This window comes from Endozoicomonas sp. 8E (assembly GCF_032883915.1).
In the GTDB taxonomy this organism is placed as follows: domain Bacteria; phylum Pseudomonadota; class Gammaproteobacteria; order Pseudomonadales; family Endozoicomonadaceae; genus Endozoicomonas_A.
Window position 1 is genome coordinate 5,005,929 of record NZ_CP120717.1, and the last position, 115,343, is coordinate 5,121,271.

The following is a 115,343-nucleotide window of genomic DNA, read 5'->3' on the forward strand; positions in this document are numbered from 1 at the left end:
TCCCGGTGCCAGTGAAGAGATTCTGTGCAAACCCTGCTGGCAGCAGGAAATTGATCTGACACTGATGCGACACTGGGAGGTCACGGGCAAATACCACCTCTCTGAAAGACTGCTGCTTAACATGAGTGGCAAGGACCCCGACGACAGTGAGGAGATCCTTTGCAAACCTTGTGGGAATCATGATTTTGATCTGGCTCTGGCGATGCTCTGGGAGATGATGGATAAACCTGAATGGACTGAAATCCTGCTACTGAACATGAGCAGCAAGCACTTCAATGACACTGAAGACAACCTGTGCAAACCCTCTGGCAATCATAACGTTGATCTGACTCTGGCACGCTTTTGGCAAAGGATAGGCAAACACGAACAGGCTGAAAGACTGCTTCAGCGAGGCTGTAAGTTATATCATTCGAATGAATTTGAAAACGCGCTACTAAGCCACTCTGCCGGGCAAGAAGGATTTCTGGAAAAGATTAGCCACAGTCCGGAAACTGTCAATACCTTACTGGCTACCTCGATCCATTATTTCAACCTGGCTTGCGAGCAGATAATCGATATAGGTCCAGAGTCAGGACAAGATAACCTTCATAAGGCTCTGGAATTTGTGGAATCGGCACTAAAGAAATACCCTCCGGCGGCGGGAGCTTTTTCGCAAAAAGCGCACTGTCTCAGAATGCTGGGAAAAGATGAGCAAGAATGGAGGGAATGGTTTGACAGAGCGGAAGCCTTCGACACCAGCCGGGCATACAGGGCTAAAACTCATTTTTGGCGAAGCAGGGAAGCCGCTGCCCTTCAGAAGTCATCAAATCTCAAAGAATAAAAAAAACATCCTTGAACCTTTATGGCTGATAACTGTCCAACAGCATAGATTTTCAGGGAATCTACATCATCATGAGTTACGGGCCAACACCTACAACCAACGCTCCAGCGAGTTCAAGCACTACGACATCGCAATTGTCTCAATATTGTGCATCAGGTTCAGATACTGGTGCATCAAAAGGGCGTAAATTTACCCTAAATCCGAAAGCTGAAACGTTTATTCCACGTTCGCAACTTCCTCATGGTGGTCATCAACATTCGAACAGACCCTCAAATATTCAAGACCGGCCACTAACTGCATGCCAGAGCCCTACTCCCCGGACGTTTCACCCGGAGGCGAAGACCTACTCTCCTGAAGCGCTTAAAAAAGCGATCAATAGCGCTTTCGCAATGCTCAACAATCAAAATTTCATAGCGGCAGAAGAAGCATTCCGGGTCATCTTACACAACAAGCATGGCATACCGAATCCGTTCGACAAGCAGAACGTAACCGTAGGGCTTGCAAGATCGCTAAAAGAGCAAACCTGCGAAAAACAGTTGGAAGCCTGCTCTATTCTGGAAGAACTCAGGTTAGATGGAACACTCAACAGGTTCGGGGCTTCGACCATTTATAACCTTGATCTGACCCTGAGCCTTTGTGAAGAGGCGCTTGGAAGACATTTTGATGCCGAAACCCGACTGTTGAGACTGAGAAAAAAAAGGCTCGATGCCGATGAGAGAACCCTGTGCAAACCTTCTTACTATTATGCCGCAGATATTAATAATGCCCGACTGTGGCAGTCTATGGGCAAATACACTCTGGCTGAAACACTGTTCCTGAACATAAAAAAAGAACTGATTAAAAACCTGCAGTCAAAACCCTATTCTCCTGCTACATCAAAACCGCGTAAATACCTCGGTACCGTCAATATAGCCCTGGGGCGACTCTGGCAGTTAATGGACAAACATCAAGAGGCTGAAATCCTGACGCTCGGAATCATTGGCAAGCGCCCTGATGACCATGAGGACGTGCTCTGCAGGCAATCTGATCACAAAGACGTTGATCTGGCTCTGACGTTTATCTGGCGGGCGTTGGGCAAGCATGAGCGGGCTGAGAGGCTGCTGCTGAACATCAGTCGCAAGCATCCCGATGACAGTGAGGAGATTCTCTGTAGCTCCTCTGGCGATCCTGCCATTGACATAGCGCTGGTGCGAACCTGGGAAGAAATGGACAAACTTGAGTCGGCTGAAAAGCTGCTGCTGAACATAAGTGGCAAGAGACCCAACGACAATGAGGAGGTCCTGTGTGAACCCTGTGGGCATCATGACATTGATCTTGGTCTGGCACTGCGCTGGCAGAGGAAATACAAATATATACGAGCTGAAAAGCTACTGCTGAAAATGAGCGGAAAGCGCCCCAGTGACAGCGAGGAAGAACTGTGCAAGCTCTCTGGAAATCGTGAAATTGATTTGACTCTGGCACGACATTGGGAGCTGACGGGCAAATATAAACTGGCTGAAAAGCTGCTGCTGAACATGTCTGGCAAGCATCCCAATGCCAGTCCAGACAGCCTGTGCAGCTCCTGTGGGAACATGGAAATTGACCTGGCTCGGGTGAGACTCCTGGAAATGATGGGCCAACATGAATGGTCTGAAAAGCTGATGCTGAACATGATTGGTAAGCCCCCCGAAGCTACTCTGGAAGAGCTTTGCAAACCATTTGGGCATCATGACATTGACCTGACTCGGGCGCGACTCTGGCAGGAAATGAACAAATTTGAACTGTCTGAAAGGCTGCTGCTGAACATGAGTGGCAAGCACCTCAATACCGATGAAGGCAACCTGTGCAAACCTTCCGGGAATCAACAGATTGACATGACTTTGGTAAGACTATGGGACGCTATGGGCAAATATGAACAGGCTGAAGGACTGATCAGGCGTTGCTGTGAGTTATATCATTCGAATGAATGTCAATTAACCCTGTTGTGCTTATCTACCGGGAAAGCGGGATTTCTGGAAATGATCAGCCGCTGTCCGGAAAGTGCCAATACTCTGGTGGCTACCTCGATCCATTATTTCACCCTGGCTTGTGAGCAGATAAAAAAAGACGGTCCGGAGTCTGCAAAGGATAACCTTGAAAAGGCGCTTGAGCAGGTTGAATCAGCGTTGCAAAAGTACCCACCGATTGCGGGAGCTTATTCACAAAAAGCCCATTGTCTCAGGATGCTGGGGCGAAGCAGGCAACAATGGACAGAATGTTTTGATAGAGCGCAAACCCTTGACTCCAGCCGAACCCAAAAGGGGAAAGCTGATTTTTGGCGGAGGAACGAATACATTGCTCTTGAGATAGTTCGAGGTTTCACAGGTTAGATAGGCAACCCTCTACTTTATTACGTCCACTGCCTGTCAAAAAGTGTAAGTTTCAGGGAATTAATGAGGCTATGAATTACGGATTACCAACAATAACCCGTTCCGCGACCCGTTCGTGCACCGCAACCGTTGCGACATCTCAACCGCTGCAATATTATGCCTCAGGTTCAAATGCCAACACTGAAGCAACAAAGCCTCCGTTTAAATTAAACCCGAAAGCGCCAGCGTTTATTCCACGGGTGCAACCTGGTCAACCTGTTCAGGAACATCCGGGCGCAGCCTCAAATATCCTGGACCGGCGAGCAAAGGCATACCAGAATCCGTCTCCCGTGACGTTTCACCAAAGAGCGAGTAAATCCCGTCCTGAAACGGCTAAAAGGATTGATAGCGCTTTCGACGTACTAAAAAAACAAGATTACATAAAGGCAGAAGCAGCATTCCAGGCCATCTTGCAAGATGACCACAACATACTGAATGAATTCGATCACCAGAGAACAGTTATAGGGCTTGCACGATCGCTGAAAGAACAAACCTCGGAAAAGAAGAAAGAAGCCCTTACTCGTCTGGAAGAACTCAGGGTGAATGGAACCTTCACCGAGTCTGGAGCTTCAACCATTCGTCACCTTGATCTGACCATGAGCCTCTGCGAACAGGCACTTGGATGGTTCCTTGATGCGGAAGCACGACTTTTAAGGCTCAGAAACAAAAAGCCCGATGCAAACGAGGAGACACTTTGCCAGCACTCTGGCTATTTTGACGCTGATATCGCTAATGCACGACTATGGCAGTATATGAGAAAATATCAGCTGGCTGAAAAACTGCTGTTGGGCATGAAAGCAGGGCTGATTAATAAGCTGCAATCGAACCCACACACTGCCGTAGCAGAAAAACTGCATAATTACCTCGATTGCGTAAATATAGCTCTGGCGCGATACTGGCAGGAGATGTGCCAATATGATCGGGCTGAAGAACTGCTGCTGAGCATGGGTGGCAAGCACCTCGATGAAAGTATCGAAACCCTGTGCAAGCCCTCTGGGCATCATGACATAGACCTGGTGCGACACTGGCAAGTGATGGGCAAATATGAATGGGCTGAAAAACTGCTGCTCAACATGAGTGGCAAAGACTCCAAAGACAGTATCGAGACCCTCTGTACACCCTCTGAGCACCCCGAATTCAATCTGGCTCTGGCGCTTCTCTGGCAGGTGACAGGCAGACATCAACTGAGTGAAAAACTGCTGCTCAACATGATTGTCAAGCACCCCGATGACACTGAGGAGATCCTGTGCACGCCCTCTGGAAAACATGAGATTGATCTGGCTCTTGTACGACTCTGGCAGGAGATGGGCCAATATCAAAGGACCGAAAGACTGCTGTTAAACATGAGTGTCAAACACCCCGATGAGAATGAGGAGACCTTGTGTCAGCCCTGTGGGCAACATGACATTGACCTGACACTGGTTCGACTCTGGCAGAAGTTGAAGAAACATAGACAAGCTGAAAAACTGCTACTGAAAATGAGTGGCAAGCGCCCCGATGCCGCTATGGAAGAACTTTGCAGGCCCTGTGGAAACAATGACATTGACCTGGCACTGGCGCTGCATTGGGAAATAAAGAACAAATATCATCTAACTGAAGGGCTGCTGCTGAACATGAGCAACAAGCACCTCAACCACAGTGAGGACAGTCTGTGCATGCCTTGCGGGAATCATGATGTTGATCTGGCTCTGGTACGCCTCTGGGAGATAATCGACAAAGATAAACAGGCTAAAAGACTGATTGAGCGTTGCTGTGACTTATACCATTCGGATGAATGTGAATTATCATATTTGTCCTTATCTACCGGGAAAACAAGCTTTATGGAGGCGATTAACAGGTATCCGGAAAGTGCCAATAAGTTGTTGGTTATCTCAATCCATTATTTTGCACTGGCGTGTGAGCAGATATCAGAAGGCAGTCCGAAGTCAGGAGAAGAAAACCTCATTAAGGCGCTTGAGCATGTGGAATTAACACTTGAGAGGTACCCCCCGACTGCGGGCGCTTATTCACAAAAAGCGCACTGTCTCAGGATGATGGGCGCCGATGATCAAAAATGGCAAAAATGGTTCCAAAAAGCCCATGTCCTTGACTCCAGCCGAAAACAGAGGGGTAAATCGGATGCCTGGCGAAGCAACGAATATGCGGCTCTTCAAAAGATAATGACTCAGACATAAGCATGAACTTTTATATCCGTTGACTGTCCAATGGCACAGTTTTCCCTGCATGGAGGTTACATGGCTATGAGTTACGGTTTGCCGTCAACAACTACTGCCGCGGCCAGTTCAAGCATCACAAACACTACAACATCGCAACCATCACAGCATCGTGCATCAGGTTCAGATACCAATGCGTCAAAAGGGCACAGATTTACCTTAAATCCGAAAGCTCCAGCGTTTATTCCGCGTCCGCAACTTGTTCATGGTCGTCATGAACATTCGAACAGACCCTCAAATATTCCAGACCGGTCAGCAACTGCATGCCAGAGCCCCACTCCCCGGACGTTTCACCCAGAGGCGAGGACCTACCCTCCTGACGCTCTTAAAAAAGCGATCAATAGCGCTTTCGCAATGCTCAACAATCAAAATTTCATAGATGCAGAAAAAGCATTCCGGGCCATATTACACGGCAATCATGGCATACCGAATACGTTCGACAAGCAGAATGTAACCATAGGGCTTGCAAGATCGCTAAAAGAGCAAACCTGCGAAAAACAGGTGGAAGCCTGCTCTATTCTGGAAGAACTCAGGTTAGATGGAACACTCAACAGGTTCGGGGCTTCGACCATTTATAACCTTGATCTGACCCTGAGCCTTTGTGAAGAGGCACTTGGAAGACACTTTGATGCCGAAACTCGACTGTTGAGACTGAGAAAAAAAAGGCGCGATGCCGATGAGAGAACCCTGTGCGAACCTTCTCGCTATTGTGCCGCAGATATTAATAATGCCCGACTGTGGCAGTCTATGGGCAAATACACTCTGGCTGAAACACTGTTACTGAACATAAAAGCAGAACTGATTAAAAACCTGCAGTCAGAACCCTATTCTCCTGCTACATCAAAACTGCGTAAATACCTCGATACCGTCAATTTGGCTCTGGGGCGAATCTGGCAGTTGATGGACAAACATCAAATGGCTGAAGAACTGCTGCTGGAGATGGTTGGCAAGCACCCCGATGACAGTGAAGACAGGCTCTGCAAGCACTCTGATCATAAAGACATTGACCTGGCTCTGGTGCGAGTCTGGCAAACAAAGGGCAAATATGAACGGGCTGAAAGACTGCTGCTGAACATGAGTCGCAAGCATCCCGATGACAGTGAGGAGACCCTGTGCAGCTCCACCAGCCACAACGGCATTGACCTGGCTCTGGTGCGAATCTGGCAAGTGAAGGGTAAATATCTACGGGCTGAGAAACTGCTGCTGAACATGAGTCAAAAGCATCCCGATGACAGTGAGGAAACTCTGTGCAGCTCCACCGGCCACAACGACATTGACCTGGCTCTGGCACGAATCTGGCAAACGAAGGGTAGATGTCAACGGGCTGAGAGACTGCTGCTGCACATGAGTCGCAAGCGTCCCGATGACAGTGAGGAGATTCTGTGCAACCCCATTGACCATCGTGACATTGACCTGGCTCTGGTGCGACTCTGGGAAGTGATGAACAAACAAGAGCTGGCAGAAAAACTGCTGCTGAACATGAGTCGCAAGCGTCTCAATGACAGTGAGGAGATTCTGTGCAGCCCCAGTGAACATCGAATCATCGATCTGGCTCTGGTGCGACTCTGGGAATTGATGGACAAATATAAGATGGCTGAAAAACTGCTGATGAACCTCAGTGGCAAGGACCCCAATGACAATGAGCAGTTCCTCTCTGAGCCCTGTGGGCATCATGACATCGATCTGACTATGGTGCAACTCTGGCAGATGATGGGCAAACATCAACCAGTTGAAAAACTGCTGCTGAACATGAGTGGCAAGCACCCTGATGCCAACGAGGAGACCCTTTGCAAGCCCTGCGGGAATTGTGACACTGACCTGGCTCTGGTGCGACATTGGGAGCTGACGGGCAAATATAAATTGGCTGAAAAGTTGCTGCTAAACATGAGTGGCAAGCATCCCGCTGCCAGTGAAGAGATTCTGTGCAAGCCCTGCTGGCAGCATGCCATTGATCTCACTCTGGTGCGACATTGGGAGATCATGGGTACCTATCACCTGAGTGAAAAACTACTGTTGAACATGATTGGCAAGCACCCCGATGACAGCGAAGAGATCCTGTGTGCGCCCTGTGGGCATCATGGTATTGACCTGACTCTGGCGCGACTCTGGCAGAAGACGAATAAACCTGTAGAGACTGAAAGGCTGCTACTGAACGTGACTGGCAAGTTCCTCAATGACAGTGAGGAAAGCCTTTGCAAGCCCTTTGGTCATCATGACATTGACCTGGCTCTGGTATGCCTCTGGGAAAGGATAGGCAAAAATGAATGGGCTGAAAAACTGCTCAGGCATTGCCGTGATTTATATCATTCGAAAGAGTGTGAATATCTGCTCTTGAACTTATCTGCCGGACGGGCAGAATTTATGGAAATCATCAACAAGTATCCTGAAAGTGCCAATACCCTGCTGGTTACCTCAATCCATTATTTCAACCTGGCGTGTCAACAGATAACAAATGATAACCCGGGGTCAGGAAGCGATAGCCTTAAAAAGGCGCTTGAGATTGTTGAATCGATACTGGAAAAGTACCCTCCCAGTGCGGGAGCTTATTCGCAAAAAGCACATTGCCTCAGAATGCTGGGTAAAAGCGAGCAAGAATGGAGGAACTGGTTTGAGAAAGCGCGATCCCATGACCCCAGCCGGATATATAGAGGTAAAGCTCAACTTTGGCGAAACATCGAAGCCACTGCTCTCCAGAAGTTACGAGACCTGAAAGGTTAAATGGATAACCATGAACTTTTATGTCCATTGACTGTCCAACCATTATCCCATCTGCCTTAATCTGCCACATTCAGGCAGTCGTACTGTTTTCCAGAGAGTTTAAATGGCTATGAATTACGGATTATCAACAACCAGTGCCCCCACAAATTCGGGCACCTCGACCACTACAACATCACAACCAAAACAAAATCGTGCGTCAGGTTCAGATACCAGTGCGACAACAGAGACTACATTTACCCCTGGTAGGAGAGCTCGAACGTTTGTTCCAAGTGCCCGGCATCATCAAGGTGCTCACGAACGTTCGAACAGAGCTGCAAATACTTCAAACCGACAAGCAACTGCAAACCGGAGGTCTACTTCCCGACCATTTCAACCAGCTGCCAGGAACGCCTCTTCACAACAGATTGCAAAAGAGATCGATAGTGCTTTCGCAATACTTAATAATCAAAATTTCATAGGTGCAGAAAAAGCATTCCGGGTCATCTTAACCGACAATTGGGGCGAACTGACTGCGTTCGAAAAGCAGAACACAACCGTAGGGCTTGCAAGATCACTAAAAGAGCAAACCCGCGAAAAACAGATAGAAGCCTGCTCTCTTCTGGAAGAACTCAGGTTGGAAGGTAAACTCAGCTGGTTTGGGGCTTCGACCATTTGTAACCTTGACCTGACCCTGAGTCTTTGCGAAGAGGCGCTTGGAAAGCAACTTGAGGCTGAAACACGACTTTTGAAACTGAGAAGAGTAAGTCACAATGCCGATGAAAAGACCCTGTACAAGCCTTCTCGCTATTATCCCGCAGATATTAATAATGCCCGATTGTGGCAGTCTATGGGCAAAAACACTCAGGCTGAAAGGCTCCTGCTGAACGTCAAAGCAGATCTGATCGAAAGGCTGCACTCAGAACCCTCTGCTGCAATTGCACCAAAGCTGCAGAAATACCTCGACAGCGTAAATATGGCGCTGGTCCGACTCTGGGAAGTGATGAATAAACATGAATCGGCTGAAAAACTGCTGCTGAACATGAGTCGCAAGCATCCCAATGGCAGTGAGGAGGCTCTGTGCAAGCCCTGTGGGTATCGTGACATAGACCTGACCCTCGTAAGACTCTGGCAGATGACAGGCAAAAATAACCGTGCTGAAAAGCTGCTGCTGAACATGAGTGGTAAGCGCCCCGGTGCCAGCGAGGAAGAACTGTGCAAACCCTGCCGTAAGCATGAGATTGATCTGACTCTGGTGCGACATTGGGAGCTGACAGGCAAAAATAAATTGGCTGAAAAGCTGCTGCTTAACATGAGTGGCAAACATCCCGATGCCAGTGAAGAGATTCTCTGCAAGCCCTGCTGGCAGCGTAAAATTGACCTGACACTGGTGCTGCATTGGGCGGTTAAGGGCAAATATAGCCTGGCTGAAAGACTGCTGTTGAACATGCTTCTCAAGCACCCCGATGACAGTGAGGACATCCTGTGTGAGCCCAGTGGACATCATGATATTGACTTGGCTCGGGCGAGAATCTGGCAGGATATGGATAAAACTGAACGAGCTGAAAGACTGTTGCTGAATATTAGTGCCAAGACCCTCAATGACACCGAGGAAAGCCTGTGCAAGCCCTCTGGTTATCATGACATTGATCTGGCTCTGACGCGACTATGGCAGATAATGGGCAAACATGAACGGGCTGAAAGACTACTGCTGATCATGAGTGGCAAGCAACCCGGTGCCAGTGAAGAGATTCTGTTTCAGCCTTGCTGGAAAAATGACATTGATCTGACTCTGGTGCGACACTGGGAGGTCATGGGCAGATACAAATGGTCTGAAAAACTGCTGTTGAACATGAGTGGCAAGTCCTCCTGTGCCAGTGAACAAGAACTATGCAAGCCCTGTGGCCATAATGACATTGACCTGGCTCTGGTGCGACTCTGGGAAAAGCTGGAAAAACATGAGCTGGCTGAAAAACTGCTACTGAACATGGGTGGCAAGTGCCCCAATGACAGTGAAGAAAACCTTTGCATACCCTTTGGTCATCATGACATTGACCTGGCTCTGGTCCGACTCTGGGAGATGATGGGCAAACATGAATGGGCTGGAAAGCTGCTCAGGCGTTGCTGTGACTTATATCATTCGCACGAATGTGGATATACGCTGTTATGTTTTTCCGCGGGGCAGGCAGAATTTATGGAAATGATTGGCAACCATCCAGAAACTGCCAATACCTTGCTGGTCTCCTCAATCCACTATTTCAACCTGGCTTGTAAGCAGATAACCAATGACGACCCGGAGTCAGGAAATGATAGCCTTGAAAAGGCACTTGAGATTGCTGAATCAATACTGGAAAAGTACCCTCTGTACGCGGGAGCTTATTCGCAAAAAGCGCATTGTCTCAGAATGCTGGGTAGAAGTGAGCAAGAATGGAGGGAATGGTTTGAAAAAGCAGCATCCCTTGACCCCGGTCGGCTTTATAAAGAGAAAACTGATTTATGGCGAAACAACGAAGCCACCGCTCTGCTGAAGTTACGCAGTCTCAAACTTTAAATAGATAGCCTTGAACTTTTATGTCCATCGACAGTCCAACCGTTACCCCAGCTGCCTGACGTATCACCCTCAGGTAGCTGGGGTAAAAATTCACCAGAGACCGTAGGGCTATGAGTTACGGATTACCGACAACGACCACTGCCGCTTCCAGTTCGAGCACCCCGACTGCATCGACATCACAACTGTCTCAGTTTGGTGCCTCCGGTTCAGATACCGATGAGAAAAAAAGTTGTCGATATACCTTAAACCCGGAAGCCAGAACGTTTATTCCAGGTGCTCGTCAACATGCCAACAGCCCTTCAAATATTAAAGACCGGCAGGCAACTGCAAACCAGAGTTTTACGCCACGGACTTTTCAGCCAGGGAAGAAAAATCCCGCCCCTGAAGCTATTAAAAAAGAGATCGATAGCGCTTTCGCAACACTCAACAATGAAAATTTCCCAGATGCAGAAAAAGCATTCCGGGTCATATTACACGAAAACAAGAACAGACTGAGTCCGTTCGATAAACAGAATACAACCATTGGGCTTGCAAAATCGCTAAAGGAACAAACCCGCGAAAAACAATTGGAAGCCTGCTCTCTTCTGGAAGAACTCAGGTCTGAAGGAGAACTCACCCGCTTTGGAGCCTCGACCATTTATAACCTTGATCTGACCCTGAGCCTTTGTGAAGAAGCGCTTGGAAAGCACTTTGACGCTGAAACACGACTTTTGAAACTGAGAAAAAAAAGGCGCAGTGCCGACGAGGAAACCCTGTGTAGATCTTCTCGCTATTATTCCGTAGATATTACTAGTGCCCGACTGTGGCAGTCTATGGGCAAAAACACTCAGGCTGAAAGGCTCCTACTGAACATAAAAGCAGATCTGATCGAAAGGCTACAGTCAGAACCCTATGCTCTAATTGCACCAAAGCTGCAGAAATACCTCGACAGTGTAAATATAGCTCTGGTGCGACTCTGGGAAGTGATGAATAAACATGAATCGGCTGAAAAACTGCTGCTGGACATGAGTCGCAAGCATCCCAATGACAGTGAGGAGGCTCTGTGTAAGCCCTGTGGGCATCGTGACATTGACCTGACCCTCGTACGACTCTGGCAGATGACAGGCAAACACAGACGTGCTGAAAAGCTGCTGCTGAACGTGAGTGGTAAGCGCCTTGGTGCCAGCGAGGAAGAACTGTGCAAACCCTGCCGTAAGCATGACATTGATCTGACTCTGGTGAGACATTGGGAGCTGACAGGCAAAAATAAACTGGCTGAAAAGCTGCTGCTTAACATGAGTGGCAAACATCCCGATGCCAGTGAAGAGATTCTCTGCAAGCCCTGCTGGCAGCGTAAAATTGACCTGACACTGGTGCTACATTGGGCGGTTAAGGGCAAATATAGCCTGGGTGAAAGACTGCTGTTGAACATGATTCACAAGCACCCCGATGACGGTGAGGAAATCCTGTGTGAGCCCAGTGGACATCATGATATTGACTTGGCTCGAGCGAGAATCTGGCAGGATATGAATAAAACTGAACGAGCTGAAAGACTGCTGCTGAATGTGTGTGGCAAGCCCCTCAATGACACTGATGAAAGCCTGTGCAAGCCCTCTGGTTATCATGACATTGATCTGGCTCTGACGCGACTATGGCAGATAATGGGCAAACATGAATGGGCTGAAAGACTACTGCTGAACATGAGTGGCAAGCAACCCGGTGCCAGTGAAGAGATTCTGTTTCAGCCTTGCTGGAAGAGTGTCATTGATATGACTCTGGTGCGACACTGGGAGGTCATGGGCAAATATGGATGGTCTGAAAAACTGCTGTTGAACATGAGTGGCAAGTCCTTCTGTGCCAGTGAACAAGAACTATGCAGGGCCTGTGGCCATAATGACATTGACCTGGCCCTGGTGCGACTCTGGGAAAAACTGGAAAAATATGAGCTGGCTGAAAAACTGCTACTGAACATGAGTAGCAAGTCCGCCAATGACAGTGAAGAAAGCCTTTGCATACCCTTTGGTCATCATGACATTGACCTGGCTCTGGTAAGACTCTGGGAGATGGTGGGCAAACATGAATGGGCTGGAAGGCTGCTCAGACGTTGCTGTGACTTATATCATTCGAACGAATATGAATATACGCTGTTATGTTTTTCCACGGGGCAAGCAGGATTTATGGAAATGATTGGCAACTATCCGGAAACTGAGAATACCTTGCTGGTCACCTCGATCCACTATTTCAACCTGGCTTGTAAGCAGATAACAAATGACGCCCTGGAGTCAGGAAAGGATAGCCTTGAAAAGGCCCTTGAGATTGCTGAATCAATACTGAAAAAGTACCCTCTGTACGCAGGAGCTTATTCGCAAAAAGCACATTGTCTCAGGATGCTCGGTAGAGGTGAGCAAGAATGGAAGGAATGTTTTGAAAAAGCAGTATCCCTTGACCCCGGTCGGCTTTATAAAGAGAAAACTGATTTGTGGCGAAACGATGAAGCCACCGCTCTGCTGAAGTTGCGCAGTCTCAAAGTTTAAATAGATAGCCATGAACTTTTGTATCCATCGACTGTCCAACCGTTACCCCATCTGCCTGACGTGTCACACACAGGGTTAAAATTTACCAGAGACCGTAGGACTATGAGTTACGGATTACCTGCAACTACCACTGCCGCTTCCAGTTCGAGCACCCCGACTGCATCGACATCACAACTGTCACAGTTTGGTGCGTCCGGTTCAGATACCGATGAGAAAAAAAGTTGTCGATATACTTTAAACCCGGAAGCCAGAACGTTTATTCCAGGTGCTCGTCAACATGCCAACAGCCCTTCAAATATTACAGACCGGCAGGCAACTGCAAACCAGAGTTTTACGCCACGGACTTTTCAGCCAGGGAAGAAAGAACCTTCCCCTGAAGCTCTTAAAAAAAAGATCGATAGTGCTTTCGCAACACTCAACAATCAAAACTTCCCAGATGCAGAAAAAGCATTCCGGGTCATATTACACGAAAACAAGAACAGACTGAGCCCGTTCGATAAACAGAATACAACCGTTGGGCTTGCAAGATCGCTAAAAGAACAAACCCGCGAAAAACAATTGGAAGCCTGCTCTCTTCTGGAAGAACTCAGGTCTGAAGGAGAACTCACCTGCTTTGGAGCTTCGACCATTTATAACCTTGATCTGACCCTGAGCCTTTGTGAAGAAGCGCTTGGAAAGCACTTTGACGCTGAAACACGACTGTTGAAACTGAGAAAAAAAAGGCGCAATGACGACGAGGAAACCCTGTGCAGACCTTCTCGCTATTATTCCGCAGATATTACGAATGCCCGGCTATGGGAGTCTATGGGCAAACACACTCTGGCAGAAACGCTGCTACTGAACCTAAAAAAGGAGCTGGATCAAAGGCTGCAGCCAAAGCCCTATGCTTCAGTTGCATCAAAACTGCCAAAATACCTCGACAATGTAAATTTAGCTCTGGTGCGAATCTGGGAAGCGAAGAAGAAATATGAACTGGCTGAAAAACTGCTGCTGGAAATGAGTCGCAAGCATCCTAATAACAGTGAGAAGGTTCTGTGTGAGCCTTGTGGACACCATGACATTGATCTGACCCTGGCACGACTATGGCAGACGATAGGCAAATATAGACGAGTTGAAAAGCTGCTGCTGAACATGAGTGGTAAGCGCGCCGGTGCCAGTGAGGAAGAACTGTGCAAACCCAGCTGGCAGCAAGACACTGATCTGGCTCTGATGCGGTATTGGGAGCTGACAGGCAAAAATAAATTGGCTAAAAAGCTGCTGCTGAACCTGTGTGGCAAACATCCCGATGCCAGTGAAGAGATTCTGTGCAAGCCCTGCTGGCAGCATAACCTTGATCTTGCCCTGGCACGACATTGGCAGGCTGAGGGCAAATATCACCTGAGTGAAAGACTGTTGTTAAACATGATTGGCAAGCACCCCAACGACAGAGAAGAAATCCTGTCTGTGTCCAGTGGGCATCATGATATTGACCTGACTCTGGCGCTGCTCTGGCAGATGATGCATAAACCTGAACTGACTGAAAGACTGCTGCTAAACATGAGTGGTAAATCCCTCAATGACAGTGTGGAAAGCCTTTGCAAACCCGCTGGCCATCATGACATTGACCTTGCTCTGATAATCTTCTGGAAAATGACAGGTAAACATGAAAGATTTCAAACACTGCTCAGGCGTTGCTGTGCGTTATATCATTCGGATGAATGTCAATTAACCCTGTTGGGCTTGTCTGCCGGGAAAGCGGGATTTCTGGAAATGATCAGCCGCTATCCGGAAAGTGCCAATACCTTGCTGGTTACCTCAATCCATTATTTCACTCTGGCTTGTGAGCAAATAGCCAATAACGACCCGAAGTCAGGAAACGATCACCTTATGAAGGCGCTTGAGATTGTCGATTCGGTACTGGAAAAATACCCCTTCATTGCGGGAGCATATTCACAAAAAGGGCATTGTCTCAGAATGCTGGGTAGAAGTGAGCAAGAATGGAAGGAATGGTTCACCAGAGCACTATCCCTTGACCCCGGACGGGCATATAGGTGTAAAACTGATTTTTGGCGAAGCAATGAAACCACTGCTCTTCAAAAGGTACTGGACTCACAGGTCAAATAGATAACCCTGAACTTTTATGTCCATTAACTGTCCAACGACTACCCCGTCTGCCTGCAGGTACCACATTCAGGCATATGGGGTAACCGTTTTCCAGAGAGTTTAAATGGCTATGAGTTACAGATTAGCAACCACCACCACGGCCAGTTCAAGCACCACAACCACTATGACATCACACCTGTCACAGTGTGGTGCGTCCGGTTCAGATACCGATGAGAAAAAAAGTTGTCGATATACTTTAAACCCGGAAGCCAGAACGTTTATTCCAGGTGCTCGTCAACATTCCAACAGCCCTTCAAATATTACAGACCGGCAGGCAACTGCAAACCCGAGTTTTACGCCACGGACTTTTCAGCCAGGGAAGAAAAAACCCGTCCCTGAAGCTGTTAAAAAAAAGATCGATAGCGCTTTCGCAACATTCAACAATCAAAATTTCCCAGATGCAGAAAAAGCATTCCGGGTCATATTACACGAAAACAAGAACAGACTGAGTCCGTTCGATAAACAGAATATAACCGTTGGGCTTGCAAGATCGCTAAAGGAACAAACCCGCGAAAAACAATTGGAAGCCTGCTCTCTTCTGGAAGAACTCAGGCTTGAGGGAGAACTCACCCGCTTTGGAGCTTCGACCATTTATAACCTCGATCTGACCCTGAGCCTTTGTGAAGAAGCGCTTGGAAAGCACTTTGACGCTGAAACACGACTTTTGAAACTGAGAAAAAAAAGGCGCAATGCCGACGAGGAAACCCTGTGCAGACCTTCTCACTATTATCCCGCAGATATTACTAATGCCCGGCTATGGCAGTCTATGGGCAAACACACTCTGGCAGAAACGCTGCTACTGAACCTAAAAAAGGAGCTGGATCAAAGGCTGCAGCCAAAGCCTTATGCTTCAGCTGCACCAAAACTGCAAAAATACCTCGACAATGTAAATTTAGCTCTGGTGCGACACTGGGACGCGAAGAAGAAATATGAACTGGCTGAAAAACTGCTGCTGGAAATGAGTCGCAAGCATCCCAATAACAGTGAGAAGGTGCTCTGTGAGCCTTGTGGACACCATGACATTGACCTGACCCTGGCACGACTCTGGCAGACGATAGGCAAATATAAACGAACTGAAAAGCTGCTGCTGAACATGAGTGGTAAGCGCCCCGGTGCCAGTGAGGAAGAACTGTGCCAACCCAGCTGGCAGCATGAAACTGATCTGGCTCTGATTCGGTATTGGGAGCTGACAGGCAAATATAAATTAGCTGAAAAGCTGCTGCTGAGCCTGTGTGGCAAACATCCCGATGCCAGTGAAGAGATTCTGTGCAAGCCCTGCTGGCAGCATAACCTTGATCTTGCCCTGGCGCGACTTTGGGAGGCTGAGGGCAAATATCACCTGAGTGAAAGACTGTTGTTGAACATGATTGGCAAGCACTCCAACGACAGAGAAGAAATCCTGTCTGTGTCCAGTGGGCATCATGATATTGACCTGACTCTGGCGCTGCTCTGGCAGGCGATGCATAAACCTGAACTGACTGAAAGACTGCTGCTAAACATGAGTGGTAAATCCCTCAATGACAGTGAGGAAAGCCTTTGCAAACCCGCTGGCCATCACGACATTGACCTTGCTCTGATATTCTTCTGGAAAACGACAGGTAAACATGAAAGATTTCAAACACTGCTCAGGCGTTGCTGTGAGTTATATCATTCGGATGAATGTCAATTAACCCTGTTGAGCATGTCTGCCGGGAAAGCGGGATTTCTGGAAATGATCAGCCGCTATCCGGAAAATGCCAATACTTTGCTGGTTACCTCAATCCATTATTTCACTCTGGCTTGTGAGCACATAACCAATGACGACCTGAAGTCAGGAAACGATCACCTTGTGAAGGCGCTTGAGATTGTTGATTCGGTACTGGAAAAATACCCCTTCATTGCGGGAGCTTATTCACAAAAAGGGCATTGTCTCAGAATGCTGGGTAGAAGTGAGCAAGAATGGAAGGAATGGTTTATCAGAGCACTATCCCTTGACCCCGGACGGGAGTACAGGTGTAAAACTGATTTTTGGCGAAGCAATGAAGCCACTGCTCTTCAAAAAGTGCTGGCCTCACAGGTCAAATAGATAACCCTGAACTTTTATGTCCATTAACTGTCCAACGACTACCCCGTCTGCCTGCATCTATCACATTCAGGCATATGGGGTAACCGTTTTCCAGAGAGTTTAAGTGGCTATGAGTTACGGATTACCAACAACCACAACTGCCACGGCCAGTTCAAGCACCACAACCACTGCGACGTCGCAATCATCAGGGTATCTTGCCTCAGGTTCAGATACCGATTTGGCAACAAATCCTACCTCTAATTTAAACCCTGAAGCGCCAATTTTTATTCCACGTCTTCAAGTTTTTGATGAACGTTCGTACACACCTTCAAATATTTCAGACCGAGAAGCAAATGCATACCAGAGTTTGACTCCCCCGACGTTACAACAAAGAACGGTGAAAACCACTCCTAAGGCTATTCAAAAAGAGATCGATGACGCTTTCAAAATACTCAAGAATAAACAATTCACAGATGCAGAAACAGCATTCCGGGTCATCTTACTTAAATACGAGGGCACGCTGAGTCTGACCAGAGAACGGAGCGCAACCATAGGACTTGCCAGGTCGCTAGGAGAACAAACCCACGCAAAACAGATGGAGGCCCGCTCTCTTCTGGAAAAACTTAGCCTGCACGGAACATTCAACAGTTTCGGGGCTTCGAACATTTATAACCTTGATCTGACCCTAAGCCGTTGCGAAGAGAGCCTTGGATACTACCTTGACGCTGAAGCACGACTTTTGAGATTGAGAAAGAAAAAGCCTGGCGCCTCTGAGCAAAGCCTGTGCAAACCTTCACACTATTTTGATGCCGATATCACTAATGCACGACTCTGGCAAGCAATGGGTAAGCATGATCGGGCAGAAAGACTGCTGCTGAATATGAGTGGCAAGCATCCCCATAGCAGTGAGGATATTCTCTGCAAGCCCACTGGGAATCACAACATTGACCTGGGTCTGGTGCGACTCTGGGAAATAATGGGCAAACATAAGCTGGCTGAAAGGCAGATGCTGAACATGAGGAACAAGCATCCCGGTAACAGTGAAGAGATTCTGTGTAAGCCCACCGGGCATCATAGTATTGACCTGAGTCAGGTTCGACTCTGGCAAATGATCGGCAAATATAAACGAGCCGAAAAACTGCTACTGAGCATGAGTGGAAAGCAACTCTGTACCAACGAGGGAGAACTGTGCAAGCCCTGTGGGAATCGTGAAATTGACATGGCGCTGTCGCGACTCTGGCAGGTGATGGGCAAAAACAAACTGACGGAATGGCTGCTACTGAACATGAGTGGCAAGCATCCTGGTGCCAGTGAAGAGATTCTGTGCGAACCTTGCAGGCAGCATGACATTGATCTGACTCTGGCGCGGCATTGGGAGTTCATCAGCAAATATCGCCTTAGCGAAAGACTGCTGCTGAACATGATTGGCAAGCGCCCCAATGACAGAGAGGAGACCCTGTCTTTGTCCAGTGGGTATCATGATATTGACTTGGCGCTGGCGCGACTCTGGCCGAGGATGAATAAACCTGAACGGACTGAAAGACTGCTGCTGGACATGAGTGGTAAGTCCCTCAATGGCAGTGAGGAAAGCCTTTGCTGGCCCTCTGGTCATCATGACATTGACCTGGCTCTGATATATTTCTGGAAAATAACAGGTAAAACTGAACGTGCTCAAACACTGCTCAGACGTTGCCGTGATTTATATCATTCAAATGAATGTGAATATAGGCTGTTACTTTTGTCTGCCGGACAAGCAGAATTTATGGAAATGATTAGCAACTATCCGGAAAGTGCCAACATCTTGCTGGTTACCTCAATCCATTATTTCAGCCTGGCTTGTGAGCAGCTAACAAATGACGACCCGAAGTCAGGAAATGATAACCTTATGAAGGCGCTTGAGATTATTGAATCGGCACTGGAAAAATACCCTCACTGTGCGGGAGCTTATTCACAAAAAGGGCATTGCCTCAGGATGCTGGGTAGCAGTGAGCAAGAATGGAGTGAATGGTTTAAGAGAGCAGAAATCATCGACCCCGGTCGGGCATATAAGGTTAAAACTGATTTTTGGCGAAGCAACGAAGCCACCGCCCTTCAAAAGGTGCTGGCCTCAGAAGCGAAATAGATAAGCGTGAACTTTTTTGTCCGTTGACTGTCCAACGACTACCTTTTCTGCCTGCAGGTATCACATTCAGGCAAACGGGGTACCCGTTTTCCAGAGAGTTTCAATGGCATGAGTTACGGATTACCAACAACAACCAGTGCTGCCGCAAGTTCGAGCACCACGAGCACCACGACCACTGTGACATCGCATCCATCACAGTATTGTGCGTCAGGTTCATATGCTAATGCGGTAAAAAAACTACCGTCTACCTCAAAACGGGAAGCTAAGTCTCTTGCTCCACGTGCCCAACTTCTAAAAGATGCTCATCAACTTTCGAACAGATCCTCAAATATTTCAGGCCGGCAAGCAACTGCGTACCGGGGGCGTACTCCCCGGACGTTTCAACCAGTGGCGAAGAGGCCCTCTCCTGAAGCTATTGAGAAAAATATCAATGATGCTTACGCAATATTCCATAATAAAAATTTCATAGAGGCAGAAAAAGCATTCCGAATCATCTTACAAAAATACCAGAGTCTACTGCGTTCATTCGAGAGGCAGAACATCACCATAGGTCTTGCAAGATCGTTAAAAGAGCAAACCTTCGAAAAACAGAAAGAAGCCTGCTCTATTCTGGAAGAACTCCGGTTAGATGGAAGATTCAACAGTTTCGGGGCTTCAACCATTCATAACCTTGATCTGGCTCTGAGCCGCTGTGAAGAGGCACTTGGAAGGAACTTTGAAGCCGAAAGACGACTTTTGAGACTGAGAAGAAAAAATCGCAATGCGGATGAGAACGAGCTGTGCAAGCCTTCTCGTTATTATGACGCAGATATTTCCAATGCCCGTCTCTGGCAGTCTATGGGCAAACACACGCTGGCTGAAACACTCTTACTGAACATAAAAACAGAGCTGATTAACGAGCTGCAGAAAAAACTATACGCGCATAAAGCATCAAAACTGCGTAAATACCTTGATACCGTCAATTTGGCTCTGGGGAGAATCTGGCCGTTGATGGACAAGCATCAACAATCTGAAGAGCTTCTTCTCGAAATGATTGGCAAGCGCCCCGATGACAATGAGGACAGGCTCTGCAAGCACTCTGATCGTAAAGACATTGACCTGGCTCTGGTGATTGTCTGGCTGGATTTGCACAAGCGTGAACGGGCTGAGAGACTGCTGCTGAGCGTGAGTCGCAAGAATCCTCATGACAATGAGGAGACTCTGTGCAGCCCTATTGGCCATCCTGGCATTGACTTAGCCCTGGTGCGAGTGTGGGAACTGACAGAAAAAAATAAGCTGGCTGAAAAACTGCTGTTAAACATGAGTTGTAAGCACCCCAATGACGATGAGGAGGTTCTGTGTAAGCCCTGTGGGCATCATGACACTGATCTTACTCTGGTGCGACTCTGGGAGAAGCTATACAAACATGAAAGAGCTGAAAAGCTGCTGCTGAACATGAGTGGAAAGCACTTTTGTGCCAGCGAGGAAGAACTGTGCAAGCCCATTTGGAATCGTGAAATCGACCTGGCTCTGGTTCGACATTGGGAGCTGAAGGGCAAATATAAATTAGCTGAAAAGCTGCTATTGAACATGAGTGGAAAGCATCCCGTTGCCAGTGAAGAGATTCTGTGCAAGCCCTGCTGGCAGCACGCCATTGATCTGGCTCTAGTGCGATTTTGGGAGGTTGTGGGCAAATATCACCTGAGTGAAAGACTGCTGTTGAACATGATTGGCAAGCAACCCAATAACACTGAAGAGATTCTGTGTGAGCCCAGTGGACATAATGATCTTGACCTGACTCAGGTGCGACTCTGGCAGATGATGGACAAACCTGAACGGGCTGAAAGGCTATTGCTAAACATGAGTAGCAAGTCCCTCAATGTCAGTGAAGAAAGCCTCTGCAAGCCCACTGGTCAACATGACATTGATCTGGCTCTGGTATGTGTCTGGGCAAAGACAGGCAAACAAAAATGGGCTGAAAGACTGCTCAGGCGTTGCCGTGATCTTTATCATTCGAATGAATGTGAATATACGCTGTTAAGTTTATTTGCCGGGCAGTCAGGATTTATGGAAATGATTAGCAACTATCCGGAAAGTGCCAATACCTTGCTGGTTACCTCGATCCATTATTTCAGCCTGGCGTGTGAACGGATAATAGAAGAAGGTCCGAAGTCAGGAAACGATAACCTGATGAAGGCGCTTGAGATTGTTGAATCGGCACTGGAAAAATACCCTCTCAGTGCGGGAGCTTATTCACAAAAAGCGCATTGTCTCAGAATGCTGGGTAGAAGTGAGCAAGAATGGAGGGAATGGTTTAACAGAGCACTATCCCTTGACCCCGGACGGGCATATAAGGTTAAAACTGATTTTTGGCGAAGCAACGAAACCACTGCTCTTCAAAAGGTGCTGGCCTCACAGGTTAAGTAGATAGCCATGAACTTTTAGATCCTTTTGCCGTCCAAAAGCGTAAGTTTTCAGGAATACCAGATTGCTATGAGTTACGGATTACCCTCAACCACCAGTGCTGCAACCAGTACGACACCTCAACTGCCGCAGAAAGCAGATTCTGTGACAACAGAGCGTCAATTTACCTTAAACCCTGAAGCCGCTCCGTTTGTGCCTCGTGATCAGGGTGTTGATCAATGGAACACACCCTCAACTATTAGAGACCGACAAGCCACTAGACGCGAAACAGATGAACCTCAGAAATTTCATCAATGGAGAAAGAAAAAAACATACACTGATGAGACTGTAAAAAGGATAAATGACGCTTACGATGCACTGAAAACACAAAAATTCAGTAGTGCAGAAGTGGCATTTCGATCCATCTTACGCATAGACAAGGATGTACTGAGTCAATACGACTACCAAAAGATGCACATAGGGCTTGCAAGGTCTCTGAATGAGCAAACCCGGGAAAAACAGGAAGAAGCATGCTCTCTTCTGAAAGAGCTCAGGTCGAATGCATCGCTCAATAAGTTCGGGGCTTCGACCATTTTTAACCTTGACCTGACCCTGAGCCGAAGTGAACAGACACTGGGACGATACCTTGATGCAGAAACACGACTTTTAAGACTGAGAAACAAAAAGCTCGACGCCGATCTAAAGGCACAATGCGAGGCTTCTGACAATTTTGACGCTGATATTGCTATTGCACGACTTTGGCAACTTATAGAAAAACACACGCGAACTGAAACACTCCTGCTAAATGTGAAATCAAGGCTGACTGAAAAGCTGCAGTCGAAGCAATCCGCTGCTGCTGTTGAAAAACTTCATCAAAAACTCCGTATGGTAAATATTGCTATGGCGCGACTCTGGCAGGTGATGGGCAAATCTCAATGGGCTGAAGATCTGCTGCTGAACATGAGTGGCAAGCACCCCAGCGACAGAGAGGAGGTCCTGTGCAAGCCCTCTCGAGATCTTTATATCGACCTCAGCCTGACGCGACATTGGGAGTTGATAGGCAAATATAAATTGACTGAAAAGCTGCTGCTTAACCTGAGCGGCAAGCACCCCAGCGACACTGAGGAAGAACTGTGCAAACCCTGTAAGCATCACGGGATTGATCTGACCCTGGTGCGACATTGGGAGCTGACGGGCAAATATAAATTGGCTGAAAAGCTGTTGCTGAACATGAGTGGCAAGAACTTCAATAGCAGTGAAGAGGACCTGTGTAAGCCCTGTGGGCATCATGAAATTGACATGACTCTGATGCGACTCTGGCAAATTATGGGCAAACATAAACGGGCTGAAAAACTGCTGCTGAACATGAGTAGCAAGCACCCTGATGCCAACGAGGAGACTCTTTGCACCCCCTGTGGGAATTATCTGATTGATCTGGCTCTGGTGCGATATTGGGAGCTGGTGGGCAACAATCAACTGGCTGAAAAGCTGCTGCTGAACATGACTGGCAAGCACCCTGATGCCAGCGAGGAAGAACTTTGCAAGCCCTGCTGGCTGCATGACATTGATCTGACTCTCGCGCGATATTGGGAGATTGCGGGCAAATATAACCTGAGTGAAAGACTGCTGCTGAACATGATTGAAAAGCACCCCGATGACAGTGAGGAGATCTTGTGTCAGCTCAGTGGGCATCAATATGTTGACCTGGCTCTTGTACGACTATGGCAAGCGATGGATCAACCTGAACGGAGTGAAAAACTGCTGCTGAACATGTGTGGTAAGTCACTCAATGACTGTCAGGAAGACCTGTGCAAGCCCTGTGGTCATCATGACGTTGATCTGACTCTGGTATGCTGTTGGGAGACAACAGGCAGAAGTGAATGGGCTGAAAGGCTGCTCAGGCGCTGTCGTGACTTGTATCATACCAATGAATGTGAGTATTTGCTCTTAAGCTTGTCTTGCGGGCAGCCCGGATTTATGGAAATGATTAGCCACTATCCGGAAAGTGCCAATACCTTGCAGGTTACCTCAATCCACTATTTCAAACTGGCTTGTGAGCGGATTATAAAAGAAGGTCCGAAGGCAGGGAACGATAACCTTAATAAGTCGCTTGAGATTCTTGAATCCTTACTGGAAAAGTATCCTCCCAATGCGGGAGCTTATTCGCAAAAAGCGCATTGTCTCAGAATGCTGGGTAGAAGTGAGCAAGAATGGAGGAAATGGTTTGACAGAGCAGAATCCCTTGACCCCGGCCGGGCATATAAGAGTAAAACCCATTTTTGGCGAAGGGACGAAGCCGCTGCTCTTCAAAAGGTGCTGGCCTCATAGGTTAAATAGATAAGTCTGAACTTTTATGCCCATTAACTGTCCAACGACTACCCTGTCTGTCTGCAGGTATCACATTCAGGCAGGTGGGAAAACGTTTTCCAGAGAGTTTAAATGGCTATGAGTTACGGATTACCAACAACCAGTGCTACCGCAAGTTCGAACTCAACGACCACTTTGGCATCCCAACCTTCACAGTATTGTGCGTCAGGTTCAGATGCGGCTGCAGCAACAGGGCGCAGGTTTACCTTTAATCCGGAAGCACCAACGTTTATTCCAGGTAGGCGACTTCATCAAGGTGTTCAAGAACGTTCGAACAGACTCTCAACTATTTCAGACCGGCAGGCAACTGAATACCAGGGGGTTACTCCCCGGACCTTTTACCCGGGAGCGAAGAACTCATCTTCTGGAGCTATTGAGGAAGAGGTCAGTGATGCTTTCGCAATACTCGATAATAAAAATTTCATAGAGGCAGAAAAAGCATTCCGGATCATCTTACACAAAAACCAGGGCATACTGAGTTCATTCGATAAGCAGAACATAACTATCGGTCTTGCAAGATCGCTAAAAGAGCAAACCTTCGAAAAACAGATAGAAGCCTGCTCTATTCTGGAAGAGCTCAGGTTAGATGGAACATTCACCAGCTTAGGGGCTTCGACCACTTATCACCTTGATCTGACCCTTAGCCTCTGTGAAGAGGCTCTTGGAAGGCACTTTGATGCCGAAGCACGACTTTTGAGACTGAGAGAGAAAAGGCGCAATGCCAATGAGGAGGTCCTGTGCAAACCTTCTCGCTATTATGCTGCAGACATTACTAATGCCCGACTATGGCAGTCTATGGGCAAACACAGGCTGGCTGAAGCCCTCCTAATGAACATACAGGCAGAGCTGATTAACGAGCTGCAGTCAAAACCATACATTCCTGCTACATCAAAACTGCGTAAATACCTCGATACCGTCAATGTGGCTCTGGGACGAATCTGGCAGTTGATGGACAAACATCACCAGTCTGAAGAGCTGCTAATGAAAACAAGTCGCAAGCATCCCGATGACCCTGAGGAGATTCTGTGCAAACCCAGTGGCCAGCGAGGCATTGACCTGGCTCTGGTGCGAATCTGGGAAATGATGGACAAAAATGAGCTGGCTGAAAAACTGTTGCTGAATATAAGTAACAAGAACCCCAATGACAATGAGGAGACCCTCTGCAAGTCGTGTGGGGATCGTGACCTTGATCTGACTCTGGCACGGCTCTGGCAGATGACTGGCAGACATAAACGAGCTGAAAAACTGCTGTTGAGCATGAGTGGCAAGCACCCTTATGCCAACGAGGAGATCCTTTGCAAGCCCTGTGGGAATTGTAAAACAGACCTGGCTCTGGTGCGATATTGGGAGCTGACCGGCAACTATAAATTGGCTGAAAAACTGCTGCTGAACATCTGTGGCAAGCATCCCGGTGCCAGTGAAGAGATCCTGTGCGCACCCTGCTGGCGGCATGTCATTGATCTGACTCTGGTGCGACACTGGCAGATTAGAGGCAAATATAAACGAGCTGAAAAACTGCTGTTGAACATGATTGGCAAGCACTCCAGTGACATTGAGGAGATCCTGTGTGAGCCCAGTGGGCATTATGATATTGACCTGACTCGGGCGCGACTCTGGCAGCTGATGGGCAAGCCTGAACAAACTGAAAGACTGCTGCTGAACATTAGTGCCAAATCTCTCAATGACAGTGAGGAAAGCCTGTGCAGGCCCTGTGGTCATCATGACATTGATCTGGCTCTGGTATGCTCTTGGGAGATAATAGGCAGAAATAAATGGGCTGAAAGGCTGCTCAGGTGTTGCCGTGATTTGTATCAGACGAATGAATGTGAGTATATGCTCTTAACCATGTCTTCCGGGCAGCCCGGATTTATGGAAATGATTAGTCACTATCCGCAAAGTGCCAACACCTTGCTGGCTACCTCAATCCACTATTTCAAGCTGGCTTGTGAGCAGATAATAAAAGATGGTCCGAAGGCAGGAAACGATAACCTTAATAAGTCGCTTGAGATTCTTGAATCGTTACTGGAGAAATACCCTCCCAATGCGGCAGCTTATTCGCAAAAAGCGCATTGTCTCAGAATGCAGGGCAGAAGTGAGCAAGAATGGATAGAATGGTTTGGCAGAGCAGAATCCCTTGACCCCAGTCGGGTATATAAGGGTAAAACTCATTTTTGGCGAAGCAACGAATCTACCGCTCTTCAAAAAGTGCTGGCCTCGATGGTTAACCAGGAGGCTGACCGAGCATAGCGCCCGTCCAGGCGACCCCATAGCGAGGACAGCAGAAAATTGAGAATAAAAATCCGCTTTTGCTCGTCAAATAGCTCGCTCTTCTCGATCAGCTTCCCAGATTCCACAGCTTAAATAGACATCAATGAACTTTTAGATCCGTTTGTCGTCCAATAGCATAAGTTTCCGGGAACTTCAGACTGCTATGACTTACGGACTACCTCCAATCACCAATGCTGCGACCAATACGACACCACAATCGCCGCACAATGCAGATTCTGTAACAACAGAGCGTCGATTTACCTTGAATCCGGAAGCCACTCCGTTTGTTCCTCGTAATCAGGGTGTTAGTCAATGGAACACACCCATAGATATTAAAGAACGACAAGCCACTACGTGCAAAAAATGTCGACCTGGGAAGGTTCATCGACGGGGAGGGGAAAAAAAATACCCTGATGAGACTGTAAAAAGGATTAATGACGCTTACGAAGCACTGAAAACACAAAAATTCAGTCTTGCAGAAGGCCTATTCAGGACAATCTTGCATATAGACAAAAACATACTGAAACAATACGACTACCAAAAGATGCACATAGGGCTTGCCAGGTCACTAAACAAGCAAACCCGCGAAAAACAGGAAGAAGCTTGCTCGTGTCTGGAGAAACTCAGGTCAAATGCACCGCTCAATGAATTCGGGACTTCAACCATTCATAACCTTGACCTGACCCTGAGCCTCTGTGAAGAGGCACTTGGACGTTACATTGATGCTGAAAGACGGCTTTTGAGACTGAGAAACAAAAAGCACGATGCCAATGAGGAGACCTGGTGCGAGCCTTCTGATGACTTTGACGCTGATATTGCTAATGCCCGACTGTGGCAGACTATGAAAAAACACAAGCTGGGTGAAACACTCCTGCTGAAATTGCAAGCAGAACTGACTATAGAATTGCAATCGTGCCGATCCACTGCCGCTGCTAAAAAACGGCATAAATGCCTCCGCACCATAAATCTGACTCTGGCGCTAATCTGGCAGGATAAGGGCAAATATGAATGGACTGAAGATCTGCTGTTGAAGATGAGTGGCAAGCAGCCTGATGACATTGAAGAAATTCAATGCAAGCCCTGCGAGCATCATGAGATTAACCTGATCCTGTCGCGACACTGGGAAGTGATGGGCAAATATAATCGGGCTGAAAGACTGCTGCTGAACATGAGCGACAAGCCTCCCGATGCCAGTGAGGACATTCTTTGCAAGCCTTCCGGTCATCATGACATTGATCTGGCTCTGGTGAGACATTGGGAGGTCTTGGGCAAATTTCACCTCAGTGAAAGACTGCTGCTGAACCTCAGCGGCATGGACCCCCGTGACACTGAGGAGACCCTGTGTCAGCCCTGCGGACATCATGATTTTGATCTGGCTCGGGCACGGCTCTGGCAGGTCATGGATAAACCTGAACGGACTGAAAAACTGCTGCTGAACATGAGCGGCAAGCATCACTCTATGAGTGAAGAGACCCTTTGCAAGCCCTCTGGCAAACATGACATTGATCTGGCCCTGGTACGATTGTGGGAGGTGGTAGGCCAACTTGAACGGGCTGAAAGACTGCTTAGGCCTTGCCGTGAATTATATCATTCCAGTGAATTTGAATACGCACTCTTAAGACTATGCGCCGGGAGAGAAGGATTTATGGAAATGCTTAGAAGCTATCCGGAAAGTGCCTATAAAATGCAGGCTGTCTCGATCCATTATTTCAGTCTGGCTTGTGAGCAGATAATAAAAGATGGCCTGAAGTCAGGAAAAGATAACCTTAAAAAGGCTCTTGAGTCTGCTGAAGCGACAATAGAGAAGTACCCTCACTGTGCGGGCGCTTATTCGCAGAAAGCACACTGTCTCAGAATGGGGGGCGCCAGTGAGCAGGAATGGCGGAAATATTTCGATAAAGCCTGCTTCCTTGACCAAAGTCGAGCCTATAAGGGTAAAACAGATTCATGGCGAAGCAGCGAAGCCGCTGCTCTCGAGATTCAAGGTCTCACTATTTAATTGACATCCTCCCCGCCGTGAAGAGGGTGTCGCAAAACTCCAACAGCTCGTTCCCATGCTCTGAGGTCGTCATTCCCGCGAAGGCGGGAATCCAGCGCTAACGGTGGATCTCTGCCTTCTCGGGGATGACAGGGGGGGGCACCGGGCAGTATGGTTCTGGTGGAGAGTCAGTGTGGATTCCCGCCTTCGCGGGAATGACGAGAGTGAAGCCGGGAATGACGAGAATGAAGTCGGGAATGACGGGAGTCAACTCGTTCGCACGCTGGAGAGAGTTTTGCGACACCCTCTAGAAGTACGGGGTTTTACGCTCATTCGATAAATATGAATGAACTTTTAGATCCGTTTGCCGTCCAAGAGCATAAGCTTCCAATGATTTTAGATTGCTATGAGTTACGGATTACCTCCAGTTACCAAAGCTACGACCAGTACGACACCGCAACCGCCGCAGAAAGCAGATTCTGTAACAACAGAGCGTCGATTCACCTTAAACCCGGAAGCCGCTCCGTTTGTTCCTCGTAACCAGGGCGTTGATAAATGGAACGCACCTTCAAATATTAGAAACCGACAAGCCACTGCACGCGAAACCCATGCACCTCAGAAGTTTCATCGATGGAGAGAGAAACCAATATACCCTGATGATACTGTAAAAAGGATGAATGACGCTTACGATGCACTGAAAACACAAAAATTCAGTCGTTCAGAAGTGGCATTTCGATCCATCTTACGCATAGACAAGGACGTACTGAATCAATACGACTACCACAAGATGCACATAGGGCTTGCCAGGTCTCTGAATGAGCAAAACCGGGCAAAACAGGAAGAAGCATGCTCCCTTCTGAAAGAGCTCAGGTCGAAGACACCGGTCAATGAGTTCGGGGCCTCGATCATTCATAACCTTGACCTGACCCTGAGCCGAAGTGAACAGGCACTGGGACAATACCTTGATGCAGAAACACGACTTTTAAGACTGAGAAACAAAAAGCCCGATGCCGATGTACAAGCACTGTGCAAGTCTTCTGACAATTTTGACGCTGATATTGCTATTGCACGACTTTGGCAGCTTATGAAGAAACACAGGCTGACCGAAACACTCCTGCTAAATCTGAAAGCAGAGCTGACTGAAAAGCTGCAGCCGAAGCAATCCGCTGTTGCTGTTGAAAAACTGCATCAAAAACTCCGTACCGTAAATATGGCTATGGCGCGACATTGGGAGCTGACGGGCAAATATAAATTGGCTGAAAAGTTGTTGCTGAATATGAGTGGCAAGAACCTCAATAACAGTGAAGAAGTCCTGTGTAAGCCCTCTGGGCATGATGACATTGACCTGACTCTGATGCGCCTCTGGGAGATTATGGGCAAACATAGACAAACTGAAAAACTGCTGCTGAACATGAGTAAAAAGTCACCTGATGCCAGCGAGGAGACTCTTTGCTCCCCCTGTGGGAATTATCTGACTGACCTGGCTCTGGTGCGATATTGGGATCTGGTGGGCAACAATCCATTGGCTGAGAAGCTGCTGCTGAACATGAGTGGCAAGCATCCTGATGCCAGCGAGGAAGAACTCTGCAAGCCCTGCTGGCAGAAAGAGATTGATCTGACTCTGGTGCGATTTTGGGAGGTTGTTGGCAAATACAGCCTGAGTGAAAGACTGCTGTTGAACATGATTGAAAAGCACCCCGGTGACAGTGAGGAGATCTTGTGTCAGCCCAGTGAGCATCAGGATGTTGACCTGGCTCTTGCAAGACTATGGCAAATGATGGATCAACCTGAACGGTGTGAAAAACTGCTTCTGAAAATGTGTGGTAAGTCACTCAATGATCATCAGGAAAACCTGTGCCAGCCCTCTGGCAACCATGACAATGATCTGGCACTGGTCCACCACTGGCAGATAATGGGCAATGGACTGGCTGAAAAACTGACCAAACGTTGCTATGCGTTATACCATTCGAATGAATGCGAATTAGCACTGCTTGGCTTTTCTGCCGGGAAAGCAGAATTTATGGAAATAATCAGCCGCCAGCCGGAAAGTGCCAATACCCTGATAGTGACTTCGATCCATTATTTCAGACTGGCTTGTCAGCAGATTTTAGAAGATGACCCGAAGTCTGGAAAAGATAATCTGGATAAGGCTCTTGAGTATGTAGAATCGGCAATAACGAAGTATCCTCAGAACGCGGGAGCTTGTTCGCAAAAAGCTCATTGCCTCAGAATGATGGGCGCAACAGAGAGAGTGTGGCAGGGATTATTCCAACAAGCCTACTTACTTGACGCCAGCAGGACACATAAGGGTAAAGCCCATTTTTGGCGAAGGGAAGAAGCCGCTGCTCTTCAGAAGTTACAGGGTCTCACTAAAAAATTACCTGATCAGGTACCTGGTTAACCATGAACTTTTATGTTCGTTTGATGTCCAAAGGCATAAGTTTCCAAGTATGTTAAGTGACTTATGAGCTACGGATTACCACCAACCACCGGCACCACGGCCAGTTCGAGCACTTCGACCAGTGCGACAACGCAACCGCCAGGGTATCGTGCGTCAGGTTCAGGTCGGGATGCGACCGAAAAGAGCCAATCTTCCTCATGCACGAACGTTTCAACGTTTATTCCACGTGGTCCGCAGGCTCAACGTGGTCACCAATATCCTGACAGATCCTTAAATATTAGGGACCGGCAAGCAAAGGCAAGCCAAAACCCTTCACTACAAACGTTTCACCAAAGCGATAATGCGACGCAACCCAAGACGGCTAAAAGAGCAAAAATCAATGACGCCTTTAAAGAGCTGAGCAAACAAAAATTCAGCAATGCAGAAGAAGCATTTCGGACCATCTTGAAGGAAGGCAAGAATAAACTGAGTGATCACGAGCGCAAAAACCTGACGATAGGACTTGCAAGGTCGCTCAAAGAGCAAACCCACGAAAAACAGAAAGAAGCCTGCTCTCTTCTGAAAGAGCTCAGGTTGAAGGGAAAGTTCAGTGCCTTCGGGGCTTCGACCATTCCTAATCTTGATCTGACCCTGAGCCTCTGTGAACAGGCACTTCGACATTACCCTGATGCTGAAGCACGACTGACAGCACTGAGAAACATCAAGCCGGATGCCGATGAGGAGACCCTGTGCGAGCCTTCTGGCAATTTTGACGCTGATATTGCCAATACACGACTATGGCAGTTTATGAAAAAAAACACACTGGCTGAAACACTCCTGCTGAAAATGGAAAAACAGCTGACAAGTGAGCTGAAGTGGAGACAATCCGCTGTAACTTGCACTGTAACTATAGAAAGACTGCATAAATACCTCCATATCGTAAAAATTGCTCTGGCGCGACTCTGGCAGTGGGAAAGCAAATATGAAAAGGCTGAAGATCTGCTGCTGAACATGAGTGGCAAACACCCCGGTGCCAGTGAAAAAGTGCTATGCAAGCCTTGTGAAGATCATGATGTGAATCTGACTCTGGCAATAGTCTGGCAGGACATGGGCAAATATCAACTGATTGAAAAGCTGCTTCTGAACATGAGCGGTAAGCCCCTCAATGCAAGCGAGGACATACTGTGCAAACCCTGCAGCCAACATGACATTAACATGGCTCTGGCTGTGCACTGGGTGATAGCGGGCAAAAATCATCTGGCTGAAAAACTGCTGCTGAACATGAGTAACAAGCCCCTCAATGCCAGCGACAACATCCTTTGCAGACCCACTGGACAGCTTGATGTTGACCTGACTCAGGCGCGAATTTGGGAGGTAACAGGAAAACATCATCTGACTGAAAGACTGCTACTGAACATGAGTGGCAAGGACCCCAAAGCCAGTGAATACCTCCTTTGCCAGGCTTGTGGGCATTACAGAATTGACATAACTCTGGCGTATCACTGGGAACATGGGGGCAAATATAGATTGTCTGAAAGGCTGCTATTGAGCATGTGTGGCAAACACCCCAATAACCTTGAGGAAATTCTGTGCAAACCCTCCGGGCAACCTGAGATTGAAATGTCCCTTGTGAGACTCTGGCAGGAGATGGACCAACACGAACGGGCTGAAAAGCTGCTGCTGAACATGTGTAACAAGTATCCCGATGCCAGTGAGGATATTCTGTGCAAACCCTCTGGCCATGATGTTATCGATCTGGCCCTGGTGAGATATTGGCAGATAACAAAAAAATATCAACTCGCTGAGAAGCTGCTGCTGAACGCGAGTGACAAGCATCCCGATGCCAGTGAGGACATTCTCTGCAAACCTTGCGGACGTCATGACATTGATCTGGCTCTGGTTCGCACCTGGGAGATGATTGACAAACGTGAGCTGGCCAAGAGACTGATTGAGCGCTGCTGTGAATTATATCATTCGAAAGAATGTCAATTCACACTCTTGATCTTATCTTGCGGGCAACCAGGATTTATGGAAATGATTAGCCGCTATCCGAAGAATGAAAATACATTGCTGGCCACCTCGATCCATTATTTCACTTTGGCTTGTGAGCAGATAATAAATGATAACCCGGAGTCAGGAAAAGAAAGCCTGAGAGAGGCTTTTGAGACCGTGGTATCACTGCTGGAAAAGCACCCCAACAGTGCGGGCGGTCTTTCGCAAAAAGCGCATTGTCTCAGAATGATGGGTGCCACCAGGCAGGAATGGAAGGAATACTTCAAAAAAGCCCAAACCCTCGACTTGAAACGGGCGCATTCGCGTAAAAATGATTTTTGGCGAAGAGACGAAGCTTCTGCTCTTCAAAAGTTGCACTGTCTCTAAGAGTGAATGGATCAGGGAACCTTAATATCCGTTCACTGTCAAAGAGCTGAGTTTTCCTGGAAGTACTGATTGCCATGAGTTACGGATTTACAGCAACAGACAGCGCCGCAACCAATACGACATCGCAACCGTCACAGAATCCTGCGTCAGGTCCAGAGCATACTTCTAAGCTTAATCCTGATGCTCCAGTGTTTATTCCACGTGCTGAACGTGTTCAGCCTATTGATGATCATTCGAACACATTCCCAACTATTTCAGGCAGACAGGTCACTGCAAGCGAAACCTTTGCTCCCCGGACATTTCACCAAAGGAAGAATATCCGCTGTCCTGAAGCTATTAAGGAAGAGATCGATAACGCTTACAAGGCACTGATGAATAAAAAATTCATCGATGCAGAAGCAGCATTCCGGCTCATCCTGGACAAAAACGAAAGCATCTTAAGTAGATCCGAGCACCAGAGCGTCGTCATTGGGCTTGCAAGGTCTCTAAAAGAGCAAACCTACACAAAACAGAAAGAGGCCTGCTCTCGTCTGGAAGAACTCAGGTCGAAAGCACCACTCAATGACTTCGGGGCCTCGACCATTCATAACCTTGACCTGACCCTGAGCCGATGTGAAGAGGCGCTGGGACGGTACCTTGATTCTGAAGTACGACTTAAAGCGCTGAGAAACATCAAGCCCGATGCCGATAAGGAGACCCTGTGCAAGCCTTCTGGCAATTTTGACGCGGATATTGCCAATGCACGACTATGGCAGCTTATGGAAAAGCACACACAGTCTGAAAGACTCCTGCTGAAAATGGAAGAACAGCTGTCAAGCGAGCTGAAGCGGAGCCGATCCGCTGCAAAGAAAAAAAGACTGCGTAAACATCTCCATATCGTAAAACTCGCTCTCGCACGACACTGGCAGGTGATGAACAAATATCAACTGGCTGAAGATCTGTTGCTGAAGATGAGTGACAAACACCCCGGTGTCAGTGAGGAGACGCTATGCAGGCCATGCAAAGATCACGACGTGAATCTGGCTCTGGCGAGACTCTGGGAGAACATGGGCAAATATCAACTGACTGAAAAGCTGCTGCTGAACATGAGTGGGAAGCCTCCTGATGCAAGCGAGGACAGACTGTGCAAACCCTGCAGGCAACATGACATTAACATGGCTCTGGCAGTGTTCTGGGAGCTAATGGGAAAACCTCATCTGACTGAAATACTGCTACTGAACATGAGTAACAAACACCCCAAAGCCAGTGAATACCTCCTTTGCCAGGCTTGTGGGCATTACGAGATTGACATAACTCTGGCGCGACACTGGGAGCATGAGGGTCAATATAGATTAGCTGAGAGGCTGCTATTGAGCATGTGTGGCAAACACCCCAATAACCTTGAGGAAATTCTGTGTAAAGCCTCCGGACACTCTGAGATTGACCTGAACCTGGCATTCCTCTGGCAGAACATGGGCAAATATCAACTGACTGAAAAGCTGCTGCTGAATATGAGTGGCAAGCATCCCGATGCCAGTGAGGATATTCTGTGCAAACCCTCTGGCCATCATGCTATTGATCTGACCCTGGTGAGATATTGGGAGATAACAGACAAACATCATCTGGCTGAGAAGCTGCTGCTGAACATGAGTGGCAAGCATCCCGATGCCAGTGAAGACATTCTCTGCAAACCTTGCGGATATCATGACATTGACCTGGCTCTGGTCCACCACTGGGAGAAGATTGACAAACGTAGGCTGGCCAGGAGACTGATTGAGACCTGCTGTGAATTATATCATTCGAAAGATTGTCAATTTACACTCTTGATCTTCTCTTGCGGGCAACCAGGATTTATAGAAATGATTAGCCGTTATCCGGAGAATGACAATACATTGCTGGCCACCTCAATCCATTATTTCAATTTGGCTCGTGAGCAGATAATAAATGATGACACGGAGTCAGGAAAAGAGAACCTGAGTCTAGCCCTGGAGACTGCGGAATCACTGCTGGAAAAGTACCCCAACAGTGCGGGTGGTCTTTCGCAAAAAGCACATTGTCTCAGAATGATGGGCGCCGATACGCAGAAATGGCAGAAATATTTCAATAAAGCCAACTTCCTTGACCGGAGCCGGACACGCAGAGATAAAACTAACTTATGGCGAAGCAGCGAAGCCGCTGCTCTTCAGAAGCTGCAGGGGCTGAAAGAGCAAATGGATCACAAGGAACTTTAATATCCGTTAATTGTCCAACAGCGTAGTTTTCCCTGGAAGTTTTGATTGCCATGAGTTACGGATTTATACCAACAGCCAGCGCCGCAACCAATACGACATCGCAACCGTCACAGAATACTGCGTCAGGTTCAGAGCATACCTCTAACCTTAACCCTGATGCTCCAGTGTTCATTCCACGTGCTGAACGTGTTCAACGTATTGATGATCATTCGAACGCATTCACAACTATTTCAGGCAGGCGGGTCACCGCAGATGAAACCCTTGCCCCCCGGACATTTCACCAAAGGACGGATGTTCCCTGTCCTGAAGCCATTAAAGAAGAGATCAACAAGGCTTTCGAAGCACTGACAAATAAAAAATTCATAGATGCAGAAGCAGCATTCCGGCTCATCTTAGACAAAAACGAGAGCAGCTTAAGTAAGTTCGAGCACCAGAACCTGGTCATTGGGCTTGCAAGGTCTCTAAAAGAGCAAACCTACACAAAACAGAAAGAGGCCTGCTCTTGTCTGGAAGAACTCAGGTCGAAAGCACCGCTCAATGACTTCGGGGCCTCGACCATTCATAACCTTGACCTGACCCTGAGCCGATGTGAAGAGGCGCTGGGGCAGTATATTGATGCTGAAAAACGACTTTCGAGACTGAGGAACAAAAAGCCTGATGCCGATGAGCAGTCCCTGTGCGAGCCTTCTGACAATTTTGACGCTGATATTGCCAATGAACGACTATGGCAGCTTATGGAAAAGCACACACTGGCTGAAACACTGCTGATAAAACTGGGAGCAAAGCTGATGTCCCAGTTGCATTTGACCTCATTCGCTCCCACTGTCAAGACACTGCATAGAAACCTTCATACCGTAAATCTCGCTCTGGCAAGACACTGGCAGGTAATGGGCAAACACAAATGGGCTGAAAGCATGCTGCTGAGCATGGCTCGCAAGCACCCCGATGACAGTGAGGAGATCCTGTGCAGGCCCTCTGGAAAAAATGATATTGATCTGGCTCTGGCACTACTCTGGGAATTGATGGGTCAATACGAACGGACTGAAAGACTGCTGCTGAATCTGATTGGCAAGCACCCTGATAACGGGGAGGATATCCCGTTCCAGCCCTCTGGAAAATATGATTTTTATCTGGCTCTGGCACGACTCTGGCAGATAATGAGCCAAGATAAACGGACTGAAAGGCTGCTGCTGAAGATGAGTGGCAAGCGTCTTGATAACAGTGAGGAGATCCTGTGCAAGCCTTGTGGGAATTATAATACTGACATGGCTCTGGTGCGACACTGGCAGATATCAGGCCAACATGAACGAGCTGAAAGACTGCTGCTAAACATGACTGGCATGAATCCCGGTGACGACGAGGAGACCCTGTGCCAGGCCAGTGGGTATTGTAGTATTGATCTGACTCTGGTGCGACACTGGCAGCTGATCGGCAAACAAAAACTGGCTGAAAAACGGCTGCTGAACATGAGTGGTAAGTGCCCCGCTGACAGTGAGGAGAATCTGTGCAAGACCACTGGCAGAAATGCTATTGATCTGGCGCTGGCAATACTCTGGCAAGTCACGGGTAATCATGAACGGAGTGAAAGACTGCTGCTGAGTATGAGTGGCAAGTCCATCGATGACAGTGAGGACAACCTGTTCAGACCTTCCGGAAATCAAGAGCTGGATCTGGCCCTGGCTCGAACCTGGCAAAAGGCTGGCAACTATGAGTCAGCAGAAAAACTGCTTTGTCGTTGCTTCGCCTTGTATCATTCGGATGAATGTGCATCAGCACTATTGTGTTTATCGATTGGACAATCAGTGTTTATGGAAAGGATGGCCCGGTATCCGGACAGCGCCAATAAACTGGTGGCAGCTTCCTTACACTATTTCAATCTGGCTTGTCGGCAAATAATAAAGGATGGCCCGAAGTCAGGAGACGATAACCTTAACAAGGCTCTTGCGCTTGTTGAATCAGCATTGGAGAAGTACCCTCCGAGTGCAGGCGCTTTTTCGCAAAAGGCACACTGCCTGAGAATGATGGGTGCAGCAGAGCCTGTATGGCGGGAACTGTTCCTAAAATCAACATCCCTTGACCCTTTTCGTGCAGTGAAGGACAAAAACGACTGCTGGCGAAGCACGGAATCAGCCGCCCTCCAGAAGATAAGAGACCTCACAGACTAAATGGATCAAGATGAACTTTTATCTCCGTTAGCTGTCCAAGAGCATAGTTTTTCAGCAGAGTTTGATTGCTATGAGTTACGGATTACCGCCAGTCAAGAGCACCGCAGCCCATTCGAGCGCTGACGTTGGCTTGGGTGCTACCAGTTCAACAACAAAAAGTAAATACACCTTAAACCCAAAAGCTCCAGTATTTGTTCCACGTGCTCAGCGTGTTCATGAGCATTCGGTCAAACTCTCAAACATTAAAGACCGACAGGCAGCGGCATTCCAAACGCTTTTAGCCCAGACACTTACGCAATGGAGGGAGCCAACAGACTCTGCGGATATTACAGGCAGAATCAATGATGCTTACAAAGAACTGAGAACACGAAAATTCATCAATGCAGAAACAGCATTCCGGGACATTTTAAACGAATACGAGCAGACACTGAGTACATTAGACTACCAGAACGCTACCATAGGACTTGCAAGGTCGCTAAGAGAGCAAACCCGAAAAAAACGCCTGGAAGCCTGCACTCTTCTGGAAAAACTCAGGTTGACTGGATCGTTTACCGAGTTCGGGGCTTCCACCATCCATCACCTTGATCTGACCCTGAGCCGATGTGAACAGGCACTGGGAAAATACCTTGAAGCTGAAACACGACTTATAGCGCTGAGGAACCTGAAGCCCGATGCCGATGTTCAGGCACTGTGCAAGCCTTCTGGCAATTTTGACGCAGATATTACTAATGCCCGACTGTGGCAGTTTATGGAAAAAAACACGCTGACTGAAACACTCCTGATGAACATGGGAACAGCACTGTTTACAGAGCTGCAATCAAATCGGTCCACTGTCAGTTCACAAAAACGGCACAGCTATCTCCATACCGTAAATCTGGCTCTGGCACGAAACTGGCAAGTGACGGGCAAATATGAATGGGCTGAAAACCTGCTGCTTAGCATGATTCTTAAACATCCCAATACCAGTGAGGAGATCCTGTGCAGCCCCTCTGTGCATCGTGACATTGACCTGGCTCTGGTGCGTGTCTGGCAGATGATGGGCAAACCTGAACGCACTGAAAGACTGCTGCTGAACATGGGTGGCAAGCACCCCGATGACAGCGAAGAAAGCCTGTGTAAGCCCTGTCCACATCATGAGATTAATTTGGCTCTGGCACGACTCTGGCAAGAGATGGACAAACATGAAATGACCGGAAAGTTGCTGCTGAACATGAGCAACAAGCATCCCGATGACAGTGAAGAAAGCCTCTGCAAACCTTGTGGGAACCATAGCACTGACCTCGCTCTGGCAAGATACTGGGAATTAATAGACAAACATGCACTCAGTGAAAAGCTGTTGCTGAACATGAGTGGCAGGAACCCCGATGATAGTGAAGAAATCCTGTGCAGGCCCTCCGGGCATCATGATATTGATCTGACGTTGTTGCGACACTGGGATCTGGAGGGCAAACATAAACTGGCTGAAAAGCTGGTACTGAACATGAGTGGCAAACACCTCTGCGACAGTTTGGAAAAGCTGTGCGAGCCCTCTGGGCAACATGACATTGACCTGGCCCTGGCATGCATCTGGCAGGTGACGGGCAGAAATGAACTGGCTGAAAGACTGCTGCTGAAAGTGATCGACAAGGATCCCCTGGCCAGTGAGGACATTCTGTGTGAACCCTCTGGTCACCATGCTATTGACCTCGCTCTGCTTCACCTCTGGGAGGCGGCAGGCAGACATGGACTGGTTGAAAGACTACTCTGGCGTTGCCGTGAATTTTATCATTCGGATGAATTTCAATTATCTCTGTTATGTCTGTACGCCGGGCAATCGGGATTTATGGAGATGGTTAGCCATTATCCTGAAAGTGCCAACACATTGCTGGTAACCTCGATCCATTATTTCAATCTGGCTTGTGAACAGATCACCAATGATGACCTCAAGTCAGGAAAGGATAATCTCAATAAAGCTCTTCAATATGTGGAATCAGCTTTGGAGAAGTACCCCCTGAATGCGGGCGCTCATTCACAAAAAGCCCACTGTCTCAGAATGATGGGCGCCAGTGAGGAGGTATGGCGGGCCTATTTCGATAAAGCCAGCTTACTTGACTCCAGCCGCGCACATAAGAATAAAAATTCTTCCTGGCGAAGCTGCGAATCCGATGCTCTTCAGAAAATGTTAAGTCTCAAAGAGCAAATAAATAAACATGAACCTTTATGCCCGTCAGATTCAGAGGCATAGCCAGGAAGATTAAATTGCTATGAATAACGGATTACCACCCACAACCAGCGCTGCGACCAGATCGACATCGCAACCTCTACAGCATCGTGTTTCAGGTTCTGACGGTACTGCAACAAAGCGTCCATCTGCCATAGACCCGAAAGCTTCAGTGTTTACTCAACGTGCCCCGGAGCATTGGAACAGACCCTCCAATATCAGAGACCGGCAAACAACTGTAAGCCAATATCCGTTTTTTTGGAGCACCGTGTTGATGAACACGGGTGATTGATCCGTCAACCATGAGGTATTCCATATCACAATCCTGACTCAGTTCTTCAAAGACTTGATTCCATATTCCTTTCGAGCTCCAGCGACTGAATCGGTTGTATATATTGTGCCAATCACCGAACTCTTCAGGCATGTCTCTCCAAGGTGCTCCGGTACGAGCAAGCCAGAGAATCGACTCAATGAATAACCTGTTGTCAGCTGTTGGCCCGGGGTCAGAGACTTTACCCGGCAGCATGTCTTTGATCCGATCCCATTGTCCATCTTTGAGTACTGTGCGAGTCATAACAAACCTAAATGCCATACTCTAGATCACTTTTAGGTGTCTTTCCGGTCAGGTTACTGATGTTTTTATCTGTTTGGTCGGTTGGATAAGAACGCCCCCTAGCGAAAGCTGCAAAAAAGCCAGCGTAAAGCCATATCTCGAAAGTTAATTGATCATTTTTCTCTGATCTTCTGTCCGTATTTCATCTTGCGAATCTCATGGCTCAGTCGACTGTGGGCTACTGCATTTTCTTGTAAGCTCTCCCCTTCCCGATAAGCTGATATAATCACAATAATTTCTGCTACTGATCCCGATCAACCCAGACAAAATGGCTGTTATCCAAAACTGTCTCTCCCCGCCATCGGTAGGCAGCCAGACGACCTCCTTTCTTCGCGACTCCATAATCAACACAGGCCACGTAGTCAGATAACCTTTGGGGTAAGCCAGATAGCCAGTAGTGACCGATAAATACCGGAACCGGATCATGGTAATGAAAACGTCGAGTTTCAACAGGTATGTCTGGTAAAGATCCCACGCCCGGACCAATAGCCACATCAGCCAGGGTTTTAGCCTTTTTATCCCACCAGCGAATACGTGAAGCCGTGCGCTCTTTTCCGTCTTTATCTTTAAAGCGGATACCATCGGGCAGATCAATTTCAGCGCCCTTTAACAGGTACTCAATGGCAGTGTAGAGCGGGTGTGTTTTATTGGATGCCAATGCATAAGCTTCAGGTAGCAGACAGTTTCTGTCATCCAGCCAGGGTAGAGCCAGCTCCAGACTTTCCTGATGCCAGCAGGCATGAACTAACCGGATACCACCAAGATCGAGAAATACCGGAAGCGTCTTGAACCACTCAATAGCCTCTCTATGCTGAGGTGATCCCAGCGGAAATTCATCCAGAAAAGCCTGGTGAGCTTTCTGGTTGCCAGGTTTGCTATGTGACCGAAGGTATTCCCCTTTCTTTGATGGATCTGGAGTGGCATAACAGATCGCATTGAATTCATGATTACCCATCACTGCCAGCGCTGCTCCAGACGCTACCATTGAACGACAGATATTGATTGTTCGCTGCTCCTGAGTTCCACGATCAATCAAATCACCAAGAAATACGGCTTTCCTCTCTGAGTGGGCAAATACCCCATCTATCCTTTTATATCCCATTTTTTGCAACAGGGCTTCAAGCTCTCCGGCCTGTCCATGTATGTCACCGATTAAATCGTACATAGTCCTCCCTGAACGACAGTTCACTGCTATCAAATAAGTTCGAGACTGATATGCGCGTCATTCTGATGAATGAAATCCCAGACTTCTTATCAGCATTAATTTCATATTTATCAGCATAAGACAGTGGACACCTTCTGCATAGCACTCTCTACCCTCAATAGCACCCAGACTGATAGCAAGCAAAAACAGAAGCCGATAAAATCAACCTTTAATAAATACAAAACAATGGGGCCAGGGCATGCTGGAAGGAATTTCATTCAGTTTTCTGCCATTTAACTGGAGTGGCGTATCCGGTGTATCTGATAAACTGATGACTCTGCTAACTCTGGTATTACTCCTGAGTCTGCGTCAGGGTGCCCACTCTATTCGTGAAACAGCCCTGAGCAGGCATGCCTAACTACTGCGCTGGGCCATGGGAGAGATGGAAAAGATCAAGTCTGATATCAATACACTTCGATCCATTTACCCTGAACAAAATACACTGGCCAACCAAGCGCAATGGCATCGATCAGCCCAAAAGGTTTTCGTGACTCTTCAGCGTCTCAGTTATATGGCAGAACATAAACTGATTCCTAAAAAGCACTTTCGGGAAATGTGGGGACCAACTGTTCTGCAATGCTGGTACTTGCTCGAAAATTGGATCAAGGATAAAAGAGAGAGTAACGGGGAGCCAGCCGAGTCGGAAAAGGGAGCCTATTCTCGCAAAGATTTTGAGTCATATGCCCTCTATTGTAAGCAAAAACTGCCAACATCTTTAACCAACCGACTGGCAGAGATTTACAAACGCACTAACTCTGATAGTCGATATCTGATAGTCGATAGCCCACCTAACCTTGCGATTCAAAGACACCATGCGACGACTGGTTGAAAAAGGAAAATTAACTGAGGAAGAAAGGTTCACCTTTCACGCCATGAAAGCCAAAGGCGTATCGGATCACGAAGAACAATACTCAGGACACAAGACCCTGAAAGGCGGAAAAATCTATATCAGAAAGGCTCCCAAAGTGAAGGGAAGCAGCACTAAAAAGTGAACGACAGCCACTATTTAAACAAGTGTTTTGTTCTGACTTTTGTTCACACACAGCGTTTTTGTAGGGGTAAAAAAGAGGATACAGCACGTAACCCCTTGATTTTATTGGCGCTCCCTGGAGGATTCGAACCTCCGACCTGCCCCTTAGGAGCACCTTATAACCAGTCGCTATAAATATTATAGCGTCTCATTATTAGCCTGAAAGCCTTGATATTACTTAGCTATCGCCTATTATAGTGTCTCAGTGCATCTCATAAAGTACCACCAAAGCGCACGAGATACCTACACCCATACCTACACCTCTTTTGGGTGAAAAAGTGATATAACAATGAGTAATATAACTGACATGGAAGCCCGAAGCCTGAAAGACGGGCAGACAATTACAGAGAAGCTTGGCCGTAATCGTGGCACTTTTCTCATTCGTCGTCGAGGGCAGAGTTATATTGCTTTCTATCGCTACTTTTCTGGAAAAACCAAGCGGGAGATCTCTCTTGGCTCCTATCGCTATTCAGCATCTGCGGCTGGCTTCTCTCTCAAAGAGATACGGGAGAAAGCCATCAACCTGGCCAACATTCGTCAGGCGATAGCACCTGCAGACCTTAAATCCCACCTTGAGAAACAAGCTGAAGAACAACAGCAGCAAATACAGTTAGAGGCACAAAAAGGCTCTTTCGCCGACCTTCTTGATGCTTACTTAGATGATTTACGAAAACGGGGTAAAGACAAAGAGCGGGAATACAGCCGTATTGTCCAGAAAGATATTAAAGATCCCTATCCAAACCTTGCCGGGAAAAAAGCCAAGGATGTTACAGCAGACGACATTGTGACTATTCTGGCCAAAGTCCATAACCGAGGCTCAGAAAATCAAGCCAACTGTGTCAGGGCCATGCTGCATGCAGCCTTCTCTTTTGGATCAAAGAGCGACTACGACCATACCCGGGTTGGAGAGAAGCGGTTCTACCTCACCCACAACCCGGTAGCTATGACCAAGAAAAATACCCAGGTAGAAAAGAGCCGAGTTCGGGTATTAAATAACCGGGAAATCCACCAACTCTGGCATAACATCAAATATGCCCCTGAAGTGGGTATTGTCATCAGCCTGTGTATTCAATTCCTCATTGCAACCGGTGGCCAACGCCCCAGCCAGTTACTCAGGGCAAAGTGGGTAGACTATGACTTTGAAAGAAACTGCGTATCCTTTGAAAACAAAAAACGGAAAGGTGAAGCACTGATCCACACCATACCCCTGACTCGCCGTGCCCTTGATATCATCGCCGAAGTCAGGGAGTACACATCCCACCTGCCTTGGCCTTTTGCATTTCAGGAAGCAGCCCCTGTCAGAACCGATAGCCTGTCCACTGCACTTGACCGCTGGCATCGCTACCGTATCAAACTATGTGAACAGAGCGGAGATGTACTGACCGCAAGATACACACCGAGTTGCCTGAGGGATACAGCCAAGTCCCTGATGATAGATGCAGGCATTAATCGAGAAGTACGCAACCTGATCCAGAGCCACCAACTGACCGGAGTCGACTATGAACATTACGATCGTCACGAACACCTGTCAGAAAAACGTGAGGGAATGGAGCGTTATGATGGGCTTCTATCCAACATTCTTACAATTCCAAAGCCCCCAAGATACTAAAGGCCAAATTTCCTCTGCAAATAGGCTAAAACTTTTGAAGATCGCCACTTATAGGCAATAGACCAACAATCTTCACTCTTACCATCAATCACAACAGTTTTATAAATATTGCCTTTGTTTTGGTTTGACTCAGCCATCATCGTAAAAGCGTCAACGGCATCAATCTCAGCAGCGAGCATAAAGGGCGTATACCCTTCCACTGGAGACATTTGAGGCGCATTTGGGTTTGCTCCGTTTTCCAATAAAATAGAAACTATCTGAAGCAATTTTGCCCTATTTAACCTATCGATAAGCTTTTTATAACCCGAGACCAGAAGCGCATTGAGAAGATTTCTTTCCCAAGTCCCGTCAGCTTCAAGCAATGAGTTTTTAAAATCAGCTACGTCTCTGTGGTCAACTCCTGAAGCCCCAGCTGCATGCCTGCGAATAGACTCCAAAGTGGCCGAATGATTTTCAAATAGGCGTTTTATATCGAGACCAATACAGTACTCAGGCCTCTCCAGCATAGAAAAATACGTCATACATTGATAAAGAGGTGTCTGCAACACCGTTTGAGCCCTCATATCAGGCTCCGCCCCCATCAAAATAACCTGCCGAACTATGTCAGGATCAGAAGTTTCAACCGCACAGCTTAAAGGTGTCATGCGCTTCTTATCCGTTCTTGCATTAATGGTACTTTTATCGTGCTTTACATCTTTGAGCAATTCATAACAGCTCCTATCACCCGTTTCATTGATTTCAGCGATTGCAGACAGAATAGGTGAATCATTTGAGTCAGAAAGAATATCAGGAGAGGCCCCTTTATTGATCAGTTCCTTAACATATTCTGGTTTATTTATCTCAACAAACCAGTTCAACTGAGACATCTTTTTCTTCCAGGTAGCACCCACTTTTATCTTACGATCAACAGTTTTCAAATAAGGTGTTAGTTCCAGCTCCTCTTGCCCAACAATAAGTGGTCCCAATCGAACATTTGATTTTTCCTCTGAATTATCCTCAGAAAAGTGTGCTGTCTTTGGAAATATCTGTTGGTATTGGTCTGCCCATTGCTGCATCTCCCAATCCTCAACCACACCATTTTTTGCCTTATTAAAAGAGCCAGCATCGACCAGCAATTGAAACAAATTAAAAGAAATTGCCTGCTGTTTAAGCTTTTTTAGTAAAGCTTTTTTACCACCAAGTTTGGCTGCGGCCACCAGTGCTTCTTTAATTATTGCTACCTGATTCTCACCAGCACAGTAAATAGACTTGTGAAACGCTTGTTTATAATGCTCTACAGCTGAACACAGATCCCCTGTGAACAAATACCATCTTGCATAATGCCAATCGAACCAGTAACTCGTAATAGATCCAGGGTCAAAATGATTGAGGATGCTTTCAAATTCTTCCAACTTACGTAAAGCATTCTCCTTATCGCCTGCCTGTCGTTTAACAGTCAACGATAAGAGTGCGGCCAACTCAACACCAGCCACTGCCAATGGCCTTAAGTGAAGAACCTTCTGACAATGCTCATCCTTTATCAATCGGACATAATTTAGATTTGTTCGTCCAGCCCACAAATATTCTCTGAGAATTTCAAGCAAATTAATCCCTTTCAATGCTTTAGAAAACCAAACGATACTCCTGGCTATTAACATCCAAACTATGAAACTTTCTAATAACACCTTCTGGTTAGCGCTTGTGACCAATTTACCAATACGACAAATACTTCCAAGCAACGGCAGCTCATCTCCAGACTTCCATTTTCTTATCTGATCCTTGTCTCGTTTATCAAGCCTTTGAATACGCGCTGACACTTCATCATCACATTGCTCAAGCCACTCAAAAATCACCTCTATAGGCCTTGCACCGGATGCAACCAAAAAATGAGGCCTTGGCCCAGTCCATTGTTCATAGAGCTTTACCAGAAAACAAGCCCCTTTCCATGCAAAGAAATGTTTGGTCAAAATTGGTAATGCCTGATCCCTGGAAATACCATCCAAACCGACTTCAAGCACCAAAGCAACATAATCGTTAAGGAAGCAGGTTACCTCTTCCGCAATCATGACCCCAAATCCAGATGTAACCTTAGCTCCCAACTCATTCTTAAAATTATTATCTATAAATCTGTCTTTCAGCCCTGCATCATGCTCGCCTTCACGAGCAAACTTATCCAGCGCCCGGTCGGATGCCTTCACATCCAGCGATACAGCCAGTCCCCTGAGAACCTCCCCTGGGTTTGGGTATGGGCTTTTAAAATTGAATTCTTTATCTTTACTTCCCACTGCAAATAACCTGCCTCTATAGTCAACTCAAACCACGAATACGACTTCTGAAATTGAAATAAGCTCTCACATCACTGGGAGTGCCCGGCACAGCTAGTTTTTTACCTGCTGGTGAAATCACTTTGCCGTGTTTTTTACCACCTTGGTAAATCCAACCGAGCTTCAATAGATCCATAACCAGCTTTTCTATTCTTCTGTCTTTACTGATATGCTTCATACCTTCATCCCTGATGGTGAGCGTCCCTGCCCACCCTACATCAAACGACTACGCCTATTCTTTATCTGTGCCGGAGTTTCTTGTTGCTGCCCGCTGAGCTCTGGACGAGAAACTATCTTTCGATACCCTACCACCATTAGCCTTGGCCTCACTGCTCTGAATTCTTGCAGCAGCTTCAGAAGTCATCGGTGTTTTTTGCTTTGAATTAGCCATTGTAAAACCTCTATCAGTTCAAATAAAAATTGCTCAAAGGAGCAGGAATCACTCTACTCAAGAAGTCACATACTGTCGGCAAGGCAAATGGTCCAAAAACTTTCAAAAATGCGATGCCCAACATTGAGTCCACAGCAGGTTAGGGCTTTAGGCAGATTACCTCAAAGGTTTACCGACTCTGGAGACATGATCAAAGCTGAAAACATGCTCAACCGGGTTTTCATCACACCGGCCCACGAGCCTTCCAGGAAAATGAAAACCACCTCGAGCCACCCGAACCGTCCCATTGCATACAGGGCAGTCACCGCTATAAAGCACGAGAGCTATCCGGCGATGGCTATAAATCCCATCCTGATCCTTCTCCCGACGATATTCCAATAGCCAGTACTCACGACATGTCAGAGTCATCCAGTCCGGGGCCATAGCCACTCGTTTATCAAACATCCGATAAAGAAAGCCAAGGTACAAACAGGACATGCTGGGCCTGTTTCAGGATTGGCAGGAGTCGAAACTGGAAGCGACCTACATCCACAGGCTGGAGCAGGAGGCGGAAGGGTTACACCTAATGATGGGGGCGGAAAGGGAAAGGCGAAGGCAAAGGGACAGCGAAAATGGCTGACGAGGCAAGAGTACGTCGCCAAACAACTCAAAGAAAAAGGGATAGAACCCTCTAAGCCACAACCAAAAACAAAAAAAGACTGGCTCAAGGATTTACCAAAAGGGTGGGTGATCCCAGCCAAGGCCAAACAACCATGGTATAAAACCGAGCAGTCAGCGAACACCGCCAGAAAGATTAAAGAAAAACAAGGTCAACTTTTTGAGGTTGATACTTTTGGTGAGGGGTATGCACTGGTTCCTGTTGCAGCCAAAGAAGAAACGGGTAAACTTAAACTAGCACCCAACGGTAAACCATGGCCTGTTCGGGGTGGGGCACAAACCCAGGCGAATATTTATAACAGCAGCAACAAACACCCCAACTACCGAGTAGTCGAACTTAATAACAATAAGGGCTTTGCTCTCAGGGAGGTAACCCACCTTGTCGAAGGAAAAGAACCCCAAACCACCAACGTTCCATCTAAGCCTAAGAGCGATGGCGGCGTGGAGGGCGGACAGCCTGAGAAAAGAAATAATGGGCGAGGAACCTTTGTCGCCGGACGTGTTTCTGAAACTGTGGCGCGAGAAACTGAAAAAGAAAGCGGAGGAAAGCAGCAGACGAGTACAACTAGTCGAGGATTTTCTCTCCAGCGTAGACTCGCCGAAGCAGGAATAGCCATTCCAGAAATCAGTGATGCTCAGTTTGCGGCAATGGAGTCTGTGAGGGGCAAAGACTCTGAGTTGGGGCACGTTTTCGATTTATATTATGCGCGGGCAGAAGCTATAGCTGACGAAACAGGGTTTTCTCAGCGTATGGCGCTACGTTATGCTATCGCAGAAGATCGACTAATCAAGGAAACCGACAAGTCGATTGAGGGCGGAGAAACCACCCGAGAGGAAGAAATAGAGCAGTACCTCGCAGAGCAACGCCAGCAAGAACTACAGGCCGATGAACAACTCAGCGATGACACTAACCAGTTTTACGATGATATAACCGCCAACTTTGTTGACCAGTTAACCGTTGACCAGAATGAGCAAAAGCAAGACCTTGACGGGTACGAAAAGGTATTACCTTTCATTAACAGTGCCACCAAGTTCAGGGCCTCTGCTTATGAAAACATCCAGCAACTTTATCTCAAGTGGGCATCGGCCTCGCACCCTACTTTTGAATTCCACTTAACCCCCAAGGATGACCCTAAGCTCGGGGCATTCAAGGAGCTGCCAGCCAAACGGGACCGTGATGGTCGTATTACCCGCAAAGCAAAAAAACTGCCATTTATGGGGGTTACCGGAACCAAGCGTTTTTTTGATTCTGCGGATCAGGCCCAACAATGCGCCGAAAAACCAACCACAACTGCCAAGACAGGCGATTCACTAGAAAATAAACTTTGCGTTCAACTGGACAAGCTCAAGGGAAAAAATCAATGGACCACTACTCCCACCAAAGACATACGACACCCAGATAATTTGAGATTATTTCCGTGTTCCGTGCAGCTTAAATACTGGCTAACCCTTTCTATTGTGGCCTTTTCAAGCATTAGCTACCATTCAAAACAGTGAGCAAAAGCTGATCGATGCAAATGAATTATGACAAGGGTCGGTTACCATACTCGTTGTCCGGCTGGGAGTCCTGTAATAGAAAAACCAGCATCACAATCCAACCAATCACTGGAATTAAATAGATCAACTGCCACCAACCTGAACGATCTGTGTCGTGAAGCCTGCGAGCGGTAATGGCAATGCCGGGAACCAGTACGGTCAAACAATACAAAGCAAAAAACAGCCCGGCCCCACCAAAGGCGTCCAATCCCCCTGCTACCAGATAGAACAACAAATAGAACAAGTAATACATCCAGTAGGCCTTTCTGGAGGCTCTACCATTAAATTCTGCGTACTTACGGAATGCGTCGATAAAATATTCCATCATCTTTCTCAATATGGACAGGAATATGTACGAAATTTTATCAAAAAAATGTCGTTCAAAATGATCGCCCGTCAAAGGCATATACATATTTTCATACAGGTAATTTTATCTACGATTCCAATGTCGTAAGATGACACGTTAGAATCATCCCTACCAGTCAGAAACAACGAAAAGACCAATTCGCCTCAATGGGCTGCGGGCAATCAGGAAGACAGTGATATGGCAGCAAAACCAGGTGCTCAACCTTCAAACTTCCAGTTTCTGGCAGAGCATGACTCGCTTTTTCTGGAGCTGGCAACAGCAGCCGAGCGCTCTTTCTCAAGCGATCCCAACACCACTTTGATCAAACTTCGCCAGCTGGGTGAAGCCCTGGCTCAGCATATTGCCTCACTTTGTGGTATCACATCAGAGGAGCCCCTGAGCCAGAATGACCTGCTCTACCGCCTTAACAGGGAGCTTAGTCTCGACCCGAAAGTACGGGAGATGTTTCATATCCTCCGGAAGGAAGGGAACAAAGCAACGCATCAGTTCCAGACCAGTCACCGGGAAGCGATCAGTGGCTTACGGGTGGCCCGTGAGCTGGCAATCTGGTTTCATCGTTCCCTGACAAAAAACGCCCGCTTTAATCCAGGCCCGTTCCTTCCTCCGCCTGATCCCAGTCGACAACTGCGTGAACTGCATGAACAGATTGAGAAGCTGAAAGCTGATCTCAGTGCTGCAAACGTTGAGCTGGAATCCAGCCAGCAATACAAAGAACTGGACCTGAAAGAAAAGGAAGAATACAAGGCTCTTGCCTTTGAGATGGACAAAGAAGCCCGGCAGCTTCAGGAGCAGGTCAAACAACACGACCAGGCTCTGGAAGATTTGCGTAAATCTTACGAAGCAAAACTGGCCGAGGCTGACGCCAGAGTCAAAGCGTTAACTGAGAAGGAACAGGCTGACGAACGGCAAACTATTGCCTTCCAGACAGCCACCGCTGGTCAGCAGGTCAATCTTGATGAAGAAATGACCCGAATCCTCATAGATAACATGCTTACCGAAGCCGGTTGGAAGACTGATACACAGGAACTGACCTGGCAGAAAGGTGCACGGCCCGAACACAATCAGTTCAAGGCCATCGCCGAGTGGCCAACAGTAAAAGAGAATGGCAAAAGAGGTTGGGCTGATTACGTTTTATTCCACGGTTTGATGCCCATTGCCGTGGTGGAAGCCAAACGTGAGAACGTCAATGTCTCCGGTAAAATACCTCAAGCAGAAGACTACAGTCGTGGTTTACAAATCGAACCTCCCCTGAAAGCAGCCTCTGAACTGGCGGGTCGCAGTGAACCCTGGTCCGATGGTATGGGCGGATACTACATTGTGCCATTCGTTTACTCCTGCAATGGTCGCCCCTATGTCCCCCAGATAAAGGAACAATCTGGCATCTGGTTTCGTGATGTTCGTATGCCAAGCAATATCAAACGTGCACTGCCTCAGTTCCACACGCCACAGGGGTTAAAGGATCTTCTGGATCGAAGCCGTGAAGCCGCAGAAAAAGCACTGCAAAATGAAAGCTACGATTACCTGAACCTGCGGGACTACCAGCAAAAGGCAATTGAAGCAGTTGAGAACACCTTGTCGAAAGACATTCGTACCGCACTGCTGGCCATGGCCACCGGAACGGGTAAAACCCGGACAGTTCTTGGCCTTATGTACCGCTTCCTCAAAACAGAGCGTTTCAAGCGCATTCTCTTCCTGGTAGACAGAAACGCCCTTGGCAAGCAGGCTAACGATACCTTTATGGAAGCCAAGCTGGAGCAGAACCAGTCGCTTACCCAGATCTACGACGTGCTGGCGATGAAGAACGTACAGGTTGAACCGGAAACCCGCGTCCAGACCGCCACAGTACAGGCCATGGTGCAGCGAATCTTTGCCTCCGATAATCCGCCATCAATAGATCAGTACGATTGCATCATTATTGACGAAGCACACAGGGGTTATACCCTCGATCAGGAAATGACCGAAGGGGAGATGACCACACGGGATGCAGCCCAGTATCTCTCGAGTTACCGACGAGTGCTGGACTACTTCGATGCTGTCAAAATCGGCCTGACGGCGACCCCGGCAGCCCATACCAAAGATATTTTCGGTTCACCCGTTTACACCTATTCCTACAGGGAGGCTGTTGCCGACGACTGGCTGATTGATTACGAGCCGCCCATTCGCTACATCACCAAACTGGCACAGCAAGGTATTCGCTTTGATGAGAGCGAAACCGTTTCTGTAATCAATACCCGGACGGGCGAAGTGGAACAGGAAAATCTGAAAGATGAGCTGAATTTCGAGATCGAAGCCTTCAACCGGCGGGTCATTAACCAGAGCTTTAACAGGGTAATCTGTGATGAACTGGTAAAAGAGCTGGACCCCCTCGGAGAAGAGAAGACCATGATCTTCTGTGCCACGGACAGGCATGCTGATATGGTCAAAAGGCTACTTGATGAAGCCTTTGAAAGAGAGCTCGGCAGCACCTACAACGAAGCTGCTGTGAAAAAAATCACTGGTGAAAGCAACAATCCGCCAGAGTTGATCAAACAGTTCAAAAATGAGCGCTACCCGAATATCGCTATCACTGTCGATCTGCTCACCACAGGCATTGATGTACCGAAAATCTGTAACCTGGTATTTATGCGTCGGGTGAAGTCCCGTATCCTTTTTGAACAGATGATTGGCCGTGCTACCCGCCGCTGCGATGAGATCGGCAAAACGGTGTTTCGCATTTACGATCCCGTGGATATCTTCGCAGCCTTTGACCGGGAGAACAAAAACGCCAACAGCATGAAGCCGCTGGTGAAGGACCCCAATATCACGATTGAGCAACTGGTTGAAGAACTCACTGATCCCGCCAGACTGGAACAATCACTCAATATCTCCGGCGACACCGAACAGGAAACCCAGGCAGACTCCAATCTCAGTCAGCTCAGCCAAAAGCTGATGCGGGTGTTGCGCAAAGCAGAACATAAATCTGACTACAACCAACCACTTAAAGAGAAGCTGCAACAACTAGAAGAACTCTGGGGCGTAGAACCGAAAAAACTGCACACCCATCTGCATCGGCTGGGCCCAAAAAAGGCAGCAGAATTTATCCACCAACATGCTGGCCTGATCAACCAGATTAATGATGTGAAGGCGTTGACAGGCAGCGACTATCGCCCTGTGATCTCTGAGCATCAGGATGAAGTCCGCGAACGGGTGCAAAGCTATGGCATCCGCCAGCGCCCGGAAGACTACCTGGACAGTTTCAACGACTTTATCAAACACCAGCTGAATGAATCCGCTGCCCTGAGTGTGGTGGTCAACCGACCAAAAGACCTTACCCGTGAACAGCTTAAAGAGGTGAAAATGCTGCTGGACGCTGCCGGTTATAACGAAGCGGGTCTGCAGGCCGCCGTGCGTGAACAGAGCCACCGGGACATTGCGGCCAGCATCATCGGTCATATTCGCCGCGCCGCCCTGGGTGAAGCTTTGATGCCCTTTGAGCAGCGGGTCGCCCTGGCAATGGACCGCATCTACACCAGCCACAAATGGAACACCAACCAGCGCAAATGGCTGGAGCGGCTGGCCAAGCAGCTGGTCTTTGAAGTGGTGGTGGACCAGCAGTTTATCAATGAGCGTTTTGCCCAGCAGGGTGGGGTCAAACAGTTCAACAAAGTGCTGGATGACCAGCTCGATAATGTGTTGGATCTGCTGGGTGAGAGCCTGTGGGAGCCAGCGCAGGCAGCTAATGGTTGACACTTTAAGCAAGCAACAACCACTGCAAACGGGTAAACTTACCCACCACATTTCACAGCTCTCACGCACTGAGAGCTGTTTTGCTTTACCGATAGAGACTGTTAGATGACCAGCGATAATATCGTCCAGAAGCTCTGGAACCTCTGTGATGTCCTGCGGGATGATGGCATTAATTACTCGGACTACGTCACCGAGCTGGTCCTGCTGCTATTTATAAAGATGGTTCATGAGAATACCGAAGCCGGTACGCTGGAACGCCACCCGTTGCCAGAAGGTTGCCGCTGGATCGATCTGAACAATAAATCCGGCATCAATCTGATGAACGACTACCGTCAGATTCTGCTGACCCTCTCCACAGGAAAGCGCACCGTAGCCGATGCCGATGACCCCGGCAAAACCACCGAGATACGGGTTCATCATGATCCATTAATTACTGCCATCTATGCCGATGCCCAGACTCGTCTGCGAGAGCCTCGCCATCTGGAGCAGTTGATTAAATCCCTTGATCGGATCAACTGGTTTGATGCCCAAAAAGACGGTCTCGGTAATCTCTATGAAGGATTGTTACAGAAAAACGCCAATGAAACCAAATCCGGTGCAGGCCAGTACTTTACCCCTCGCCCGCTGATTGACTCTATGGTTCGTTGCATCAAGCCTCAGTCCGGTGAACTGGTTCAGGACCCGGCAGCAGGCACCGCTGGCTTTTTGATTGCCGCTGACCGTTACATCAAGGAACAGACCGACGATCTGTTTGACCTTACGCCAGCCCAACAGCGCTTCCAGAAAAATGATGCCTTTGTCGGTATCGAACTGGTGCCCTCCACCCGTCGACTGGCACTGATGAACTGTCTTTTGCACGGAATGGAAGGGGATGACGAAGGTGTCGTACATCTGGGCAACGCCCTTGGTCAGGTAGGTACGGAAGTTAGCGCGGCGGATATTATTCTTGCCAATCCACCCTTTGGTACCAGCAAGGGCGGCGAAGCTTCCATTACCCGCACCGACCTCACCTACCCGACCAGCAATAAACAACTGGCTTTCCTACAGCATATTTATCGCAACCTAAAACCCGGTGGCCGTGCGGCTGTAGTGTTGCCAGATAACGTGCTGTTTGAAGCAGGCGTGGGTACAGAGATTCGCCGTGATTTGATGAACAAATGCAACCTGCACACCATCCTACGACTACCGACGGGTATTTTTTACGCTCAGGGCGTAAAGACCAATGTGCTGTTCTTTACCAAAGGCAGTACTGCTGATCCACGAGCCACTGAGAACTGCACCGAGAATGTCTGGGTTTACGATCTGCGGACCAATATGCCCAGCTTTGGCAAGCGAACTCCCTTTGGCTCAACACATTTGGCACCGTTTGAAAAGGTTTACGGTGACAATCCCGATGGCAGCAGCCCGCGTACCGAAGGCGATTACAGTTTCAATGCTGATAAGATCGACCAGGTGGCGACAACGGGTGAAAACGATGGGGTTAGCGATAAGCTGGCCCATAGCCGCTGGCGTAGTTTTTCTCGTCAGTGGGTTAGTGAGCATAAATCCGACTCTCTTGATATCAGTTGGCTGAAAGATGCGGATAGTATTGATGCTGCCAATTTGCCGGAACCGGGTGTGCTTGCGGGTGAAGCGATGAGTGAACTGGTGCAGGCATTAGGAGAGTTGGATAGCCTGATGCGGGAGTTGGGTGAAGGTGATGTGGCGGATGGGCAGAAGGCGTTGTTGGCGGAAGTTATGAGTGGTATTAACCAATGAGTTCTTCAATGCTCCCCGATGGTTGGATAGCCTGTGAGTTATCTGATTTAGGTAATGTTGTTACTGGAAAAACACCTAGTACCAAGGTGAAGGATAACTTTGGTGGCAATATTCCATTCATCAAACCTGGTGACTTAGATCATGGCGGCGTCATAAAACAAACTGCGAACACCTTAAGTGAAGCGGGCCTACAGTCTGTTCCAGCAATACCCGCAAACTCTATACCTGTTACTTGTATTGGTAATCTAGGTAAGGTTGGTATCACAACTCAATTATCAGCCACTAACCAGCAAATAAATACCTTAATTCCACATACTGATTTGAGTACGAAATATCTGTATTACCAAGCATGCACCTTAAAGCCGTGGTTGGAATCTGAATCATCTGCGACAACGGTAGCGATCATCAATAAAGGACGTTTTTCAAAAGCTCCTATCAGGCTGGCTCCATTAACCGAACAAAAAATAATCGCCCAAAAACTCGACACCCTGCTGGCACAGGTAGAAAGCACCAAAGCCCGCCTTGAACGCACCCGCGAAACCCTGAAGCGTTTCCGGCAATCGGTACTGGCTGCTGCTGTGAGTGGGAAGTTGACGGAGGAGTGGCGGGGATCTGCATCCTATCTATCAACGCCTTTAGGGTTATCGAAATCCAAGCTATCGCTTGAGGTGCCATGTAAATGGACGATTCAAAAACTCTCTGACGCATGTGAGGTTGTATCTGGCAATGCCTTCAAGAGCAAAGATTTTGTTGATGTAGGGGTTGTACCTGCAATCAAAATATCTAATGTTCAATATGGTGAGTTTTTAGAAAAAAACCAGCAGTATTTACCAGATGACTATTTAGAGAGATATAAGGCATTCTTGGTTGAGTCAGGAAATGTACTAATGGCTTTAACAAGGCCTATAACCAACGATACTCTCAAGGTATGTAGGTACCCTAAAGGCAATCCTGTCGGCTTGCTGAATCAGCGAGTCTGCATGTTTCATTTTCGAAAAGATAGTGAAAAATTCTTTTTAGAAACAGTTTTTCAGTCGGAATACTTTAAAGCTCAGGTTGCAGATAATTTATCTGAAACGCTTCAGCCAAACTTATCACCAAAAAATTTGAAAAATTTCCTGATAGCTATGCCTGATCATGCTGAACAAACCGAAATAGTCCGCCGTGTAGAACACCTCTTCACCCACGCCGACACCATCGAAAAACAAACCGAAGCAGCACTGACAAGGGTAAACAACCTCACCCAATCCATCCTCGCCAAAGCCTTCCGTGGCGAACTCACCGCCCAATGGCGTGCCGAGAACCCGGAACTGATCAGCGGCGAAAACTCCGCCGAGGCACTTCTGGCAAAAATCAAGGCAGAACATGCTACATTGACAACAAAAAAGGGCGGCAAGCCCCGAACCCCAAAAGCTTGGAAAACCGCCGGAGCATAAACTGTCCATGAAGATCGACAAACTCTGTTTAACCCATTTTCGCTGCTTTGAGAAAGCCGAGTTTGAGCTTGGCGAGCGCATGACCCTTATCATTGGCGACAATGCCAAGGGTAAAACGACGATTCTTGATGCACTCTCTGTGGCGATGGGCGGGTTTCTTCTGGGCGTTCCTAATAGTTACGTGGGTGAAACCAAAAAAGCATTTGACCGGAATTTACATGCAGGCGATGTACAGCGTTATTTTTTACGCAACCGCGAAAAAATCACCACGGAATTTCGGGAAAATTGCTCGGTAGAAGCCTACAGAACTGTTGCTAAGCATACCAGCCTCCACTGGCGGCGACTGTTAAAAAAGGCAGAGGGTCACACCAACAACGATCATTGCCGAAAACTCAAGGATTAAGCCAGCCGACTTTACAACACCCAGGCACAGGCTGACGATAACACCCAGTCAGAGAACCTGCCAGTCTTGATTTATTACGGTACGGGGCGACTATGGGCCGGGCAAAAGACCCAAAAGTCAAATCAGCTCAAGAGTGCCAATATCGCCTTTGGTTACTATTATGCGCTGAAACCCGATGCCCAGAATAAAACATTAATGCCCTGGCTGGAGCATGCTGATCGCATCGCTTATCAGGAGCGGACAGAAAGCAGTGGCCTGGCGGCTGTGTTGGACACGATTATCAAGATGATTCCGGGAGCCACCAACAGCTATTACTCACCGAACTATAGTGAACTGGTCGTTGAGTTTGAAGATAAAGTTTTTCCGTACTCTGACCTGAGTGATGGTCAGCACAATATCATTACCCTGGCGGGTGACCTGGCCATGCGATGCGCCCACCTTATGGATTGTACAAATAACCCCGGCCAGGATGCCGACCAATGGAATCGAGGCGTTGAGGATATTGTTACTGAAGTAATGGGGGTTGATAATCCACGCAGTGATCTCTGCCAAAAAATGATGGAGACGGCTTAACGAACTTAATGACGAGCATAATCGGCTGGTTCACGAGTTTAAAGGCAGAATGACTGCATCAATCGTGCTAATAGTCTCAAAGAAGTCAAGATTGACTTTTATATGATGGAGACGGCTTAACGAACTTAATGACGAGCATAATCGGCTGGTTGACGAGTTTAAAGGCAGAATGACTGCATCAATCGTGCTAATAGTCTCAAAGAAGTCAAGATTGACTTTTATAGTTTCCTGAAGTAGGAATACGCTTTGAAAACTAATAGGAAATAAATATGAGTAAAAACAACACCATTCTAATTTCATCAGCACTATTGATCATTTCAGCATGGCTTGGGTCCGGCATCCTATTGTATAAAACCCCAAATCATGCAGAACTTGGTGACATGTTTGGAGTCATTAACTCACTCTTTTCAGGGCTTGGACTTGCGGGTTTAATCTACACACTTTTACTTCAGAGAGAAAGTCTTGAGACCCAGAGAAATGAGCTGAAAAAGCAAGAGTCAGAACTCAAAAATCAAAGTGAGGAATTAGAGAAACAAAGATTCGAGAGTAGTTTTATACAAATACTTCAGATCCATAACAACCTTACCCGTTCTCTGCGAATATTCGATGAAAAAAGTGACAAATTCATCCATGGCGTTGATTGCTTCTCATATCTGTTACAAGAACTATACGCCACGAGTCCTGACTTTACAGGAGTGACCTCTGGAATTTACCCAAGAGATAAAGAATCCTTCCAAGAAGCTTATAATAAACTGAGAAATAAATATGATAATAATTTCAGCCATTACCTCCGTTCAATCTACCACTTACTTAAATTTATAGACAGTTCAAGCATTGATGAAAAAAGCAAGCCTCCATTCTATAAAATGGTCCGGGGACGACTGACCTCAGACGAACTCAGGGTTATTTTTTATAATTGCATCTACCATGAAAAAGATGACTTTAATAACCTGATCGCAAATACCGCACTCTTGAAATATATACCTAACAAAGAGTGGAGTGCCGAGTCAGAAAAGTACAACCTGAAACCAGAGTCCTTTGGCTGAAGATACGCCGAATAAGTCACTCATCGGGTTAAGAGCCACGGGATGAACTCAACCCCATCACCATCGGGCCATAAGCCCGAACCAGTCAATTAAGACCGGCTGGGCATTTTACTCTCAGCCAACTTCCCCAGCCAGTTTTTGGGCGACGTAGTGCTCTCAAGGCAAAACTCAACCTCTGGCTTGCCCCTCATTTGTCCATAGACTTTAGAAAAAGATTGAAGCTCTGATATTGATACTGACTGTTGGCTACCATCAGCGAACAGCAGATTAATGTCTGATCGACCTGCCGCTTTGTAGACAACCGCAGCCTGATGGTTTTCAGCCATTAATTTCTTCAATAGCCCTTTCATATTACCGCTTTCAGAATCATTACCCACCAGCAGAATGGCTTTTTCAACTACTGGTTCATTATGGTCAGATGCCTGCCACTTCCCTTCTATGATCTTTTGTCCGTAGTTCATTTTGCGAATCTCACTGCTCAGTTGACTATGGGCTGCTGCATTTTCTTGGGTACTCCTCCCCTCCCGATAGGCTGAAACAATACCTGCAGCGCCCTCTGACGTGAAATTCGCGACATCCAGAGTTTCACCCTGTTGGTGATTTTTATTCCTGCCCATAACCCTCACCTTATTACTTTTCTAGCAGTTTATAACAATGCTGCAGTCAGATAATCACAATTTTAAGCTGCTGTTGACGGCCTTTGCTAACTTTTCTGAAGCAAACAGTTGATACCCCGTCAGTTCTGGGTGCTTTTGGTCCTCGCGGGGGACAACGTAATACTTGTACGTCTGATATTTTTGCTTTGGTTTTTTAAGCAGGGCCTGTTTCTTGAGAACCGCTGCTTTGTGGGGGAACTGCAGCCTGAGTTCTTTTATCCACTGTTTGGCTTCATTGATCTGTGTTGTAAAACCTTTGGCTAAGGTGGCTTCCGTGAAACGTGCTTCAGTAGGTTGTTGGTCACGGGGGTCAACAACTTGAATGCCTTCTTGGTACTTGGCTGCTTGTGTTTCGCCTGATTCAGTGTCGGTGGTTGACTGGGAAGTTTGGAAGTCTGTGGCGTTGGACTCGGTGGCAGCGGTATTACGTAGATCGCGAGTGCTGTTTACATAATCCTCAAGGCTATCAAGCGCGACAGCGGCGGCTTGCTCGTCTGTTAAACCGTGATATATGACCAGTTCAAAAAATAAATCTATCGCTGAAGCAAAACTACCCATGGCTTCAGCGGGAGGATGTGTAAGAAAGGCATTGAGCGCATTATCAAGGATATTTCCCCCCTGACTTCGATAAAACTCAATTAACTGGTCGGCATCGACTTCCGTTACTCTCGTTTTGACCCTTTGAAAACGTACTCCAATATCTTCTCGCTTTCTGCCAGCTCCCTTTTCATTGATTCCAATTCCTCTTCCTCTGTTAGTGGGTTTTCCTGTAGCTCCTTTTCCCTCTCCGCCATCCTTTTCTTGTTTTCCATCCCTCGGCGAATTAAATCCATGCGCCGTTGGTGTTTCGGGTCCCGCATCGGCGTTGGTGGTGGGTCCTTCTTCATTCTGTATCTCCTTTAATGCGAAGCCGCCTTCGACCTGAACAGGCTCGTACAGTTTACCTGTCCGTTCAGTATAGCTGCGCCCTTGGGCCTGAGCCGCTTGTACTATAGGCCACGGCTTGCCGCTTGGGGTGTAGACCAGTTCAGGGGAATCTGGTTGTTCTTGAGCTGGTTCCTGTAATTCGGGTTGTGATGATTCAACATTGATATCTGCTACTGATCCCGATCAACCCAAACAAAGTGGCGGTTATCCAAAACGGTCTCTCCCTGCCATCGGTAGGCTGCCAGACGGCCTCCTTTCTTCGCAACACTATAATCAACACAGGCCACGTAGTCAGTTAACTTTTGGGGTAAACCAGATAGCCAGTAGTGACCGATAAAGACTGGAACTGAATCATGGTAATGAAAACGTCCAGTCTCAACAGGTACCTCTGGTAAAGACCCCACACCCGGACCAATAGCCACATCAGCGAGGGTTTTAGCCTTTTTATCCCACCAGCGAATACGTGTAGCTATGCGCTCTTTTCCGTCTTTATCTTTAAAGCTGGTACCATCTGGCAGATCAATTTCAACGCCCTTTAACAGGTACTCAATGGCAGTGTAGAGCGAATGTGTTTTATTTGATGCCAATGCATAAGCTTCAGGTAGCAGACAATTTCTGTCATCCAGCCAGGGTTTAGCCAGCTCCAGACTTTCCTGATGCCAGCAAGCATGAACTAGCCGAATATCTCCAAGATCGAGAAATACCGGAAGGGTCTTAAACCACTCAATAACCTCTCTATGCTGTGGTGATCCCAGCGGGAATTCATCCAGAAAAGCCTGATGAGCTTTCTGGTTGCCAGGTTTGCTACGTGACCGAAGGTATTCCCCTTCCTTTGATGGATCTGGAGTGGCATAACAGATCGCATTGAATTCATGATTACCCATCACTGCCAGGGCCGCTTCAGACGCTACCATTGAACGACAGATATCTATTGTCCGCTGCTCCTGAGTACCACGATCGATAAAATCTCCAAGAAATACGGCTTTCCTCTCTGAATGGGTAAATACCCCATCCGTCCTTTTATATCCCATTTTTTGCAACAGGGCTTCAAGCTCTTCGGCCTGTCCATGAATGTCACCGATTATATCGTACATGTTTCTCCCAGAGCGGCTGTTCACTGCTATCAGATAAGTTTTAGCCGGATATACATGTCATTATGATAAATGAAACCCAACACTTCTGATCAGCATTAATTTTATATTCATCAGGATAAGGTAGAGGGCACCTTCTGCATAGCACTCTTCACCCTCAACAATAGCCGGACTGATGGTAAGCAGAAACAGAAGCCGATAAAATCAACCTCCAATAAATAAAAAGAATGGAGGCAAGCCATGATGGAAGGAATTTCATTCAGTTTTCTGCCATTTAACTGGAGTGGCGTATCCGGTGTATCTGATATACTAATGACCCTGCTAACTTTGGTACTACTCTTAAGTCTGCGTCAGGGAGCCCATTCTATTCGTGAAACAGCCCTGAGCAGACATGCCGAACTACTGCGCTGGGCCATGGAAGAGATGGAAAAGGTCAAGCCTGATATCAATACACTTCGATCCATTTACCCTGAACAAAATACACTGGCCAACCAAGGGCAATGGCAACGATCAGCCCAAAAGGTTTCCGTGACTCTCCAGCGTCTCAGTTATATGGCAGAACATAAACTGATTCCTAAAAAGCACTTTCGGGAAATGTGGGGGCCAACTGTTCTGGAATGCTGGTACTTGCTCGAGAACTGGACTACAGACAAAAGAGTGAGCAACGGAGAACCAGCTGAGTTGGTAGAGGGTGCCTATTCTCGCAAAGATTTTGAGTCATACGCCCTCTATTGTAAGCAAGAACTGCCAACTCCTTTAACCAACCGACTGGCGGAAATCTACAAACGCACTAACACAGATAGTTGATAGCCCACTTAACCATGACAGGTTACTATAAGATATGAGACAAATTGAAAGCCGAACTATGTAATGACCAGAGAAAACAAGGAAAAAACAGCTATAAACAGGGTAGTTACAGATACCCACAAGGCTCGCTCGGCAAGGCTCAAGCGTATCTACCAGCAAAAGAAAGCAGAACTGGGTCTTACACAGGAACGTTTGCAAGAACTGGCCGGGTTTAAAAACCAGAGTATTGTTTCCCAATACATGAATGCGAAGGTATCCCTGAATACCGATGCCATTATCCGTTTTTCCCGGGCATTGCAATGTAAACCGGAAGATATCGAACCCGATATTGACTTGTATTACGATGAAGCCGAAAAAGCATCTGCTTACAAAGAGCTGCGCTTCTCTCAGGATGGACAAAAGATAGGACTACCTGTGATTGGCACTGTGTCTGGACAATTAGCGACGAAAACGATTGTGAGCGTCGAGGGCTGCACTCATCAATCAGTCGCTATCGAACTGGATGCACCTACAGAAGCATGGCCAGAATCCCGAGGCTACGCAATTGTGGACCCGGCTGAAACCATTGTTGGTGCTGAAAAAATTGCAGTGATGTTTCGTATGCGCTCCGGTTATCACCTATTTAATCTTGTTAGCCTACACGACGATCACCTTGTTGTTCGCTCTGGAAGCAGTCAGATTGAACTTATAAAAAACCAGCTTAGCTTTCTCGGAAAAGTCCTTAAAATAGTGAAATAAAAGCGTTGAAATAACATTACTTCACAATAAATGCTGGAACGACTTGAACCGATATAAGCATTACTGATATTATTCAATAGAGCATTGCATATTAGTGCTTTGCTTCAGCAGGTAATTAACTATCAATGTAACCCTAATTACTGAGGGTTTATTGGTGTTATTAAAGATGGATGATTTCGCATGCAATTATAAGCAATGCTTATTTTTGGATGCAATACAGACTGAAAAAGATAAAAAGCCCAAGGGGCAAGGAGCTCATTTTGAGCAAAAAAAGTAAGACTGACTCCAACGATAACAAACCAGAAAGCGTGGCTATGCCTGCAACCTTATCCGAGAAGGTTGATCCCTGGATCCCCGGCCATGTGGTCGACCGTATCACCAACAATGGTCGAGCTACCCGTTATCGAAGAATGCAAGACCCAGAAAGTGGCTTCCCGAAAGGGATAAAACTATCCCCCAGAAAAAGAGTATGGAGGCTGTCGTCCATTCTAGCATGGATGGAAGCCCAAGAATTGAAAGCAGCGAATGATGCAGCCTATGGGGAGAGCAAATAATGGATATTGTAGTGACTGGCACCGAATTTCAACACAACGTCCAAAATCTGAGTGTATATTTTTTGATGAACTACCATCCTTTGTGGGTACCTGAAGGCCATGAGACCGGGTTAAACAGTGTTTTTTTTCGATGTGATCTTAACACGTTCGCCAATGAGCCTGACGGGGGCCCTCATATAGAGACGATCTTCATCGAAGGGACAAAAGAGTCCATTAGTCTTGGGGCTAATGTTGTTCTTACGCCTAAATTACTAGACCACGCTTTATGTGATTTATTTGATAATCATTGGACTGAGCACGACGTTGCAAGCTCCCCCGTTATTCTGCGACATGGAGGTGCTAAATGAGAACTGGCATAGCCCACGCAAATCTGGATATGGCAGAAGCGTTTTTGAACCACCTGGCAGGTCGGGAGGCCTGCCACCAGTTCAGAGTCATCCACAAAAATGGCAGCGCCCAAAATATCTGCGGTACCTTTGCTGAAAGCAAAGACCGGTTGATGCGGGCAAACCAACAGTGTGCAGGCATTTTTGTTGTGGTCAATGAGACTGATGGCAAAGGCGGTAAGGATGCCAATGTGGTTGGCGTGAACGCTGTGTTTCTTGATCTTGACGGTGCGCCTCTGGCGCCCGTTAAGAAAGAAGGAGTGTTACCACCACATATGATCACAGGAACCAGCCCTGACAAGTACCATGTTTACTGGAAAGTGGAGAATTTCCCAGTCGATCAATTTAAACCAGTGCAGAAAGCCATTGCCAGACGTTTTGATGGAGATTCTTCAGTCTGTAACCTTAGTCGTGTAATGCGAGTTCCGGGCTTCCTCCACCATAAAGGTGACCCGTTTCTGAGCAGTGTGTTAGAGGCATACGACCACAAGGCTTACACATTGGATAAGGTCATCGAGGGGTTAGGACTTAGCATCAATGAAGTCAACCAATATAAGCCTTCCAGCCAGGTGTTGGTTGATCTCAATGTGTCATTGGGCGACGGCGAAAGAACAGCAGCATTGACCAGCCTTATTGGTTCCTGGATACGGCAGGGATTCGACAACCAGCGGATATTGGCAGGGCTTCGGTTATGGAACAGTCAAAACAGTCCACCTTTATCTGATGAAAAACTGGTAAAGACGCTGAAGAGTATTCGTTCATCGGATGATGAAAAAATAGCGGCAAATGACCCGATTCTGTACGAGTACAATACCCGCTATTCTGTTGTTCGCGTCGGCGGCAAGACAGTGGTATTAGATCGTGGGGCGTCGGGCATTGAGGTCGCTTGCATGAGCTTTGAGGACTTCAACAAAGCCCAAATGAACCGGTTTACCAGAGATGGCAAAAGTGCCTCTCAATATTGGCTGAAACACCCTAAACGAAGTCAATATGAGCAGGTTGTTTTTGCCCCAGGAAAAGCGGCCAACGACGATGTATTCAATCTATGGCAGGGCTTGAGCTGTGAACCCGTTGAAGGTGATTGCAACCTTTACCTGAACCATATACGCGACAATATATGTAACGGTGATGAGCAGATATACGATTACATCCTTGACTGGATGGCTCACCTTGTCCAAAACCCTGAGATACTGATTGGCATAGCCATTGTTCTCAGGGGCAGGCAAGGCACCGGTAAAGGCGTATTTGCCTCTTGGTTTGGCAAGCTGTTTGGCAGACACTACAAGCAGATTACCTCTACTGAGCAAATACTGGGTAGGTTCAACGCTATTCTTGCGGATAGTATCCTGGTATTTCTGGATGAGGTTTACTGGCCCGGTAAAAAAGAGTTGCAAGGCTCTTTGAAAACCCTGATTACCGAAAAGCGCCGGATAGTTGAGTTCAAGAATAAAGATGCGACCCCCATGGATAACTACAACCGGGTGATCATGGCCACCAATAATGACTGGGCAGTGCCTGCTGGCGCAGAAGAGCGACGGTTTCTGGTACTTGATGTCGGTAACCAGCACCAGCAGGACGCCGCTTATTTTGAAGCCATTTCAGAGCAGATGAATAACGGTGGCCTTGAAGCCCTGCACCATCTGCTGGTAACCCGGGATATCTCTTCAAAGAACCTCCGGGATGTCCCTAAAACCGATGCATTGCTCGCCCAGAAAGAGCAAAGTATGGAGCCTGCTGAAAGTTGGTGGTATACCTGCCTCCATGATGGACAGCTTTACCCTCATAATCGGGAATGGCCAGAACATACCGATAAAAAACAGCTCTACGAGGCTTTTAAAAACTCAGCAGGGTCTAAAGCTGAATATACCGCGAATAATGCCTTCTACCGTAAGTTGAAAGAGATGTCACCAAACATCAATACAAACTGCAAAATACGGGAGAAGGGTAAACAGTTCAGGGTCGTCAGACTTTCAGACTTAAAAACCAGCCGTGCTGATTTTGAAGCTTTTCTCAAGCAGCCTGTGAAGTGGGGGGAGTAGGTTCGACCTACTCGCTCATCTATCAACCTATTCAAAGCCTGCCAGGTGATCCGGGTTTCCGTGTTAGGCAGGTTTTTTTTGCTTTGCCCTTGGCTCCGACTGTCGGAGGAAAAAAGTAGTTTTTATCGGTATATTTATTTTTAATATTTTATAGGTAAAAACATGGATACCTGTCCCAGACCATAATTTTCAATACCTCCGGATGTGGCAGGTTTCAAAATCAATCTTGAAAGCCTGTCCCAAAATTCCGGAAATTTTTTTCAGTTTCCATTTCTGGGAAAATCGCAAAAATCCGACTTCCATCTGAACCACAGGGTTTAGGATTCCGAGATAAAAAGGCACCCATCCCCCTTTCATAGGCCCCCTCTTCTTAAACGGCTATGGCAGGAATTAAACTTTCTCCCGGGACTCCTGGTAAAGGGCAGACAGTATTAGTTGGTGGGGTTCGGGGAAAATGACAAAGGTCAGAGATCAAAGCCCATAGAGATCTGCCAGTTGCCGAATAGCTTTTAACCTGTCGGTAACGGTATCGGCCACATGGTATGTTTCCATCAGCATCAGTGCCAGTTTGTCCCGGGTCATATCATGACGTTTCTGAAGCCTTTCCCGCTGCCTGCGTATCCCCTCCTTCACTGCTGGATGCACTAACAGCTTGGCCGCTGTTGAGTGGGGGTTGGTAGTACGATAACCTGCCTTCTTTACAGCCTCAGCCACCGAAGAAGGGTTATTGATATATTCCTCGACAAATGTCCTTTGTCGTGCGTTGAGTGCCATCTGTCATCCATCCCTGAACTAGAAAAACCTCTACTTATATTTTACCAGATTCAATGACATCAGCCCTCAGTACAACAACGAGGCCGGGCCCGAGAGCCCGGGAAAGGTCTGTAATGACCCTGAGGTTAAGCAAAACAAACAGCTTCAACAAGGCTGGACTTTGAGAGCCCAGAAAACCCATCGTTCTATGACTCTGCCACGCGATGGAGTGAAGTTCAACGAGGCTGGGCTTCAAAAGCCCAGAAAACCCCAACGTATTAACACTCTCGCGTATGTCTTTGAGCAGCTTCAACGTGGCTGGACTTCGAGAGCCCAGAAAACCACTCCTTTTTAATGCGTTTTGCCGGTACTGGCATGCTTCAATGAGGCTGGACTTCGAGAGTCCAGAAAACCTTGATCTTATGGCCATCCAGGAACAGGAATCGTTTGCTTCAACGAGGCTCGACTTCGAGAGCCCAGAAAACCTGCCACCTTTGAACAGCACAGCTACCAAAGACTCTACAGGCTATTTTCGCTAACCTAAAGAAATAAACATCCAAGCCCCATACAGGCATAGGCCAAACAAAATAAATCCATTGTTAAAGGACAAGTTACCCGATCGCTAACCCACCGTGGTTTATTTGAGCACACAGGGTTAGCGCAAATGCCCCATCACTGAAGGTTTAAATACACTAAACCCTTTATCACCAAGCGGCATCCGACGACTACTGTATAACTCATATAGACCAGCCACTGGCACATCGGCGCCTCTCATCTCTTTGCCCATATGACTGTTCAGTGTTTTCACCGCAATCAAACTAATGGGCTCAAACCACAGGGACCAATGGAAAAACTGCTTTCTTCCATATCCAGTAAAGGCAGAAGTTCTCAGTTTTCTGCCTGTTGCCATACACGGAAACAGGGGTAACGCTTCAAAGGCCAACCAAACTGCCAGCATAACCCCTTTTGCTTTGGATTTGCTGGGCGCCTCCTGCTGATAAGCGTGGGTTCTTTCACCTGCAGGGTTCCACCCCATTGAGTGTACTTTATCCCGGTATGCCCAAGGTTCGAAGAGAGCCTCATTCATTTTTTCTGCGATACTTTCTTCCTGCCCTAAGGTTTGAACTAACTCACGGACCATTAGAAGAAAGCGCTGCTGTCCAGCCGTCATATGAAACGGTGTCGTCTTAATCGCATTCTTTACCGACTGGGTAATCTGGTCACTGCCAAAAGCAGGCATAAATTCAATCAGATCATCGCCATATGGGCTATCTGACGTATCCGACAAACACTCTAAAACCCACCTTTGATACTCTTCAGGAGGCAACTTGATATCGTCACCCAACGTCAGGACTCGAGAGTTCAGGCGATACTCGAGAGCCCTCATCAAAATGGTTACCAGCGGTTCAGACCCATCAGGCATATACAGCTCAGCAGTTCTGAACACCTTATCCCAAGAAAGTTTTGGCAAGCTCTCAGGCATCATTCGCGTTGTCACTCTCAATAAACCACAGGCTGCCATTACCCCCATGGGGGAGCGCCCATCCAGTCCAGGCAACGAAAGTTTGCTCATTCTTCTGCCTCCTTCCAGGAATGCGCCCAGTCTCCTAAACGAACAATGGCTTCAAGATAAGCCAGCGTCCACCAGTCGAATCGATGCACCTGGAACCAGAAGTTATCTATCCAGCCGCTACTGATATTTTGTAAATTATGCTGTGAGCTAATCAAGAACGATTCCTCAAACAGATCCAGCGGATAGCTGTCATCAAAATCATCTTGAATAACAGGAGGCAGTGGTCGACATCGCCCATGGTGGGTCCCAACCAAATACTCCACTAACCCTCTGTCTACTAGCGCAATATGCTGATTGCGTTGCAGAACGGCCACCGATAGTATTTCATGGCGGAATCCTTTTGGCAGAGCTGATCGCTCATGGGCTTTTTGCAAAGCCTCTCGGTCACTGGGGTTGGTGCCTGATTTTGCCAGCACTTCACCTTGCGCTGCAGCTAAGCTATCGCCGCCATGCAAAAGCGTTTGGAACCTGCGGTCAGCCTTACCAATATCATGATACTTACCCGCCTGTGCTACAGTCTCCGCAAGCCGATCCGGAAGACCACACTTCTCAGCCAGTCGCTGTATTTCACGTTCAACACCGAGCAGGTGATCCTCAAGGGCAATGGGTCGGGTATGGGAAGTCTTATCCCAAGTATCCGAAACCAGCAGTTCTCTACCTAATGTTAAAATAACACCGTCACCGGATGGATGAAGGTGAATCTGGAAGGGTTGATTGAGGAAATATTTCAAAGGCAAGCTTTCAGCGATGACCGGGTCCACCGTTTGTGATAAATCTTCCAGAATAGCATCAACATCATCCCGCAGTGACTCTGCACCACACTCTCCTTTTATGGCAACACAGAGCTGAGACAGCTGGGTAGATAGCTCCTCTGATATTTCTAGCCACTGGCTTAGCACATTCGGCTGTAATCGTAATGACAGCTGTCCTTTCTTCTGTTCTTTGAAACGCTCAAGTTGTATTTGTTCTGCCAGGTCCTTAACTGAAACATGCTTATTTTTTTTCCCTTCTGGTAACCAGCCAAACTCATCAGAACCTCCACGCCCAGAAGGAATGACCAGTGTATCACCTGGTCTTATCTGTTCAGCGGTGACCCAGCGACATCCACCCTCTTCGTATTTTATGACAGAAGATTTCGAGTGATGGAGCTGCGTTGAGTCTTGTGCAACCTCTTCACAATCAACATCGCCAAAGGATTGATAGGTGTCACCTGTCAACCAACTGCGAGCGGCACCCGCTGGAACAGCTAATGACTCCCTCCCCGTAGGGGGAAGCCATGAAAGTAGTACATCGACGTCTTTCAGGTCATCACCTGCAGACGGAGGTAAATCGGCTCTCCAGATAAGATAAACATCACGACTTGGCTTCTGAACACCCCTTAAGTAAGGCTCAATATCAGGCTCGGGCTCAGGACGGGGCGCAGTTTGCACCCAGAGATCAACCAGGGCAGGCATCAAAACGGGTGCATGGTTTATGGGTGCCGTGGGTGGTGGATTAGCCGGATCACTTTTCAACCCAGCAAGCGCCTCGTTACCCATATTGACAGATGCACTGGCGCCTTTTCCGGAAGCTATTTTTTTTAACCATTTAAAAGTGTCGCCGCTAGCCTGCTGATAAACAGGGTCAAGCCTGCCCTTGGGGTATTTTCTCAGGATAATCATCGCCTCGGTATCTATCAGCTTGCCCAGGCGATCCAGACGACCAAAACGTTGCTGCAATGCCTCAAGAGAGGCACACTCGGTAACAAGAGCATCGAAGCTAATATCCGCTCCGACTTCCACAGTCTGGGTGGCAATCACATACAATGGTTTCTCACGATGCTTCCGCAATGTATCGCCCGCTTTTAGCTGCCCTCCTATTTTCTCAAGCAAGCGATCTCTGTCGTAGGGACGAATACGCCCAGTCAACAGAACTACATCCTTTGTTTTATTAAGTTCTTCAAAAATCGCTCTGGCACTGTCCACACGATTAACAATAACTCCGATGATTTTATGTCGCTTTTTTTTCGCCAACAGTTTTGCCTGTTGTATTGCAACACGATTAAAATCTTCATAATCGGCAGAAATCAAACGAGCCACTTTGTTATTTGTCAGACGTTCAGATAAAACCGGATGGGAGAAATCTTCATCATCCAGCAGAAACTCAGCCTGAGTTCCTAATGTGGCGGACATGACGGTAAAATTGAAAGGCACCCGGATAGTTTTTTGCTGTTTTCGGAGTTTTGGGATAATTTCCAGTGTATCGACAAATGGCTGAATCAGGTGCGCCTCATCAATTATGAATGTGCTGTCGTTGGCCACCAGTCCGGCATGTATTGGCCACTGCCAAGGTGAAACTCCATAGCCCCTGAACAATAACCGGGAACCAACCTGATCGAGAGTCGTCAAACAAATTACTGGCTGGCAGGGTGATTCTACCCATCTGTTGTCGATAAACATCCCTCCCCTCATAACAGCAGTCATCAGAGGAGACTCACCACCATATTTCAAAAGTTTATCTGCCACACTTTTAACTGCCGGTTTTGACCGCTGTTCAATCAAGACTCTCACCAGCTGTTCCGCATGGGTATGAGCATCGTCGACCACCAGCCTTCTATCTACTACAAAGAAGATCCTTCTGCCTACAGTTCTACGTTCAGGAGGCAGTAGAGCCTGCTCTGCCAAGACAAATACAGCCAAATCAAGCGTTGATGTTTTTCCAGATGCTGTGGGCAGATTTATGCTTGCTGGAAGACCATTCTCCAACCAGTGCTGCAACAGCCTTATTTGCCACGGGAAGGGGCTTTTTTCCTGACCATGTACCGCTTGATAAAACTGTGTAAACCGCTCTTTTATATCCATAACCGCCTCCCTATTACCTTGGCAAACCTTCAGGGGCAAAAAGACCGAGTCCGAAGAAACGCTTAGCTCCCAACACTATTGGCCCGTATACAGGACGGTCAAACTCCAGCGAGATATGGAAGAAGGGTCTGAAAGGCTCTCCTTTTTTTCTAGTTACTTTAAATGCTTCGCTGGAAGGCACTCCGCTCAGGCAGCTTTGCTTTGAAATATGAATATTTACCGGATCAGGGAGCCCCATATTTCTACATGCCTGACACAGGATATCTGTCTTGGTATTCCCAGCTGACTTTCTTGGGTGTCGGTCAAATACGACAGGGGTTACGGACTCCCAATATTTCGATGCTTGCGCCCACCTTGATGGCTGTAGTGTTTTTCTAGGATCATTCGCCCCCGAACCAATATCAAAACATTGACCGTTAAAATTAAGTTTCTTCAGCTTGAATAAAGTTTCCAGAATTTTTTGTCTGTCACAGAAATCAATATCTTTGGGTAAAGCCACTGCGAAACCGGGAATCTGACCATTGGCATGTTCATGTAATCCCACAAAAGGTAGAGGTAGAAAAGCAAGATGCTGACCTTTTCCATGGCCATGAAGGATATCTGGTGCCCTGTCTCCAGCGAGTGACAATAATGCTTTCCTGATACTGCTGGATAAAATCAATGTGGACTCAACGCTCTGTGCTGATTTTCCATGCAAGGTAAAAACATAAAAATCTCTGGCATCCCAATAAGGGTTAGCTAATGGTTCAGGTTCAACTGCAACACATTTATTTACTGACTTGTAGAATTGGCCATTAGCTGGCCTTGCTCTTGGGTCCAGCCCTAATTCGAAAATATCCTCCTGCTCCTGAAAGCGACCCTTGGTAGGAACCCTTAAGAAAATATTTCCGACCATTGAGGGAATATAATTTGGCTCCGGCTCATCAGTTGAAATCCAGGAGCATACAGCTGATTTAGAAGTTCCAAGATAGGACAAATGCTCTACCAGATAATTCAATGCATCATAAATGGCTTTGTCTGGCTTTGCGCCCCAAATAAATTGAATTAGTGGCACCTCAGGAATGGCACAGGGAAACGTTCGAGGCTGTTTAAGTCGATGTTCTTTCAAAGTTGACTGATCATTTACTGGCACAAAAGCCGTTGAAACGGACCGAAATTGTGCTTCCGAGCAAACAATAGAGGGAGGCTTTTGTTCTTCTAACCAGCATAAGGCCTTTTTCGTTTCTTCCTTACCGCCAAGATGAAAATGCGTGGCCTGTAAAGCCGAATATAAACGCCCCGGGTGCGGAGGCCATTCAGCCTTATCCCGATCGCTATAATCGCCTGCGTAATATCGACCAGCTAATAGTTCTACGGCAATATTTAACATCTCAACCCCCCTCTACATCAGAGAGAGCTCGGCTTTTAGAGATCAGCTTTTCCAATTTATCCGATGCTTTCAACTCTACCGGCGCAGCATTCCAACGGACACCTGCTTTCTTCAATTTTTTAACTGCGTAATTCAATGCATCCAGTGTATCTTTTGAATCAAGCGGCAGGGACTCTTTTTCTTTTGCTGTCTTACCAATGATAGTAACCACAGGCTCATCCGATGGGATGAGTAAACATCTTGAACGAAGGTCATAACCCTGATCATATTGCAATGCCAGACCATGTAACCCTAAAAGGGCCAGCACCATTCTACAAATGTGATCTCGCTCTTCGGAAAGCTCACCCGTATCAAGATCCGGGAAACGCATCTTCCGAATCTGGGTCAGGGAAAGGACCGCTGTTTGTTCAATCTGTTCACAGGTAACACCACCCAGCTCAGAAACCGTAGGTGGAATATTACCATGGCCTATGGCCGATGGTTTTCCATCACCTGTATTTGACCGACTTGAAATTGGTACTGGCTTTTGATTTTTCTTCTCCGCCTCTTCTTCATCAAGAGTCCAGAGGCTTTCTGTATCCTCCGCTTTATAAATAGTGGCTGCATCTTTATTGATAGCAACGGGATCGATTCGCCCTCCAACCCTTTTCCCCCCAATAACACCGATTGCGTTAATTTCAGATGTCAGGCATCGCTGCAACCTTACTCCCAATCCGTTGTTCCGGTTATGTGAATCCCAGCCTCCTAATAACAACGTAACAGGATGTTGCTCAAAAAGAGCAGTAGCATTTACAAAGTCACTGGAAGTTATTAATTGACCTAACTCTGTTTGTCTAAAAGGCACATCGTTTAAGAGACTATCACGAACTATCGCATCATAAAGCCGATGCGGTAATTCAAGAACACTAATATTTTTATTAATGGATTCAAAAGTAATCTGAATATCTGGTAATCCCAAACTCCCTGACTTCATTTTCTGTAAGATTGCATCTTCTATCCTGTTGGCCTGCGAAGCTACTGAATCGAGAAGAGTACACTGCAATTCTTTTCCATTTGATATTCTTTTCTCTGACGCATATTCACTCTTCTTGTCATCAGAGCGATGCTTATAAGTAGGTGGAAAAACTTTATCCTCAGCACCACCCGCAGGCTCAAGGAACAGCTTCATTCTCACAGCTGATGCCTTATTCATCAATGCTGCATCGATAGAATCGAAAAGTTTGTTTTTGGACATCATGTCCTCCTTTTAATAATGTTCTGTTTATTTTGATTAACATATTAAATCCACATATCAAAATATTAGTCATAATATCTGGCCATTGTTAATATGAATTCGAAACATAAAAAATATTTTTTTATTTCTTTTAAGAATATAAGTAAGCGAAAAAGCGACGATAAAACAGCGTTGAGGCGAACTAAAAAATCCATTCTGAAACACACATTAATCTGAGCAATAGGGCTGGCGCTATTGAGTGTTGCGAAATGCTATTGCAATGGCTTCACCATACCAATTTTGAAAATAAAGATAAGATCCAGATTTCCGAGAACTATGAATACCTCAAAATAACAGGCTCACGGCCCAATGAACTTTACAAAACTGCAAACTCTCAAGCTCAAGAAACACCCAAAGCTCAATGAAAAGTGGTTACAGGATGTCATCTACAACTTCCCAGAGATTCTGGGAATTGGTGATGTATTCGTTAGAGACAGAGAAAGAGTTCAGCCGTGCGCAGGGAGGCTTGACTTACTGCTCGAAGATAACAACGGCAATGGCCGTTATGAAGTAGAAGTCCAGTTGGGTGCTACCGACCCATCCCATATGATTCGTACTATGGAATACTGGGATATCGAAAGAAAAAGGCATCCCCAATATGATCACACCGCAATTCTTATTGCTGAAGATATTACCAGTCGATTTTTAAATGTCATCAGCCTGTTAAACGGCGCGATACCAATCATGGCCCTTCAAGTCTCAGCAATAGAAACCTCTGAAGGTGTTGGATTGTTGTTTACTAAAGTACTGGATACGACCGCATATTACGGCGTAGCCAGTGAAGATGAAAACATAGGTGACTCCGCTAACCGACAATACTGGGAAAATGAAAAAGCCAACCCTGAAACAACTGCTATTGCAGATGATGTATTAAGAATTGCCCAGACCATCAACCCAGATATTACGATGAACTATACAAGGAGGTACATCAGCTTCAACTTGAATGGCTATTCCAAAATTTTTGCTACCTGCACCCCTCTGCAGAACAATATGACCCTGAGTATCAGACTTTCACGAACCAGTGAAGTGGATCAGCTTTTGGCAAACTCAAACCTGGACCTTCTGGAATACGATAAAAGGAAAGGCTACCGACTCAAAGTCACCAAAAAGTCTCTGGAAGCAAATCGTCTGATGATAACAGACTTACTGAGGGATGCTTTTGAATTCAAAAGCTGATCTTAGCAACGGATGACAGGAAGAAATTTAAAGGCAGTTTTAACTGTATGTCTTAGGAAATCCCAGATAAAGCAAAATAGAAACCCACACCCATACCTACACCCAGCGGCAAAAACCAGGGAAGAAAAAATAGCTACAAGGAGATAAGTACTTGAAAAATATGGCGCTCCCTGGAGGATTCGAACCTCCGACCTGCCCCTTAGGAGGGGGCCGCGCTATCCAGCTGTGCCAAGGGAGCATAGAAAAGCCAGCGGGTGGATCGTTCCGGCTGGCTCACTCTCATTTTAACGAATCGATGAAATTTTTCCAAGAATTAAAGTCGTTCTGCGCACTGTCTTTAGATAAATCCCTGTCGGCGAAATCAGTCAGTTGCTTTTGTCATTCAGATGAACCCGGTCACTCAGAACTGATTCAAGTTTTCTCTCGAAAGCGAGCAGTTTATCTGCCACTCTGGCACTGTCAACTCTCAGCTCACCTGCAAGGTAAGCTTTTCTCAGAGCCAGTAACCGTGCCTCATTACGACAACTGGGTAAACTGCTGCGAGTCTCGGTTTCGTTCTTTCGGCTATCGTCCATGATTCCTCCTGATTACTAAGCGTCTGATAGTCTCACAAGATATTTTCAGCTTCCAGTGCCAAAACATGGCTTTTTTACCATTCAGGTTTCATGCCAGATTCATTTACTTATGCATCGTCAGATACTTACCAGAATCAAGCCGGAAACAATGAATCCGGTGCCCCACCATTTTTGTGACGACCCCCTCTCTCCAAGCAGAAAAACACCCATCAAAACACCTACAGGAATGCTGGTTTGTCGCAAAGCCACAATCAGGCTGACATTATCAGCAAATGCCATGGCGGCCAGTACGATGCTGTAAGTAGAGAACATCGCCACTCCTGTAAAAAACAGAGCCCCCCGATGAGATGCAAACAACTGTGCGATTTCCCTTCGCTGCTTCTGAAAAGGAAATGTGAGAAGCACCAGCCAGAGGCTGGTTGTGACGGCCTGAAGAATCAAATAGAGCAGAGCACTTTTGAAGGCCACCCCTTCAACGGGCCACAGCGCTCTCATCAACATAAGAGCCTGACTGTCAACCACAGAATATCCCGTAATACCCACAGCAGCGATTACTGCAAAGGCCGTTGCAGAATTCAGGTAGTGAGACCACCTTATATCACTCCAGTGCCGCAGTGGCAGGATGATACAGCCTGAAACAATCAGACTGAATGCCAGCCATTTATCCGATGAGAGCTCCGCTCCCCAACCTAATAAACCGATAACCGGTGGAACCAGAAGAACAGGTAGGGCACGCGAGACCGGATACATCAACGACATATCACCAAAACGGTATGATTGACCCAAACCCAGGTAGTAGATGGCCTGAAACAGACCACTCAGAATCAACAAATGCCAAATTTCCCGGGAAATTTCTCCCAACCAGTCGATATAGAAAAGCAACAGAGGTATAAAAGCCAGCATCCCCAGTATTACGGAGAGGGTAAAGCTGGCTCCTGAAGGCCTGACTCTTTTGCCAAGACAGTTCCAGCCGGCATGCATGAAAGATGAAACGAATACGAGAATAATTGCCAGGTTGTCCAAACGTATACTCCTTAGCTGGCATGGTCAGAAAGTATCCTTAACGGACACCGTAAAATAGATACAGGCTCATGGTTTTGGCAGAATCAGAGAAGGATTGAGAGATTTTTATACATTTTTAAGATTTTTGAATCCGTGAAAGATCAATATCCGTACGAATTATTTCACTCAATCGTGAAATGATTCAAACTATAACTCTACACACACGATGATTTGGGCTAGTTTCGAACAACAAGGAAAGCGAGGACAGGAACGTGAAACGCTTACTGGCTGCAAACCTGAAAAATACTCTAAAAAATATGGTTAAAGTAATACCCGCCCTGCTACTGGCAGGATATATCTCAACTGCCGGTGCTGCTGTTGTCTCCTATGACGACCCTTGGGAGCGAGCGAACCGTGCAATCTTTTCATTCAATCATACTCTGGACGCCTATACCCTGAGGCCAGTGGCCAGAGGCTATGATGCAGTGACTCCCAAACCCATTCAGCAGCTGGTCACTAACTTCTTCTCAAACCTCGGCGAGATCCGTAATGCTGCCAACGCTTTGTTACAGTTTAAAGGCGGTGAGGCATTGGCTTCAGTTGGACGCTTTGGCATTAACTCCACGGTAGGTATGCTGGGACTGGTTGATGTCGCCACCCCACTGGGCATTGAACAGCAATATGAAGACTTTGGCCTCACGCTTGCCCACTGGGGCACTCCCTCCGGACCTTATGTTGTGCTTCCGTTTCTCGGGCCCAGAACACTCAGATCCGGTATCGGCTTATTGCCGGACTCCATGTTGAACCTTCAGGGACAATTTGAGCCAGAACGGGATCGATGGGTTGCCAGAGGAGTGGACATTGTCAACACCCGTTCCTCCCTGCTCAGCGCTGAAGATTTGATTGTGGGTGATAGCTATACCTTTGTTCGGGATGCCTATCTGCAACGTCGTGAATACCTGATCACAGGTCAGCTGCCAGAAGACGACTTCTGACAGCTAGTACCTCTTCAAATGCCCTGAATCAGGTTACTAACCCACTGATTCGGGGCGTAATTGACCAGTTCTGCCTCGATATAATCGGACGATCAGACCAGAAGAAGCAGAACCTCAGCTCCGGATAGATTTCCTTGCTTTACCTTCCCTCAGCTTGCAGCGAGGCCGGGTTGAGAGTATGTTTCATCACAGACAAATCAATAATGGTTTAACGTCAGATGCACTCTGTTTTCCTTGACGTAGATTTTCCTGACAAAGGTTCGGACAGATCTCTCCAGCAGGCAGGATTATAAATATGACCAGCAGTACCATCCTGGTCATTGATGATGACACAATTGTCAGAGAAAGCATCGTAGCCTATCTCGAAGACAGCGGATTCAATATTCTTCAGGCAGAAAATGGTGAGCAGGGGCTGGCAGTATTCAAAGAGACTTCCCCAGATCTGATTCTCTGTGACCTTCGGATGCCGAAGATGGATGGACTGGCAGTGCTTCGAAACGTCCGGGAGATGTCTCCAGATACCCCCTTTATTGTGGTTTCCGGTGCCGGTGTCATGACCGATGTCGTTCAGGCATTGCGCCTTGGTGCCAGTGATTACATCATCAAGCCTATCGTCGATCTGGAAGTTCTTGAGTACGCCATTAATCGAGCTCTTGAAAATGCCCAGCTGATACTTGAAAACCGCCGCTACCGTGAAAGCCTTGAAGAGGCCATTCACTCACTGGAAAACAACCTGCACCTGCTGCAGGAGGATCAGAAGGCCGGTCGCCAGGTACAGATGAAGATGCTACCTCAGGAGCCCCTGATTTTTGAAAATTTCAAGGTCGACCACCAGATCATCCCGTCTCTCTACCTCAGTGGCGACTTTGTTGACTACTTCGTCCTGAACGAGCACAGTTTTGCCTTTTACCTGGCTGATGTCTCCGGCCATGGTGCTTCTTCAGCCTTTATCACGGTATTACTGAAACACATGTCCATGAACCTGCTTAAGGAATATCAGTCTCATGGGGGACGGGTCAGGGTAAAACCTTCCCATGTGCTGAACTTCCTCAACCGTAGCCTTCTCGAAACCGGTCTGGGTAAACATGTTGCAGTCTTTGGCGGTGTTGTCGACACCCGTGATAAAAAGCTGACTTATGCCTTTGGCGGTCACTACCCTCTGCCCATTCTTTCCACGCCGGAAGAGACCCGCTGTATTGAAGGCCGGGGGTTGCCCGTAGGGCTATTTGAAGACGCCACTTTTGAAGATGTCACCATTGACTTGCCCGAGCAATTTACCTTGACTATCCTGTCCGACGGTATTCTGGAGGTACTGCCACAGCAGACACTTCAGGAGAAGGAAGACTACTTGTTGTCTGTTATTAAAGAGGGAGCCGTCACCGTATCAGCACTGACAGAAAAGCTGGGGCTAAAAACCATGAAAGCCGCTCCAGATGACGTTGCCATGCTGATCCTGGCTCGAGACTGAATGACTACTGGAAAGATACTGTTCGCAAAAAGCGATGGCACTTATGTTCTAAAACTGGTGGGAGAAGTGCGGCTAACCCTCTGTGCTTCTCTTGAAAAGATGCTCAGCAAGCCTGATTTCACTTCTGTCATTATTGACCTGACCGACACCGACACCATTGACAGCACCTCTCTGGGCCTTCTGGCCAAATTGTCGATTCAAACTAAAAAAAATCTGGGACTGGTACCAGTTATTATTTCTACCAAAGATGACATCACCCGAATTCTACTGAGTATGGGGTTTGACAGGGTGTTTGTAATTGTCAGGGAGCTGGAAGGCTATGAAAAACTGAACCTGAATCTGAACATGCATGACATTGCGTGCGATGGAAATCTGGAGCAGTCCACTCAGGCCAGGAAAGTCCTGGACGCCCATAAGGTATTGATGGGTCTGAACGAAGAAAACCGGGAAACTTTCAGTGGACTGGTGAAGCAGCTTGAGCAGATTCAAGCCAATGACCCTGATGAAGACAAAAATCCAGATGAAGATAAAAATCTAGATGATGAAGATGAACAGGAAGATAAAAACGGGAGCTGAAGACCGACTCTAGAGAGAAGGTTTCAGCTCAACGCCACTGCCACAGGGATTTTTTTGTACTAAATCAGGCTGCGTCCTGCGCCCTTTCCCTCAGACTTTCAACCTGCCTGACCGCTGCAAGCAGCACCTCTGACCCCGCGCCTTTTTTATGAGCATTTTCGCTGATATAGCGACGGAACTTACGGGCTCCGGGCTGCCCCTGGTAAAGACCCAGCATATGACGGGTTATGTGACTCAGGTATGTGCCTTTTGCCAGTTCGGATTCAATGTAAGGCAGCATTTTCTCAACAACCTGATGACGCTCAATCACTGGTTTTCCGGTACCGTATAGACGATTATCGACTTCAGCCATCAGATAGGGATTATGGTAAGCCTCCCGGCCCAACATAACACCATCCACATGCTCCATATGCTGTTCAATCTCGGCAAAGGTTCCTATGCCGCCATTGATGGTAATTTCCAGTTGCGGGAAATCTTTTTTCAGCTGATAAACCAACTCAGGCTTAAGAGGAGGAATATCACGATTTTCCTTGGGAGACAGACCTTCAAGAATTGCGATACGCGCGTGCACAATGAATGTTTCGCAACCGGCTTCAGCCACTTTTCCGACAAAATCCACCAGCTCCTCATAGGAATCACGACCGTTTATGCCAACCCTGTGCTTCACTGTTACCGGAATATCCACCGCCTGTTTCATGGCTTTGACCCCTTCTGCAACGGTCTCGGGTTCTGCCATGAGGCAGGCGCCAATGCGACCATTCTGAACCCTGTCACTGGGACAGCCTACGTTCAGGTTGATCTCCTGGTATCCGGACTGTTCTGCATACTGGGCTGACCGGGCAAGATGTTGAGGGTCATGACCACCCACCTGAAGGGCCAGTGGATACTCTTCAGGATTGTGTCTGAGAAAACGGTCTTTATCGCCAAATACCAGGGCCCCGGTGGTCACCATTTCGGTATAAAGCAGGGAGTGCTCCGACAGCAGACGGTGAAAGTAACGGCAATGTCTGTCCGTTAATGCCATCATGGGGGCAACGGAAAACTTACGGTCCAGGGGTTTGGGCTGAGTCACTGGCATAATGGTTTTCAAAATTAGAGAACGGGTAATGATATACCAGAAAGCCCTTTTCGGCAGTAAGGATCACTCATTCTCGACTGTGGTATGGCGTCACCCGGATAAGTAATTTGCCCCGCTCATTCTGCTCATTCCAAAGCAACCCTATTTTCAGCTGAATTTGTCAGCCTTAACCGCGGGAGCCTGCATCCAGATGATGCCGTCAAAAAAATACCAAACGTCAAAAGAGTGACAGTCAGAAAGAAATCCGATACCTTAGTCTGTAACAGCTGAAGAACATTGGGAGTATGTTTCAGGGCTGCAAATCTGAAAGGCTTTAAGGCTTAACAGTAATAATTTCAGATCGGAGAAAATAGAAATACTGCGTTCATCGACAACTGATTAAACAATTTACCGCTTTAAATCTTTCCCGTTTTAAAGTCTTAAAAACAGCATCGTAAAGGAAGACGATCATGTATAATCCAGGACTCGACAGCAAACGGTTATTTGAGGATGCTACCCACCCTGGTGGCGAAATAGACGACATCCGTTATCCGGAATACCTTATCTCCCTCCAATCAGACAGCAATCAGGAGCCTCTGGCCTGTGATGGGTACACCTCCGAGCCCCTCTACCAGACAGATAAGTACCTGCCGCAGGTTTGACAACGGCAAATATTCTGGAAAACGAGGCAGTATCGTTTTCCAGAGATGCACGAAAAAATCAACCTCCTACTCCTCCTCTCTTCCAATACGGCAAAACCGGTCTGGACAACAAACTGAAAGCTTTAGGTTATACCGGCAACTAAATTGTCGATACATATACTGAGAAAATCGCCAAACACCGGGCTCAGGCCTTTAATATCGGGTAGCTGAAAGATTGAAATTGCCAGGGTAGGCAGGATGCACATTTTAAGCAGCGTTTATCATGGATTGTCCGGATTTGCCCGAACCGTCAAGGATAATGTGGTTTCCCGCTTCCGGGGAAAAAAGACCGAAGTAGTCAAACATCCCGTTCGTAAAATGACCGGAAAAAAAGCCAGTAGCTCTGATTCCCGGCATCGCCCTGTTACCAGTAAAGGCTTCCTTCTGGCCAAAAAGCTTTCCGATCAGTCACTGCCTGCCCACAAGGTCTCCGGTGTTGAACTCCCTCCCCGATTTCCATACGTAGAAACACCGAATGAAAACCAAACTTTTTCTGAACCGTCGTCACGAGCCAGAAGAATCCTGACAGCGCTTATGCCGGGCAATAACGCAGTGCCAGAAGACTCAAACATATCTTTCAAGCAAGCCAAAAGGTGGCAAATCCGAAGGCTGCGTAAGGGCCTGCAAACCATTAAAAGAGAAACCGGGCTGAATGTCTCAATCCGCAACTTTGATCATCAGGCAGCCAAACTCACAGATTTTCTAACGGGTAACGGAGCCACTCCGGGTTATCAAGACATAAAATTCTTCTGCGACACTGTCACAAACGTCATGGAAAAAGCAGACTCACTGCCTCGTCTGGTCAAACTGGCGGTGACTGAATACATGTTTGTACTGTCAGATCTGGGACAGGCCGCTCAGCTCAAGGCACTGGAAAAGAGGCAGCAACTGGCTAAGCGATTCTTACCGGGCCAGGATGGCTTCAAAGCTCACTGTCTGCGGCGAAACATAGATCCGGACTCGGCCCTGAACCTGCACGACCTCAAACAGTTTCAGGAAAAACTGATGGGTTGGCATGAACCGCGGGGACAATGGCATCAGGGGCTGGTTGAAAGTCTGGAACTCAGTAGCATGGAAGCATTGACCGAGAGACTGAAAGCGGAGCTGGAGATCTTTATCGATAAGATCGAGGGCGATGCTCCCGAACCCGGAAAAGCAGCAACGATATACAACAATGAGCAGATACAGGCAGAAGTCAGCAGACTGTACGCCCAACACGGTGTCGGGGATTTACCCGACCGACAACCAAACCCTATGGTGACATCTGCAGCTGAGCAACATCCTGTTTTGCAAAGTGCGACCCAATATCAGGTTCAACCTTCCGGAAACCTTCAAAACCATTCTGTGACGCCACTTGAAAAGGCCCGGTTACATCATTGGGTATTTGAGCAGCAATTAGCCGATGTGAGAGCCAGCCATGAATTCGATGCACCGGAGCAGGTGTTCAATATCCCCACCTACCCTCTGCCTACACTGGTATTGAGAAACAGCAGGGGAGTACGAATAGACTCAGACTTCATGAAAAATCCAGAGCTTGATGAACCGGCCTTTACAATGCATGTCGTTCATTGTGATAAGGAGGATGTCAGGCAAATCGATCAGGCTCTTCTGAATACACCGGGATTTGAAAGCAAAGAAATTCTGGATCGGTTCAAGGATACGATGCAAAGCTTCACACATCAGTGTTATCAATATGCCATTGGTACCTCACTACCCAGTAAAGTCTTCTCGGAAAATGACACTCATCTCATCCATGACTCCCGTCAGCGCATCAACAGTGCCATGGAAACTCTGCTGGCAAACCCTGAGGCCGACACGACAACTGCCTTCCACTACCTGAGGATGCAGGAAGCGGTGCTGGAAAACTTCCTGAAAATGAACGGCATGAGCTGACTCTGGTAAATCTTCATGGCGAAAAGCAGATTGTCGTGATATAAGACGCGTTTCAGCCGCCTGAGCCAGTACCCACTATAGCGACTTGAAACAGTATGTCTTCACAAACCAAAGCCTGCCTTTATGCTCTGGCCACTGCCCTGATGTGGTCCACCGTTGCTACCGCCTTCAAGCTTACTCTCAACCATCTTGATCCATGGCAAATGGTATTCTGGTCGGTGTTAACTTCAACCCTGCTTCTGGGTGCTTTTGTCATTGCCCAAGGCAAGTGGCTGCAACTGATCCAACAGGGCAGAGAGCACTTTGGACTTTACATCCTGTTAGGTTTTCTTAACCCTTTCCTCTACCACATCGTCCTGTTTGGTGGTTATGACCTGTTACCCGCCCAGCAGGCTCAGGCACTGAATTACAGCTGGCCTCTGGCGCTCACATTGCTGGCTGTGCCACTGCTGGGTAACAAGCTCAGTTTCAAGGATGGCATCTGTTGTCTCATAGCCTACCTTGGAGTCGTAATCATCAGTACCCGGGGGGAGCTGCAAAATCTCAACTTTGGTAACCCACAGGGCGTAATTCTGATGCTTTCCAGCACCCTGGTCTGGGCCTTGTACTGGATTTTAAACGCCAGAAATAAGGGTGACTCACAGGTTGGCTTGCTGCTGTGCTTTCTGTTCGGATTACCCTGGATCACCATAGCCGTATTCTGGAAGTCCAGTGTCTGGCCTATTCCTGTGGAAGGTCTCAGTGGGGCTCTGTATATAGGACTGGTCGAGATGGGATTTGCCTATATTATCTGGCTCAAAGCCCTCAAACTGGCAGAAAACACCTCTGTCATCAGCAACATCAGCTATCTAAGCCCTTTTCTTTCACTGATATTTATCGCCAATATTCTGAACGAGAGCATTCATCTGTCTACTTATGTGGGACTGGTACTGATTGTTGCAGCCGTCGTATTTCAACGAAGAAAAGCAGCGTCTGAAAAGCCTTCAGAGGCTCCGGTAATGAGCAACCATTGATGGCAAGAAACAGTTATTTTCAATTCAAACAGTTCAGGATAGAACAGGGCCAGACTGCCATGAAGATTACCACCGACGCCTGTATTCTTGGCGCCAGAGCAGAGGTGGAAAACAGTCAATCCATTCTTGATATTGGTGCCGGAACCGGCCTGCTCAGCTTAATGGCAGCCCAAAGATCGACAGCCTGCATTGATGCGGTTGAACTGGATGATCAGGCGGCTATTCAGTCCCGGGAAAATTTCTCAGCCAGTCCATGGAAGAGTCGTCTGCAGTTACATCACTGCTCCATTCAAACGTTTATGCCTGAAAAACGCTATGACTGTATACTCAGCAACCCCCCCTTCTTTGAGAATGCCTTTAAAGCCCCCTGCGACAGGCGATCACTGGCACGTCACACAGACAGTTTGAGTTTTCTGGAGCTGGCTGAAAATATTGACAGACTGATGTCTGAGGAAGGCAAAGCCTGGATTCTGTTGCCGGTTGAATCCAGCCCAGTGTTTTTGGAAGCGCTCCACCAAGCCACAAACTTGAAGCTGGAGCGAACCCTGGCTATTCGCTCTTCTGACACTCATAAAAATCATCGTCACCTGCTGGTTCTGGGGCATTCCGGATCAAGACATAAGCTTGAGCAGATCACGATATACAGCGAACACCCAGCGTACACAACTGAGACTATAGACCTTCTCAGGTCGTATTATTTAAAGCTTTAACTGCTTACTCCCTGTCTAGCAGCCTGTCGGACTTAAGCGTCCGTAGCGAGGATTGCAAGAAATTGAGGATAAAAATCTCTGTTTCTGAGGAGAATAGCGAGCTATTTGACGAAGAAACAGGGATTTTTAGACCAATTTATTGCAACCGCACGACTGCATGGATGCAGGAGCTAGAGCAACGCAGGAGCAGTTGCCGTGTAGGACAGTCTTAAGTCCGACAGGCTGCTAGTCTGCAACAATATACAAACACTAGAGAGAAGGGCTTCGTCCCTCCGGAGTTTTGAAATGGCTGAAATATTGAATCACGAAGGAAAACCAGCTTTCGTTGTCATGCCTTACGATGAATACTTGGCGATGTTAAAAAAGATGCAAGATGCCGAAGACTCTGAAGCCTTCAGAAAGGCGAAAGCAGACCTCCTCAACGGAGAGGATGAGATTTTGCCTAATAAGGTCACAAACAGGCTTATGAACGGTGATAACCCCGTTACCGCCTGGAGGGAGTACAGAGAGTTCAGCCAAAAAGGGCTACATGAAAAGTCAGGCGTATCGACTTCCATGATCAGTCAGATCGAGAGTGGACAAAAAACCGGGTCTATAAAGACTATAAGGAAGCTATCAGAGGCTTTAAATATCGATGTAGACGACATTGTCGCTTATCAGAAAATGGATAAGGAATCCTGAAAAAACGGCACCCATAGGTCAGGTGCCGTTTTTTTTGTTTATTCTTTGAACAGGGCTAGAAAGTATTTCTATTGTTTTGGGAACCTTTTTCAGAGCCCTGGGATGGATCCTCTGATTCACTCGTATCTGGCTCTCCAAAGGCTTCCCATTCATTACCAAAGCCTTGTGGCGGTGGCAATGGACTGGATACAGGTGATGTGGTATCAGTGGGCCAGGGAGCCAATTTAAACACCTCTGAAGGAGCCTGTTGTTCTTGTAAATCCGAAAGAAATGGGTCAGTAGATGGTATTGAAGCGCCTCCCGTAAAACGGTTATTCACTGCCGGTTGAACAAGGGGAGGAGTCTGACCAAAAGGGGGAATAGGCAAGTACTCCAGGTGCTCAGCCGTACCTTTTTCTGTTCTGGTCACTGATTCTTCCAGTTGCTTAAAGCTATTGACACCGTATCTGGCCTGGGCTTCTTTCGTCAACACATCCAGGTTATAGCCCGGGTGTTCACCCAGTCCCAACTCTTCACCATATGTGGAGAGGAAGTCGACCACCCGGCTTGTGCTGTCAGCATCCTGGGTTGCAAACCTTCTCAGTTTTGACAAAGTTTCCTGGAAACTTCTCAGGTGGTGATATTCCCACATTCTTTCTGAATCAAAACTGCCAACACCATTTTCCTTATCGATATCAACCCTGATTTTATCAATCTCAGACTGAACGTCACTGGCAAACAGAGACCAGTCATTGTGCATGAGTCGAACCGCTTCCAATACCAGACGGTCTTTATAGACGGGCTCACCCTGCGGCCAGTTTTCTTTGGCTGCACACATATAATAATCCAAACCTGGCAAACGCTTGGAGTGCCCCGCTTCTGCTGTGGCAAATTGAAGCTTGTCAGTACCCCAGATCATCTGTCTGTTACGCTGGGCTCTGACCAGGGTATTGTGTTCTGAATGCTCATCAGGATTATCAACAAAGGCAATAATGTCTTTGTAAACTCTGTTTCTGTACTTGTCACTGATCTCTCTGATACGGGAATCAATATCCAGACGATCCTGAGTCACACTGGCGATATTATCGGTGACACCCTGAACAAGATTGAAGGCATTACTTTTCTGCAAGCCCAGAGTTTTCACGTGAACCCTGATGGCATCGCGAAGAGCAGCCTCAGTATTAAACTGGCCTCCCAGCTCCTTATACTTAAGTTCTGTAGCCCAGTGTCTGAGGTCAGCCAGAAAGTATTGCGAGTCCTTCATGTTTTGTTCCAGTCGAACTACTTCTCTGCGTTCTTCCGGAGTCACAGGACGTTTCTGCATTTTGGCATCAAACGCTACTCTTGCTTTGGCATAAGCTTCAAGATCGGTTTCAAACTGTTTATTAGCTTCTTTCAGTGCGCTTGATTTAACCTTAACCAGGTAATCAACAGTGGTTTTGCTACCATCAGGGCCAACATCTCGAGACCTCACCTCAAAGCCAGCTTGCTTCTTGAGAAATTCTGACTGATCAGGGCTTAGAGGAATACCTTCTTTACTTTTTGCCTTGATACGGTTCCCCATCAAGGCTTCCTCAGCCCTGATCTGGACAACCCTTCTGGCAGTGATACGAACCCTGGGGATACGGTCTGAGATACCGTGGGCAAGACGTTTGGCATGAAAGGCCGCTATTTTCATTCCCTGGACGAAGCGGCCCCAGTTTCTAACCAGCACTTTTTTAGGGTGCAATGCCTTGACTTGCTGTGACACTTCACTCTTGAAATGAGCAAGCCGGGGTACCAGGGACTCTATGCGTGTTCTTAAACTCATCCTGACCTCTCCATGGTCAAACGCGGTCATAACTTTTCGTTAGTATAGGAAAAAATTAGAATGAATAACGCCGATATTAGTAGAAGTCAGAATAACAACATTATAAATTCAGAATCACCGCGGAAGAGAGGCGGGTGCCGTAGATTCGGCATCCGCAAAACAGAACAACTAAATGTATGCTCGATTGAGTCTTGCTTCAGCCCTCTTCTGGAGCCAGGTGCATACTAACACCACTCCCCAGTAAATCAGCGCCACACTGAGGTAACTTTCGAAAAAGCGGAAGCTGCTGGCGGCTTCCATCTGGGCACGGGCCATGATCTCAACAACCCCCAGGGTAAAGGCAAGTGATGTGCTCTTGAGCAGATCGATCCCATTGTTCATCAATCCGGGAAAAGCCACTCTTGCCGCCTGAGGAATAACAATTCTTCTCATGCCCTCAGCCCGGGTCATACCGACACTCAAAGCAGCTTCCATCTGCCCCGCATGGACACTAATAATCGCTGCCCTCATGCTTTCTGACATATAGGCGGCAAAATGCAGACCCAGACCGATGATCACAGCCACTATGGCAGGCATACCTGCAAGAGCAGGTACCAACTGTGGCAGGCCATAGTAGAACAGGAAGAGCTGGACCAGCAGCGGCGATCCCCTGAAGAAAGAGATATACAGATCAGCCAAATGATGAAGATAAAAGGGCCGGGCAATTTTTACCAGAGCCAGAACAAGACCCAGAGACAGGGATAACACCAGACCACCCAGTGTCATATACAATGTCGTATCCAGATTCATAGCAACTGTCGGAAGCATTCCGACAGTGTATTCAAAATCCATCATTCAAATGCCTGTAGCTGACTTCGGAACAAACGAGGCAGTATTCCAGAGAACAGTAATGGATGAAAGGTTTATCCTGCAGGTTTAGCAGTAATGTCTCCACCGAACCATTTAGCGGAAATAGAGGCCAGAGTTCCGTCTTCAGCCATGGCAGCCAGAGCAGAGTTCACCTGATCTCTCAGAGCCAAACCCTCTTCATCATTGACGAAGGGCATAGCATTTTTCAGGACCTCAATCGGCTCACCGGCTAACTTCAGCGGTAAATCAGACTTGTCAATCAGGGCCATTACACTGACACGGTCCATAACAAAAGCATCAGAACGTTTAAGCACTACATCTTGCTCAATGCCGGTATCGTAGGTAACCACATTGATTTTGTTCTCCGGGTCATTCTGACGCAGGATCGCTTCAAAGTTAGAGCCCAGATTCACAGCAACTCTCTTGCCTGCCAGATCATCAACTGACTTAATATCATTGTTGTCTTCGTGGACTGCTATCTGAGCACCGTCGTAAACATAAGGCTCGGAGAAAGCATAACGTTCGGCACGAGCTTCAGTCAGCGTAATCTGGTTGGAAATAGTGTCCAGCTGACCCGCTTCCAGCATGCCAAACAGACCAGAGAATGGCGCCGTAACAAACTCAACATCTTTATTCAGGCGATTAGCGATCTCCTTCCAGAGATCAACTTCAAAGCCTTTCAGTTCACCCTGCTCCATAAAAGTGAACGGGTAATAGGTGCCAGACATTCCGACTTTAACGACAGAAGTCTTAACTTCATCATTGCCTGCCTGCGTCTGAGCAGACTGATCATCAGAGCAGCCAGCCAGCACTAAAGACATAGCCAGAGTGACGGTGGTTATAGCTTTTTTAAATGTAAGACCGAACATGAATGTCTCCCTAAAAACAGCTGTGGGCAATGTGCTCAACCACTCATTTAATCTAATGAAATGAGGTCTTGACGGCTGCTTGCCCATAATCAGGAGCGCAGATTATCAGCGTCACCAGTTATAACTGAAATAACATTTTTAGCAGTTTTTATACAAAAATGTTATATGAATATTTTTGCGATCAGCGTTTGAAAGCCTGATAGATTGAGAAACCTTTTTTTACGACAAGTGTTTTACAATCTCCGAAAGCCTGTCTGATGATCGGTTCATAGCGGAGGAAACTGTTCGCCACAATTCTCAACTCCCCTCCTTTCTTTAGCAGGTCGGCCGACCGGACAAGAAACTGTTCCGTTACTGCATAATGCGTCTTGACACCCTGATGAAATGGAGGATTGGAAACGACCAGGTCAAACTCACCAGTGAGTTCAGATAAACCGTCGCTGGCGACCACGTTAAAATGCCTTACGTTATTTTCCTGCAGGGTACGGGTTGAACTTTCCAGAGCCAGAGCATCAGAGTCCACCAGAGTATAATGTCCGTCGGGATTCAATTGCCCCAGAAAGCCGGCTATCACTCCGGCACCACAGCCAAAATCGAGAACACGTTCGGCCGTACAGTGATCAAAGGTATCCAGAAGTACTGCAGTACCCAGATCAACACGTCCATGGCTAAATACACCGGGTAAAGAGAATAACGGCATAAATCTATCACGAACTTTAAGCTCATAAGCACTGTAATAATCCGGCCTGGAGAACTCAACGCCATTGTGCAGATAGCCTGAAGCTTCAATTAAACTGCAATGACGTGCATTATCCATGTTTTTGACTTCAGAAAAGTTCTGCTTGAGTCGCTTGCGCCAGGATTTGATGCCTTCACTGTTTTCACCCGTCAGCCAGACGACAGCGTCTTCTTTTAATAAGGGTGCAATCATCGCCAGCCAGAAATCCATCAGGGGTTTGCTTTTCTGAAGGAAAACCAGCACGCCATCAAAGCGGACTGTTGTCGATTCAACCACAGACCCATAGTGAAGGGTCAACTGACTGTTTGCAGACCAGTCCTCTTTAACGGCCCTGTAGACTGAAAAGTCTCGAGTCAGCCCGTAAACTTCTTCTGCAATGCCTTCCTGAAGAATGACTCTTCCCAGACCATCAGCAGGCATACCCAGCATGAGCATCTTATTGCAGCTCAGCCATTCACTGTTACGAACCACCAGCTGACTTGGATTAGAAAGAACTCGAGCGCTCATAGCATCCTTCAATCAATCAAATAAAATCACAGGGCAGAATAATATTCTATTAATGCGAAAACGTCATAAAATCTATGGCTTATTGATGAGCTATTTATTGGCCAGGTGGCTGACCTTCCGGGCTTAATTCGCTTGTGTACGTACATTTTCTGAAACTACCGATTTACATGATCTTCCATCGCTTTTAGCATTTGAGCCAGATTTTTTTCGTGTTCACTGGAGACTCCTCATGCCCGAGCCACAGGGAGAGCTTATGCTCAGAACGCTCGCCATGCCCGCAGACACCAATCCTAACGGTGACATTTTCGGTGGCTGGCTAATGTCACAAATGGATATTGCCGGTGGTATCGCTGCCAATCAGAGAAGTCACAGCCGGATTTCTACTGTAGCCGTTGAATCTATGTCATTTCACCATCCGGTCAATGTCGGTGATGTAGTCTGTTGTTACGCTGAGGTCATTCACGTTGGCACCACTTCTATGCGGATCAAGCTGGAGGTCTGGATCACAAATATGCCTTTTCGTCAGCAACGCATCAAAGTGACGGAAGGCGTCTTTACCTTCGTAGCCATTGATGAACAGGGTCGCCCTCAACCTGTGGATAGAGAAAAATAACGGAATATAAATGCTAAAACAAAAAACCATTCTGGTCGGCGTTGCCGGTGCCTCTGCTTCCGGCAAAAGTCTGCTGGCCAGCACTCTGGTCGAAGAACTACAGTCTCAGCACGTTTGTGTCATCTCCGAAGATTCTTACTACAAGGATCAGACGCACCTGGCTATGAAGCAGAGAGTTCAGACTAACTATGATCATCCTGAGTCCATGGATCATGACTTGATGCTGGAGCATATGAAGCTGCTCATAGAAGGTCAGACAGTGGATGTGCCGCTATATGATTACACAGAGCACAACCGTAAAAAGGAAACCCGCACAGTCCCCCCTGCCCGGGTTGTTCTGATTGAAGGCATTCTGTTGTTTACCCGTCCGGATATCCGTGAAACCTTTGATCTTCGTTTCTATATGGACACACCACTGGACATCTGTCTGATAAGACGACTGAAACGAGATACTCTCGAACGGGGCCGTGATGTTGATTCGGTCATCAGACAATATCTGGAAACGGTTCGCCCAATGTTCTTGCAATTCATTGAGCCTGCCCGCCAGCACGCCGATCTGATCATTCCCCACGGTGGCAAGAACAGAATTGCCATCGACCTGATCAAAACCAAGATTCAGGATCTGATTGATTAATTCATGCATATCTACGCTCTGTTTTCAGGTCTGCTACTTTATATAAGTCAGGTCCTGATTTCAGGCGGGGCACAGCCCTTCTGCCGACACTCGTGGGCGAGCCCGTCCAGGCGGTAAATCAGCCATGCGCAAAATAACAGCCATGAGCGAAAAAAAACGTTTCGCAAATTCAACCTTTGACCTGAATACCTGTTTTTGTATAATCGACCGGTATAGGCATAGAAAGTGCGTGCGCTTTCCGGGTCACCGGTATCTCCTCATGGGTAGCTCCCAAAATCCTGCCGCTTGTACACTCTCCCTTGTCATCAACCTGTCGAAGACTAAACCCTTAACCATAAATTAGTCTTTAACCTGTAAAAAGGTCTAACGGGAAAGTTATGCGTGTTGAAGCTGATATCAAGCTGGGTTTTAAAGATGTTCTGTTCAGACCCAAGCGTTCAACCCTGAAGAGCCGCTCCCAGGTAAGCCTGGAACGCACCTTCAAATTTGTTCACACCAACCAGGAATGGACTGGTGTTCCTGTCATTGCTGCCAATATGGACACAGTGGGCACTTTTTCCATTGCCCTTGCTCTGGCCGAACACAAGATGCTGACTGCAGTGCACAAACACTACACCATTGAAGAATGGGGTGCATTTCTGGACAATGCACCCGCAGGTATTGAAAACCATATCATGGTAAGCAGTGGCACATCCGAGGCCGACTTCTCCAAGCTCAACGATATCCTGGCACTGAACGACAATCTTCGTTTTATCTGCATTGATGTTGCCAATGGCTACTCCGAACACTTTGTTCAATACGTCTCCAAGGTTCGTAAGCAGCACCCTGACAAAGTCATTATTGCCGGCAACGTAGTCACCGGTGAAATGGTCGAAGAGCTGATTCTGAAGGGTGCTGACATTGTCAAGGTGGGCATCGGACCGGGCTCTGTCTGTACCACCCGTGTCAAAACCGGTGTGGGCTACCCACAACTATCTGCGACGATCGAATGCGCTGATGCAGCTCACGGTGTCGGTGGTCAGATTATCTCTGACGGTGGCTGTACCTGTGCAGGTGACGTTTCCAAAGCCTTCGGCGGTGGCGCTGACTTTGTCATGATTGGCGGCATGTTTGCCGGTCACGACGAATCCGCTGGTGAAGAAGTGGAAGTAGATGGCGAGAAATTCAAACTGTTCTACGGAATGAGTTCCGAGACCGCTATGGATAAGCACTCTGGCGGCGTTGCCAACTATCGCGCCTCTGAAGGTAAAACCGTTAAGGTGCCTTACCGTGGCCCCGTTGAAAACAGTGTCCAGGACATCCTGGGTGGCGTTCGCTCAACATGCACATATGTAGGCGCAGCTACCCTGAAAGAACTGACCAAGCGAACCACCTTTATTCGCGTTCAGGAACAGGAAAACAGGGTCTTTAACTAGACGTTGATTCTTATGGCCTTCCCACGGGCAAGGCCATAATCACCTTATACTCCTTCCACCACAATCCCGATCCAATCGTTTGCCGGGAGAGGTTTAGTAGGCCGCCACGACTCCCCTCGAAGTAAACTCATCCCGGATCAGGTCTAGCTGCTCTCTGGTAGGAGGAGTCACCTTTTCCAATTCATAAGTGTCGTTTAACAAATTCCATTTATGGACCCCAAGACTGTGATAAGGCAGTATCTCAACCTTCTCAACGTTTTTCATGGGCTCGATAAACTCAGCCAGCATACCAGCGTAGTGAGGGTCGACTGTGTAACCATCGACAACGACATAACGAATCCAGACAGGCTTTTTAATCTCTGCCAGATATTCAGCAAAGTGCCGGGTATGGCTGCCGGTGACATAGGTCAGCTTATGATGCATCTCTTCATCCATGTGCTTAATATCCAACAACACCAGGTCGGTATTACTTAACAGACGAGTAACATCGTAGTTAATGTGCTTGGCAAAGCCATTGGTATCCAGACAGGTATGAATCCCTTCCCGACGGCACTCTTCAAACAGGTCAGCAACAAATTCAGCCTGTAAAACAGGCTCACCACCGGTGACGGTTACGCCCCCTGAAAGAAAGCTTTTAACTTTTTTGATTTCCCGAAATACCTCTCTGTGGCTTTTCATCTCCCCGCCTTCACGAAGATCCCAGGTGTCCCGATTGTGGCAATAACGGCATCGCATCAAACAACCCTGCATAAAGACCACATAACGAATACCCGGGCCATCTACAGTTCCAAATGAATCCATGGAGTGAACACGCCCAATTGCCATAACTGACCTCAACTCAAACAGACAAATAGCGAAAATGCAGACCCACACCAAGTCATCCCGGACAACGGATTTTAAGAATAAAAAACCCTATAAAGAAGGCCGACATTGAGTCGGCCTCTTTCACTCAGCACCCTGAAGGCTTAGAGGGTTGCTGTAAAGGTTCTGGTAATAACATCTCTCTGTTGCTCAGGAGTCAGAGAGTTGAAACGAACAGCATAGCCAGACACGCGAATCGTTAGCGAAGGATACTTGTCTGGATTGACCACAGCGTCCTCCAACATTTCACGGTTCAGAACGTTCACATTCAGGTGCTGACCACCCTCCCGATCAACTTCATGATGGAAATAACCGTCCATCAGGCCAACCAAATTACGACGACGACCGTCTTCATCTTTACCCAATGCTTTTGGCACTATTGAAAAGGTGTAAGAAATACCGTCTTTAGCATAAGAGAATGGCAGTTTAGCGACGGAACTCAGAGACGCTATCGCGCCACTTGTGTCACGGCCATGCATTGGGTTGGCACCGGGGCCAAATGGCTGGCCTGCACGACGACCGTCTGGCGTATTACCGGTCTTCTTGCCATAGACAACATTGGAAGTAATGGTCAGGATTGACTGGGTTGGAATGGCATTACGATAAGTTTTGTGTGCAGCCACCTTTTTCATGAAGGTTTCTACCAACTCACAGGCAATCGTATCAACACGTTCTTCGTTGTTACCGAACTTGGGATAATCGCCTTCAATCTCGAAGTCTACCGCCAGACCGTCTTCGTCACGAACAGGCTTGACCCTGGCATACCTGATCGCAGACAGAGAGTCAGCAGCAACAGACAAACCCGCAATACCGGTGGCCATCGTACGCACAACATCACGGTCATGAAGAGCCATTTGAGAGGCTTCATAAGAATACTTGTCATGCATATAATGAATGGTATTCAGAGCCGTCACGTACTGGGTTGCCAGCCAATCCATCAGATGATCCATGCTGGCGTAAACAGCGTCATAATCCAGAACGTCATCGGTAATTGGAGCCACCTTGGGACCAATCTGAACCTTCAGCTTTTCATCCACACCACCATTGATGGCGTACAGCAATGTTTTGGCCAGGTTGGCACGAGCACCAAAAAACTGCATCTGCTTGCCTACAACCATTGGGGATACACAGCAGGCAATGGCGTAATCATCACTGTCCATATCCGGACGCATCAGGTCATCATTCTCGTACTGAATGGAGCTGGTATCAATGGACACCCTGGCACAGAACTCCTTGAAGCCCTGAGGCAAGCCCTCGGACCAGAGCACTGTAATGTTAGGCTCGGGTGATGGGCCCATGGTGTAAAGAGTATGCAAGAAACGGAAGCTGTTTTTGGTAACCAGTGTGCGACCATCAAGCCCCATACCACCAATAGACTCTGTCGCCCAGATTGGATCGCCGGAGAAAAGCTCATCGTACTCTGGCGTACGCAGGAAACGAACCATACGAAGCTTCATGACAAAGTGGTCGATCAATTCCTGGGCATCAACTTCAGTGATTCTACCCGCCTCCAGGTCACGCTGGATATAAATGTCCAGGAAAGTCGCTGTGCGACCCAGGGACATGGCCGCACCATTCTGGGATTTCACAGCCGCAAGATAACCGAAGTAGGTCCACTGAACCGCCTCCTGAGCCGTTACTGCTGGTTGACTGATATCGCAACCATAACTGGCAGCCATCTCTTTTATCTGCATCAAGGCACGGATCTGCTCCATAATTTCTTCACGCAGCTGAATGGTTTGTTCCAGATTCTCTCCCGATTCCAGCACGGAATCCAGCTCTCCGTGCTGTACTCTCTTGTCTGCAATCAGACGATCAATACCGTACAGAGCTACACGACGATAATCACCTATGATTCGTCCACGACCGTAGGCATCTGGCAGACCGGTAATAACACCGGACTTGCGACAATTGCGGATAGAAGGCGTGTAAACGTCAAATACACCGGCATTGTGGGTTTTTCGGTATTCAGTGAAGATCTTTTTCACCATGGGGTCCAGAACCTTCCCGTACACTTCACAGGAAGTTTCCACCATGCGGATACCACCATTGGCAATCATACCCCGCTTCAGAGGCTTGTCAGTCTGCAGACCAACGATCTTCTCCAGACCTTTCTGAATGTAACCGGCTTCATGTGAGGTAATGGTTGAAGGCAGATCATGATCGAAATCAATTGGGGCATGCGTGCGGTTTTCTTCCTTGATCCCCTCCATGACATCATCCCAGAGACGACTGGTGGCCTCAGTGGCGTCGGCCAGGAAATCGTCACCCCCTTCATAAGGGGTATAGTTCTTCTGGATGAAATCCCTGACATTGACGCTTTCGGTCCATTCACCCCGGGCGAACCCCGCCCATCCTGCTGGTAGGTCTTTGGCTTGAGTGCTCATTGATAGCAGCTCCTCGTGTTTGAATATCCGTGAAGAAACAGTTGATGCGACTGGAGAATCATCACATCAGAAGATAAACAACCCAGGTAGTTTAAAGAGCTTTTTACCCAGCCTTGGTCAAAAAAACCTTCAAAACAAGTCAACCATGAGAAAACCGCCTCATGACAAACTTTACCACCCTTACCATGAAGAAGATCCCGTAACTTTTACAGAGCGCACCTTCACAGAAAAAACAACAACCTGACCAAACAGAAAGGAAATGCGTACCTGTGCCGAGCTATACCAGAAGCCAATCACGACCTCTCGGTATAATGACAACATCTTACAAAGCAGCGTCAGTATGATCGCCCTTCTGTTCAATAAAAAACTGTCACTCATTGAGTTACAAAATATATTAACTAATTGCCTTCTACTATCGTGTCCAATACCTATTAGGAGAGCTATCGAACTTTAACCTCCAAAATAACCACTCCATTCATACCTCTAACCTGTTTACACGACTAACTATACGACTACAAACAACTTGATGACTGACAAGGTAGCACAACCCCGCTTAGAGCAATTCAACCAAAATATAACAACAGAATGCAAAGGAAAACAAAATCACCCACACAAGATTCTTTCTAAAGTTTATCTATATATAAGCTTTGGAGTTATATAATCAAATCAACTTTAAAGCAGTTATTTTTGGGAAATAGCCGTCAATTCAAACCCATTTAATTAATTAGTTATTAACATTTTTTCAAAATGCAAAAATATTATTTAAATAAACAACCTTAAAAACCACCGACTGCTATCCTTCCCTCCTAACATCGACGCGCCATAGTAAAGATTCCATATCAACTTGGCCACGAGCATGTCCATAAATTACTAATGCATCGTTAACAAAGCGACCCGACTCCCCATCTCCGGTTCCTAGGTAATGACTTTTTTATTTAGGTATTGTTACCTATACATGGGTTTGTGGAGTTTTAATATCATCAAGTTATAAATAGACAAACTAATCTTTCCGGGACGAATCTCCTCTGGAGACAGTAATGAGCAAATATATTTACGCCACTGTTTATGAACAATTTACCGGCTTAAAACCACCCGAGCCAAAGTCGCATAAACCTCGTAGAAGAAGAGGCTATGGTCATCCGTATAGAATGCGTCTGAATATGCAGGAATCGGAAGACCATAATCAGGAGTCCACGTCCGTCGACTGCAATCAAATCAGTGATGATGAACTTGATTTTCAGCAAGAGCCAACCAGGCAACCTTTGAATCAACCACACCTGCATCAAAACTACTCGCTTAGAACTACGCCTCAAAAACCTGTTGAATGCCAAAGTTTCATTGAAGAGCAAAAACCGGTTTGCTCTCCGAAAGTGACCTATAAAAAACGTCGTCACTATGAGCCAGCTATTGGCAATGAGGGCTTAGATTCAGCTGGCTTATAAAGGCTTCCAGCTACCCGGAGTTTACATCGTGATCAAATTGCCTGTAATATTTTGCAGGCAATTTTTCATGAGCTGTTGTTTCAAACTATTGTTTAGCAACACTCTAAATCTGGTAAATTTTCATAAACCCTGTTCATAAAACAGGCATATTTCTTACCAACTGATCGAGAAAGCGTTTTAAGCCTGGCTAAATTTCGATCAAACTACTGCCTCCATCCAAGATAAAATACTCCTGAAAATACAGTTCATAAGATCAAAACATGTTTCCAATACAGATGATTGAGTACTTTATTCATGAATCAACTGACCTTGTCCGGGCATAAGAAAGCTGCATTATTCATCAAAAGGTTCTGGACTCGAGATAATGTTCATAATCGGGAATCTTTCTTTCGTGACTCTGACTCATCATTTTTGAAGAAAACATAAATTCAGCAGAGCTCTGGTTACAGGCCACTGGAATATTCCAGACTGCTGCAATTCTCAGCAACGCTTTCACATCCGGATCATGGGGCTGCGACTCAAAGGGATCCCAGAAGAACACCAACAGATCCAGTTTACTTTCGGAGATCAATGCACCGATCTGCTGATCGCCTCCCAATGGACCGCTGATGAACTTCCTGACGGGCAGAGACAGGGTCTTTTCCAGAAGATTGCCAGTTGTGCCCGTAGCAAATAACTGATGATTGATCAGCTCATCACGATGACGCAGAGCCCATTCCATCAGCTCTTCCTTCTTTTTATCGTGAGCTACCAGTGCAATGCTCTTTTTTACTGGCACGACATGTGTTTTATATTCCATCGAGAATATTCCGATCCTGAAAGAAAGATGACTGAAATAGTTAACTGCAGACACTATTGCCGTCAAACAGAATCCTTGCAAGTAACCGAAAAAGTCAGGATCAGGGCGAAGAACAGACAGAACGGGACAACAGAGTCTTGTAAAAATACGTAGGTTATTTTTGATCACCCTTAAAAGATAGCACTTGTAGGTGCAGAAATTTCTGTTAGATTGTCGCGTTTGCCCAAGAGCTATACCCTATTCATTCATGAGCACTATAACCTTGGCCCCCATGGAAGGTGTCGTCGACTATCTGCTACGGGAGCTACTGACCGAGGCCGGTGGCATTGATCTGTGTGTAACAGAATTTATCCGTATTACCGACACCCGGCTACCGACGCAAACGTTTCACCGGATCTGTCCGGAACTCAGGCACGGCTGTCGTACTCGAAACGGAACTCCCGTCCACATTCAGTTTCTTGGCAACAATCCGGAAATGATGGCCTACAACGCGGCCAAGGCTGCCCGACTCGGCGCACTGGGGGTGGATTTGAACTTTGGCTGCCCGGCTAAGTGTGTTGTTCGTCATAAAGGAGGTGCAATACTTCTGAAGGAACCCGAGCTTATTCATAAGATTGTTTCAACGGTACGCAAAGCGGTTCCTGATGAGGTACCCGTCACTGCCAAAATGAGACTGGGTTATCTGGATAGTGACCTTGCCCTGGACAATGCCCTGGCCATAGAAAGTGCCGGTGCCAGCTCTCTGGTGGTTCACGCCAGAAACAAACTTCAGGGTTATAAACCGCCTGCCCACTGGCAAGAGTTGGTTCAATTACGAGAGGCTCTGTCCATTCCCCTGGTAGCCAATGGCGATATTTTTAACGTTGAGGATGCCCAACGGTGTCGGGAAGTATCCGGCTGTCAGGACATTATGATTGGCCGGGGTATCCTTCGCGATCCTGATCTACCTGCCGCCATTGTCGCCAGCGAACTTAGCCAGGGTCAGGAAGAACGCTGGACTCGCTCTCTTTCACTGATCCAGAGGTTTACCGAAAAAGTAGTCTCTGCACCCGATAATCCGGGGCAGGAGCACCCTTATTTCATCAACAACCCCAGACGCTATCTGGATGGCAGGCTTAAGCAGTGGTTAAGCATGATGAGTAAAAGCTCTGACAACGCCCGCGAACTGTTTGAAAAAGTGAAGCGGGAGACCTGCCTGCAAACCCTCTCCCATATCATCAGGGAAGCCACATGAGCCGTAAATCCGATTCTGCAATCCTTCCTGTCACCCATGCAGACCTTGAATGGAAAGAAAACGGTCAGCCTGCATCCACTGCATTTGATGACATTTACTTTTCTACCGCTTCGGGCATCAGGGAAACCCGGCACGTATTTATTGAAGGTAATGATCTGCCAAAGCGCTTCGCCGCTTTGAACCAGAACGAAAGCTTTACGCTTGCAGAAACCGGTTTTGGAACAGGGCTCAACTTTCTCTGCGCCTGGGCCTGTTTCGATCAAGAAGCGCCTCAGTCGGCAAGACTTCATTTTGTATCAACCGAAAAGTATCCCTTGTCCCGCAAAGATCTTCAGAAAGCACTCTCTCTGTGGCCAGAACTGGTAAAATACACGACACCACTGATTGAATGCTATATACCCGCCATAGAAGGACATCAGCATTTCAGCTTTGCTGATGGAAGAGTCAAACTGACACTCTGCATGGGCGATGTGCTAAACACACTGCCTGAGTTGGAAGGTCGGGTTGATGCCTGGTTTCTTGATGGCTTCAGCCCCGCGAAAAACCCTGAGATGTGGCAGCCGGAACTGTTCACATTTATGGCAGATAAAAGCCATGCAGGCGCCACCTACGCAACTTTTACGGCCGCCAGAATCGTCAGAGACGGACTCAGTCAGGCAGGCTTCAGTGTCGAAAAAAGCGACGGCTTCGGGCACAAACGGGATATGATCAAAGGCAGGCTTAGTCAAACAGCTAAAGATCAGAATACCAGGCCGATATGGTTTCAGAATCCCGGCCAGCGTAATACTGATAAAATAGTTCAGAGTGCCATCGTCGTTGGCGGAGGACTTGCTGGCTGCAGCACAGCAAGAGCATTGGCTGAAAGGGGATGGCAGGTCACGCTGGTCGAGCAACATCAGGCTCTGGCCATGGAGGCATCCGGCAATCCTCAGGGCATTCTTTATACCAAGCTGTCGGCCAATAAAACGCCTCTCAGTCGATTTATCACCCAGGGCTACCTCTACTCCATTCATTTATTGAACACTTTTGCCAGTGTCCAACCGGAACTCTGGCAACAATCCGGTGTTGTACAGCTGGCTATCAATGAGAAAGTTCGACAACGCCAACAGGACCTGGCACAACTCTTTCCCACTGACTTTCTCAGAGCCCTCTCCAGCCAGGAGCTTTCCAGGATCGCTGGCCTGACGCTGGATCATGATGGCCTTTATTTCCCGAATGCGGGATGGGTAAACCCTGCCCTTTTCTGCCAGACTCTGGCGAACCACGACAATATCAAACTATTTTCTGATAGAAGACTAGAGTCTCTTGAATATGGGTCTGATGGCTGGACTTTAACCCTTCAGAGCGACGGCGCTTCCCGGATAATGAAGTCCCGCAACGTCATCATTGCCTGTGCCAGAGCATCCAGCCAATTGCCCGCACTGAATTTTATTCCACTAAAGAACATCAGAGGGCAAATCACCAAGATAAGCTGCACTGACGACAGTGCCTTGCTAAAAACAACCGTCTGCGGCGATGGCTATGCAGCTCCTGCCGTCCACGGCCGTCATACCATTGGAGCCACTTTCGACTTTCACAGTGACTCGACTGAGGTGTTACAAGAAGATCATGAGAAAAACCTGGCGATGCAAAAGAAATGTGCGCCCACACTCTACCGGGCATTGGGAGGGGAACAGGCCAACATTTCAGGAGGCAGAGCCAGCTTTCGTTGCACGACGCCTGATTACATGCCTGCTGTGGGTGAGATTGTTGACCAGAAAGACTTTCTGAATGAGTTTGCCATGCTACGCAAAAACATGAAGCACCCATTCACTCATCCTCCTGAATACCTGAATGGTCTGTATATCAATGCCGGTCATGGCTCCAGAGGATTGATTACAGCACCTCTGTCTGGAGAATTATTGGCTGCACAAATGAATGGTGAGTGCTCACCTGTCGCTTCTGATCTTCTGGATCATCTGAACCCAACCCGGTTTCTGGTAAGGGCAATGAGTCGAAATCAGATGTAACCATCCGAGTTCATTTGAGTTATTGCCGCAACAAGTAATAACCGATAACAAGCATCGGTATAGCGAATCATCAAAAGGACATCTACTCAGGGCGAAGCCAAAAAAGCACATCTATCATTCGAGCACAGGTGTTAACAACACCATAAGGTAATCATTCATACAGTTGCGTCCGGACAGCTCTCCTCACTGCGAGGCTGTCCGGTCTTTTTGCCCTGTAACCTTTGCCTTATAACTATTCACCACCGTGAGGGAAACGCAATTGAATTTATCCATGCAATGAGGGAGGCATGCAGATTCCAGTCCCCCCGATACCACAGTATCCCTGAGGGTTCTTGGCCAGATATTGCTGATGGTAAGGCTCGGCATAGTAAAAGGCCGGAGCATCAACAATTTCGGTAGTAATGCTGCCTCTACCACTTTCATTCAACGCTGTCTGATATTGGGCCATGGATTCACGAGCCTTCTCACTCTGCTCATGGGAAGTGGTATAAATCACAGAACGGTACTGAGTGCCCCGATCATTGCCCTGCCGCATACCCTGGGTAGGATCATGAGACTCCCAAAACAGTTTCAGCAAAGCTTCCAGTCGGATAATGCCCGGATCGAAAACAATTATGACCACTTCCGCATGGCCTGTGCCACCAGTGCACACTTCTTCATAAGTCGGGTTAGGGGTATAACCTCCCGCATACCCTACTGCCGTTGACCAGACACCTTCCTGCTTCCAGAACAGCCTTTCAGCCCCCCAGAAACAGCCCATACCGACATAAATCACCTCCAGAGAACCGGGAAATGGGGGAACAATAGCATGACCATTTACAAAGTGCTCTGCAGGCACTTCAATCGCGCGATCACGCCCTTTCAAAGCGCTTTCCTCACTGGGCAGTTGATGTTTTTCAAACAGCATTCTAATCCCTCCAATTCCTGACAATCATAATGGCTTTATGGAGCCTCAGATCTGAAAATCAATACTGCCGTGGAGCAAAGTTCGCAGAACCAACCTTACTCGAGCACCATCAGAGCCGGATCAAACCGTACATCGCAGCAGTTTGCCCGCCAGCATGAGCACCTATCACTCTGCCCACTGCCCCGAAACTGAGCTGACTCATAGACGGGAACTCAAGGTGGAAACGACAGGAATATTATCTCATGGCCGGGGGCTTATTCGCACCTTCCCTTACTCATAGAGGGTGTCGCAAAACTCCAACAACTCGTTCCCATGCTCTGAGGTCGTCATTCCCGCGAAGGCGGGAATCCAGCGCCAACGGTGGGTCTCTGCCTTCTCGGGGATGACAAGGCCAGGGGAGCACCGGGCAGTACGGTTCTGGTGGTGAGTCAGTGTGGATTCCCGCCTTCGCGGGAATGACGAGAGAATGACGGGAGTCAACTCGTTCCCACGCTGGAGAGAGTTTTGCGACACCCTCCATACAGAGGGAACTTATTCCAGCACTATTAGTCAAAGTACTTATGACCGGCATTGTCGCTTGTTTTTCACTGAATCAGAAACTTGAAATTTTCGCGGAAAACAAAATGAAAGCACTATTACGTCATACTGTTACCGGGAATAGCCATTTTTGAAGCTTAATCTTAACAACCTGAAAGAGGTAATACTCATGAATTTAACACCTGAAACTCCTGACTGTTTTAATCAGTCTCGAATGAATGAAATGATTTCTCTTCAGGGCGGACTTGTATCAGATGGAACTACTTCCAATGTAACTGCCCAAGAAGATGATAATTCCCTCTGCGGAATATGCCTGCAAAGTTTATTCGGCCAACATACTGTTACGATGCTGCATAAAAATAATCGTTATTACCACTATTCCGAAAAACCTGGCAGGCATTTCTTCCATAATAAGTGTCTGCGTGATTACCGTTCATCTTCTCCTGTATTGAACATTAGATGTCCTTCCTGTCGCACACCTGCCCCTATTAACCAAGACATTTCTTTCTCGCCCGTTGCCCATGCCGTCGAGGCCGACCGGGAAGAACAAGCACTCGAACTGATCGCCGATGGTGTCGACCCAAACGTTCTTCATTCAGAGGCGGGTATGGCAGCTATTCATATTGCCGCAAAAAACGGTAACCCGGAATTGATCCGTTCACTGCTAAACTCTGGGGCAAATATTAATCTGCAAGATAAAAAAGGGATGACGCCTCTACACCATGCTGTATGTAACAGCAATATTCAGACATTAAAGATAATTCTGGACCTCAAAGCAGATATGAATATCCAGAACAAAGCTGGTGATACAGCTCTTTACATGGCTGCCGAGGATCCTGAAAACCCTGATTTATTTGACACCTTAATCGATAATGGCGCCTCCTTCGATAAAACAGCTACAGATGGCAAAAATGTCATGCACGCAGCTGCACAATCAGGGCATGAGCGGGCACTGAAAAAACTGATAGCCAAACACGCAGATGTTAATGCGGTTGATCTGGATGGATGCACACCTCTTTTCTGTGCAACTTATGATTCTCGCTACTACAATAGGGGAGTTTTGAAGAAAAATGCGCCTGAACTTGCCAGGATACTCCTTTCGGCAGGAGCCAGAATTGACCTTTTTACTGAGGCGGGGCATTCCGCTTTTGATGCAATTTCGCACGACCCTCTTTCTCTAGAGTTGCTCAAGGAATTACTTCCGGCTGGCATGGCTGCCTTTGCCGATGTCAATCTGCCAGTTTGTTCTACTAGAGAAACGCTTCTTTTTTTCGCACTTTTGGCAAAAGATAAAGAAGCGGTTCAAAAACTTATTGCCAGAGGGGCCAAAGCTGATGCTAGCATTCCCGGCTTTGGCACTTTCAGGTTTGAAGCTCTGTTAGAACATCTGGGCGAACAAAAACAGGCATTTGTTGAAATTCTTAATCAAGCAGGCAGCATTCCAAGCGAAGACGGGTAATAACAGAGTTTGAACATATTCATCAGGTATTGGTCAAACTATCCAGGCGACCCTTTGCCGTATCCGAAACGCCAAAGTAAACCATGTTCCCGACTGCCTCTGTAAACGGTAACTGGTAGTGATTGCGAAACCGTATCAGAAAATGCAGAGCATGCAGACCCATCACTGAAGCATCATCAGAGCAGGATCAAGCCGGACATCGAACCAGTTTGCCCGCCAATCAAGGTGAGCACCTGTCACTCTGCCCGTTGCACCGATGGCACCAATCACATCGCCCCTCTTTACCTTCTGCCCGTCAACCACCTTTAACTGGCTCAGGTGCAGATAACTGGTAGTGATGCCGTAACCATGGTCGATAACGATTGTGCCACCGGAAAAGTACAAATCGGACTCGGCCAGCCGAACAATACCACTGGCCGAAGCCATCACTGGTGCACCCTCGGGACCGGCAATATCCAGTCCGAAATGAGGTCTTCTTGACTCACCGTTAAAGACTCTCTGACTGCCATAGACACCACTGACAGGCCCCGCTGCCGGACGTGTAAAACCGGCAAAAAAATCTTTCTGGATGGAATCAAACTGTCTGGCTGATTTAACCTGCTGATTTTCATCGAATATTCGACCCAGCACCTTTTCCGCCGGGCTGACGTATTTGCGGGCAACACCATTAATCCGCTGAATTTTATAGTCTCGCTTTGACAACCTGAGTTTTAGTTCTTCTTTTTTACCACCCGGAGTGGCCAGCCGTATTGTTTGCAGAAGCCGGGCATCCCGTCCAAACCCGATGATAAATTGACCCTGTTCCGACACTCTGACGGATCTGCCTTTATAGATGACTTCAGTTCCCGGCTTCACCTGTCCTATATAAAAGCCCCCCTGAACCAGTCTGGACTTAAGGGAAACAACATCATGGGCCATAGCGAGTGGAAACACCCACCAGGAAAACAGTAAGAGAATTAAACGCATGAGGACTCCATGTCTACTATCGGTATCACTACTTTAACGCCACTGCTTTTCAAACGTTACCCCAAACTGATAGATTGGTAGAAGCTTGTACAACTCATGAGATTTCACCCGGCCTGTTTTGCCCGACAGAGTAGCAGCAAAACAGGACATGGGATTCTCAATATAAAAAGAATAACAGCAGGTACCCTATCATGAACATGGACTACATTATTCTGGCCCTGTCTCTTTTTTTTCCCACCGTTTACGGTATTGCTGTGTTAGCGTCGCTGATTTTTGAGCCTGAAACCTGATCGCCTGCCAGCTGCTGAACAAATCGCTCGGCAAACCTCATTACACGACACCAATCTGTATACTCATGATCTTCTGTTGGGGCGCTGGAGCCATCACTCACTCTGAAGATCAGGCGCAAAAGCTGTTTCTGGAAGAAGTTGTAACGAGATAATTTAAAAGCGCCTGCAAACACTTCAACACTGGTGGGGTGCAGTGATCCATTACGCAGGAACCTGGTCAGATAGGAATTTTGATGAGGCTCACTCCTGTCAACCTTTCTCGCCGTCAGATTGACCGAAAAGAAGTAGCAGAGCTTAGCGTCCAACGCCCCGGCATTCCGTTCTACGAAATGACAAAAGCGAGCATGATGGCGGCCATATCGGACAGAACTGCCAAGCATAAACGCATCGTATTGCTCCAACCGAATGTCGGCTGTCTGTCCTTCCAGACGAATCAAATCCACCTCGTGACCGGCATGACTCACTATCAGGCGCATCCTTTCGATGATTTTCTGTGTCTGACCTTCCCTGGATGCAAACAGCATCAGAACTTTAGACATCGTTTTATTCACAATTCTGCAATACATCCTATGATCGCAGAGAATCTATTAATTAGCATTGAACAGAGTCAAAAAACACCCGAAAACAAGCCCCTTTCAAATACACTGCTTTCACCAATGGACAGAAAATTTCAGCTGATTTGACAGGAATTCATGCAGACCACTGGCAGAAAGGACATTCTCATCGTATGTTGTAGTCAGCCTTGTAAAAAAAAAGATGACTTTCGACCAGTTTGGGGGTTATCCATTTTTGGTCGTAACTCAAAAAAGAACGAGCACTGATGAAGGACATTGCCCTCCCTAAAAATCATCCTGCCGCCCTTTTCGGAATGTTTCTATGGGGGCTGGCCGTGATTCTGATCTTTGCCAAAGTAGCGCTGGAACCGGGTCAGCACACAGTGCTGGACAGCTACCTGCTGGGCGCTGACCGATGGATCGATCGGGTAAAGCTCTATTCGGGACCGGGAGGATTCATCTATACACCTACTTTTGCCGTACTGTTTGTACCTGTCACCAAACTGCCTGTTTTTCTGGCTGACTTGCTCTGGCGTCTATTTATCATGGGTCTTTATGCCTGGGCCAGCCTGAGACTGCTGAGACACTTTCAGGAATACTCGCAGGAGACACTCTTTAACCGATTTGGATTATTCAGTCTGATCGCCATTCCCATTGCTTTCTCAGGCTTTCGAAATGGCCAGGTGAATGTGATCCTTATTGCGGCCATGATGCTGGTGATCAGCCAGATCATAGAGAAGCGCTGGAATTCGGCGGCCCTGGTTCTGGCTCTGATCATGAGTCTGAAACCCACCTTTATTGTCTTTTTCCTGCTGGTGACCACCTTGTTCAGACCTTTCTGGCTAAGAGTACCACTGATGCTGCTGGCATTTCTTGCACTGCCTCTGATATTCGGCGGGCTCGATTACGGACTTGAACAGTACAACAACTTTCTAGAGATGGCCGAGTCCGCAGTTGACCATGGAGTAACAACACCTAACTGGGCCAGTTTCTTTAACATTCCCATGCAGCTTTTCAACTACTCAGTGCCCGAAGCCCTGCAGAACATAATAAAAATTATTCTGGCTGCCATCACCTGGGCCGTTTGTTTTTATGCCATTGTCCGACATGGCACCAGAAATGGCCTGATTTATTTATTGAGTTTTGCAGCCTGCTATCACGTTATGTTCAACCCCAGAAGCGTCAATACCGATTATATTATTCTTGGTTCTGTTCTGGCCTTCTGGTTCACTGCTGCCGCCTTTCAATGGAGAGATAAAGCACTGACATGGACAACCGGCTTAATCGCCCTGGGTGTGCTATTTGCTTTTGATATTTCAAGAACGTTGGTCACAGATACCACCAGCTGGTTCAACCCATTAATGGCTGCCGTTTTCGCTGGCGTTCTGATCTGGCAATTGAGCAGAAAAAGGGTGTTTGCCCCCTGAGTCCAAAAAAGAAAAAGGCCGCTAAACGGCCTTTTTCTTGGAGAAAACTTGATGCCTAGCCTTTATAAAGTTTGGGATTAAGCACGTCCCTCAGCCAGTCACCCAACAGGTTAATCACCAGAACCAGAGTAACCAGGATCACACCGGGGATCACCGTAATCCACCAGCTGCCAGAGAAAATATACTCAAAGCCGCTGGAGATCAGTGAGCCCAATGAAGGCTCCGACACTGGCATCCCCAGTCCCAGGAATGAGAGGGCGGCTTCACTGATAATGGCGTTGGCAATCTGAACGGTTGAAATCACCAGAATAGGAGACAGGCAGTTTGGCAGAATATGACGGAACATAATGCGTCCGGGGCCAAAGCCCATGACTCTGGCAGCCTCGACATACTCCTTCTTTTTCTCAGCCAGAACCGACGCACGTATCGTCCGTGCGTACTGTGGCCATTCGGCAATACCAATCACCAGAATCAACATCCACATCGCCAGCTTGCTGTATAACTCGGACCCAAAGGACGCCTGGAAAACAGCCAACACGACAATGGCCACCATCATGGTTGAGAAGGACAACTGAATATCCGCCATCCGCATCAGGAAGTTGTCAACTCGCCCCCCGACATAGCCGGCTGTCAAGCCAATCACAATGCCCAGCAACGCCTGCAGTATGACTGCAAAGAAACCGATGGTAATGGATATTCTGGCACCATATAGAATGGTACTCAGCATATCCCGCCCCTGGGAGTCTGTCCCCAGAAGGAATCGCTCATCGCCCTCTTCACTCCAGGACGGCGCTATCTCGGAATCCATAATATCAATGGTCGAGAGATCATAGGGGTTGGTCGGAGCGACAACCGGTGCCAGCAGGGCCGCGGCGACCATGACAGTCAATATAAAAGCAGCCACCATGGCCAGACGATCATTGACAAAACTGTACCAGATATTGGACTGACGAATCTTCTGCCAGATAGAAGGCACCTCTTGTGCTTCTGCTTCATTCATGGGCAACTCACTCATTGGCTGCCTCCCGCCAGTTTTACAGTTGGGTTAATAAGGCCATAGATCAGATCGACCAGGGTATTCACCACCACAAAGATGCCACCAACAACAATCAGATAAGCAACAATCAAGGGTGTATCGACACGGTTTACCGCTTCCAGGAACATAAAGCCCATGCCAGGCCACTGGAAGACGGTCTCCGTCAGAATTGTATAGGCGACCATGGTTCCAATCTGAACCCCCCCTACCGTGATAACAGGCAACATGGTGTTCTTCAGAGCGTGCAGGAAGTAAACACGCGCTTTCTGCAGACCTTTCGCTTTCGCAAACTTCACATACTCACTGTGCAGGGTTTCCACCATCTCGGAACGAATCAAACGAATAAACAGCGGTAGCATGATACTGGCCAGAGAAATAGACGGCAGAATGAGATGTAGCCAGCCACTTTTAGATAGGAAACCGGTTTCCCAACTGCCAAAGACGTGTGTCAAATCACCCCGCCCGTAGGAAGGCAGCCACCCCAGCTCAATGGAAAACAGATAAATACTGAATATAGCGGTCAGGAAAACAGGGACAGAAATACCCAGAATACTGACTCCGAGAATTAATTTGGACAAAAGACTGTTCGGACGAATAGCACTGTAAACACCTGCTGGAATGGAGATCAAAATAATCAACAGGGTGGCACTGAAAACCAGCTCAAGCGTCGCTGGTAACTTATCCATAATGACTTCCAGGGCGGGCTCTTTAAAGAAGTAAGAGGTTCCCAGATCTCCCTGGACGGCTTTGGACATAAAGCGTCCATATTGCACCAGGAATGGATCGTTCAGACCCAGCTCATCACGCAACACCTCTCTTTCAGCTTCTGATACGGACTGGCCCACCATCTCCCTGAGAGGATCACCCAGACTATCCTGGATGGAGAAACTGATCAGGCTGATGACAAACATCACCACCAGACCCTGTATCAGTCTCCTGAATAAAAATAACAACATAAAAAATCCTGCAGCGTTTTATACTTGCGAAAATGCCGCTCTACTCAGATGACGACACAGATTGACCAGAGAAAATTATCGATCAGAAAAAATAAAAAAAGGGCCAGCATAAACCGGCCCTATGGTGATTACTTCTCGCTAACGACCAGGTCAGCCAGGTATGGGAAGTTCATGATGTTAACCACTTCTTCAGCTTTCACACCTTTACGGGCACCCCAGGCCAGATTCTCCCAGTGCAGAGGAACGTAAGCCGCTTCCTGATACAGCTCCTTCTCAACTTCCTGCAGAAGTTTGGCGCGCTTGTCCAGGTTTGTTTCAGTTCCTGCCGCTTTAACCAGCTTATCGATGGACTCGTTGCAGTAGTTACCACTGTTGTACTGACCCCAGCCTGTAGTGTCATCCTTGCAGGCAGTCGTATATTCAGTCATGTTGGCGGAATCTTGGGTATCAGAGTGCCAGCCGATCATCATGATGTCAGCAGCACGCTCATCAAATTCTGGCCAGTACTGTGCCTTGGGCATGGTTTTCAGGTCAACCTTGATGTTAATGCGCTCCAACATGCTGGCCACGGTCTGGGCAATCTTGGCATCGTTGATGTAACGGTTATTTGGCGCCATCATGGTGACAGAGAAGCCATCTTCATAGCCTGCTTCTTTCATCAGCTGTTTGGCTTTCTTCAGGTCATAACGTGGTGCCAGGTCATCAACATAGCCAACGTAACCTTCAGGCCCCTGCTGACCGGCAGCCTCGCCAAAGCCCTTCATAATCTTTTTAACAATGCCTTCGTTGTTGACAGCATAAACGATGGCCTGACGAACTCGCTTATCCTTGAATGCTTCAACACGATCCTGGTTCAGCTGGAAAGAGATCAGACGGGAACCGGTCAGAGTGATCAATTCAGCATCGTCAGAACGCTTGATACGTTCATGATCATTGGGTGGTACCGGATAGATAAAGTCCACACCACCGGACAGCAGAGCAGCAACACGTGTCGCATTTTCCTTGATTGGCGTCAGTGTGATGTTGTCCACGTTACCCGGAGACTGCTTGTCCCAGTAGCCATCAAAACGATCGTATTCGAGCTTCACGCCCTGCTGACGCTCACTGACGACATAAGGTCCGGTACCGGAAATGTGACGGGAAGCGAAGCTATCACCGTGCTTGACAATCAGCCCCTTGTCACGGCCTTTCTCATCTTTACCGCTATAGAACTGGCTGTCCATCGGGAAGATGTAGGTGGCAGAGTTAAGAACCAGTGGGTAAGGCTTCTTGGTGACCAGATCAAAGGTGTAGTCGTCGATCACTTTCAGCTCAGCGAAAGGCGCGAAGATGGCTTTGTAGTCCGCACTGTTGACCATCCGATCGTAGGTCCACTTGACGTCCTTGGCTGTCAATGAGTTGCCAGAATGGAACTTAACACCCTTTCTGAGGGTAAAGCGCATGGTCAGGTCATCAATACGCTCCCACTTCTCAGCCAGACGAGGCTCAAAGCTCAGGTCCTGATTCCAGCGAATCAGTGGATCAAAGGACATATGCGCCATCTGCAGGGTACCGCCCGACAGCTGCTCATAAGGGTCCAGAGATACAGGGTCAGCGTCGTAAGCAATCTTCAACGAAGAGGCCTGTACGCTCATTGCCAATGTAGAAGCCAGAGCAACTCCAGCCAGTGACTTGATCATTTTTTTCATTATTTTACCCTCTGGGCAGGTCAACAAACGTTTTTATACTTTTGTAAGAAACAACTTTTTCTGGAACAAAAAATAAAACTGATTCTGCGCTCATGGCAAAGAACAGGGGCTTTAACGCCTTCTGGCCGATCAGCCATCACACCAGTGCAACGGGTGCCTGTTTTACTACCTCCAGACCCTGATGGGAGAGATGATCCATTTTCGGCATCAAATCAATCAGGTTCCGGGTATATTCGTGCTCGGGCGATTTGAACAGCTTTTCGGTCTCATCCACTTCCACCAGGGTTCCATGCTTCATAACCCCAACCCGGTCGCACATCTGACGGATCACCGTCAGATCGTGACTGATGAACAGCATGGTCAGACCCAGCTCTTCCTGCAGATCTTTCAGCAAATTGAGAATCTGCGCCTGAACCGATACATCCAGAGCAGATGTGGGTTCATCACAAATCAGGAAGCGGGGACGGGTCGCCAATGCTCTGGCAATGGAAATACGCTGGCGCTGACCACCGGAAAACTCATGAGGAAACTTGATTCCGGCTTTACTGCCCAGGCCAACATGATCCAGCAGGTCAGCAGTGATCTGTCGAATCTGCTGTTCAGACTGAGCCAGGCCATGAAAGCGAATGGGCTCGGCAATAATATCGTTAACATTCATACGGGCATTCAGACTGGAATAGGGATTCTGGAATACCATCTGAATCTGTCGTCTTAAAGGCTTACGGGCCTTTTCGTTCAGCCGGGTAATATCATTACCTGCGAAAAAGACCTGCCCGGAGTCAGGTTGATAAAGACCCGCAATCACACGAGCAATGGTTGACTTACCCGAGCCCGATTCACCCACAAGACCAAAGGTTTCACCGTCACGCACTTTGAATGAAACATTATTGGACGCAATCACGTAACGACGGTTCTTTTTCAAGAAAGCAGACTGGGTTTCAAATTTGAGCATGACATTTTCAACGCTCAGAAGATTCTCATCTTCAATAGAGCCAAAGGATTCACGCTGACCCAGCCAGTGATTCTTGACATCAATGCTGCGGCTTTCAACTTTCTCAATGTATTCAACCCGTGGAAAACGGTGCAGTTTAACATCGGTTCTTGGCACAGCACTGATCAGACTCTGTGTGTAGGGGTGTTCAGGATTTTGCAGAATCTTGTCAGGTTCACCAATCTCTACCAGTTCTCCCATATACATCACGGCAACGCGGTCTGTAACGTTTGCAATGACACCCATATCATGGGTTACCAATACACATCCGACTTCCCGCTCTTTACAGAGTTCACGAATCAAATCAAGAATCTGGTTTTGAATGGAAACATCCAGGGCAGTAGTGGGTTCATCAGCAATAATCAATTCGGGCTCGCCGGCCAAAGCAATTGCAATCACTACCCGCTGACGCATACCGCCGGAGAATTGATGGGGATATTGTTTGATTCTGATTTCCGGCTCGGGAATACCCACGGCTTTCAGCAAATCAATTGCTTTGATGAATGCTTCAGCCGGATTTAATCCGAGATTTTCGGTGATGGTTTCGACTAACTGGGTTTCAATTGTCAGAAGCGGGTTTAAAGAAGTCATTGGATCCTGAAAAATAAATCCAATTCGTTTGCCACGCACTTTACGAATGGCTTCACCAGAAAGACCTGAAATGATTTCACCATTCAACCTGACTTCACCACCCGCGACGCGACCGGGAGCACTGAGCAAATCAATAATGGCATTACCAACCGTGGATTTACCAGCTCCTGACTCTCCCACAAGGCCCAGAATCTCACCTTTGGCAACTGTAAAAGACATCCCCTTTACTGCCACTGCAACACCGTGACGTGAAGGAAATTCAATACGCAGGTCATTGACCTCCAATAAGGACATTCTCCCCCCTCAAATTCAACATGAAAACACAGTCGCTTGTTGATACCCACTCCGATAAACGAAAAACTTTTAAAAGCTATTGTCCGGTTAATCGTTTATCAGCGGATTCTTTTATTGATGACTGCTTTTTTCATCTAATTCTTATTCGTGCTTTGCCAATCCTGTCGCTCTTGAATACAACGGACTTATGACCACAGAAACAAGAAAGATCCAATCAAAGCTTCGGGACCTGAAAGGTGCACATTCGCCTTTTGGCAAACACTCTGTTTATACAATCGCGCAACGACCAAGGCGGAAATTGTGCGAATCCGGGATCCACCGGACGACGCTGAAATTGTATAATAAAGAGGCAACCGAGACTGTCCAACTCCGCTATTAGCGGAGTTAAAACAGGCAAACCCATACAACACATTCGGGTAAACTGGAGGGAACTATAACCAGATAGTTAGAAAATAGGAAGCCTCATTAATTAATGACAGCTATTTTTGGGGTGTAATTTCGGGCATTACTTATATAGATAGGTACTAATATAAGAAAGTACTATTAAGCGGTTCTCATACCACCTGATACAAACCTGTTACGGCAAATCTGCATGTAAACACCATAGGGACGAGCCATCAGCATTAAAGCACCAATCTGACCCAGGCAGGCAGTAATAATCTGTTCCAATGTTGCACCTGTAGCAGCAACTAGCCCGATATAAACCGGAATCTGGAAAGAGACAAACGCCACTATATCGAGAATAGTATCTCCAACTTTTCTTGATTTGAAGATGTGGCTAAAGCTCATTATCCAGTCGCGATAGATACCATAAGGACGGGCAACCAGCATATTAACCGGAATACTCATCAAACGAGACTGCAGGGATTGTTCAATAGTCAACCCGGCTACCAGAATCTCAACCAGCAATCCAACAACCAATCCAAAACTGATCAGAGCAAATGTATCTGCCAGTGTTTCGCGTTTAATTGACATATCACTCCCCCTGAATGCAGACAATAGAAAACCTCTGACGTAAGTCACATCAGAAAAATTCTGAAAAAAAATTAATAGGTTGTCAGATACAGGCCGCCTGGTTTCGAGCGATTGAGACACCTGTTTGACGCGGCATAATTTATACCTGACAAGAACAATTTACAACAGTGAATAACTTTGTTTTAAACGATAAAAACAATATATAATTTGGTTAATTGAATATTTAACAGAATATAAGCCCAATCAAGACTACCAGAGCAAAAAGTCTTACTGACATAAAATTAACTTCTTAATCGACTTTCAAATTTCTGGTGAGTTTTTGATCAGGGAATACAGCCAGATTGGAGCAGATAGCAAAAAACCCTGCCTTTCAACAAAAGTACAGGGCTTTTATTTCCTTTGAACTTGCGGAGTTTAGTGTCAGGCTGACTTAGCCAGGGGCAACAGAGGGAACACTTTCATTACCGAGTATTGAGTACCTTCAGCCGTTGTTTCGCTCTTCATCAATACCACTTCATTAACCGTCATGCGGTAACTGGGCATATTGAAGAAATGGCTGTGAGTCACATGATGGTGCTGCTTGAAACGAGCCAGTGTGACATGGGGTCGGAAGTTGCGCATTTCACGACGCATTCCGTGCATAAGAGCGCCTTCTTCGCAAATTCGGGACAGCGTGTTCAACTGCTGGCCTGAATGTATATTCAAGGCCAATGCCCGGGGTCTGTGTGCGTCAGGCAAAAATTCAAAACACCCGGTCATACAGTCGAATCCGTGCACATTTGCCAGGGAATCTTCGATGTAGCTGGAAAACTGCTCAAGACTCTGTTCGTCACACTCACCCAGAAAGCGCAGTGTTATGTGTTGCTGCTGCGGCACCATCCAGCGGAGCTTGTGCTGAAGCACATCACCGGCCCGGTGCCGAGCTTTCTTGTGCAGTGTCGCTGCAAGCTCCAGCGGAATCCTGACAGCGATGAATGCACGGATGTTTTTTTGATCTTTTGTTTTCATCAGACACTTCAATTATCACCGCTCTTTGCCCGCATTATGCCTTGGTCCGGGTCAGATAGCGACGATAATCAGTTAAAATAAGATTAAGGATTTGCTAGCCTGTCAGCTAATGCTTTCAGGGTTTGACGATTGGGCTTGAGACCGGTGGGTATCTGCTCAGCCGGGAGCAAGCGAATCATATCAGGAATCTTGAATCG

The 115,343-nt window shown here is 47.3% G+C and carries 89 protein-coding genes and 1 tRNA gene (2 of these 90 cut by a window edge); 51 read left to right on the top strand and 39 right to left on the bottom strand.

The window, feature by feature from the left end; translation table 11 throughout:
• The 13 genes from P6910_RS16915 to P6910_RS16975 form a co-directional block, all read left to right on the top strand.
• Positions 1 to 820, top strand: partial view of a hypothetical protein gene (locus P6910_RS16915; protein ID WP_317142447.1) — the final stretch only. Its footprint begins 1,646 nt before the window's first position; the window shows 820 of its 2,466 coding nt (coding positions 1,647-2,466); the start codon falls outside the window, past its left edge; it ends in the stop codon at positions 818 to 820.
• A gap of 71 nt (positions 821 to 891) precedes the next feature.
• Positions 892 to 3,168 (top strand): hypothetical protein, encoded by a 2,277-nt coding sequence (locus P6910_RS16920; protein ID WP_317142448.1) that lies wholly within the window; start codon positions 892 to 894, stop codon positions 3,166 to 3,168.
• Positions 3,169 to 3,239: 71 nt separating this feature from the next.
• A complete protein-coding gene (locus P6910_RS16925) occupies positions 3,240 to 5,381 on the top strand; it encodes a hypothetical protein (RefSeq protein WP_317142449.1) in 2,142 nt (713 codons plus the stop codon).
• A 66-nt stretch (positions 5,382 to 5,447) separates the two neighbouring features.
• The gene (locus P6910_RS16930) at positions 5,448 to 8,138 is read left to right on the top strand and encodes a hypothetical protein (RefSeq protein ID WP_317142450.1); all 2,691 of its coding nucleotides are present in this window, start codon (positions 5,448 to 5,450) and stop codon (positions 8,136 to 8,138) included.
• 109 nt (positions 8,139 to 8,247) lie between these two features.
• Complete coding sequence (locus P6910_RS16935) at positions 8,248 to 10,665, top strand: hypothetical protein (RefSeq protein ID WP_317142451.1); 2,418 nt, start codon at positions 8,248 to 8,250, stop codon at positions 10,663 to 10,665.
• Between the two features lie 110 nt (positions 10,666 to 10,775).
• On the top strand, positions 10,776 to 13,178 hold the full coding sequence (locus P6910_RS16940) for a hypothetical protein (protein WP_317142452.1): 2,403 nt from the start codon (positions 10,776 to 10,778) through the stop codon (positions 13,176 to 13,178).
• 102 nt (positions 13,179 to 13,280) lie between these two features.
• Positions 13,281 to 15,281, top strand: coding sequence for a hypothetical protein (locus tag P6910_RS16945; protein WP_317142453.1), 2,001 nt, complete (start codon positions 13,281 to 13,283; stop codon positions 15,279 to 15,281).
• 109 nt (positions 15,282 to 15,390) lie between these two features.
• On the top strand, positions 15,391 to 17,385 hold the full coding sequence (locus tag P6910_RS16950; protein ID WP_317142454.1) for a hypothetical protein: 1,995 nt from the start codon (positions 15,391 to 15,393) through the stop codon (positions 17,383 to 17,385).
• A 109-nt stretch (positions 17,386 to 17,494) separates the two neighbouring features.
• A complete protein-coding gene (locus P6910_RS16955; protein WP_317142455.1) occupies positions 17,495 to 19,486 on the top strand; it encodes a hypothetical protein in 1,992 nt (663 codons plus the stop codon).
• Positions 19,487 to 19,873: 387 nt separating this feature from the next.
• Positions 19,874 to 21,892, top strand: a complete 2,019-nt coding sequence (locus P6910_RS16960) for a hypothetical protein (RefSeq protein WP_317142456.1) — start codon at positions 19,874 to 19,876, stop codon at positions 21,890 to 21,892.
• Between the two features lie 66 nt (positions 21,893 to 21,958).
• The gene (locus tag P6910_RS16965) at positions 21,959 to 24,196 is read left to right on the top strand and encodes a hypothetical protein (RefSeq protein ID WP_317142457.1); all 2,238 of its coding nucleotides are present in this window, start codon (positions 21,959 to 21,961) and stop codon (positions 24,194 to 24,196) included.
• A gap of 117 nt (positions 24,197 to 24,313) precedes the next feature.
• Positions 24,314 to 26,482 carry a hypothetical protein gene (locus P6910_RS16970; protein ID WP_317142458.1) on the top strand — a complete coding sequence of 723 codons (2,169 nt, stop codon included), beginning with the start codon at positions 24,314 to 24,316 and terminating at the stop codon, positions 26,480 to 26,482.
• A gap of 184 nt (positions 26,483 to 26,666) precedes the next feature.
• On the top strand, positions 26,667 to 28,502 hold the full coding sequence (locus tag P6910_RS16975) for a hypothetical protein (protein ID WP_317142459.1): 1,836 nt from the start codon (positions 26,667 to 26,669) through the stop codon (positions 28,500 to 28,502).
• A gap of 97 nt (positions 28,503 to 28,599) precedes the next feature.
• On the opposite strand, the gene P6910_RS16980 is transcribed toward P6910_RS16975, so the two are convergent.
• Positions 28,600 to 28,785, bottom strand: coding sequence for a hypothetical protein (locus P6910_RS16980; RefSeq protein ID WP_317142460.1), 186 nt, complete (start codon positions 28,783 to 28,785; stop codon positions 28,600 to 28,602).
• 102 nt (positions 28,786 to 28,887) lie between these two features.
• Between P6910_RS16980 and P6910_RS16985 the strand changes: the two genes are divergently transcribed.
• From P6910_RS16985 to P6910_RS17005, 5 genes are all read left to right on the top strand, one after another.
• Positions 28,888 to 30,882 (top strand): hypothetical protein, encoded by a 1,995-nt coding sequence (locus tag P6910_RS16985; RefSeq protein WP_317142461.1) that lies wholly within the window; start codon positions 28,888 to 28,890, stop codon positions 30,880 to 30,882.
• Between the two features lie 63 nt (positions 30,883 to 30,945).
• Positions 30,946 to 33,240 carry a hypothetical protein gene (locus tag P6910_RS16990; RefSeq protein ID WP_317142462.1) on the top strand — a complete coding sequence of 765 codons (2,295 nt, stop codon included), beginning with the start codon at positions 30,946 to 30,948 and terminating at the stop codon, positions 33,238 to 33,240.
• 74 nt (positions 33,241 to 33,314) lie between these two features.
• Positions 33,315 to 35,450: a PABP-interacting PAM2 motif-containing protein gene (locus P6910_RS16995; RefSeq protein ID WP_317142463.1), complete on the top strand. Its 2,136-nt coding sequence runs from the start codon at positions 33,315 to 33,317 to the stop codon at positions 35,448 to 35,450.
• 50 nt (positions 35,451 to 35,500) lie between these two features.
• A complete protein-coding gene (locus P6910_RS17000; RefSeq protein ID WP_317142464.1) occupies positions 35,501 to 37,615 on the top strand; it encodes a hypothetical protein in 2,115 nt (704 codons plus the stop codon).
• Positions 37,616 to 37,685: 70 nt separating this feature from the next.
• Positions 37,686 to 39,839 (top strand): PABP-interacting PAM2 motif-containing protein, encoded by a 2,154-nt coding sequence (locus tag P6910_RS17005; protein WP_317142465.1) that lies wholly within the window; start codon positions 37,686 to 37,688, stop codon positions 39,837 to 39,839.
• Between the two features lie 145 nt (positions 39,840 to 39,984).
• Here P6910_RS17005 and P6910_RS17010 read toward each other — a convergent pair whose 3' ends face one another.
• On the bottom strand, positions 39,985 to 40,389 hold the full coding sequence (locus tag P6910_RS17010; protein WP_317142466.1) for an IS5 family transposase: 405 nt from the start codon (positions 40,387 to 40,389) through the stop codon (positions 39,985 to 39,987).
• 280 nt (positions 40,390 to 40,669) lie between these two features.
• Complete coding sequence (locus P6910_RS17015) at positions 40,670 to 41,593, bottom strand: metallophosphoesterase (RefSeq protein WP_317142467.1); 924 nt, start codon at positions 41,591 to 41,593, stop codon at positions 40,670 to 40,672.
• Positions 41,594 to 41,831: 238 nt separating this feature from the next.
• Between P6910_RS17015 and P6910_RS17020 the strand changes: the two genes are divergently transcribed.
• The 4 genes from P6910_RS17020 (at position 41,832) to P6910_RS17035 (ending at position 44,271) form a co-directional block, all read left to right on the top strand.
• The gene (locus tag P6910_RS17020; RefSeq protein WP_317142468.1) at positions 41,832 to 41,990 is read left to right on the top strand and encodes a hypothetical protein; all 159 of its coding nucleotides are present in this window, start codon (positions 41,832 to 41,834) and stop codon (positions 41,988 to 41,990) included.
• 24 nt (positions 41,991 to 42,014) lie between these two features.
• Positions 42,015 to 42,461, top strand: a complete 447-nt coding sequence (locus P6910_RS17025) for a hypothetical protein (protein WP_317142469.1) — start codon at positions 42,015 to 42,017, stop codon at positions 42,459 to 42,461.
• On the top strand, positions 42,445 to 42,624 hold the full coding sequence (locus tag P6910_RS17030) for a hypothetical protein (protein WP_317142470.1): 180 nt from the start codon (positions 42,445 to 42,447) through the stop codon (positions 42,622 to 42,624). Before P6910_RS17025 ends, P6910_RS17030 begins: the two co-directional genes overlap by 17 nt.
• 327 nt (positions 42,625 to 42,951) lie before the next feature.
• Complete coding sequence (locus P6910_RS17035) at positions 42,952 to 44,271, top strand: tyrosine-type recombinase/integrase (RefSeq protein ID WP_317142471.1); 1,320 nt, start codon at positions 42,952 to 42,954, stop codon at positions 44,269 to 44,271.
• On the opposite strand, the gene P6910_RS17040 is transcribed toward P6910_RS17035, so the two are convergent.
• The 4 genes from P6910_RS17040 to P6910_RS17055 form a co-directional block, all read right to left on the bottom strand.
• Complete coding sequence (locus P6910_RS17040; RefSeq protein ID WP_317142472.1) at positions 44,268 to 46,535, bottom strand: hypothetical protein; 2,268 nt, start codon at positions 46,533 to 46,535, stop codon at positions 44,268 to 44,270. The genes P6910_RS17035 and P6910_RS17040 overlap by 4 nt on opposite strands.
• A 22-nt stretch (positions 46,536 to 46,557) precedes the next feature.
• Complete coding sequence (locus P6910_RS17045) at positions 46,558 to 46,752, bottom strand: hypothetical protein (RefSeq protein ID WP_317142473.1); 195 nt, start codon at positions 46,750 to 46,752, stop codon at positions 46,558 to 46,560.
• A gap of 54 nt (positions 46,753 to 46,806) precedes the next feature.
• Positions 46,807 to 46,965, bottom strand: coding sequence for a hypothetical protein (locus P6910_RS17050; RefSeq protein WP_317142474.1), 159 nt, complete (start codon positions 46,963 to 46,965; stop codon positions 46,807 to 46,809).
• A 156-nt stretch (positions 46,966 to 47,121) separates the two neighbouring features.
• Positions 47,122 to 47,442, bottom strand: coding sequence for a hypothetical protein (locus P6910_RS17055; RefSeq protein ID WP_317142475.1), 321 nt, complete (start codon positions 47,440 to 47,442; stop codon positions 47,122 to 47,124).
• Between the two features lie 18 nt (positions 47,443 to 47,460).
• Here P6910_RS17055 and P6910_RS17060 point away from each other — a divergent pair, with 18 nt between their 5' ends.
• Positions 47,461 to 49,119, top strand: coding sequence for a hypothetical protein (locus tag P6910_RS17060; protein ID WP_317142476.1), 1,659 nt, complete (start codon positions 47,461 to 47,463; stop codon positions 49,117 to 49,119).
• A gap of 25 nt (positions 49,120 to 49,144) precedes the next feature.
• Here P6910_RS17060 and P6910_RS17065 read toward each other — a convergent pair whose 3' ends face one another.
• Positions 49,145 to 49,564 (bottom strand): DUF805 domain-containing protein, encoded by a 420-nt coding sequence (locus tag P6910_RS17065; RefSeq protein ID WP_317142477.1) that lies wholly within the window; start codon positions 49,562 to 49,564, stop codon positions 49,145 to 49,147.
• 138 nt (positions 49,565 to 49,702) lie between these two features.
• Here P6910_RS17065 and hsdR point away from each other — a divergent pair, with 138 nt between their 5' ends.
• The 6 genes from hsdR (at position 49,703) to P6910_RS17095 (ending at position 58,467) form a co-directional block, all read left to right on the top strand.
• The gene (hsdR, locus tag P6910_RS17070; protein ID WP_257275653.1) at positions 49,703 to 53,251 is read left to right on the top strand and encodes a type I restriction-modification system endonuclease; all 3,549 of its coding nucleotides are present in this window, start codon (positions 49,703 to 49,705) and stop codon (positions 53,249 to 53,251) included.
• 105 nt (positions 53,252 to 53,356) lie between these two features.
• Entirely contained in the window at positions 53,357 to 55,009 is a 1,653-nt protein-coding gene (locus P6910_RS17075) for an N-6 DNA methylase (RefSeq protein WP_317142478.1), read from the top strand.
• Positions 55,006 to 56,445: a restriction endonuclease subunit S gene (locus tag P6910_RS17080; RefSeq protein ID WP_317142479.1), complete on the top strand. Its 1,440-nt coding sequence runs from the start codon at positions 55,006 to 55,008 to the stop codon at positions 56,443 to 56,445. Before P6910_RS17075 ends, P6910_RS17080 begins: the two co-directional genes overlap by 4 nt.
• Before the next feature lie 7 nt (positions 56,446 to 56,452).
• Positions 56,453 to 56,848 (top strand): AAA family ATPase, encoded by a 396-nt coding sequence (locus tag P6910_RS17085; protein WP_317142480.1) that lies wholly within the window; start codon positions 56,453 to 56,455, stop codon positions 56,846 to 56,848.
• 66 nt (positions 56,849 to 56,914) lie between these two features.
• Positions 56,915 to 57,421, top strand: coding sequence for a hypothetical protein (locus tag P6910_RS17090; protein WP_317142481.1), 507 nt, complete (start codon positions 56,915 to 56,917; stop codon positions 57,419 to 57,421).
• Positions 57,422 to 57,690: 269 nt separating this feature from the next.
• Positions 57,691 to 58,467, top strand: coding sequence for a putative phage abortive infection protein (locus P6910_RS17095; RefSeq protein ID WP_317142482.1), 777 nt, complete (start codon positions 57,691 to 57,693; stop codon positions 58,465 to 58,467).
• An 89-nt stretch (positions 58,468 to 58,556) separates the two neighbouring features.
• On the opposite strand, the gene P6910_RS17100 is transcribed toward P6910_RS17095, so the two are convergent.
• The 4 genes from P6910_RS17100 to P6910_RS17115 form a co-directional block, all read right to left on the bottom strand.
• A complete protein-coding gene (locus P6910_RS17100; protein ID WP_317142483.1) occupies positions 58,557 to 59,084 on the bottom strand; it encodes a hypothetical protein in 528 nt (175 codons plus the stop codon).
• 54 nt (positions 59,085 to 59,138) lie between these two features.
• Positions 59,139 to 59,681: a hypothetical protein gene (locus P6910_RS17105; protein ID WP_317142484.1), complete on the bottom strand. Its 543-nt coding sequence runs from the start codon at positions 59,679 to 59,681 to the stop codon at positions 59,139 to 59,141.
• A 104-nt stretch (positions 59,682 to 59,785) separates the two neighbouring features.
• On the bottom strand, positions 59,786 to 60,010 hold the full coding sequence (locus tag P6910_RS17110; RefSeq protein WP_317142485.1) for a hypothetical protein: 225 nt from the start codon (positions 60,008 to 60,010) through the stop codon (positions 59,786 to 59,788).
• Between the two features lie 210 nt (positions 60,011 to 60,220).
• On the bottom strand, positions 60,221 to 61,144 hold the full coding sequence (locus P6910_RS17115; RefSeq protein WP_317142486.1) for a metallophosphoesterase: 924 nt from the start codon (positions 61,142 to 61,144) through the stop codon (positions 60,221 to 60,223).
• A 237-nt stretch (positions 61,145 to 61,381) separates the two neighbouring features.
• Here P6910_RS17115 and P6910_RS17120 point away from each other — a divergent pair, with 237 nt between their 5' ends.
• The 4 genes from P6910_RS17120 to P6910_RS17135 all read left to right on the top strand — a co-directional run bounded on the left by P6910_RS17120 (position 61,382) and on the right by P6910_RS17135 (position 65,665).
• Complete coding sequence (locus P6910_RS17120; RefSeq protein ID WP_317142487.1) at positions 61,382 to 61,948, top strand: hypothetical protein; 567 nt, start codon at positions 61,382 to 61,384, stop codon at positions 61,946 to 61,948.
• Positions 61,949 to 62,011: 63 nt separating this feature from the next.
• A complete protein-coding gene (locus P6910_RS17125; RefSeq protein ID WP_317142488.1) occupies positions 62,012 to 62,686 on the top strand; it encodes a helix-turn-helix transcriptional regulator in 675 nt (224 codons plus the stop codon).
• A gap of 260 nt (positions 62,687 to 62,946) precedes the next feature.
• The gene (locus tag P6910_RS17130) at positions 62,947 to 63,240 is read left to right on the top strand and encodes a helix-turn-helix transcriptional regulator (RefSeq protein WP_317142489.1); all 294 of its coding nucleotides are present in this window, start codon (positions 62,947 to 62,949) and stop codon (positions 63,238 to 63,240) included.
• Between the two features lie 343 nt (positions 63,241 to 63,583).
• The gene (locus P6910_RS17135) at positions 63,584 to 65,665 is read left to right on the top strand and encodes a DUF5906 domain-containing protein (protein WP_317142490.1); all 2,082 of its coding nucleotides are present in this window, start codon (positions 63,584 to 63,586) and stop codon (positions 65,663 to 65,665) included.
• Positions 65,666 to 66,136: 471 nt separating this feature from the next.
• Here P6910_RS17135 and P6910_RS17140 read toward each other — a convergent pair whose 3' ends face one another.
• The 5 genes from P6910_RS17140 to cas7u all read right to left on the bottom strand — a co-directional run bounded on the left by P6910_RS17140 (position 66,137) and on the right by cas7u (position 73,434).
• The gene (locus tag P6910_RS17140) at positions 66,137 to 66,439 is read right to left on the bottom strand and encodes a terminase small subunit (protein ID WP_317142491.1); all 303 of its coding nucleotides are present in this window, start codon (positions 66,437 to 66,439) and stop codon (positions 66,137 to 66,139) included.
• Between the two features lie 634 nt (positions 66,440 to 67,073).
• On the bottom strand, positions 67,074 to 67,763 hold the full coding sequence (locus P6910_RS17145) for a hypothetical protein (protein ID WP_317142492.1): 690 nt from the start codon (positions 67,761 to 67,763) through the stop codon (positions 67,074 to 67,076).
• A 224-nt stretch (positions 67,764 to 67,987) separates the two neighbouring features.
• Positions 67,988 to 70,831, bottom strand: a complete 2,844-nt coding sequence (gene cas3u / locus P6910_RS17150; RefSeq protein WP_317142493.1) for a type I-U CRISPR-associated helicase/endonuclease Cas3 — start codon at positions 70,829 to 70,831, stop codon at positions 67,988 to 67,990.
• Positions 70,832 to 70,844: 13 nt separating this feature from the next.
• The gene (gene csb2 / locus P6910_RS17155) at positions 70,845 to 72,200 is read right to left on the bottom strand and encodes a type I-U CRISPR-associated protein Csb2 (protein WP_317142494.1); all 1,356 of its coding nucleotides are present in this window, start codon (positions 72,198 to 72,200) and stop codon (positions 70,845 to 70,847) included.
• A 1-nt stretch (position 72,201) separates the two neighbouring features.
• Positions 72,202 to 73,434, bottom strand: a complete 1,233-nt coding sequence (gene cas7u / locus P6910_RS17160; RefSeq protein ID WP_317142495.1) for a type I-U CRISPR-associated RAMP protein Csb1/Cas7u — start codon at positions 73,432 to 73,434, stop codon at positions 72,202 to 72,204.
• 348 nt (positions 73,435 to 73,782) lie between these two features.
• On the opposite strand from cas7u, the gene P6910_RS17165 reads away from it, so the two are divergent.
• A complete protein-coding gene (locus P6910_RS17165; protein ID WP_317142496.1) occupies positions 73,783 to 74,649 on the top strand; it encodes a DUF5655 domain-containing protein in 867 nt (288 codons plus the stop codon).
• A gap of 161 nt (positions 74,650 to 74,810) precedes the next feature.
• Here the strand turns inward: P6910_RS17165 and P6910_RS17170 are convergent.
• The 3 genes from P6910_RS17170 to P6910_RS17180 form a co-directional block, all read right to left on the bottom strand.
• A tRNA-Arg gene (locus P6910_RS17170) sits at positions 74,811 to 74,887 on the bottom strand.
• Between the two features lie 127 nt (positions 74,888 to 75,014).
• The gene (locus P6910_RS17175) at positions 75,015 to 75,224 is read right to left on the bottom strand and encodes a hypothetical protein (RefSeq protein WP_317142497.1); all 210 of its coding nucleotides are present in this window, start codon (positions 75,222 to 75,224) and stop codon (positions 75,015 to 75,017) included.
• Positions 75,225 to 75,341: 117 nt separating this feature from the next.
• Positions 75,342 to 76,247: a multidrug DMT transporter permease gene (locus tag P6910_RS17180; protein WP_317142498.1), complete on the bottom strand. Its 906-nt coding sequence runs from the start codon at positions 76,245 to 76,247 to the stop codon at positions 75,342 to 75,344.
• Between the two features lie 251 nt (positions 76,248 to 76,498).
• Between P6910_RS17180 and P6910_RS17185 the strand changes: the two genes are divergently transcribed.
• From P6910_RS17185 to P6910_RS17195, 3 genes are all read left to right on the top strand, one after another.
• Positions 76,499 to 77,221 carry a VacJ family lipoprotein gene (locus P6910_RS17185; RefSeq protein ID WP_317142499.1) on the top strand — a complete coding sequence of 241 codons (723 nt, stop codon included), beginning with the start codon at positions 76,499 to 76,501 and terminating at the stop codon, positions 77,219 to 77,221.
• A 295-nt stretch (positions 77,222 to 77,516) separates the two neighbouring features.
• The gene (locus P6910_RS17190) at positions 77,517 to 78,689 is read left to right on the top strand and encodes a response regulator (RefSeq protein WP_317142500.1); all 1,173 of its coding nucleotides are present in this window, start codon (positions 77,517 to 77,519) and stop codon (positions 78,687 to 78,689) included.
• Positions 78,690 to 79,265: an STAS domain-containing protein gene (locus P6910_RS17195; protein ID WP_410493841.1), complete on the top strand. Its 576-nt coding sequence runs from the start codon at positions 78,690 to 78,692 to the stop codon at positions 79,263 to 79,265. It abuts the gene before it with no gap.
• A 64-nt stretch (positions 79,266 to 79,329) separates the two neighbouring features.
• On the opposite strand, the gene dusA is transcribed toward P6910_RS17195, so the two are convergent.
• Positions 79,330 to 80,343, bottom strand: a complete 1,014-nt coding sequence (dusA, locus tag P6910_RS17200) for a tRNA dihydrouridine(20/20a) synthase DusA (protein ID WP_317142501.1) — start codon at positions 80,341 to 80,343, stop codon at positions 79,330 to 79,332.
• A gap of 449 nt (positions 80,344 to 80,792) precedes the next feature.
• Between dusA and P6910_RS17205 the strand changes: the two genes are divergently transcribed.
• The 5 genes from P6910_RS17205 (at position 80,793) to P6910_RS17225 (ending at position 85,320) form a co-directional block, all read left to right on the top strand.
• Positions 80,793 to 80,984 carry a hypothetical protein gene (locus tag P6910_RS17205; RefSeq protein WP_317142502.1) on the top strand — a complete coding sequence of 64 codons (192 nt, stop codon included), beginning with the start codon at positions 80,793 to 80,795 and terminating at the stop codon, positions 80,982 to 80,984.
• A gap of 237 nt (positions 80,985 to 81,221) precedes the next feature.
• A complete protein-coding gene (locus P6910_RS17210; protein WP_317142503.1) occupies positions 81,222 to 82,916 on the top strand; it encodes a hypothetical protein in 1,695 nt (564 codons plus the stop codon).
• A 95-nt stretch (positions 82,917 to 83,011) separates the two neighbouring features.
• Positions 83,012 to 83,929, top strand: coding sequence for a DMT family transporter (locus tag P6910_RS17215; RefSeq protein WP_317142504.1), 918 nt, complete (start codon positions 83,012 to 83,014; stop codon positions 83,927 to 83,929).
• Entirely contained in the window at positions 83,929 to 84,639 is a 711-nt protein-coding gene (locus P6910_RS17220) for a tRNA1(Val) (adenine(37)-N6)-methyltransferase (RefSeq protein WP_317142505.1), read from the top strand. The genes P6910_RS17215 and P6910_RS17220 overlap by 1 nt, the downstream gene beginning before the upstream one ends.
• A 285-nt stretch (positions 84,640 to 84,924) precedes the next feature.
• A complete protein-coding gene (locus P6910_RS17225; protein WP_317142506.1) occupies positions 84,925 to 85,320 on the top strand; it encodes a helix-turn-helix transcriptional regulator in 396 nt (131 codons plus the stop codon).
• Positions 85,321 to 85,375: 55 nt separating this feature from the next.
• Here the strand turns inward: P6910_RS17225 and P6910_RS17230 are convergent, their stop codons facing one another.
• The 4 genes from P6910_RS17230 to P6910_RS17245 all read right to left on the bottom strand — a co-directional run bounded on the left by P6910_RS17230 (position 85,376) and on the right by P6910_RS17245 (position 90,073).
• Positions 85,376 to 87,109, bottom strand: a complete 1,734-nt coding sequence (locus P6910_RS17230; RefSeq protein WP_317142507.1) for a hypothetical protein — start codon at positions 87,107 to 87,109, stop codon at positions 85,376 to 85,378.
• A 168-nt stretch (positions 87,110 to 87,277) separates the two neighbouring features.
• A complete protein-coding gene (locus P6910_RS17235; protein ID WP_317142508.1) occupies positions 87,278 to 87,943 on the bottom strand; it encodes an amino acid ABC transporter permease in 666 nt (221 codons plus the stop codon).
• Positions 87,944 to 88,011: 68 nt separating this feature from the next.
• Positions 88,012 to 88,827, bottom strand: a complete 816-nt coding sequence (locus P6910_RS17240; protein ID WP_317142509.1) for an amino acid ABC transporter substrate-binding protein — start codon at positions 88,825 to 88,827, stop codon at positions 88,012 to 88,014.
• A 181-nt stretch (positions 88,828 to 89,008) separates the two neighbouring features.
• The gene (locus P6910_RS17245; RefSeq protein WP_317142510.1) at positions 89,009 to 90,073 is read right to left on the bottom strand and encodes a class I SAM-dependent methyltransferase; all 1,065 of its coding nucleotides are present in this window, start codon (positions 90,071 to 90,073) and stop codon (positions 89,009 to 89,011) included.
• A gap of 229 nt (positions 90,074 to 90,302) precedes the next feature.
• Here P6910_RS17245 and yciA point away from each other — a divergent pair, with 229 nt between their 5' ends.
• The 3 genes from yciA (at position 90,303) to P6910_RS17260 (ending at position 92,735) form a co-directional block, all read left to right on the top strand.
• Positions 90,303 to 90,686, top strand: coding sequence for an acyl-CoA thioester hydrolase YciA (yciA, locus tag P6910_RS17250; RefSeq protein WP_317142511.1), 384 nt, complete (start codon positions 90,303 to 90,305; stop codon positions 90,684 to 90,686).
• A 10-nt stretch (positions 90,687 to 90,696) separates the two neighbouring features.
• Positions 90,697 to 91,320 carry a uridine kinase gene (udk, locus tag P6910_RS17255; protein ID WP_317142512.1) on the top strand — a complete coding sequence of 208 codons (624 nt, stop codon included), beginning with the start codon at positions 90,697 to 90,699 and terminating at the stop codon, positions 91,318 to 91,320.
• Positions 91,321 to 91,697: 377 nt separating this feature from the next.
• Complete coding sequence (locus P6910_RS17260) at positions 91,698 to 92,735, top strand: GMP reductase (RefSeq protein ID WP_317142513.1); 1,038 nt, start codon at positions 91,698 to 91,700, stop codon at positions 92,733 to 92,735.
• A gap of 93 nt (positions 92,736 to 92,828) precedes the next feature.
• Here the strand turns inward: P6910_RS17260 and pflA are convergent, their stop codons facing one another.
• The gene (gene pflA, locus P6910_RS17265; RefSeq protein WP_317142514.1) at positions 92,829 to 93,560 is read right to left on the bottom strand and encodes a pyruvate formate-lyase-activating protein; all 732 of its coding nucleotides are present in this window, start codon (positions 93,558 to 93,560) and stop codon (positions 92,829 to 92,831) included.
• A gap of 140 nt (positions 93,561 to 93,700) precedes the next feature.
• Positions 93,701 to 95,983 carry a formate C-acetyltransferase gene (pflB, locus tag P6910_RS17270; protein WP_317142515.1) on the bottom strand — a complete coding sequence of 761 codons (2,283 nt, stop codon included), beginning with the start codon at positions 95,981 to 95,983 and terminating at the stop codon, positions 93,701 to 93,703.
• 19 nt (positions 95,984 to 96,002) lie between these two features.
• Between pflB and P6910_RS17275 the strand changes: the two genes are divergently transcribed.
• On the top strand, positions 96,003 to 96,227 hold the full coding sequence (locus P6910_RS17275; protein WP_317142516.1) for a hypothetical protein: 225 nt from the start codon (positions 96,003 to 96,005) through the stop codon (positions 96,225 to 96,227).
• Positions 96,228 to 97,020: 793 nt separating this feature from the next.
• Positions 97,021 to 97,425, top strand: coding sequence for a hypothetical protein (locus tag P6910_RS17280; RefSeq protein ID WP_317142517.1), 405 nt, complete (start codon positions 97,021 to 97,023; stop codon positions 97,423 to 97,425).
• 340 nt (positions 97,426 to 97,765) lie between these two features.
• On the opposite strand, the gene P6910_RS17285 is transcribed toward P6910_RS17280, so the two are convergent.
• The gene (locus tag P6910_RS17285) at positions 97,766 to 98,224 is read right to left on the bottom strand and encodes a methylglyoxal synthase (RefSeq protein WP_317142518.1); all 459 of its coding nucleotides are present in this window, start codon (positions 98,222 to 98,224) and stop codon (positions 97,766 to 97,768) included.
• Between the two features lie 247 nt (positions 98,225 to 98,471).
• On the opposite strand from P6910_RS17285, the gene P6910_RS17290 reads away from it, so the two are divergent.
• Positions 98,472 to 99,458, top strand: coding sequence for a tRNA dihydrouridine synthase (locus P6910_RS17290; RefSeq protein ID WP_317142519.1), 987 nt, complete (start codon positions 98,472 to 98,474; stop codon positions 99,456 to 99,458).
• Positions 99,455 to 101,467 carry a bifunctional tRNA (5-methylaminomethyl-2-thiouridine)(34)-methyltransferase MnmD/FAD-dependent 5-carboxymethylaminomethyl-2-thiouridine(34) oxidoreductase MnmC gene (gene mnmC / locus P6910_RS17295; protein WP_317142520.1) on the top strand — a complete coding sequence of 671 codons (2,013 nt, stop codon included), beginning with the start codon at positions 99,455 to 99,457 and terminating at the stop codon, positions 101,465 to 101,467. The genes P6910_RS17290 and mnmC overlap by 4 nt, the downstream gene beginning before the upstream one ends.
• A 265-nt stretch (positions 101,468 to 101,732) precedes the next feature.
• Here the strand turns inward: mnmC and msrA are convergent, their stop codons facing one another.
• Positions 101,733 to 102,374 (bottom strand): peptide-methionine (S)-S-oxide reductase MsrA, encoded by a 642-nt coding sequence (gene msrA, locus P6910_RS17300; RefSeq protein WP_317142521.1) that lies wholly within the window; start codon positions 102,372 to 102,374, stop codon positions 101,733 to 101,735.
• A 274-nt stretch (positions 102,375 to 102,648) separates the two neighbouring features.
• Entirely contained in the window at positions 102,649 to 102,894 is a 246-nt protein-coding gene (locus tag P6910_RS17305) for a hypothetical protein (RefSeq protein WP_317142522.1), read from the bottom strand.
• A 147-nt stretch (positions 102,895 to 103,041) separates the two neighbouring features.
• On the opposite strand from P6910_RS17305, the gene P6910_RS17310 reads away from it, so the two are divergent.
• Positions 103,042 to 104,370: an ankyrin repeat domain-containing protein gene (locus P6910_RS17310; RefSeq protein ID WP_317142523.1), complete on the top strand. Its 1,329-nt coding sequence runs from the start codon at positions 103,042 to 103,044 to the stop codon at positions 104,368 to 104,370.
• Positions 104,371 to 104,532: 162 nt separating this feature from the next.
• Here the strand turns inward: P6910_RS17310 and P6910_RS17315 are convergent, their stop codons facing one another.
• Both P6910_RS17315 and hemG read right to left on the bottom strand, forming a co-directional pair.
• Positions 104,533 to 105,336, bottom strand: a complete 804-nt coding sequence (locus P6910_RS17315) for a M23 family metallopeptidase (protein ID WP_317142524.1) — start codon at positions 105,334 to 105,336, stop codon at positions 104,533 to 104,535.
• Between the two features lie 241 nt (positions 105,337 to 105,577).
• Positions 105,578 to 106,165 carry a menaquinone-dependent protoporphyrinogen IX dehydrogenase gene (hemG, locus tag P6910_RS17320; protein WP_317142525.1) on the bottom strand — a complete coding sequence of 196 codons (588 nt, stop codon included), beginning with the start codon at positions 106,163 to 106,165 and terminating at the stop codon, positions 105,578 to 105,580.
• A gap of 281 nt (positions 106,166 to 106,446) precedes the next feature.
• Here hemG and P6910_RS17325 point away from each other — a divergent pair, with 281 nt between their 5' ends.
• A complete protein-coding gene (locus P6910_RS17325; RefSeq protein WP_317142526.1) occupies positions 106,447 to 107,607 on the top strand; it encodes a glycosyltransferase family 87 protein in 1,161 nt (386 codons plus the stop codon).
• A 55-nt stretch (positions 107,608 to 107,662) separates the two neighbouring features.
• Here P6910_RS17325 and P6910_RS17330 read toward each other — a convergent pair whose 3' ends face one another.
• The 7 genes from P6910_RS17330 to menE form a co-directional block, all read right to left on the bottom strand.
• The gene (locus P6910_RS17330) at positions 107,663 to 108,622 is read right to left on the bottom strand and encodes an ABC transporter permease (RefSeq protein ID WP_317142527.1); all 960 of its coding nucleotides are present in this window, start codon (positions 108,620 to 108,622) and stop codon (positions 107,663 to 107,665) included.
• Entirely contained in the window at positions 108,619 to 109,599 is a 981-nt protein-coding gene (locus P6910_RS17335) for an ABC transporter permease (RefSeq protein WP_317142528.1), read from the bottom strand. Before P6910_RS17335 ends, P6910_RS17330 begins: the two co-directional genes overlap by 4 nt.
• Before the next feature lie 128 nt (positions 109,600 to 109,727).
• Positions 109,728 to 111,287 (bottom strand): ABC transporter substrate-binding protein, encoded by a 1,560-nt coding sequence (locus tag P6910_RS17340; protein WP_317142529.1) that lies wholly within the window; start codon positions 111,285 to 111,287, stop codon positions 109,728 to 109,730.
• Between the two features lie 136 nt (positions 111,288 to 111,423).
• Positions 111,424 to 113,163, bottom strand: a complete 1,740-nt coding sequence (locus P6910_RS17345; protein ID WP_317142530.1) for an ABC transporter ATP-binding protein — start codon at positions 113,161 to 113,163, stop codon at positions 111,424 to 111,426.
• Positions 113,164 to 113,706: 543 nt separating this feature from the next.
• Positions 113,707 to 114,138, bottom strand: coding sequence for an L-alanine exporter AlaE (alaE, locus tag P6910_RS17350; protein WP_317142531.1), 432 nt, complete (start codon positions 114,136 to 114,138; stop codon positions 113,707 to 113,709).
• Between the two features lie 420 nt (positions 114,139 to 114,558).
• Positions 114,559 to 115,146, bottom strand: coding sequence for an RNA 2',3'-cyclic phosphodiesterase (thpR, locus tag P6910_RS17355; RefSeq protein WP_317142532.1), 588 nt, complete (start codon positions 115,144 to 115,146; stop codon positions 114,559 to 114,561).
• A gap of 83 nt (positions 115,147 to 115,229) precedes the next feature.
• On the bottom strand, positions 115,230 to 115,343 hold the final stretch of the coding sequence (menE, locus tag P6910_RS17360; RefSeq protein ID WP_317142533.1) for an o-succinylbenzoate--CoA ligase. The gene runs 1,293 nt beyond the window's last position; the window shows 114 of its 1,407 coding nt (coding positions 1,294-1,407); its start codon lies beyond the right edge, outside the window; the stop codon is at positions 115,230 to 115,232.

Bases quoted from the DNA above. Each gene is read 5' to 3' on its own strand.
- P6910_RS16920 (WP_317142448.1), top strand. From the start codon at position 892: ATGAGTTACGGGCCAACACCTACAACCAACGCTCCAGCGAGTTCAAGC.
- P6910_RS16925 (WP_317142449.1), top strand. From the start codon at position 3,240: ATGAATTACGGATTACCAACAATAACCCGTTCCGCGACCCGTTCGTGC.
- P6910_RS16930 (WP_317142450.1), top strand. From the start codon at position 5,448: ATGAGTTACGGTTTGCCGTCAACAACTACTGCCGCGGCCAGTTCAAGC.
- P6910_RS16935 (WP_317142451.1), top strand. From the start codon at position 8,248: ATGAATTACGGATTATCAACAACCAGTGCCCCCACAAATTCGGGCACC.
- P6910_RS16940 (WP_317142452.1), top strand. From the start codon at position 10,776: ATGAGTTACGGATTACCGACAACGACCACTGCCGCTTCCAGTTCGAGC.
- P6910_RS16945 (WP_317142453.1), top strand. From the start codon at position 13,281: ATGAGTTACGGATTACCTGCAACTACCACTGCCGCTTCCAGTTCGAGC.
- P6910_RS16950 (WP_317142454.1), top strand. From the start codon at position 15,391: ATGAGTTACAGATTAGCAACCACCACCACGGCCAGTTCAAGCACCACA.
- P6910_RS16955 (WP_317142455.1), top strand. From the start codon at position 17,495: ATGAGTTACGGATTACCAACAACCACAACTGCCACGGCCAGTTCAAGC.
- P6910_RS16965 (WP_317142457.1), top strand. From the start codon at position 21,959: ATGAGTTACGGATTACCCTCAACCACCAGTGCTGCAACCAGTACGACA.
- P6910_RS16970 (WP_317142458.1), top strand. From the start codon at position 24,314: ATGAGTTACGGATTACCAACAACCAGTGCTACCGCAAGTTCGAACTCA.
- P6910_RS16975 (WP_317142459.1), top strand. From the start codon at position 26,667: ATGACTTACGGACTACCTCCAATCACCAATGCTGCGACCAATACGACA.
- P6910_RS16985 (WP_317142461.1), top strand. From the start codon at position 28,888: ATGAGTTACGGATTACCTCCAGTTACCAAAGCTACGACCAGTACGACA.
- P6910_RS16990 (WP_317142462.1), top strand. From the start codon at position 30,946: ATGAGCTACGGATTACCACCAACCACCGGCACCACGGCCAGTTCGAGC.
- P6910_RS16995 (WP_317142463.1), top strand. From the start codon at position 33,315: ATGAGTTACGGATTTACAGCAACAGACAGCGCCGCAACCAATACGACA.
- P6910_RS17000 (WP_317142464.1), top strand. From the start codon at position 35,501: ATGAGTTACGGATTTATACCAACAGCCAGCGCCGCAACCAATACGACA.
- P6910_RS17005 (WP_317142465.1), top strand. From the start codon at position 37,686: ATGAGTTACGGATTACCGCCAGTCAAGAGCACCGCAGCCCATTCGAGC.
- P6910_RS17010 (WP_317142466.1), bottom strand. From the start codon at position 40,389: ATGACTCGCACAGTACTCAAAGATGGACAATGGGATCGGATCAAAGAC.
- P6910_RS17015 (WP_317142467.1), bottom strand. From the start codon at position 41,593: ATGTACGATTTAATCGGTGACATACATGGACAGGCCGGAGAGCTTGAA.
- P6910_RS17020 (WP_317142468.1), top strand. From the start codon at position 41,832: ATGCTGGAAGGAATTTCATTCAGTTTTCTGCCATTTAACTGGAGTGGC.
- P6910_RS17025 (WP_317142469.1), top strand. From the start codon at position 42,015: ATGGAAAAGATCAAGTCTGATATCAATACACTTCGATCCATTTACCCT.
- P6910_RS17030 (WP_317142470.1), top strand. From the start codon at position 42,445: ATGCGACGACTGGTTGAAAAAGGAAAATTAACTGAGGAAGAAAGGTTC.
- P6910_RS17035 (WP_317142471.1), top strand. From the start codon at position 42,952: ATGAGTAATATAACTGACATGGAAGCCCGAAGCCTGAAAGACGGGCAG.
- P6910_RS17045 (WP_317142473.1), bottom strand. From the start codon at position 46,752: ATGAAGCATATCAGTAAAGACAGAAGAATAGAAAAGCTGGTTATGGAT.
- P6910_RS17050 (WP_317142474.1), bottom strand. From the start codon at position 46,965: ATGGCTAATTCAAAGCAAAAAACACCGATGACTTCTGAAGCTGCTGCA.
- P6910_RS17055 (WP_317142475.1), bottom strand. From the start codon at position 47,442: ATGTCCTGTTTGTACCTTGGCTTTCTTTATCGGATGTTTGATAAACGA.
- P6910_RS17065 (WP_317142477.1), bottom strand. From the start codon at position 49,564: ATGCCTTTGACGGGCGATCATTTTGAACGACATTTTTTTGATAAAATT.
- hsdR (WP_257275653.1), top strand. From the start codon at position 49,703: ATGGCAGCAAAACCAGGTGCTCAACCTTCAAACTTCCAGTTTCTGGCA.
- P6910_RS17075 (WP_317142478.1), top strand. From the start codon at position 53,357: ATGACCAGCGATAATATCGTCCAGAAGCTCTGGAACCTCTGTGATGTC.
- P6910_RS17080 (WP_317142479.1), top strand. From the start codon at position 55,006: ATGAGTTCTTCAATGCTCCCCGATGGTTGGATAGCCTGTGAGTTATCT.
- P6910_RS17085 (WP_317142480.1), top strand. From the start codon at position 56,453: ATGAAGATCGACAAACTCTGTTTAACCCATTTTCGCTGCTTTGAGAAA.
- P6910_RS17095 (WP_317142482.1), top strand. From the start codon at position 57,691: ATGAGTAAAAACAACACCATTCTAATTTCATCAGCACTATTGATCATT.
- P6910_RS17100 (WP_317142483.1), bottom strand. From the start codon at position 59,084: ATGGGCAGGAATAAAAATCACCAACAGGGTGAAACTCTGGATGTCGCG.
- P6910_RS17105 (WP_317142484.1), bottom strand. From the start codon at position 59,681: ATGGGTAGTTTTGCTTCAGCGATAGATTTATTTTTTGAACTGGTCATA.
- P6910_RS17110 (WP_317142485.1), bottom strand. From the start codon at position 60,010: ATGAAGAAGGACCCACCACCAACGCCGATGCGGGACCCGAAACACCAA.
- P6910_RS17115 (WP_317142486.1), bottom strand. From the start codon at position 61,144: ATGTACGATATAATCGGTGACATTCATGGACAGGCCGAAGAGCTTGAA.
- P6910_RS17120 (WP_317142487.1), top strand. From the start codon at position 61,382: ATGATGGAAGGAATTTCATTCAGTTTTCTGCCATTTAACTGGAGTGGC.
- P6910_RS17125 (WP_317142488.1), top strand. From the start codon at position 62,012: ATGACCAGAGAAAACAAGGAAAAAACAGCTATAAACAGGGTAGTTACA.
- P6910_RS17135 (WP_317142490.1), top strand. From the start codon at position 63,584: ATGAGAACTGGCATAGCCCACGCAAATCTGGATATGGCAGAAGCGTTT.
- P6910_RS17140 (WP_317142491.1), bottom strand. From the start codon at position 66,439: ATGGCACTCAACGCACGACAAAGGACATTTGTCGAGGAATATATCAAT.
- cas3u (WP_317142493.1), bottom strand. From the start codon at position 70,831: ATGGATATAAAAGAGCGGTTTACACAGTTTTATCAAGCGGTACATGGT.
- csb2 (WP_317142494.1), bottom strand. From the start codon at position 72,200: ATGTTAAATATTGCCGTAGAACTATTAGCTGGTCGATATTACGCAGGC.
- cas7u (WP_317142495.1), bottom strand. From the start codon at position 73,434: ATGTCCAAAAACAAACTTTTCGATTCTATCGATGCAGCATTGATGAAT.
- P6910_RS17165 (WP_317142496.1), top strand. From the start codon at position 73,783: ATGAACTTTACAAAACTGCAAACTCTCAAGCTCAAGAAACACCCAAAG.
- P6910_RS17175 (WP_317142497.1), bottom strand. From the start codon at position 75,224: ATGGACGATAGCCGAAAGAACGAAACCGAGACTCGCAGCAGTTTACCC.
- P6910_RS17190 (WP_317142500.1), top strand. From the start codon at position 77,517: ATGACCAGCAGTACCATCCTGGTCATTGATGATGACACAATTGTCAGA.
- P6910_RS17195 (WP_410493841.1), top strand. From the start codon at position 78,690: ATGACTACTGGAAAGATACTGTTCGCAAAAAGCGATGGCACTTATGTT.
- dusA (WP_317142501.1), bottom strand. From the start codon at position 80,343: ATGCCAGTGACTCAGCCCAAACCCCTGGACCGTAAGTTTTCCGTTGCC.
- P6910_RS17205 (WP_317142502.1), top strand. From the start codon at position 80,793: ATGTATAATCCAGGACTCGACAGCAAACGGTTATTTGAGGATGCTACC.
- P6910_RS17210 (WP_317142503.1), top strand. From the start codon at position 81,222: ATGCACATTTTAAGCAGCGTTTATCATGGATTGTCCGGATTTGCCCGA.
- P6910_RS17215 (WP_317142504.1), top strand. From the start codon at position 83,012: ATGTCTTCACAAACCAAAGCCTGCCTTTATGCTCTGGCCACTGCCCTG.
- P6910_RS17220 (WP_317142505.1), top strand. From the start codon at position 83,929: ATGGCAAGAAACAGTTATTTTCAATTCAAACAGTTCAGGATAGAACAG.
- P6910_RS17225 (WP_317142506.1), top strand. From the start codon at position 84,925: ATGGCTGAAATATTGAATCACGAAGGAAAACCAGCTTTCGTTGTCATG.
- P6910_RS17230 (WP_317142507.1), bottom strand. From the start codon at position 87,109: ATGAGTTTAAGAACACGCATAGAGTCCCTGGTACCCCGGCTTGCTCAT.
- P6910_RS17235 (WP_317142508.1), bottom strand. From the start codon at position 87,943: ATGATGGATTTTGAATACACTGTCGGAATGCTTCCGACAGTTGCTATG.
- P6910_RS17240 (WP_317142509.1), bottom strand. From the start codon at position 88,827: ATGTTCGGTCTTACATTTAAAAAAGCTATAACCACCGTCACTCTGGCT.
- P6910_RS17245 (WP_317142510.1), bottom strand. From the start codon at position 90,073: ATGAGCGCTCGAGTTCTTTCTAATCCAAGTCAGCTGGTGGTTCGTAAC.
- yciA (WP_317142511.1), top strand. From the start codon at position 90,303: ATGCCCGAGCCACAGGGAGAGCTTATGCTCAGAACGCTCGCCATGCCC.
- udk (WP_317142512.1), top strand. From the start codon at position 90,697: ATGCTAAAACAAAAAACCATTCTGGTCGGCGTTGCCGGTGCCTCTGCT.
- P6910_RS17260 (WP_317142513.1), top strand. From the start codon at position 91,698: ATGCGTGTTGAAGCTGATATCAAGCTGGGTTTTAAAGATGTTCTGTTC.
- pflA (WP_317142514.1), bottom strand. From the start codon at position 93,560: ATGGCAATTGGGCGTGTTCACTCCATGGATTCATTTGGAACTGTAGAT.
- pflB (WP_317142515.1), bottom strand. From the start codon at position 95,983: ATGAGCACTCAAGCCAAAGACCTACCAGCAGGATGGGCGGGGTTCGCC.
- P6910_RS17280 (WP_317142517.1), top strand. From the start codon at position 97,021: ATGAGCAAATATATTTACGCCACTGTTTATGAACAATTTACCGGCTTA.
- P6910_RS17285 (WP_317142518.1), bottom strand. From the start codon at position 98,224: ATGGAATATAAAACACATGTCGTGCCAGTAAAAAAGAGCATTGCACTG.
- P6910_RS17290 (WP_317142519.1), top strand. From the start codon at position 98,472: ATGAGCACTATAACCTTGGCCCCCATGGAAGGTGTCGTCGACTATCTG.
- mnmC (WP_317142520.1), top strand. From the start codon at position 99,455: ATGAGCCGTAAATCCGATTCTGCAATCCTTCCTGTCACCCATGCAGAC.
- msrA (WP_317142521.1), bottom strand. From the start codon at position 102,374: ATGCTGTTTGAAAAACATCAACTGCCCAGTGAGGAAAGCGCTTTGAAA.
- P6910_RS17305 (WP_317142522.1), bottom strand. From the start codon at position 102,894: ATGGAGGGTGTCGCAAAACTCTCTCCAGCGTGGGAACGAGTTGACTCC.
- P6910_RS17315 (WP_317142524.1), bottom strand. From the start codon at position 105,336: ATGCGTTTAATTCTCTTACTGTTTTCCTGGTGGGTGTTTCCACTCGCT.
- hemG (WP_317142525.1), bottom strand. From the start codon at position 106,165: ATGTCTAAAGTTCTGATGCTGTTTGCATCCAGGGAAGGTCAGACACAG.
- P6910_RS17325 (WP_317142526.1), top strand. From the start codon at position 106,447: ATGAAGGACATTGCCCTCCCTAAAAATCATCCTGCCGCCCTTTTCGGA.
- P6910_RS17330 (WP_317142527.1), bottom strand. From the start codon at position 108,622: ATGAGTGAGTTGCCCATGAATGAAGCAGAAGCACAAGAGGTGCCTTCT.
- P6910_RS17335 (WP_317142528.1), bottom strand. From the start codon at position 109,599: ATGTTGTTATTTTTATTCAGGAGACTGATACAGGGTCTGGTGGTGATG.
- P6910_RS17340 (WP_317142529.1), bottom strand. From the start codon at position 111,287: ATGAAAAAAATGATCAAGTCACTGGCTGGAGTTGCTCTGGCTTCTACA.
- P6910_RS17345 (WP_317142530.1), bottom strand. From the start codon at position 113,163: ATGTCCTTATTGGAGGTCAATGACCTGCGTATTGAATTTCCTTCACGT.
- alaE (WP_317142531.1), bottom strand. From the start codon at position 114,138: ATGTCAATTAAACGCGAAACACTGGCAGATACATTTGCTCTGATCAGT.
- thpR (WP_317142532.1), bottom strand. From the start codon at position 115,146: ATGAAAACAAAAGATCAAAAAAACATCCGTGCATTCATCGCTGTCAGG.